Annotated in this window: 95 protein-coding genes and 5 pseudogenes (1 of these 100 cut by a window edge); 61 read left to right on the forward strand and 39 right to left on the reverse strand. The window is 71.3% G+C overall.

The genetic code is table 11. From position 1 onward, the window contains the following. Both OG736_RS43935 and OG736_RS43940 read right to left on the reverse strand, forming a co-directional pair. Positions 1-619 carry the 5' portion of a fatty acid desaturase family protein gene (locus OG736_RS43935; RefSeq protein ID WP_327187463.1) on the reverse strand. The gene continues 500 nt to the left of window position 1, outside the view, so 619 of the gene's 1,119 nt are visible here — the first part of the coding sequence; its start codon is at positions 617-619; the stop codon falls past the left edge of the window. Positions 620-626: 7 nt separating this feature from the next. Then, positions 627-1,682 carry a ferredoxin reductase gene (locus OG736_RS43940; protein ID WP_327187464.1) on the reverse strand — a complete coding sequence of 352 codons (1,056 nt, stop codon included), beginning with the start codon at positions 1,680-1,682 and terminating at the stop codon, positions 627-629. Positions 1,683-1,769: 87 nt separating this feature from the next. On the opposite strand from OG736_RS43940, the gene OG736_RS43945 reads away from it, so the two are divergent. After that, positions 1,770-2,909: a PucR family transcriptional regulator gene (locus OG736_RS43945; protein WP_327187465.1), complete on the forward strand. Its 1,140-nt coding sequence runs from the start codon at positions 1,770-1,772 to the stop codon at positions 2,907-2,909. Between the two features lie 484 nt (positions 2,910-3,393). Beyond that, positions 3,394-3,732: a thioredoxin family protein gene (locus OG736_RS43950; protein ID WP_327187466.1), complete on the forward strand. Its 339-nt coding sequence runs from the start codon at positions 3,394-3,396 to the stop codon at positions 3,730-3,732. A gap of 131 nt (positions 3,733-3,863) precedes the next feature. Here the strand turns inward: OG736_RS43950 and OG736_RS43955 are convergent, their stop codons facing one another. Continuing rightward, positions 3,864-5,006 carry a hypothetical protein gene (locus OG736_RS43955; RefSeq protein WP_327187467.1) on the reverse strand — a complete coding sequence of 381 codons (1,143 nt, stop codon included), beginning with the start codon at positions 5,004-5,006 and terminating at the stop codon, positions 3,864-3,866. Positions 5,007-5,195: 189 nt separating this feature from the next. Between OG736_RS43955 and OG736_RS43960 the strand changes: the two genes are divergently transcribed. The 3 genes from OG736_RS43960 (at position 5,196) to OG736_RS43970 (ending at position 7,680) form a co-directional block, all read left to right on the forward strand. Next, positions 5,196-5,366 carry a hypothetical protein gene (locus OG736_RS43960; protein ID WP_327187468.1) on the forward strand — a complete coding sequence of 57 codons (171 nt, stop codon included), beginning with the start codon at positions 5,196-5,198 and terminating at the stop codon, positions 5,364-5,366. 447 nt (positions 5,367-5,813) lie between these two features. Further along, positions 5,814-6,659, forward strand: a complete 846-nt coding sequence (locus OG736_RS43965) for a CAP domain-containing protein (RefSeq protein ID WP_327187469.1) — start codon at positions 5,814-5,816, stop codon at positions 6,657-6,659. Between the two features lie 301 nt (positions 6,660-6,960). After that, positions 6,961-7,680, forward strand: a complete 720-nt coding sequence (locus OG736_RS43970; RefSeq protein ID WP_327187470.1) for a hypothetical protein — start codon at positions 6,961-6,963, stop codon at positions 7,678-7,680. Positions 7,681-7,885: 205 nt separating this feature from the next. Here OG736_RS43970 and OG736_RS43975 read toward each other — a convergent pair. Then, a pseudogene (locus OG736_RS43975) lies at positions 7,886-8,751 on the reverse strand (LysR family transcriptional regulator); the annotation flags it as partial. Positions 8,752-9,069: 318 nt separating this feature from the next. Between OG736_RS43975 and OG736_RS43980 the strand changes: the two are divergent. After that, entirely contained in the window at positions 9,070-9,492 is a 423-nt protein-coding gene (locus OG736_RS43980) for an SMI1/KNR4 family protein (protein ID WP_327187471.1), read from the forward strand. 10 nt (positions 9,493-9,502) lie between these two features. Here OG736_RS43980 and OG736_RS43985 read toward each other — a convergent pair whose 3' ends face one another. Together OG736_RS43985 and OG736_RS43990 are read right to left on the reverse strand one after the other, a co-directional pair. Beyond that, positions 9,503-9,961 carry a hypothetical protein gene (locus OG736_RS43985; RefSeq protein WP_327187897.1) on the reverse strand — a complete coding sequence of 153 codons (459 nt, stop codon included), beginning with the start codon at positions 9,959-9,961 and terminating at the stop codon, positions 9,503-9,505. A 125-nt stretch (positions 9,962-10,086) separates the two neighbouring features. Continuing rightward, positions 10,087-10,302, reverse strand: coding sequence for an ATP-binding protein (locus OG736_RS43990; RefSeq protein WP_442817214.1), 216 nt, complete (start codon positions 10,300-10,302; stop codon positions 10,087-10,089). A 575-nt stretch (positions 10,303-10,877) separates the two neighbouring features. On the opposite strand from OG736_RS43990, the gene OG736_RS43995 reads away from it, so the two are divergent. Beyond that, the gene (locus OG736_RS43995) at positions 10,878-12,857 is read left to right on the forward strand and encodes an FAD-dependent monooxygenase (protein WP_327187472.1); all 1,980 of its coding nucleotides are present in this window, start codon (positions 10,878-10,880) and stop codon (positions 12,855-12,857) included. Positions 12,858-13,216: 359 nt separating this feature from the next. Here OG736_RS43995 and OG736_RS44000 read toward each other — a convergent pair whose 3' ends face one another. Beyond that, positions 13,217-13,900, reverse strand: coding sequence for a ScbR family autoregulator-binding transcription factor (locus OG736_RS44000; protein WP_327180581.1), 684 nt, complete (start codon positions 13,898-13,900; stop codon positions 13,217-13,219). A gap of 234 nt (positions 13,901-14,134) precedes the next feature. Between OG736_RS44000 and OG736_RS44005 the strand changes: the two genes are divergently transcribed. Next, a complete protein-coding gene (locus OG736_RS44005; protein ID WP_327180580.1) occupies positions 14,135-15,064 on the forward strand; it encodes an NAD(P)H-binding protein in 930 nt (309 codons plus the stop codon). 1,299 nt (positions 15,065-16,363) lie between these two features. Here OG736_RS44005 and OG736_RS44010 read toward each other — a convergent pair. Next, positions 16,364-17,356 carry a ScbA/BarX family gamma-butyrolactone biosynthesis protein gene (locus OG736_RS44010; protein ID WP_327180579.1) on the reverse strand — a complete coding sequence of 331 codons (993 nt, stop codon included), beginning with the start codon at positions 17,354-17,356 and terminating at the stop codon, positions 16,364-16,366. Positions 17,357-17,688: 332 nt separating this feature from the next. Between OG736_RS44010 and OG736_RS44015 the strand changes: the two genes are divergently transcribed. From OG736_RS44015 to OG736_RS44045, 7 genes are all read left to right on the forward strand, one after another. Next, positions 17,689-17,877, forward strand: coding sequence for an acyl-CoA carboxylase epsilon subunit (locus tag OG736_RS44015; protein ID WP_327180578.1), 189 nt, complete (start codon positions 17,689-17,691; stop codon positions 17,875-17,877). A gap of 127 nt (positions 17,878-18,004) precedes the next feature. Continuing rightward, the gene (locus OG736_RS44020; protein ID WP_327187479.1) at positions 18,005-19,591 is read left to right on the forward strand and encodes an acyl-CoA carboxylase subunit beta; all 1,587 of its coding nucleotides are present in this window, start codon (positions 18,005-18,007) and stop codon (positions 19,589-19,591) included. Positions 19,592-19,666: 75 nt separating this feature from the next. Then, positions 19,667-20,353 (forward strand): ScbR family autoregulator-binding transcription factor, encoded by a 687-nt coding sequence (locus OG736_RS44025; RefSeq protein WP_327180577.1) that lies wholly within the window; start codon positions 19,667-19,669, stop codon positions 20,351-20,353. A 321-nt stretch (positions 20,354-20,674) separates the two neighbouring features. After that, positions 20,675-21,529: an AfsR/SARP family transcriptional regulator gene (locus OG736_RS44030; RefSeq protein WP_327180576.1), complete on the forward strand. Its 855-nt coding sequence runs from the start codon at positions 20,675-20,677 to the stop codon at positions 21,527-21,529. Between the two features lie 832 nt (positions 21,530-22,361). Then, positions 22,362-22,712: a hypothetical protein gene (locus OG736_RS44035; RefSeq protein ID WP_327180575.1), complete on the forward strand. Its 351-nt coding sequence runs from the start codon at positions 22,362-22,364 to the stop codon at positions 22,710-22,712. A gap of 508 nt (positions 22,713-23,220) precedes the next feature. Beyond that, positions 23,221-24,042 (forward strand): AfsR/SARP family transcriptional regulator, encoded by an 822-nt coding sequence (locus OG736_RS44040; RefSeq protein ID WP_327180574.1) that lies wholly within the window; start codon positions 23,221-23,223, stop codon positions 24,040-24,042. A 1,084-nt stretch (positions 24,043-25,126) separates the two neighbouring features. Then, the gene (locus tag OG736_RS44045; RefSeq protein ID WP_327180573.1) at positions 25,127-25,525 is read left to right on the forward strand and encodes a hypothetical protein; all 399 of its coding nucleotides are present in this window, start codon (positions 25,127-25,129) and stop codon (positions 25,523-25,525) included. Positions 25,526-25,595: 70 nt separating this feature from the next. On the opposite strand, the gene OG736_RS44050 is transcribed toward OG736_RS44045, so the two are convergent. Then, on the reverse strand, positions 25,596-27,881 hold the full coding sequence (locus tag OG736_RS44050) for a (Fe-S)-binding protein (RefSeq protein ID WP_327180572.1): 2,286 nt from the start codon (positions 27,879-27,881) through the stop codon (positions 25,596-25,598). 451 nt (positions 27,882-28,332) lie between these two features. Here OG736_RS44050 and OG736_RS44055 point away from each other — a divergent pair, with 451 nt between their 5' ends. The 10 genes from OG736_RS44055 (at position 28,333) to OG736_RS44100 (ending at position 43,707) form a co-directional block, all read left to right on the forward strand. Then, complete coding sequence (locus OG736_RS44055; protein ID WP_327180571.1) at positions 28,333-29,085, forward strand: thioesterase II family protein; 753 nt, start codon at positions 28,333-28,335, stop codon at positions 29,083-29,085. A gap of 201 nt (positions 29,086-29,286) precedes the next feature. Then, positions 29,287-30,240: an aromatase/cyclase gene (locus tag OG736_RS44060; RefSeq protein ID WP_327180570.1), complete on the forward strand. Its 954-nt coding sequence runs from the start codon at positions 29,287-29,289 to the stop codon at positions 30,238-30,240. Between the two features lie 528 nt (positions 30,241-30,768). Beyond that, the gene (locus OG736_RS44065; RefSeq protein ID WP_327180569.1) at positions 30,769-34,371 is read left to right on the forward strand and encodes a condensation domain-containing protein; all 3,603 of its coding nucleotides are present in this window, start codon (positions 30,769-30,771) and stop codon (positions 34,369-34,371) included. A 494-nt stretch (positions 34,372-34,865) separates the two neighbouring features. Further along, positions 34,866-36,074 (forward strand): methionine adenosyltransferase, encoded by a 1,209-nt coding sequence (metK, locus tag OG736_RS44070; RefSeq protein WP_327180568.1) that lies wholly within the window; start codon positions 34,866-34,868, stop codon positions 36,072-36,074. An 89-nt stretch (positions 36,075-36,163) separates the two neighbouring features. After that, positions 36,164-37,147 carry a carbohydrate kinase family protein gene (locus tag OG736_RS44075; RefSeq protein ID WP_327180567.1) on the forward strand — a complete coding sequence of 328 codons (984 nt, stop codon included), beginning with the start codon at positions 36,164-36,166 and terminating at the stop codon, positions 37,145-37,147. Next, a complete protein-coding gene (gene metH / locus OG736_RS44080) occupies positions 37,144-40,647 on the forward strand; it encodes a methionine synthase (protein ID WP_327180566.1) in 3,504 nt (1,167 codons plus the stop codon). The genes OG736_RS44075 and metH overlap by 4 nt, the downstream gene beginning before the upstream one ends. Then, positions 40,644-41,549: a methylenetetrahydrofolate reductase [NAD(P)H] gene (gene metF, locus OG736_RS44085; RefSeq protein ID WP_327180565.1), complete on the forward strand. Its 906-nt coding sequence runs from the start codon at positions 40,644-40,646 to the stop codon at positions 41,547-41,549. Before metH ends, metF begins: the two co-directional genes overlap by 4 nt. Next, complete coding sequence (gene ahcY, locus OG736_RS44090) at positions 41,527-42,990, forward strand: adenosylhomocysteinase (protein WP_327180564.1); 1,464 nt, start codon at positions 41,527-41,529, stop codon at positions 42,988-42,990. The genes metF and ahcY overlap by 23 nt, the downstream gene beginning before the upstream one ends. A 20-nt stretch (positions 42,991-43,010) precedes the next feature. Further along, entirely contained in the window at positions 43,011-43,139 is a 129-nt protein-coding gene (locus OG736_RS44095) for a surface protein (protein WP_327180563.1), read from the forward strand. A gap of 247 nt (positions 43,140-43,386) precedes the next feature. Continuing rightward, a complete protein-coding gene (locus OG736_RS44100; RefSeq protein ID WP_327180562.1) occupies positions 43,387-43,707 on the forward strand; it encodes a DUF6059 family protein in 321 nt (106 codons plus the stop codon). Between the two features lie 242 nt (positions 43,708-43,949). Here OG736_RS44100 and OG736_RS44105 read toward each other — a convergent pair whose 3' ends face one another. From OG736_RS44105 to OG736_RS44150, 10 genes are all read right to left on the reverse strand, one after another. Continuing rightward, the gene (locus OG736_RS44105) at positions 43,950-44,540 is read right to left on the reverse strand and encodes a malonic semialdehyde reductase (RefSeq protein WP_327180561.1); all 591 of its coding nucleotides are present in this window, start codon (positions 44,538-44,540) and stop codon (positions 43,950-43,952) included. A 150-nt stretch (positions 44,541-44,690) separates the two neighbouring features. After that, positions 44,691-45,668: a 3-oxoacyl-ACP synthase III family protein gene (locus tag OG736_RS44110; RefSeq protein ID WP_327187478.1), complete on the reverse strand. Its 978-nt coding sequence runs from the start codon at positions 45,666-45,668 to the stop codon at positions 44,691-44,693. Between the two features lie 143 nt (positions 45,669-45,811). Further along, entirely contained in the window at positions 45,812-46,981 is a 1,170-nt protein-coding gene (locus OG736_RS44115) for a hydroxymethylglutaryl-CoA synthase (RefSeq protein WP_327180560.1), read from the reverse strand. 3 nt (positions 46,982-46,984) lie between these two features. Next, a complete protein-coding gene (locus OG736_RS44120; protein ID WP_327180559.1) occupies positions 46,985-48,046 on the reverse strand; it encodes a hydroxymethylglutaryl-coenzyme A reductase family protein in 1,062 nt (353 codons plus the stop codon). Then, positions 48,043-49,137 carry a type 2 isopentenyl-diphosphate Delta-isomerase gene (gene fni, locus OG736_RS44125; protein ID WP_327180558.1) on the reverse strand — a complete coding sequence of 365 codons (1,095 nt, stop codon included), beginning with the start codon at positions 49,135-49,137 and terminating at the stop codon, positions 48,043-48,045. Before fni ends, OG736_RS44120 begins: the two co-directional genes overlap by 4 nt. Further along, positions 49,134-50,225: a phosphomevalonate kinase gene (locus tag OG736_RS44130; protein WP_327180557.1), complete on the reverse strand. Its 1,092-nt coding sequence runs from the start codon at positions 50,223-50,225 to the stop codon at positions 49,134-49,136. Before OG736_RS44130 ends, fni begins: the two co-directional genes overlap by 4 nt. After that, positions 50,222-51,277, reverse strand: a complete 1,056-nt coding sequence (gene mvaD, locus OG736_RS44135) for a diphosphomevalonate decarboxylase (protein WP_327180556.1) — start codon at positions 51,275-51,277, stop codon at positions 50,222-50,224. The genes OG736_RS44130 and mvaD overlap by 4 nt, the downstream gene beginning before the upstream one ends. Then, entirely contained in the window at positions 51,267-52,274 is a 1,008-nt protein-coding gene (gene mvk, locus OG736_RS44140) for a mevalonate kinase (protein WP_327180555.1), read from the reverse strand. Before mvk ends, mvaD begins: the two co-directional genes overlap by 11 nt. A 193-nt stretch (positions 52,275-52,467) precedes the next feature. Continuing rightward, complete coding sequence (locus OG736_RS44145; RefSeq protein ID WP_327180554.1) at positions 52,468-52,683, reverse strand: hypothetical protein; 216 nt, start codon at positions 52,681-52,683, stop codon at positions 52,468-52,470. Continuing rightward, complete coding sequence (locus OG736_RS44150) at positions 52,680-53,429, reverse strand: hypothetical protein (RefSeq protein WP_327180553.1); 750 nt, start codon at positions 53,427-53,429, stop codon at positions 52,680-52,682. Before OG736_RS44150 ends, OG736_RS44145 begins: the two co-directional genes overlap by 4 nt. Positions 53,430-53,824: 395 nt before the next feature. On the opposite strand from OG736_RS44150, the gene OG736_RS44155 reads away from it, so the two are divergent. The 7 genes from OG736_RS44155 to OG736_RS44185 all read left to right on the forward strand — a co-directional run bounded on the left by OG736_RS44155 (position 53,825) and on the right by OG736_RS44185 (position 65,218). Then, positions 53,825-55,831, forward strand: coding sequence for an FAD/NAD(P)-binding protein (locus OG736_RS44155; RefSeq protein WP_327187477.1), 2,007 nt, complete (start codon positions 53,825-53,827; stop codon positions 55,829-55,831). Further along, positions 55,828-57,267 (forward strand): nitrosuccinate lyase, encoded by a 1,440-nt coding sequence (pcaB, locus tag OG736_RS44160; protein WP_327180552.1) that lies wholly within the window; start codon positions 55,828-55,830, stop codon positions 57,265-57,267. The genes OG736_RS44155 and pcaB overlap by 4 nt, the downstream gene beginning before the upstream one ends. Before the next feature lie 805 nt (positions 57,268-58,072). Then, a complete protein-coding gene (locus OG736_RS44165) occupies positions 58,073-59,614 on the forward strand; it encodes an FAD-dependent oxidoreductase (protein ID WP_327180551.1) in 1,542 nt (513 codons plus the stop codon). 408 nt (positions 59,615-60,022) lie between these two features. Beyond that, entirely contained in the window at positions 60,023-61,798 is a 1,776-nt protein-coding gene (qcrB, locus tag OG736_RS44170) for a cytochrome bc1 complex cytochrome b subunit (protein ID WP_327180550.1), read from the forward strand. 305 nt (positions 61,799-62,103) lie between these two features. Continuing rightward, positions 62,104-62,460 carry a DUF3099 domain-containing protein gene (locus OG736_RS44175; protein WP_327180549.1) on the forward strand — a complete coding sequence of 119 codons (357 nt, stop codon included), beginning with the start codon at positions 62,104-62,106 and terminating at the stop codon, positions 62,458-62,460. A 400-nt stretch (positions 62,461-62,860) separates the two neighbouring features. Further along, on the forward strand, positions 62,861-64,258 hold the full coding sequence (locus OG736_RS44180; protein WP_442816985.1) for a helix-turn-helix domain-containing protein: 1,398 nt from the start codon (positions 62,861-62,863) through the stop codon (positions 64,256-64,258). 348 nt (positions 64,259-64,606) lie between these two features. Next, positions 64,607-65,218, forward strand: coding sequence for a hypothetical protein (locus OG736_RS44185; RefSeq protein WP_327180547.1), 612 nt, complete (start codon positions 64,607-64,609; stop codon positions 65,216-65,218). 692 nt (positions 65,219-65,910) lie between these two features. On the opposite strand, the gene OG736_RS44190 is transcribed toward OG736_RS44185, so the two are convergent. After that, positions 65,911-67,230: a multidrug effflux MFS transporter gene (locus OG736_RS44190; RefSeq protein WP_327180546.1), complete on the reverse strand. Its 1,320-nt coding sequence runs from the start codon at positions 67,228-67,230 to the stop codon at positions 65,911-65,913. A 449-nt stretch (positions 67,231-67,679) separates the two neighbouring features. Between OG736_RS44190 and OG736_RS44195 the strand changes: the two genes are divergently transcribed. From OG736_RS44195 to OG736_RS44215, 5 genes are all read left to right on the forward strand, one after another. After that, entirely contained in the window at positions 67,680-68,747 is a 1,068-nt protein-coding gene (locus tag OG736_RS44195) for a type III polyketide synthase (RefSeq protein ID WP_314225108.1), read from the forward strand. Positions 68,748-68,813: 66 nt separating this feature from the next. Next, on the forward strand, positions 68,814-69,356 hold the full coding sequence (locus OG736_RS44200; protein ID WP_327180545.1) for a cupin domain-containing protein: 543 nt from the start codon (positions 68,814-68,816) through the stop codon (positions 69,354-69,356). Positions 69,357-69,383: 27 nt separating this feature from the next. Beyond that, on the forward strand, positions 69,384-70,541 hold the full coding sequence (locus OG736_RS44205) for a DegT/DnrJ/EryC1/StrS family aminotransferase (protein WP_327187476.1): 1,158 nt from the start codon (positions 69,384-69,386) through the stop codon (positions 70,539-70,541). After that, a complete protein-coding gene (locus OG736_RS44210; protein WP_327180544.1) occupies positions 70,538-71,533 on the forward strand; it encodes a class I SAM-dependent methyltransferase in 996 nt (331 codons plus the stop codon). The genes OG736_RS44205 and OG736_RS44210 overlap by 4 nt, the downstream gene beginning before the upstream one ends. Positions 71,534-71,967: 434 nt before the next feature. Next, positions 71,968-73,554 (forward strand): class I adenylate-forming enzyme family protein, encoded by a 1,587-nt coding sequence (locus OG736_RS44215; protein ID WP_327180543.1) that lies wholly within the window; start codon positions 71,968-71,970, stop codon positions 73,552-73,554. A 260-nt stretch (positions 73,555-73,814) separates the two neighbouring features. Here OG736_RS44215 and OG736_RS44220 read toward each other — a convergent pair whose 3' ends face one another. Continuing rightward, positions 73,815-74,378 (reverse strand): GNAT family N-acetyltransferase, encoded by a 564-nt coding sequence (locus OG736_RS44220; RefSeq protein ID WP_327180542.1) that lies wholly within the window; start codon positions 74,376-74,378, stop codon positions 73,815-73,817. A gap of 330 nt (positions 74,379-74,708) precedes the next feature. On the opposite strand from OG736_RS44220, the gene OG736_RS44225 reads away from it, so the two are divergent. Beyond that, positions 74,709-75,959: an AfsR/SARP family transcriptional regulator gene (locus OG736_RS44225; RefSeq protein WP_327180541.1), complete on the forward strand. Its 1,251-nt coding sequence runs from the start codon at positions 74,709-74,711 to the stop codon at positions 75,957-75,959. Positions 75,960-76,211: 252 nt separating this feature from the next. Here the strand turns inward: OG736_RS44225 and OG736_RS44230 are convergent, their stop codons facing one another. The 4 genes from OG736_RS44230 to OG736_RS44245 form a co-directional block, all read right to left on the reverse strand. Further along, a complete protein-coding gene (locus OG736_RS44230; protein ID WP_327180540.1) occupies positions 76,212-76,811 on the reverse strand; it encodes a hypothetical protein in 600 nt (199 codons plus the stop codon). A 435-nt stretch (positions 76,812-77,246) separates the two neighbouring features. Then, entirely contained in the window at positions 77,247-78,791 is a 1,545-nt protein-coding gene (locus OG736_RS44235; protein ID WP_327180539.1) for a DHA2 family efflux MFS transporter permease subunit, read from the reverse strand. Positions 78,792-78,863: 72 nt separating this feature from the next. Further along, positions 78,864-79,331: a TetR/AcrR family transcriptional regulator gene (locus OG736_RS44240; RefSeq protein WP_327180538.1), complete on the reverse strand. Its 468-nt coding sequence runs from the start codon at positions 79,329-79,331 to the stop codon at positions 78,864-78,866. A gap of 281 nt (positions 79,332-79,612) precedes the next feature. Beyond that, positions 79,613-80,512, reverse strand: a complete 900-nt coding sequence (locus tag OG736_RS44245; protein WP_327180537.1) for an aromatic prenyltransferase — start codon at positions 80,510-80,512, stop codon at positions 79,613-79,615. 479 nt (positions 80,513-80,991) lie between these two features. On the opposite strand from OG736_RS44245, the gene OG736_RS44250 reads away from it, so the two are divergent. The 4 genes from OG736_RS44250 to OG736_RS44265 all read left to right on the forward strand — a co-directional run bounded on the left by OG736_RS44250 (position 80,992) and on the right by OG736_RS44265 (position 84,667). Then, on the forward strand, positions 80,992-82,065 hold the full coding sequence (locus tag OG736_RS44250; protein WP_327187473.1) for a polyprenyl synthetase family protein: 1,074 nt from the start codon (positions 80,992-80,994) through the stop codon (positions 82,063-82,065). 29 nt (positions 82,066-82,094) lie between these two features. Continuing rightward, positions 82,095-83,009: an aromatic prenyltransferase gene (locus OG736_RS44255; protein WP_327180536.1), complete on the forward strand. Its 915-nt coding sequence runs from the start codon at positions 82,095-82,097 to the stop codon at positions 83,007-83,009. A gap of 34 nt (positions 83,010-83,043) precedes the next feature. Next, entirely contained in the window at positions 83,044-84,300 is a 1,257-nt protein-coding gene (locus OG736_RS44260; protein ID WP_327180535.1) for a cytochrome P450, read from the forward strand. Positions 84,301-84,376: 76 nt separating this feature from the next. Continuing rightward, positions 84,377-84,667, forward strand: a complete 291-nt coding sequence (locus tag OG736_RS44265; RefSeq protein WP_327180534.1) for a hypothetical protein — start codon at positions 84,377-84,379, stop codon at positions 84,665-84,667. A gap of 969 nt (positions 84,668-85,636) precedes the next feature. Here the strand turns inward: OG736_RS44265 and OG736_RS44270 are convergent. The 3 genes from OG736_RS44270 to OG736_RS44280 form a co-directional block, all read right to left on the reverse strand. Continuing rightward, positions 85,637-85,909, reverse strand: a complete 273-nt coding sequence (locus OG736_RS44270; protein WP_327180533.1) for a hypothetical protein — start codon at positions 85,907-85,909, stop codon at positions 85,637-85,639. Positions 85,910-86,378: 469 nt separating this feature from the next. Beyond that, a complete protein-coding gene (locus OG736_RS44275; protein ID WP_327187474.1) occupies positions 86,379-88,463 on the reverse strand; it encodes a helix-turn-helix transcriptional regulator in 2,085 nt (694 codons plus the stop codon). Between the two features lie 837 nt (positions 88,464-89,300). Continuing rightward, complete coding sequence (locus OG736_RS44280) at positions 89,301-89,447, reverse strand: hypothetical protein (RefSeq protein ID WP_327180532.1); 147 nt, start codon at positions 89,445-89,447, stop codon at positions 89,301-89,303. Between the two features lie 194 nt (positions 89,448-89,641). Between OG736_RS44280 and OG736_RS44285 the strand changes: the two genes are divergently transcribed. After that, positions 89,642-91,969: a coiled-coil domain-containing protein gene (locus OG736_RS44285; RefSeq protein ID WP_327180531.1), complete on the forward strand. Its 2,328-nt coding sequence runs from the start codon at positions 89,642-89,644 to the stop codon at positions 91,967-91,969. Between the two features lie 265 nt (positions 91,970-92,234). Further along, positions 92,235-93,053 carry an SGNH/GDSL hydrolase family protein gene (locus OG736_RS44290; protein WP_327180530.1) on the forward strand — a complete coding sequence of 273 codons (819 nt, stop codon included), beginning with the start codon at positions 92,235-92,237 and terminating at the stop codon, positions 93,051-93,053. A gap of 69 nt (positions 93,054-93,122) precedes the next feature. Here OG736_RS44290 and OG736_RS44295 read toward each other — a convergent pair whose 3' ends face one another. From OG736_RS44295 to OG736_RS44305, 3 genes are all read right to left on the reverse strand, one after another. Further along, positions 93,123-93,665: a DUF1707 SHOCT-like domain-containing protein gene (locus OG736_RS44295; RefSeq protein ID WP_327180529.1), complete on the reverse strand. Its 543-nt coding sequence runs from the start codon at positions 93,663-93,665 to the stop codon at positions 93,123-93,125. 91 nt (positions 93,666-93,756) lie between these two features. Further along, the gene (locus OG736_RS44300) at positions 93,757-94,242 is read right to left on the reverse strand and encodes a hypothetical protein (protein WP_327180528.1); all 486 of its coding nucleotides are present in this window, start codon (positions 94,240-94,242) and stop codon (positions 93,757-93,759) included. A 187-nt stretch (positions 94,243-94,429) separates the two neighbouring features. Further along, positions 94,430-95,251, reverse strand: coding sequence for an SDR family oxidoreductase (locus OG736_RS44305; RefSeq protein WP_327180527.1), 822 nt, complete (start codon positions 95,249-95,251; stop codon positions 94,430-94,432). A gap of 220 nt (positions 95,252-95,471) precedes the next feature. Here OG736_RS44305 and OG736_RS44310 point away from each other — a divergent pair, with 220 nt between their 5' ends. Further along, on the forward strand, positions 95,472-96,161 hold the full coding sequence (locus OG736_RS44310) for a GAF and ANTAR domain-containing protein (protein WP_327180526.1): 690 nt from the start codon (positions 95,472-95,474) through the stop codon (positions 96,159-96,161). A 115-nt stretch (positions 96,162-96,276) separates the two neighbouring features. On the opposite strand, the gene OG736_RS44315 is transcribed toward OG736_RS44310, so the two are convergent. Beyond that, entirely contained in the window at positions 96,277-97,326 is a 1,050-nt protein-coding gene (locus tag OG736_RS44315; protein WP_327180525.1) for an aromatic acid exporter family protein, read from the reverse strand. A gap of 233 nt (positions 97,327-97,559) precedes the next feature. On the opposite strand from OG736_RS44315, the gene OG736_RS44320 reads away from it, so the two are divergent. Beyond that, positions 97,560-98,801 (forward strand): hypothetical protein, encoded by a 1,242-nt coding sequence (locus OG736_RS44320; protein WP_327180524.1) that lies wholly within the window; start codon positions 97,560-97,562, stop codon positions 98,799-98,801. A gap of 33 nt (positions 98,802-98,834) precedes the next feature. Here OG736_RS44320 and OG736_RS44325 read toward each other — a convergent pair whose 3' ends face one another. Beyond that, a complete protein-coding gene (locus tag OG736_RS44325; protein WP_327180523.1) occupies positions 98,835-98,957 on the reverse strand; it encodes a hypothetical protein in 123 nt (40 codons plus the stop codon). Between the two features lie 225 nt (positions 98,958-99,182). Here OG736_RS44325 and OG736_RS44330 point away from each other — a divergent pair, with 225 nt between their 5' ends. From OG736_RS44330 to OG736_RS44360, 7 genes and pseudogenes are all read left to right on the forward strand, one after another. Continuing rightward, positions 99,183-99,551, forward strand: a complete 369-nt coding sequence (locus OG736_RS44330; protein WP_327180522.1) for a PPOX class F420-dependent oxidoreductase — start codon at positions 99,183-99,185, stop codon at positions 99,549-99,551. Positions 99,552-99,778: 227 nt separating this feature from the next. Next, on the forward strand, positions 99,779-101,077 hold the full coding sequence (locus OG736_RS44335; protein ID WP_327187475.1) for an RNA-guided endonuclease InsQ/TnpB family protein: 1,299 nt from the start codon (positions 99,779-99,781) through the stop codon (positions 101,075-101,077). Next, positions 101,074-101,571: a GNAT family N-acetyltransferase gene (locus OG736_RS44340; protein WP_327180521.1), complete on the forward strand. Its 498-nt coding sequence runs from the start codon at positions 101,074-101,076 to the stop codon at positions 101,569-101,571. Before OG736_RS44335 ends, OG736_RS44340 begins: the two co-directional genes overlap by 4 nt. A 499-nt stretch (positions 101,572-102,070) precedes the next feature. After that, positions 102,071-102,439: pseudogene (locus OG736_RS44345) on the forward strand (bifunctional 5,10-methylene-tetrahydrofolate dehydrogenase/5,10-methylene-tetrahydrofolate cyclohydrolase); the annotation flags it as partial. Between the two features lie 252 nt (positions 102,440-102,691). Further along, positions 102,692-103,906 carry an MFS transporter gene (locus OG736_RS44350; protein ID WP_327180519.1) on the forward strand — a complete coding sequence of 405 codons (1,215 nt, stop codon included), beginning with the start codon at positions 102,692-102,694 and terminating at the stop codon, positions 103,904-103,906. 392 nt (positions 103,907-104,298) lie between these two features. After that, complete coding sequence (gene rpmG, locus OG736_RS44355; RefSeq protein WP_327180518.1) at positions 104,299-104,463, forward strand: 50S ribosomal protein L33; 165 nt, start codon at positions 104,299-104,301, stop codon at positions 104,461-104,463. A 60-nt stretch (positions 104,464-104,523) separates the two neighbouring features. Beyond that, positions 104,524-104,616, forward strand: a pseudogene (locus OG736_RS44360) (type B 50S ribosomal protein L31); the annotation flags it as partial. Positions 104,617-104,649: 33 nt separating this feature from the next. Here the strand turns inward: OG736_RS44360 and OG736_RS47400 are convergent. Then, positions 104,650-104,952, reverse strand: a pseudogene (locus tag OG736_RS47400) (EamA family transporter); the annotation flags it as partial. Between the two features lie 88 nt (positions 104,953-105,040). Here OG736_RS47400 and OG736_RS44365 point away from each other — a divergent pair. The 3 genes from OG736_RS44365 (at position 105,041) to OG736_RS44375 (ending at position 105,930) form a co-directional block, all read left to right on the forward strand. Further along, the gene (locus OG736_RS44365; protein ID WP_327187877.1) at positions 105,041-105,307 is read left to right on the forward strand and encodes an Lrp/AsnC family transcriptional regulator; all 267 of its coding nucleotides are present in this window, start codon (positions 105,041-105,043) and stop codon (positions 105,305-105,307) included. Next, on the forward strand, positions 105,235-105,519 hold the full coding sequence (locus OG736_RS44370) for an Lrp/AsnC ligand binding domain-containing protein (protein WP_327180516.1): 285 nt from the start codon (positions 105,235-105,237) through the stop codon (positions 105,517-105,519). Before OG736_RS44365 ends, OG736_RS44370 begins: the two co-directional genes overlap by 73 nt. A 129-nt stretch (positions 105,520-105,648) precedes the next feature. Then, positions 105,649-105,930, forward strand: coding sequence for a hypothetical protein (locus tag OG736_RS44375; protein WP_327180515.1), 282 nt, complete (start codon positions 105,649-105,651; stop codon positions 105,928-105,930). Between the two features lie 518 nt (positions 105,931-106,448). Here the strand turns inward: OG736_RS44375 and OG736_RS44380 are convergent. The 4 genes and pseudogenes from OG736_RS44380 to OG736_RS44390 form a co-directional block, all read right to left on the reverse strand. Next, the gene (locus tag OG736_RS44380) at positions 106,449-106,697 is read right to left on the reverse strand and encodes a DUF5959 family protein (protein ID WP_327180514.1); all 249 of its coding nucleotides are present in this window, start codon (positions 106,695-106,697) and stop codon (positions 106,449-106,451) included. Beyond that, positions 106,610-106,843: a DUF5959 family protein gene (locus OG736_RS47405; protein ID WP_442816984.1), complete on the reverse strand. Its 234-nt coding sequence runs from the start codon at positions 106,841-106,843 to the stop codon at positions 106,610-106,612. Before OG736_RS47405 ends, OG736_RS44380 begins: the two co-directional genes overlap by 88 nt. 159 nt (positions 106,844-107,002) lie before the next feature. Further along, positions 107,003-107,464 carry an SUKH-4 family immunity protein gene (locus tag OG736_RS44385; RefSeq protein WP_327180513.1) on the reverse strand — a complete coding sequence of 154 codons (462 nt, stop codon included), beginning with the start codon at positions 107,462-107,464 and terminating at the stop codon, positions 107,003-107,005. 47 nt (positions 107,465-107,511) lie between these two features. Next, a pseudogene (locus OG736_RS44390) lies at positions 107,512-107,868 on the reverse strand (integrase); the annotation flags it as partial. 384 nt (positions 107,869-108,252) lie between these two features. Here OG736_RS44390 and OG736_RS44395 point away from each other — a divergent pair. The 4 genes from OG736_RS44395 to OG736_RS44405 all read left to right on the forward strand — a co-directional run bounded on the left by OG736_RS44395 (position 108,253) and on the right by OG736_RS44405 (position 113,153). Beyond that, positions 108,253-110,526: a catalase gene (locus tag OG736_RS44395; RefSeq protein ID WP_327180512.1), complete on the forward strand. Its 2,274-nt coding sequence runs from the start codon at positions 108,253-108,255 to the stop codon at positions 110,524-110,526. Positions 110,527-110,947: 421 nt separating this feature from the next. Beyond that, entirely contained in the window at positions 110,948-111,826 is an 879-nt protein-coding gene (locus OG736_RS44400) for a SigB/SigF/SigG family RNA polymerase sigma factor (RefSeq protein ID WP_327180511.1), read from the forward strand. Next, complete coding sequence (locus tag OG736_RS47410; protein ID WP_442816983.1) at positions 111,820-112,281, forward strand: DUF5133 domain-containing protein; 462 nt, start codon at positions 111,820-111,822, stop codon at positions 112,279-112,281. Before OG736_RS44400 ends, OG736_RS47410 begins: the two co-directional genes overlap by 7 nt. After that, entirely contained in the window at positions 112,281-113,153 is an 873-nt protein-coding gene (locus OG736_RS44405) for an SDR family oxidoreductase (RefSeq protein WP_327180510.1), read from the forward strand. The genes OG736_RS47410 and OG736_RS44405 overlap by 1 nt, the downstream gene beginning before the upstream one ends. Before the next feature lie 331 nt (positions 113,154-113,484). On the opposite strand, the gene OG736_RS44410 is transcribed toward OG736_RS44405, so the two are convergent. Continuing rightward, the gene (locus OG736_RS44410; RefSeq protein ID WP_327180509.1) at positions 113,485-113,910 is read right to left on the reverse strand and encodes an SRPBCC family protein; all 426 of its coding nucleotides are present in this window, start codon (positions 113,908-113,910) and stop codon (positions 113,485-113,487) included. 306 nt (positions 113,911-114,216) lie between these two features. Between OG736_RS44410 and OG736_RS44415 the strand changes: the two genes are divergently transcribed. Beyond that, entirely contained in the window at positions 114,217-114,687 is a 471-nt protein-coding gene (locus tag OG736_RS44415) for an SPW repeat protein (protein WP_327180508.1), read from the forward strand. Positions 114,688-115,343 lie beyond the last annotated feature (656 nt).

Consider the following 115,343-nt stretch of genomic DNA (forward strand, 5'->3'; position numbering starts at 1 on the left):
TCTTGCGGCCCACGGCCTTGGCCCGCGCGCGGAACTCCGGGTTCTTGCGGCGGCGCTTGTGCAGGTTCTTGCCGAGCTCCAGGTCGTACGCTGCGATGCCGTATTCGAAGAAGCAGGCGTTGAGGAAGTTCCACAGCGGCTGGCCGAGGTGGAACGGGTGCCACTTCTGGTCCTCGTCGACGCGCATGATGCCGTAGCCGAGGTCGTTGTCCTTGCCGATCACGTTGGTGTACGTGTGGTGCAGCTCGTTGTGCGAGTGCTTCCACTGCTCGGACGGCGAGACGTGATCCCACTCCCAGGTGGTGGAGTGGATCTTCGGGTCCCGCATCCAGTCCCACTGGCCGTGCAGGATGTTGTGGCCGATCTCCATGTTGTCCATGATCTTCGCCACGGACAGACCGGCGGTGCCGAGCAGCCACGCGGGCGGGAAGATCGAGAACAGCAGCACGCCCCTGCTGACCAGCTCGAGCTTGCGCTGCGCCGAGATGACCTTACGGATGTATGCGGCGTCCTTCTCGCCGCGGCCGGCGATCACCTCGTCGCGGATCGCGTCCAGCTCGCGGCCGAGCTCCTCGATCTGCTCCGCGGTCAGGTGGGCGGTGGGGTCGATGGCGGTCAAGGTGCTCCTACCGTTCGATGTCGCAGGGGCCCGCCGCGGCGGACACGCAGGTCTGGATGAGGACGCCCGGCTCGGCCTCGGTGATCTCGCCGGTGCGCAGGTCGCGGACGGCGCCGGCCTTGAGCGGCGTGATGCAGCCGAAGCAGATGCCCATGCGGCACCCGGAAGGCATGAGCACGCCGGCCTCCTCGCCGATGTCCAGCAACGGCGTGGCGCCGTCCGCGTCGACGGTCTTGCCGGTGGCGCTGAACGTGACCTCGCCGCCGTCGCCGGCGACGACGATGCTGGGGCGGAAGCGTTCGGTGTGCAGGCGCTCTTGTACGCCGTGCTCGGTCCAGTGCTCTTCGGCGGCGTCGAGCAGGCCCGCGGGCCCGCAGGCCCAGGTCTCGCGCTCGGCCCAGTCGGGCACGAGTTCGTCGAGACGGGCGATGTCGAGCATGCCGTCTGTGTCGGTGTGCACCTCGGTGAGCCGCAGTTTCTTGTCCGCGACCAGGTCGTGCAGTTCATTGCGGAAGATCACGTCTTGCGGCTGTGGCGCGCAGTGGACCATGACGACGTCGTCGAACTCGGTGTCGCGCAGCATGCCCATCACGGGCGTGATGCCGCTGCCGGCCGTCAGGTAGAGCACCTTGGCGGGCTTGGCCTGCGGCAGCACGAAGTCACCGGTCGGCTGGTCGAGCTGGATCAGCGTGCCCGGTTTCGCCCTGCGGACCAGGTGGTTGCTGACCTTGCCGTCCGGGATCGCCTTCACGGTGATCGTGACGCGGCCGTCCTGGCGGTTGGTCGGCGAGGTGAGGGAGTAGGCACGCCACAGGCGCACGCCGTCGACATCGACCCCGATCCGCACGTACTGACCGGCTGTGTGGCCGCGCCAGCCCCGTCCCGGTCTGATCACGATGGTCGCGGCGTCACCCGTCTCGTGGTGCACGGACTCGATGCGCCCTCGCAGGTCGGCGCCGGCACGCAGCGGGCTGACCAGGTCGAGGTAGTCCGACGGCAGCAGCGGCGTCGTGACCATCTCCAGCAGTTTCCACGCCCTGCTGCGGAGGGCTGTACTCGTCATGGCTCCAGCTTGCTGCGTCTCAGGGCGTAAAGTCCTGACCGCAGGACGTGAATCTGATCGGCGGAATTGTTCTCAGGGAATAGAATCGTGAGTCATGTAACCCGGGGGGCCAGCGAACTGGCCCTGGATGAGACGACGGTCACCGCACTTCGGGCCGCGCTGAAGACCACCGCCGACGAGGTCGTCCAGGCGATCATCGACGAGGTCCCTCCCTACGCCAACGCCCTTTCGGGCCACATGGGCGCCACCATCCGCCGAGCCGTCCGCACCGCCCTGGGGCACTACCTGGACCGCGCGAGCGGGAACGCCACAGGCGGCGACGCCGGTGACGCAGCCTACGAGCTGGGCCGCGGCGAGGTGCGCGACGGCCGTTCGATGGACGCCCTGCTCAGCGCCTACCGCGTCGGCGCCCGCGTGGCCTGGCGCTGCCTGGCAGCGGGTGCCGTACCCGCAGGTCTGCCCGCCGCCGAGGTCGCCAAGTTCGCCGAGCTGACCTTCGCCTACATCGACGAGCTCTCCGCCGCGAGCGCCGCGGGCCACGCCGACGAACTGGCCGCCAGGGGCAGGGACCATGAGCGCCACCTGGAACACCTGGCCCGCGACCTCCTCGCCGGCGCGAGCCCGGACGTGCTGCTGGCCTCTGCTCAACGGGCGGGGTGGCAGCGTCCGGTTTCGCTGACCGCGGTCCTGCTGCCCGCCGCCCAGGCCAGGCCTGCCTACCGCGCGCTCGACCCGAGCACCCTCGTCCTGGACGATCTGCCGGACGCCACCGGTGTGCTGTTCGTCCCCGATGCCGACCGATCACATCTCTTGCGGCAGCTGACCGACCGCACCGCCGTGGTCGGCCCGGCCCGGCCATGGACTCGTGCGTCCGCCTCGTACGCACGAGCCGTACGCGCGCGCTCCCTCTCCTCTGCTATTCGCGACACCGAGGACCACCTGCCCGAGCTGGTGCTGAGCGCCGACGTGGACGCGTTCGCAGACCTGCGTGCCCGAGCCCTCGCACCGTTGCGGACCTTGCCTGCCGCGACCGCACGGCGGCTGGAGGAGACGTTGCGGGCGTGGATGCTGCATCAGGGCAGGCGGGACGAGGTGGCGGCGGCGTTGTTCGTCCATCCCCAGACGGTCCGGTACCGGATGTCGCAGCTGCGGGAGCTGTTTCCGGATCTCGCATCGCCACACCGGGTCCTTGAACTGACGCTGGCGGTCGGTCTTCGGGTCAGCTGACGCGTACGTCGACCGTCCACGACCGTGTCCGCGAGCGGTCCAGGAATCGCGCCTCGTTCTCGGTGCCATCAGCTGACTCATGCGGCCCGGGGAAGAGCGGTATCAGCCGGTTGGGACCGGGGGCTGATGTGAAGCTTGGACGAGGCGCACCGGCCCGCTCGTCGACGCGCTCTTCGAGCATCTGGTCGGTGACCTGGGATGCTATGCCCTGGAAAACAGCTTTCATGTCATCGTGGGGGTGCTGTCCTGGCACGAGCTGACCCACGGGCGCGCGGCGGGCTGCAACTGGGTGACCGGCGCGGCGATCAGGCCGGGTCACCAGGGGTCGGGGGGCCGGGCCGCTCGCGCCGGGGACCACCGTGGTGCTGCGACGGCCCCATGCCTTCCTTCCGGCAGGTCAACCGGACGACCGACCGGGCCGGCCTGGCACACCGCGCGAGGGATGATGGGGATGGAATGACGGAATATGAGGTCAGGAGCTTCCATGGCGAAGCGGGTTCACCGACCCCGCGAGGACGCGGAGTTCAATTTCATCCTCGGGATGAGCGGAGTTCCGGTCCTCGCATACTTCACCGGGACGTGGCCCAAGGCGATCGAGCCCTGCCGGGTGATGGACCTCGTCGTAGGCGGCATCGCCGACGACTACACGGGCCGCCTGACGGCCGTACGGGCCGACATCACGCGTTGTCCGGCTGCGACCGAGCGATACGGGATCACCGGAGCCCCGTCCTACGTCCTGCTGAAGGAGGGAGAGGCGGTGGCGCACGGCACGGGGCCCATGACCGTCGCCGAGGTACGGAAGTTCCTGGACGACCACCTCTGAGCGGCCGCTGCCGCACGTGGCCGCGACGCCCGTCACGTCTCGTCCACGGGAGCTGTGCCGCCTGAGACACCTTCGTCACCTGTCGGCAGTCTCGGCGGGCGGGCACCAGCGGTAGCGGTCGGGGTCATACGTCATCGGTCCTCTCCGGCGGGCTGGTCGGTAGGGCAGGCGGCGCAAATGGTCTCGCTGTCGGTCGGCTGGAAGAGCCGTTTGCATCGCACGCAGGTCTCAAGCCCGGGACAACTCTTGCCGCAGACGAAACACAGGTCGACGGGCGCTTCCGGGGAGGCCATGGTGAACACGGCATGGACGAGCGAAGCGTTGTCGCAGTCCGGACACCGGCGATGCGAGTAGTCGGTCGCAGGGCCCCAGGGAAGGTCGGTGTGCTGGTGGCGCGGGCCTGTGTTCTCGGAAGGCCGGAGGAGAACGTAGTCGAGCGCGTCGATCTGCACCGAGCAGAACCGGCACTTGCTGACCTCCTTCGCCACGACCAGGGTCCACTGGTTGCAGTGTGGGCACTGCAGAGTGCGGTTCCGGTACGGCTCCAGTTCGGTGCGCAGCCGCTGCATGCGCCGGGTGACGTAGCCCTGGATCCGGTTGAGGCCTGCGCGGATGATCCGCATGTCCTCGGTAGTCTGCTTCCGGTCCTCGTCCGTGAGCGCGGGGAGCAGGTACTCGTCGAGAAAACGGACGAGGAAGTCCAGGACCTCCGCAGTGCGAGACTCCAGGGCGCGGGCCCGGTCGGTGAGCCCGTAGTGCTGCAGCGCGTTGCGGGTTTTTACCAGCTTGGCGAGCGCGGCGGCGTCCTTGTCCGCTATGTGTAGCCCGACGATGTTGCGCAGGCGGTCTACCGTCTGGACTGGGGTGCAGGTCGCCAGGGATCCATCGGCCAGATCCTCTTTCCGGGCCTTGCCCGGATCGGCGAAGACCAAGGACCAGTGCTCCTGCTGCAGCCGGTATTTGAGCAGTACCTCAACGGCCGCCTGCAGGTGCAGCACGGCGTACTTCAGGTTGCGCGCACTGACCTGCTCCTCGTCGTCGGCCAGGGACATGACGACGCTGAGGAGATAGTCCAGTCCGTTGGCGATGGGGGGAAATTCCACCTGGCTACCAGGCCGCTCCACCGAGCGGCGCCTGCCGTAATCCCACTGGTCCCCGTCGCCCGTATCCCAGTCGTCAGGAGGCAGGTACTGCAGGTTCCCGTTCGGCGGGTCGCAGTTTCCTGGATCCCAGCTGTCTCGGTTCTCCTCCGCCTTCCGGTCCTGTGCCGTCATATGTCCTCCCCCTGGCACGCGGATGCCTGCCGACATCACATCACGCCAGCGGCGGAGGAAGGCGCTAGGCCAGGGCCCCCTCAGAAAGGGCGAGTTGGGGGAGTAAGAGCTCGTAACACGATCTTGGAGAGTGTGGTCAGGTCATAGCGTGGTCGGGATTGATGGTCGCCTTGAGGGATCACCAGAGCCTTGGACTGGCTCGGTGTCCACGAGGTGCCCTGCGAGTCGCAGACGTCCCGAGTCGAATGGTCCGGCGTCTTCACGCCGACCGGCGTCGGCGACGAGGACGCCGTGGCCCTCTTCCACGGCATCGACGCCGACGGCCTCGACGTGCTCCTGCGCACGGTCACCGATGCCTGACCGCATCGTCCCGCACGCAGGGCACCGGAAGGGTTGTGGGGAAAGTCAGTGACATCCCTCACGTGCCTGGTCCCCATTACGTGCCGCGATAGTACGTGGCGTGTGGCCGACATAGGCGGATCTGGCGTATGGAAGCAGGCATACGCGGCACCTCGGCCGGGGTCACCGGCCCGGGTTACCGGCCTGGAGCCGCCGGACCGTCTCTGCCGTCCTTCTGACGGAGTGTGAGGCGCCGTCGGCGTCCGGCGCGGCGGCCCGGCACAATCCCGGGCCGGATTCAAGGGTGCCCTCGCCTACTAGGCGAGGTAGTGGAAGCCCCCGTTGCCTTGCCCTCACGCGGCTTTTAACAATGACGGCCCCGCAAGGCGTCCCCGCAGGTCAAGCGCAGTGTCTGTGCGAAACCGAGCCCGCCGGAGGCGCAAGGAGAGTCGACCGAACGAGGTCCGCATGAGGAACCACCGGAAGCACCGCAGGAAGACGCGCCGCCGGCCCATAGCCGTCGCCGTCCTGGCGATGAGCGCGGTGGCGGTGCCGTCGGCCGCCATGGCGTGCATGGGTGACGGAGGAGCCGACACCATCACCGCCACGTCCAGCGGTCCCTGGACGGACGGGAGGAAGGCGTCCTGGAACGGACACCGGACGGACGGGAGGAAGACGTCCTGGGACGGGCACCGGGGGCGGGACATCCGGACCGCGAAGCCCACGGCGACGGCTTCGCCCTCGGCCTCGCCGACGACCTCTCCCGGGACTGCGGCGCCCGCCCCGGAGAAGCCCAAGGCACCCGTCTCGAAGACGACCACTCCGCCCGCCCCGACGAGGACCACCTCCGGGCCGAAGCCGACCGCCGTGCCCCCCTCGACGACCGCCTCCGCGCCGAAGCCGCCCGCCACCACGGCCCCCACCGTCGGCACGGCGACCCCCGCCGTCGCCCGCGTGGTCGCCCTGGTCAACAGCGAGCGCGCCAAGGTCGGTTGCTCCCCGGTCACCCTGAACGCGAAGCTCTCGCAGGCTGCCCAGGCCCACAGCGCGGACATGGCGAGCCACAACACCATGTCACACACCGGTTCCGACGGGTCCGACCCGGGACAGCGGATCACGCGAGCGGGCTACCTCTGGAGCACCTACGGCGAGAACGTCGCGTACGGGTACTCCACGCCCGAGCAGGTCATGGCGGGCTGGATGGCCAGCGCCGGTCACAAGCGCAACATCCTGGACTGCGGCTTCAAGGAGATCGGTGTGGGGGTGGCGCAGCCCGGCAACTACTGGACGCAGGACTTCGGCACGGTCCGCTGACGCTCACGGGCCCACGCCCGTCACGGCCCGCCGACCATCACACCGGCCGAGGCCGCTCCGCTCGCTCCGGAGCGGCCGCGGCCGGCGTGGGTGCCGTTCGCAGCTCCGGGCCGGTCCTGGCCGAGTGGTGCCGGGATTCCGTCACCCTTCCTGGACCGAGTGGAGGCCGGTGAGGGCGGCGTTGGCTGCCACCGGCATGAGCTGGGGTTGGGACAGCGCGGAGAGGTCTGGTCGAGCATCCGCTCTGTACGCGGCGCTCCCGGGAACGTGCGGCTGGCGCGGGAGGGAGAAAATGACGGACATGGACATCGAAAATGCTGTCGCGGAGATCCGGAACGTCGAGGAGGACCCTGGCCTGCCCATGGCCTGGCGATGGTCGCCCATGTCGCGCTTCATGTTCTCTCTCGCCATGGACGCCGACGGAGGCTGGGCCTACCAGATGAACTCGCTGGACGTCCACGACGAAGGTCTGACGAGGGCTGTTCTTGAGTTCGCGAGACAGCGCCGCCTCGGGCGCGGGCTAGGCGCCCGTCCGCTGACGATCGCCACCGGCTTCTCTTACGGGACCTACCGGTTCGATTCGGTGGCAGCGGCTTCGCCGCCCGTGCACGGCTACCACCACGGGCGCAACGAGGCCCTGAACGAGGTCGTCTCAGCGGTCTTCCCGGCGTACCAGTGCGAGTTCCGCGGAGACGAGAGCCCGGAGGAGGCGGTTCTGCGCAAGCGCATGCTGCGGTCGACGATCATCTCCCGGCCCCCGGTTCCGTACCTGCGGATGCGATACGACAACACCAGGACCAAGGGCGGCAGCGTGGGTCCGTCCCGCGGGTTCACTACGCACGACGTGCTGTTGAGGGAGCTCGTGCTCCTCGAAGGCGCTCCGGGGAGTTTCGTGGAGTTCGAGAACGCCCTCGGCGAGGTGTGGAAAGTCGAGTGGAACGGTTCCTGGCTGGTGAACGACACACTCCAGGACGCACCACCCTCCGAAAGCTGGGTGGCATCGGCGTTGGGATGTCCGTAAGCGTTCGACCTGCATCCTCCACCGGCCGCAGGCGACCGCAGACCCCCTCTTGCCATCAACGGCACGGCTGTACACGTGATGGAGCGAGGCCCGATACGGGACCCCGAGCGACGTGTCGGCTGGCGGGTGGCAGGGGCGTCCGTTCGGCAGACCTCTTCGCCGTTCGCTCGGCTTCTGCGAGCCTGTTCACGCCGGCCCGCTGCTCCTACCAGGTGAGGGCTGCGTGGGGGAGGTTGTCGCGGACGCGGATGACGTCGGGATTGGTATCGGTACCGGGGCGCTGGACGAGGAAGAGGGGGTTGAGCGGGGGCTCCTCCGGGTCGCGGAGGAGGGGCAGGGTGCCGGCGGCGAGGTGGTCCTGGCACAGGGAGCGGGGCAGGACGCCGGAGCCGGAGCCGGCGGCGACCGCGGAGAGGACGGCGTACAGGTTGGGCACCGTGGCGGCGGCCTGCGCGGTGAGCTGTCTGCCGAGGACGAGCCGTCAGTACCGGCGGACGATGGGCAGGTCCTCCGCGTAGGTGACCAGCGAGATGTCCTTGCGCGCTCCGCAGAGGTCGTCGTCGGCCGGGGCGACGTCCACCTGTCCCTGCCAGCGGGGGGCTGCCACGAGGACGTACTCCTCGTCGGTGAGGGGCACGGAGGACAGGGCACGGTCCCTGGGCCGCCGGGTGGCGATCACCAGGTCGTGCCGGCCGGCCCGGAGTTGCTCCACGAGTGGTCCGGTCAGACCGGTGCTGACGCGGAGCTGCACTCCCTCGGCGACCAGCGGGGCGAGTGCGGGCGGCACGCGGGTGCACAGCAGCTCGGAGGGGCCGACGAGGTGGACGGGGGCGGCTCGGCCGGTGAGGGGCCGCTCTCCAGGGAGGCGAGGGCGTCGAGGGGCGCCGCGGACCGGGCGGCGAGCTCGTGGGCGCGGGGAGGGGGTTCGACCCCGCGCGGGAGTCGGGTGAACAGCTCGTACCCGCTCTGCTGTTCCAGTGTGCGGATCTGGGCGGTGACGGTCGGCTGGGACAGGCCGAGCAGGGGCGCCGCCGCGGTGAGCGAACCGGCACGGTAGACCACTGTCAGGGTGGCGTTAACGGTGAACTGACTCCACTTTTCCGGTTCCAAGTGGCCTCATGCTGTCATGCAGGGGGCCAGTGTTCCGGCTTGAGGCGGCACTGGCTGCCGGTCTCGCGTGCCCCCAGCCGACGATGCGTCGAGCCGATGAGGTCGGGAGGTGCCGGTCTGTTCGCACTCCTTCCAGGCCAGGTCTCTCCGATATGTTCTTCCCTGTTCGTGGCAAGCAGGGCCTATGCGCGCTGGAGGGGAAACATGCCTGGTGAGCGGCTTGAGGCGGAGTGGCTCCGAGCGTGGTGGGAGCAGTCCGACGTAGCACTCACGAAGTTGATGGAGTCGTTCACCGCGACGCACGGCTTCCCGTCCGGCCATAACGCCGTCACCCTCGCAACGGACGAAAGCCACCGGGCGACGGGCGCACTGGTGGACCTGACGCCGATCCCCTCCGATCTGACCACGCTCTACTGGGTGATCAGCGAGGCGTCACTGCCCGATGTCGACAACGGCTACTTCATCCACTCGCCCATGACGGTCGCAGGGCACTTCCGGGAGTACGGCCCGCCGACAATCGACGATGAACCGACAGCGCTGGTGTTCGCCAGCGACGGCGGAGGTCATCTGTTCGCGATCGGCGACAGCGGACGGATCTGGAGATCGACCACGGCCTCCTGGTTCGACGACTTCGAGGTGGCTGCAGCCAGCTTGCAGGAGTTCCTCGAACACCTCAGCCGGCGGACTGCGGAACAATTCTGATCAACGAGAATCAGGAGTCGGCCTGGGCTGAGTCCCGTGCCCGTTCCTCGCGCGGCCGCAACCGCGCCAGGATCTGTTGGGCTTCGTCGCGGACGCCGGCGTCCTGGTCCGTTGCCAGTTCGCGGTACTGCTTGATCAACCGGTCCGCGCCTTGGGCCGTCATCCATTCAGGGTTGCAGTCCAGGGCAGCACCGAGATGATCCACCGCATCGTTGATGGCAGCGCGACTGTAGGCCAGCAGGACAAAGCGCAGGCCGACGGTGTCGTTGCGCGCGAGCAGGGCTTCGGCAGTCTCCTGGACGACGATGGTGTCCTGCTCGTCCAACAGGAGACGATGGATGAGGTCCGCAACTTCCTCGACCTTGTGCGAGACGGCGAGTTGCCGCCCGGCCGCGACGCGGAGAGACCAGGCCGGTGAGCCGGCATTCTGAATCGCCGTACTCAGCTCTTGATCATCGAGGGGTGGCATGCCTCCAGCCTGCCAGGGACCGTGGTGATCTCCAGACGATTTTCGCTGGCCGCGCTGCTGCTTGGCTTTTGTCTGCGTGAGTCGGTAGGACTCGGTTCCGGTCTCGATGATCGTGCCGTTGAAAGTCAGTCGGTCGACATCGCCGCGCAGAGCCGGGGTTCGGAGAAGGTCCTGGTCCAGCCCCCGAACGTTTCATTCGAAGCGATCGCAACACTGTTCTTTTCCTCCCCTCCGTCAGAACCTGGAACTGCATCTCGGCCCCGGCGGTCCAGCTCGAGATAGCCCAGCGCATCAATGCACAGCGGATCGACGCGGCCGTAGCGAGCGACCGCCTTGGTCAGCTGCTTCTCGTCGGTGGCTGGACGGTGGCTCGCTCTGCGGTAGTTCTCGCCTGCGCAGTGGTGGTGTCCGGGAGGGCGGGGAGGGGCTGGGGGTCGGTGTCCGAAGGGCGGTGTGGGGCGCTCACGGTCTCATCCTGGCAGGTCTTGTGGCATGTGGAGACTGTCATGGGCGTGATGGTGCCGGGGAGCTTTGGGACATCGGCCAGCCGGGGAGTCGAAGTTGGGTAGCCGGTTCGAGCTCGGGTAGCCGGCTGTGTGGATGTGCTGCTCGGAGCGGTGTCGGTCGCGGATTTTGCGCTTGGTCATCAGTGATTCGGTGAGGGGGTGGGGGTGGGTTTGGTGGGGGGTGTGGGTGGTGGGTTGGTGGTGTTTGGTTGGTGGTGGGGTTGTGTGTCTCTTGCGAAGAACCGCATAACCGGTATATTTCTGGTCGGCTGGTGTGTGGCCGGGTTGGGTGTGTCAACTGGCTTGTGGGGGGTGGGAGTTGTTCTGGTAGGGGAGGGTCCGGGTCTGTGTGGGGGCCGGGGCTTTTGTTGGTGTTGTCCGTGTTGGGTTGTTGGCGGGGGGAGCCGGTGATGTCGGGTACTGCGGGTGTGTCGGGTACTGCGGGTGTGTCGGGTGTGTCGGGTGTGGTGGAGGCGGATGTGGTGGTGGTGGGGGGTGGGCCGGTGGGGTTGGTGGTGGCGTGTGAGTTGGCGGGGTGGGGGGTGCGGGTGGTGGTGGTGGAGTCGGAGGTGGTGGTGTCGGGGCGGCCGAGGGCGACGACGGTGCATGCGCGTGCGGTGCAGTGTCTGGTGCGGCGTGGTCATCTGGGTGGGCTGGTGGGTGCGGGGGGCCGTCGTTTCCCCGGCTCCGGTCCCGGTTCGGGTCCCGGTTCGGGTCCTGGTTCGGGTCCTGGTTCGGGTCCTGGTTCGGGTCCTGGTTCGGGCTCGGGTTCGGGCTCGGGTTCGGGCTCGGGTTCGGGCCGGGGCTCTGAGGGGGGCGGTGCTTTTGGCGGGGGGTGTGGTCCTGGGGTGAGTGGTGTTTCTGGTCCGGGTTGTGGTCCTGGCCGGGGTTGTGGTGCTGGCCCGGGTTGTGGTGCTGGGTCTGGCGGTGTCTGTGGCGTGGGTCGTGGTTCGGGTCCTCGTGTTGGTTCGGGTGTTGGTCGTGGTTCGGGTGGTGTTTCGGGTGTGGGTGTGGGTTCGGGTGGTGGCTCAGGTTTTGGTTCGGGTCTGGCTGGTGTTTCGGGTGCGGGTGGTGGTTTTGGTGTGGGTGTGGGTGGTGGGGTGGTGTTTCATTTTGCGGGGATTCCGGGGTTGGTTGTTTCGGCGCCGGGTGTGGAGCCGGAGCCGGTGTTGAAGTGTGGGCAGGAGGTGTTGGAGGCTCATTTTGAGGGGCGGGCGCGGGGGTTGGGGGTGCGGGTGTTGCGGGGGTGTCGGGTGGTGGGGGTGCGGCAGTGGCGTGGTGGGGTGGTGGTGACGGCGCGGGGTGCGTTCGGGTCGGTGGTGTGTCGGGGGTTGTTTGTGGTGGGGGCGGACGGGGCGCGCAGTGTGGTGCGGGAGCAGGGGGGTTTTGAGTCGGGGGTGTATCCGGCGACGGTGTCGGCGTTGGCGGGTGATGTGCGGTTGGGGGTGGGGGGGTCTTTGGTGGCGGGGTGGCATCGGACGGAGCGGGGGTGGGTTGTGGTGAAGGAGGTGGCGGGGGGGTGGGTGCGGTTGCGGACGGTGAATTGTGCGGGGCCGTGTGTGGGGTGGCGGGTGGCGCCGACGTTGGAGGAGTTGCGGCGTGAGGTGTCGTGGATCGTGGGGCGTGAGGTGGCGATGGGGGAGGGGCGGTGGCTGAGCCGGTTCAGTGATTTTTCGCGGCTGGCCGGTTGTTATCGCCGGGGGCGGGTTTTTCTGGTGGGGGATGCGGCGCATGTGCATTTCCCCATCGGGGGGCAGGGGTTGAGCACGGGGTTGCTGGATGCGGTGGATCTGGGGTGGAAGCTGGCGTTCGCGGTGCGGGGGTGGGCGGGTGCGGGGCTGCTGGACACGTATGACCAGGAGCGGCGGCCGGCTGCGCAGCGGGTGATCGACCATACGCGGGCGCAGTTGGCGCTGATGCGGCCCGGGCCGGAGCTGGAGCCGTTGCGGGCGTTGTTCGGTGAGTTGCTGGCGGGGGGCGGGGAGGCGGGGCTGCTGGCGTCGATGGTGAGTGCGCAGGACACGGTGCTGCCGGCGCGGGGGCGGCATCCGGTGTTCTGGGAGGGCAGGTTCTTGCCCAATGTGGCGCTGGTGACGCGTGAGGGGCGTACGGATGTGATCGCGTTGCTGGGCGGGGGCGGGCCGGTGCTGCTGCTGTTCGGTGAGCGGGGTGCGGGCGGCGGGTTCGGGGAGGAGGCGCGGGGGTGGGCGGGGCTGGTGCGGGTGGTGCAGTGCGAGGCGGTGGCGGGGCTGGAGTGTGATGCGCTGCTGGTGCGTCCGGACGGTTATATCGCCTGGGCGTCCGGCCGGGAGGGGCCGGCCGGTGCGCTGGAGGAGTATTTCGGTGCGCCGGTGAAGGTGGGGGGTGTGCCGGCCGGTGTGGTGGGGTGAGGGGGGCCCGGGCGGTGTGCTGGGGGTGTCTTCGGGTGTGCCGGTGCGGGTGGCCGGGGGGTGTGCCGGCGGGTGCGGCCCGGTGACGGGGGGCGGGCCGGGTGGCGCCGGGGGCGGGGGTGCGGCGCTGCTGGTGCGGCCGGACGGCTGTGCCGTGTGGGTGTCCGGCCGGGAGGGCCCGGCCGGTGTGCTGGGAGGGTGCTGCGGTGCGCCGGGGCGGGCGGGGGTGTGCCGGCCGGTGTGGCCGGCAGGCGGGGGCCGGCCCGGGGTGAGGGGGCGGGCCCGGGTGAGGAGGCCGGCGGGGGCCGGCCGGGGCGGGGGTGTGCCGGCTGGTGCGGGGGGTGCGTCTGCTGGTGCGGTCAGCTGACGGGGGCGGGCTGGGCGGCGGGGGGCTGCTGGGCGGGGCGGGCGGCGCGCAGTTCGGCGTCGACGGCGGCGCCGCGGGCGCCGGTGAGGTCGACGGAGGCCAGGACGGAGGGCATCACGACGCTGGGCAGGACGTGGCGCAGGAGGGCGTTGACCCGCTGGGGGAGGTCCTGGTGGTCGCAGACGGCCTGGGACATGGCCTGGACGCCGGCGAAGGATCCGACCATGACGTCGGCGGTCTCGACCGCGTTGACGTGGGGGAGGAGTTCGCTCTGGGCCTGGGCTTTTTCGAGGAGGTCGCGGGAGATCTGCGACCAGCGCAGGAAGGGTCCGCTGCGGTCGAGGCCGAGTGCCTGCTGGTCGAGGGAGAGGCGTACGCCGGCGCGGACCATGGCGTCGGTCTGCAGGCGGTGGGCGTGCAGCATGACCGTGTCGACGAACTGCTGGATCTTGCAGGCGCGGTCGGGGATGGGCAGCAGCTGGTCCTGTTCGTGCAGGACTCCCTCGGCGAGGTGTTCCTTGGAGGGGAAGTGGAAGTAGAGCGCGCCCTTGGTCACCCCGGCGGTGGTGAGGATCTCGCTGATCGTCGCGGCCTGGTAGCCGTGTTCCTCGAAGACCTTGGCTGCTGCCGCGAGGATGGTCTGCCGGGTCCGGATCGCCCTGTCCTGCTTCACCACGTTCGGTCTCCTTCTGTTTCGATGAGCCCGGAGACCCATTAAAAAAACCGCCCAGTTTGTATCTTACAGGCGGTTGGGGTTCACGCACCCCTTGCGGCTGTACGACGTTCAATGAGTTGTCCCGGATCTGCCGGGGCGGAAGGGTGTCGGAGCAGTGGTGAGCAGGTCGTGCCGGCGTCAGGGCAGGGGTGGGCGGGTCGTGGGACGGCGGGGGCGGGCGGGGAGGGGTGTGCGGTGATTTTGGTGACGGGGGCCACGGGGACGGTGGGGCGGGAAGTGGTGGGGCGGCTGCCGGCCGGGGCGGGGGTGCGGGTCATGGCCAGGGATCCGGCGAAGGTGAGGGGGGTGGCGGCGGGGGTGGAGAGGGTGGCCGGGGACTACGGGGATCCGGGTTCGCTGGCGCGGGCTCTGCGGGGGGTGCGTACGGCGTTCCTGGTCACGGCCCGGGTCGCGGGCGCTGACGATGAGGTGTTCGTGGCCGCGGCGCGGGCGGCGGGTGTGCGGCGGGTGGTGAAACTGTCGGCGGCGGCCGTCCTGGACGAGGGGGCCGGTGACCTGATCACCCGGTGGCAGCGTGAGAGTGAGGAGCTGCTGCGGGCTTCGGGTATGGAGTGGACCCTGCTGCGTCCGCGGGCGTTCATGTCCAATTCCCTGTCCTGGGCGGGCTCGGTGCGCGGTGAGGGTGTGGTGCGTGCCCTGTACGGGGAGGCGGCTCATGCCTGTGTGGATCCGGCGGACGTGGCGCGGGCGGCGGTGCGGGTGCTGACCGAGGAGGGGCATGCCGGGCGCGCCTACACCCTGACGGGGCCGCAGGCGCTCAGTGCCGTCGAGCAGACGCGGCAGCTCGGTGCTCTGCTGGGTGTGGAGCTGCGGTTCGAGGAGCTGAGCCCCGGGCAGGCGCGCGCCGCTCTGGCCGGGCGTTTCCCGCCGGCGGTGGTCGAGGCGCTGCTGGACAGTGCGCAGCGGCTGAAGGCGGGTGCCAAGGCGGGGGTGCAGGACACCGTCAGCAGGCTGACGGGCCGTCCGGCGCGGACCTTCCGGCAGTGGGCCGCAGCGCATGTCGCGTCCTTCGGCGCGGTCACCGCTGCGGCCGGCCCGCGGACGCCGGAGGCCGGGCCCCGGGCATCGGGAGCCGGGGCGGGCGGGACGGACGCGGCCCCGTAGGGCCGGCCCCCCGCCGCGCGCCCCCCGCCGCGCGCCCCCCGCCGCGCGCCCCGCGCCCCGGAACACGAGGACGACGGCGCAGAGGGCGACGGTCGCCGGGTCCGCGCCGGGCAGGCGGGCGAGGAAGGACCGCACCGGGGGAGAGAACTCGCGGGCGTGGCGCTCGTCATGATGGTGGAGCAGCTGCCCATGCGTCACCGAAGCCGGGACCGGGCCCTCGGCGAGGGCGGTCCAGGTGACGCCGTCCTCGGCGCAGACGCAGGCGCGGACGCAGACCCAGGCGGAGGCGCAGGTGCAGGCGCGGACGCAGACGCAGACGCAGACCCAGGCGGAGGCGCGGACGCAGACCCAGGCGGAGGCGCGGACGCAGGCGGAGGCGCAGGTGCAGACGGAGGCGGTGAACGTGGTCGGGACTGCCGCCCGTTGTGGTCTTCGGCCTCGAGGGGCGGTACGGCCTTCTTGCCGCCTGCCGGGCGATCCCCGCTGCGGCGCGGCCCCGTCGCGGCCGGCCGGACACCCTGGCGTTCGAACTCGTCGAGCAGCGTGAGCATGCAGGGGGCGGGCCGGCGCAGGGCCGGCCGCCGGTGCCCGCTGCGCGCCCGTGCGGGGGAGGGCGGCGCGCAGCGTGCGGGGGAGGCGGCGCGCAGCGGGTGGGGGTCCGGCGCGGTGGCAGGGCCGCGCCGGCCGGCGCTCTTGCGGCCGGGGGTCTCATGGCCGTGAGCGGCGCCGCCGTCACGGTCATGGGCCGACGCGGCTGTCCCTCTCGGGGCGGGCACCGGCAGAGCGGGGGCGGGGGACGGCCGCGGATGCGGTGAGGGCCGGTCGGTGGCCGGCCCGGGTACGGGCCGGCCACCACAGGGCCCCCGCCCGCTGCCCCGCCTGCTTGCCCCCGCCCGCTGCGCCCGGCGGGCGGGCCTGGCGGGCGCAGCGGGCGGGGACGGCCGCGGCACGGCGTCAGGGCCGCGCCGCCCGCCGGCCCGCGCCCTGCGGTCGGGGCCCCGCGTCCTGCAGCCCGCGTCCTGCGGTCCGTGTTCTTGTGGTCGGGCCCCGCGTCCTGCGGTCCGTGTCCTAGTGGTCGGGGCCCCGCGTCCTGCGGCCCGCGCCCTGCGGTCGGGGCCCGCGCCCCGCGCCCCGTGTCCCGCGTCCCGCGTCCCGCGTCCTGCGGCGTGGGCCTTGCGCCTCCGCGCCCTACGGCCCCGCGCCCCGTGGCCTACGCCCCCCGTGGCCTACGCCCCCCGTGGCCTACGCCCCCCGTGGCCTACGGTCTGTGTCCTGCGGGCCGGGCCGGGGTCCGGTGGTTCAAATCGTGAGCGGTGCTGCTGTCACGGTGGAGCGGAAGACGGGTGTTCCGTGCTGGTGGGCGGTGACGAGGACGGCGGGTCCGCGCTGGGCGGGGGTGCGGGTCAGGCGGCGGGCCTCGATGAGGCAGGGGGCGTCCAGTTCCGCGTACTTGGTGAATTCGCTGGTGATGTCGAGCGGGAGCGTGCTGTGGCCCAGGACGGCCGCGGTGGCCTGGCGGGCGGCTTCCAGCAGCACCATTCCGGGCACGTGGTCGACGGGGTGGTCGAAGAGGATGGGGTGGGCGGTGTCGGCCCGCAGCTGCCAGCGGTCGGGCTGTCCGATGGGGGACAGCACGACGTCCATGGGGGAGACGCGGCCGACGTTCTGGGGCGCGGCCGGGGCGGTCAGCGGCAGCGGGCGCTGCATGCTGGCGGCGCGCTCGCCGCGCAGGCGTTCGTAGACCTTGGCGGAGGTGCAGGTGAAGGTGGCGCCTCCGGTGGCGGCGATGTGGCCGCCGCGGCGGATCACCGCGTCGTAGTGGAGGCCGGCCAGTTCGCCGCGGCGGCGCTTGATGTCGCTGCAGGAGATCTCCAGTTCGACCGAGGCGGGCGCGTTGCCGACGCACAGGTGCGCGGGCTCGACGGCGATCGCGAGGTCCCACATGAGGAAGTGGTGGTCGAGGGGGACGCCGAACTCCGCGTGGGCCAGGAGCGATCCGGCCTGCCGGATCGTTTCGGCTGCGATCAGCGGGTCGTGGCAGCCGTCCACGGCGGCGAAGAAGCTGTGCCCGCGCGGCCACTGGGCGGAGACGGTGAAGCGCTCGTCGTCCACGCGCGCCCAGTCGGTCAGCATGACCTCGGCGACGCTCGCGCGGTGGACGAGTTCCTTCGGGACGGTGGTGGTCAGGGACCGGAAGAGGAGGGCGCCGGTTCCTGCCAGGGGCGTTGGGCCGTTCTGGTTGCGTACCGCGCCGGATACCGCGCCGTTCAGACGGAACGTGCTCGCAGACATGGGTCCCCCTGAGTGCCTTGGCTTGAATATGAGTGGCAGATCCCTCAGGACAGCGAAGATACATACCACCCGGTTTAATTTCTAGAAGGAACGCGGCACTCCAGTCCCGTGAAAAATGGAGTGATGTATTCCCAAATGTATGGATGATCACCCGGCGGCCGCGGTGACCGCCCGTGACCCCCGGGTCCTGCGGGGTCACCGCGGTGCGCGGGCCCGGCCGCGGACCGCTGCGCGCAGGACGCCCCCTGTCCCGCATCTCGAGCGATCTCAAAGCCGTTCTTGAGTGGCCTGACCGACGGTGTCTGCAGGCCCGAGAAAGGGGGACCGCTCGGATGGGGACGGAAGAAGCCCTGATCAGGGTGGAGCGAGGCCGGCCCGACGAGGCGGAACTGGCCGCCGTGGTCGCGGTGCTGCTCGCCCTGCAGGCAGACGCACGGCAGACGGCCGGCCAGGCGCCGGCCGCCCGGATGCGCTGGTCGCGCGGACCGGGCGCCTACACGGCACCCGACAGCTGGCGCTGACGGGCGGGGGAATCCCTGGCGGATTCCCTCCCACCGACAGAAACCGCTCAGGCGGTTTGTTAAGATGCTCGACGGACCCGGGGCGGGACCTCCTCGGCCTTGCCCCAGGAAGGCACCTGACATGGCGATGACGACTGCCCTGGCACCGATCGAACCGGGGCCCACCGATATACGCGGGCGCGTGGCGGAACTGCACAGCATCCGTGAGCAGGCGCTGGCCGGGCCCGGTGAGCGGGCGACCGCGGCCCAGCACGCCAAGGGCAAGCTGACCGCCCGCGAGCGGATCGAACTGCTCCTGGACCCGGGCTCCTTCCAGGAGGTCGAGCAGCTGCGCCGGCACCGGGCGACCGGTTTCGGGCTCGAGGTGAAGAAGCCGTACACGGACGGTGTGATCACCGGCTGGGGCACGGTCGACGGACGTACCGTCTTCGTGTACGCGCACGACTTCCGCATCTTCGGCGGCGCGCTGGGCGAGGCCCACGCCGCGAAGATCCACAAGATCATGGACATGGCCATCGCTACCGGAGCCCCGCTGGTCTCGCTCAACGACGGCGCCGGCGCCCGTATCCAGGAGGGCGTCTCCGCGCTCGCCGGCTACGGCGGCATCTTCCAGCGCAACACCCGCGCCTCCGGCGTCATCCCGCAGATCTCCGTCATCCTGGGCCCCTGCGCGGGCGGCGCCGCCTACAGCCCCGCCCTGACCGACTTCGTCTTCATGGTCCGCGACACCTCACAGATGTTCATCACCGGCCCCGACGTCGTGCGGGCCGTCACCGGCGAGGAGATCACCCAGAACGGCCTGGGCGGCGCCGACGTGCACGCCGAGACCTCCGGCGTGTGCCACTTCGCCTACGACGACGAGGAGACCTGCCTCGCCGAGGTGCGCTACCTGCTGTCCCTGCTCCCGCAGAACAACCGGGAGGCCCCGCCCGCGGAGCCCTGCGCCGACCCGGCCGACCGGCGCGCCGAGCGCCTCCTCGACCTGGTCCCCGCGGACGGCAACCGGCCCTACGACATGAGCGAGGTCATCGGGGAGATCGTCGACGACGGCGAGTACCTCCTGGTCCACGAGCGCTGGGCCCGCAACATCATCTGCGCCCTGGCCCGCCTGGACGGCCGGCCCGTCGCCATCGTCGCCAACCAGCCCCAGAGCCTTGCCGGTGTCCTGGACATCGGGGCCTCGGAGAAGGCCGCACGCTTCGTGCAGATGTGCGACGCCTTCAACATCCCGATCATCACCCTGCTGGACGTCCCCGGCTTCCTGCCCGGCGTCGACCAGGAGCACGGCGGCATCATCCGGCACGGTGCGAAGCTGCTCTACGCCTACTGCAACGCCACCGTGCCGCGGATCTCGCTGATCCTGCGCAAGGCCTACGGCGGCGCCTACATCGTCATGGACTCCCAGTCCATCGGCGCCGACCTGACGCTGGCCTGGCCGACGAACGAGATCGCCGTGATGGGCGCCGAAGGCGCCGCCAACGTCATCTTCCGCCGCCAGATCGCCGAGGCCGAGGACCCCGAGGCCATGCGCCAGAAGATGGTCAAGGAGTACCGCTCCGAGCTCATGCACCCCTACTACGCGGCCGAACGCGGCCTGGTCGACGACGTCATCGACCCCGCCGCGACCCGCGGGGTCCTCATCCGCTCCCTGGCCATGCTGCGCAGCAAACACGCCGACCTTCCCTCGCGCAAGCACGGCAACCCCCCGCAATAGCACGACGTTCGTGGGAGCCGCCGACGCCGGTGCGGTGCCGGCCCTTCGGCCTCCCGTTTCTCAGGAGAAGCGCACATGGTCAAACAGCAGCGAGCGGCCCGCACCCGGCAGGCACTGATCCAGGCCGCGGCCACGGTGTTCGCCGAGGAGGGATTCGTCACCGCGTCGCTGTCCACCATCAGCCGGCGCGCCGGGGTCAGCAACGGCGCGCTGCACTTCCACTTCGCCAACAAGCACATGCTCGCCGAAGCCGTCGAGGCCGAGGCCGCCGAGGCCGTGCGCCGCATCACCGAGGCGGCGCAGGCCCGCCAGGGCGGCTCCAGCCTGCAGTCGGTGGTGGACGCCACCCACGAGCTGATGGGCAGCCTCGCCCGCGACACCGTCGTGCGCGGCGGCTTCGAACTCGCCGGCGACACCGCACGCCGGGGAGAACCCTCCCCGCGCACCCAGTGGCAGCACTGGGTGGAGGACGTACTGCGCCGGGCCGAGCACAGCGGCGCCCTGGCCCAAGGCGTCTCCGGCGCGGACGGCGCCCGCGTCATCATCGCCGCCACCGCGGGCTTCGGGGTGCTCGGCGGCCAGGACGCCTCCTGGCTGTCGCGGCAGACCATCACCGGCTTCTGGGAGGTGCTGCTGCCGCGGCTGGCCGACCACCGCGACCTGGACGCCCTGGTGTGCGCCGGCTCGCAGCGCCCGGCCGTGCTCCCCCCGCGCGAGCGGCCCGCGCAGGAGCGGTCCGCGCAGGTCAGCCCCGACCGATAACAGACCAAGCGGTCTGTCCAGCGGCCCGCCGCGGGAGTGCGGATCCCTGTTTCCTCTCCCCGGGGGCTCCGGCGCGGCCCCGGAACGGGCCTCCCGGACCCGTAAGTTCCGCCCCGGGCGGGGTATTTGACCCAGTCTGGGACTGTATGCGCTTCGACCGGGAGAAGAAAATACAGGATGTGCGGTTTGATATTGACAGACCGTGCGTGCTGTTCTTAGCCTTGGCAAGGCGCCGGACTGGCACCTGTCGACGGCCGCACAGACACCCGTCGACGGCCACCCACCGACCGGAGCACTCGGGCATAAAACAGGGGAGATCGAGTGGACATCGAGATACTCGGCGCATTGGCCGTACAGGAGAACGGGGTCTCCATCACGCCGACGGCCCCCAAGCCCCGCCAGGTCCTGGCCCTGCTGGCGCTGCACGCCGACCGGGTGGTGTCCGTCTCCGACCTGATCGAGGAGCTCTGGGGCACCACCCCGCCGCGCAGCGCCCGCACCACCCTGCAGACCTACGTCCTGCAGCTGCGCGAACTCATCGCCGTGGCCCTGGACAGGGACGGGCACGGCGGGCCGCAGGCCGCCGACGGCACGTGCGCGCGGCGCACCGCCAAGGAAGTACTGGTCACCATGCCCAGCGGCTACCTGCTGGCGAGCGGCGGCGGCGCGAGCGACGTCCGCACCTTCGAGCGCCTGTCGGGCATGGGATACCGGGCCATGGACGCCGGTGACTTCCCCGGCGCCGCACGGCAGCTGCGCGAGGCACTCGCCCTGTGGACCGGCACCGCCTTCGCGGACGTCCAGACCGGCGAGCAGCTGGACATGGAGATCAAGCGACTGGAGGAGAACCGGCTGTGCGCACTCGACCAGCGCATCGAGGCCGACCTGCGGCTGGGACGCCACCGCGAACTGCTGGCCGAGCTGACCGTCCTGGTCAACCGCTACCGCACCCACGAGAGCCTGCACGGCCAGTTCATGCTCGCCCTGTACCGCTCGGGACGGCGGGGCGAGGCCCTGGAGGTCTACCAGCGGCTGCGCGCCACACTCGTACGCGACCTCGGCCTGGAGCCGTCCGCGGGGCTGCAGCGCATGCAGCGCTCCATCCTCACGGCCAGCCCCGAGCCCGCGCCGGTGGCCGCCGGCACCGCCAAGGAACGCCTCGTCCCCACCAGTTGAGCCACCGCACCGCCTTCCAGGGCTCCCGCGCCGCCCGCTGACACCCGGCCCGCCGGAGCCCTGGAAAGCGGCAGGCACGAAAGACCCCCACCCGGACAGCCCGCCACGCCGCCCCCGGACCGTGTCCCGCGCGGTGAGGCGCACCCACCGCCCGCAGCGGCAGCGCACGGCGGCAACTCCGGGAACGGCCAGCCCATTCGCCGGGACGGCCAGACCATTCGCCGGGACGGCCAGGCGATCGCCGGGACGGGCAGTGGATCACGGGGACCGCCCGCGGCGAGGACCCGGGCACACGCGGCCGTACATACGGGGGCCGGCGCGCACCGTCGCACCGGCCGGCCTGCTGACGACCGGCCATGTGACGACCGGCGGCACGAAAGGCACCGCCTGGGTGCGGATGATCCAAGGCGGTCCTGCTCACCGCCGGCGCCCTCCCGCTCACCCGCGCCGCCGGCCCGCAGCCAGGACACCGCCCGCTCGACGGCCCGGCACCACCACCCCTTGAGCGTGCACCGCATCCGACGCCTTCACGGGCGGTGCGCACCCCGGCCCGCTTCCCCCCGCCCGCTTCCCCCTCCGGGGCCCGCTCGGCCGTCTCGCCCGCCGGAGCTGTCCCGGCCGCCGCGGCGCTCCCGCCCGTTCGGGGCCGTCCGCGCCGGGCGGCGCGGCCGCAGGCCTGTCCGCGTGAAGACGCCGGGACGTGACGCACCGCCCGCTCGGGGGCCGCGGCTCGTCCGGTGACCCCCGGTCAGGGTCCTTCGCCCCTGGCTGCCGCGGGGGAGTGCCGGCCGGGATCCCGGCGAGGAGGGGCGGTCCGTCCGCGCCCGGAGCGATGCGCACCCCCGGCAGCCCGGCGGTCTGCCCCGGCCCACAAGGCTCCGGCCTGGGTGCCCACCCCTCTTCTTCTTCCGGCCCCGGCATCGGCGGTGCCGGGGCGACGCGGGTCCTCGGCACCGCCGATGCCGTCGAGGCGGTGCGGCACGGCTTCGTGCAGGCGGCCCCGGGCCACCGGCGGCCCCCGGACCGGATCAGGAACCGGCGCGGCCCGCCGGCTCCGGCACCCGAAGCGAAGCGAAGCGGCAGCCGGCGCCAGGCGCATCCGCTCCGCCAGGACGTGGACGACGGCCGCGCGGAGCGTCTCGGCAGGCGCATCCCCGCCGCTGCGCCGCCCTGGGCGCATTGACGGCGGGTCAGCGGCTTCGCGGCTCTCCCGCAGCCCGCCCGGAACGGTCCCGCTCCACCCGTCGCGCCCTCTGACCGGAGCCGGCGACCGCCCCGGCCGCGCGCGGGACACGGGCCTGTCCGCGGCGGCGTACGCGGCCGCGCGGCCGCCGTGCCGCACGCACCGCGCATGCCGTCCTGCGTGTTGTCCTCCCGGAGCCGCTCACCCGCCGGCCGGTACCGTGAATTCCGTTTTCCTCCACAAACGGAATTCGCTTCGACGGTGACCGGAAAGAGTCTTCTGTGTTACGCCGGACGCACTTCGCTCCAGCCGCCGTTCGTTCATTCTTGAGCCGCTCCAGCAGCCGTTCATCCCTTCTCGAGTGGATCGATTTAAGGGCCCCGGTATCGAGTTGAAACGCTCTCGAACTCCGGTCGAGGAAAGCCGGGCGTGGCGTGATTCCCGCTAGTGTGCTTACGGCGATGAGATTCAGCCACGAGAGGAACTCGACGAGGTACGGAGGAACGCAGTGAAGATTCAGGTTCTGGGTCCGTTGAGTGCCGAGGTCAACGGGGGGTCGATTGTCCCGACGGCCGGTAAGCCGCGGCAGATTCTTTCTCTGCTCGCCCTCTATCCCGGACGGGTGATGCCGGTCCCCATGCTCATGGAGGAAATCTGGGGAACGGAGCCGCCGCAGAGCGCACTCACCACTTTGCAGACCTACATCCTCCAGCTGCGCCGGCGTCTGGGCACCGCGATGGGGCCCGACGCCCCCGGCGCGGCCAAGGAGGTGCTCGCCACCCGGCACGGCGGCTATCTGCTGCAGATACCGCCCGAGAGTGTCGATGTGCACGAGTACGAAAGCATGGTCACGGAAGGACGGGCGGCTTTCGAGGCAGGCGACGACGAGAGATCGGCCGACCGTTTCCGGCAGGCGCTGGACCTGTGGCGCGGCCCCGCGCTGGTCGACGTACGGGTCGGGCCGATCCTCGGGATCGAGGTCATGCGCCTGGAGGAGAGCCGCCTGGGCACCGTCGAGCGGCGCATCGACGCCGATCTGCGGCTCGGCCGGCACTCCGAACTCATCGCCGAACTGGCCGAGCTGACGGCGCGCTACCCGCAGCACGAAGGACTGCACTCGCAGGCCATGGTGGCGATGTACCGGTCGGGGCGGCAGGCGTCGGCCCTGTCCATCTTCCGCAAGCTGCGCATCCGCCTGATCGAGGAGCTGGGCGTCGAGCCCTCGCCGCAGGTACAGCGGCTGCACCAGGCCATGCTGGCCGTCGACCCGCAGCTGGATGTCGCCGCCGGACTGCGGCGCACCTCGACCTTCGATCTCTATGCCGCCTGAGACCGGCCGGAGCGGGGGCTCGAGTCGTACTCAGAAGCTGTGCGGAAACCTTCGCTCCCGAAGCGCTTCGGTGCTGTGACTGAGCATGCCGGCCGGTGAGCCGGACAGCACGGCCCGCCGCGTGCGTTCACGGGGCCGGCCCGCCCCGCGCGCACGCGGCGGGCCGGCAGCGGACGGGAGCGCCGGCCCGCGGCGCGGGCGGGCAAGGTGACGACAGACGGGGAAGACCACCCTCCCCGGACCCCGGACCCGGACCGCGGACCGCGGACTGCCGGCCGGCGGCCGCGCCGGGCGGGTGCTCGCGCGGTGCGAGACGAAGGCTCCCGGCCGCCGCCCCTGCCACCGGCCCGACGCGGTCCTGCGCCACGCACCGGTGCGGCGCGCCGTCTGCGGGCCCGCCGCCTCTCCGGCCCAGCGGTCGACTCCCGGCCTCCCGCCGCCTTTCGGCCCGCCGGATCAACCGCCGGCCCGCCGGCCCGCCGGCCCGCCGGCCCGCCGGCCCGCAGGCTCTCCGGCCCGCCGCCTCTCCGGCCCGCCGGCCCGGCTCGGCCCGCAGGCTGACGTGCCGTGTCATTACCGCTCCTTTGCGACGCCTTTCGTGGAGCGGGAGCCGGGAATCCGGCAGAAATCCCTGAAGGTCATTGCGGATGTCTTGCCGGGCCATGTGGGCGATGACACCATTCCCGCCGGTACCCGCATTCTTTTCTGCGCATACGCTTTGCGGGAACGGAAAGAATCTTCACGCGACTCGCGAGTACGGCAGAAACGGAACCGGATAAGGCCTCTCGTGGCGTCCGGTCCGTCTTCGGGTTTCCTGGCTTTTCGACGCCATGGTCATCGGCGGCGGGTTTGCCGGTGCGACCGCCGCGGGGTTTCCCGGACGGTGCGGACACCGTGTTCCCGTACCCGGCCGTGAGTGATTTCCCCGGCACCGTCCCGGGGAATCAATCACCCTCTGGTCCATGATTCATGAAAAGAGCCGGGCCGACCCGGACGCGCTGATTCCGGCCAGACGCGGGGACCGGCGGCCGCACAACGGTCCCAAGGGACAGGCCGCCGGCCGGCCGGGGCGCCCGGCGTCGGGTTGACGGTGCGTCCTGCCGGGGCGGGTGCCACGAGTGAGCGGGTCGACCGCGTCGACGAGCGGGATGAGGTGCCGGGCGGGGCCGCGGAGGCCGGCGAGCCGTACGGGGGAGGAGGGGGTGCGGGCGCGCGGGAGCTGTCGGAGGAACGCGGCGTCCAGCAACACCCGTGGCTGGTGCTCACGTTCCCGTTTGCGGGCGTGGTCAGTTCCTGCCGGCTCGCTGTGCCCGGGGTGGTGGTGCGCCGTCCCGTGCGCCCGGACCCCGCGGAGATCGCCCGGCACGCCCGGCCGGCACAGGACGAGCCGGGCGGCCTGAGGCCTCACGGGACGTGCGTCGCGGACGCTCGTGAGGCGTTCAGCCGCTACCGGGCCCGGTCCCGGCCGCCGGGGGAGCGGTGAGAGCGGTGAGTGGCGCTGCCGCGCGTCGTCCCGGCGGCAGCGTCCGGCGGTGTCCGGCGGCGCCGGACGGCTACCGGACGTGCTCGGGCTGTGCCGCCGTCTCGTCGGTCCGGGGCGGACCCGCCGGATCCACCGGGGTCTTGACCGACTCCAGGAGGAGTTGGGAGACGTCGACGACCTGGACGGTCTCCTTGGCCTTGCCTTCGTTCTTCTTGCCGTTGACGGAGTCGGTGAGCATGACGAGGCAGAACGGGCAGGCGGTGGAGACGATGTCGGGGTTGAGGGAGAGGGCTTCGTCGACGCGCTCGTTGTTGATGCGCTTGCCGATCCGTTCCTCCATCCACATCCGTGCGCCGCCGGCGCCGCAGCAGAAGCCGCGTTCCTTGTGGCGGTGCATCTCCTCGTTGCGCAGGCCGGGGACGCTCGCGATGATCTCGCGCGGGGGCGTGTAGATCTTGTTGTGGCGGCCCAGGTAGCAGGGGTCGTGGTAGGTGATGAGGCCCTCGACCGGGGTGACGGGGATGAGTTTGCCCTCGTCGATGAGGTGCTGGAGCAGCTGGGTGTGGTGGATGACCTCGTAGTCGCCGCCGAGCTGCGGGTATTCGTTGCCGAGGGTGTTGAGGCAGTGCGGGCAGGTCGCGACGATCTTCTTCGCCGACTTCGGCTTCTTCGACTCGGCCGTGACGTTGCCGTCGTCGTCCGTCTCCTCGCCGAACGCGGCGTTGAGGGACATGACGTTGTCCATGCCGAGTTCCTGGAAGAGGGGCTCGTTGCCGAGGCGGCGGGCGGAGTCGCCGGTGCACTTCTCGTCGCCGCCCATGATCGCGAACTTGACGCCCGCGATGTGCAGGAGTTCGGCGAAGGCCTTGGTGGTCTTCTTCGCGCGGTCCTCGAGGGCGCCGGCGCAGCCGACCCAGTACAGGTACTCGACCTCGGAGAGGTCCTCGATGTCGCGGCCGACGACGGGGATGTCGAAGTCGACCTCCTTGAGCCACTCCAGGCGCTGCTTCTTCGCCAGGCCCCAGGGGTTGCCCTTCTTCTCCAGGTTCTTGAGCATGGTGCCCGCCTCGGACGGGAACGCGGACTCGATCATCACCTGGTAGCGGCGCATGTCGACGATGTGGTCGACGTGCTCGATGTCGACGGGGCACTGCTCGACGCAGGCGCCGCAGGTGGTGCACGACCACAGCACGTCCGGGTCGATGACACCGCCTTCTTCGGCGGTGCCGATCAGCGGGCGTTCGGCCTCGGCGAGCGCGGCGGCGGGCACGCCCGCCAGCTGCTCGGCCGATGCCTTCTCCTCGCCCTCCATGGTCTTGCCGCCGCCGGCGAGGAGGTAGGGGGCCTTGGCGTGGGCGTGGTCGCGCAGCGACATGATCAGGAGCTTGGGGGAGAGGGGCTTGCCGGTGTTCCAGGCGGGGCACTGGGACTGGCAGCGGCCGCACTCGGTGCAGGTGGAGAAGTCCAGCAGGCCCTTCCAGGAGAACTGCTCGACCTGGGAGACGCCGAAGACGTCGTCGTCGCCGGGGTCGGCGAAGTCGATCGGTTTGCCGCCCGACGTCATCGGCAGCAGGGCGCCCAGCGCGGTGGCGCCGCCGGCGTTGCGCTTGAACCAGATGTTCGGGAACGCCAGGAAACGGTGCCAGGCCACACCCATGTTCGTGTTCAGCGAGATGACGATCATCCAGATGAACGAGACACTGATTTTGATCATCGCGACCAGGTAGACCAGGTTCTCCAGCGTGGCGTCGTCCAGCCCCGAGAAGGCGGCGACCAGCACATAGGAGACCAGGTACGCCGGTTCCCAGTGCTCGACGCCCGCGAGGGCGCCCTCCAGGCCGCGCAAGGTCATGATCGCGAGGCCGATGGTGATGATGACGGACTCGATGAAGTACGCCTGACCGGACTTGGAGCCGGCGAAGCGGGACTTGCGGCCGGGGCGCGAGGGCAGGTTCAGCTGCCGGATCACGATGAGCACGGCGATGCCGGCCACCGTGAGTGTGCCGATCACCTCGACGAAGAGCTCGTAGGGCAGCCAGTGCCCGAGGACGGGAAGCACCCAGTCCGCCCGGAACAGCTGGCCGGTGGCGTTCACCAGCGTCACGAGCAGGGTGTAGAAGCCGATGGCCACGCACCAGTGCGCCACCCCGATGACGCCCCACCGGTTCATCCGCGTGTGGCCGAGGAACTCCTTCACCACCGTCACGCTGCGCGCGTAGGGGTTGTCCGTCCGGGTTCCGGCGGGCACCGGCTGGCCCAGCCTGACGTAGCGGAATAACTCGCCGACGGCGCGGGCGAACAGCGCGGTGCCGACGGTGATGAGTGCCAGCGAAACGATGATCGCGGCGAGTTGCATGGGCGGGCTCCTCGAACCTGCGAGAGCGAAGCTACGAACCTGCGAAAGCGAATCTACTAAGCGGTAACTTATGTGTCCGGGTCTGAGACTACCCACTTCGCGCCCTGCAATGAAGCCGGGATCACGGTGACCTGCGTCGCCGCGGCGGCCGTGCAGGCCGCCGCGGCGGACCTGGCCCCGCCCGCCCGAACACCCCGTACAGCGGGCGGAGTTGGCGTGCGCGGCGGCCGCCCGCGCCGGCCGGCCCGCCGTGCGGCACAAGACCGCTCGAGGCGGAATCCACCGTTCCTCAAGGCGCCCCCGAGAAAAGAGGGGGTGCGACACCCCCAGGCCCTGCCGCCCCGTCCCCCCGCGGGCCGGTCTCAGCCCGCTTTCAAGCAGCACTTGAGGCGGTGCGGCCACTGTTGGATCCCACCCCGTGCGGCCAGGGGCACAGGTACAGGAGGGTGCCATGTCGGACGAACAGCCAGTGCGGCTCCACTGTTTCGCGCACTCCATCGGGGGCGAGTCGCTCTTCGAGCGCTGGGCGGCGAGCGCCGGACCCGGGGTCGAGGTGGTCCCGGTCTCCCTGCCCGGCGGCGACCGGCGGCGCTCCGAACCCCGGGTGAGCACCCATGAGGCGCTCCTCGCCGACGTGCTGCCCCTGTTCACCGATGCGCCCCCCGGCCCCTACGTCCTGTACGGGCACGGTCTGGGCGCGATGGTCGCCCTGGCCGTCACCCGCGCCCTGCACGAGGCCGGCCTGCCCGGCCCCGCGCTCCTCGCCGTCGGCGCCCACTCGCCGCCGCAGGTGTACGCCGGGCTGCCCGACGTGCGCGGGGCGACGGACGCCGAACTGCTGCACGTGCTGGGCGGCCAGGGCGCCGTGCCGCCCAGCAGCGACGAGGGGATCCTCCTGCGGGCCATGCTGCCGGTGCTGCGCGCCGAACTGGAGCTCACCCGGGCCCTGGACGAGGCGGCCCGCAGGCCCTCCTGCGCGGGCCCTGTGACCACCCCGCTCCTCGTCGTCGCCTCGCAGGACAACCCGCTGGCGCCGCCCACGGTCGCCGACGGCTGGCGGCAGTGGACCGCGGGGCCCGCCTGGACCCGCACCGTCCCCGGCCGTCACTTCTTCGTGTGCGGCGGCCGCGAACTGCCCCGGCTCCTGGGCCGCGTCTGCCGCGTCACCCGCCGCCTGGCCCAGCAGCCCGCGCCCGTCGGCTGATCCGCGTGACCCGCCCGCCCGCCCGCGCGGGCGCACACCGCCTCGCCCCCCGCGTGCCGCACGCCGGCCGGCGGCGACCGTGGGCGGCGCTTCGGCCGGACGCCGGTCCGCTCATGATCCAGCGGTTCTCGTCCGGCCGTCTGAAACCTGTACGTGTTCCGTCCCCGTCCCCGTCGGCGCAATGTGAAGAGAGGTGTTCGGATGTCTGGTGAGCGTGTCGACAGAGCGACGCACACGGTGCACGTGGCCGCGCCCGCCGGCGTGGTCTACGCCGTACTGGCCGATGCGGCGAAACTGCCGCTCTGCTTCTCCCCGAGCGTCCATGTGGAGCGCCTGGAGAGCGACGGCGAACGAGAGCGCCTGCGGATGTGGTCCCTCCTGGACGGGCAGCTGAAGTCGTGGACCTCCTGGCGCCACCTTGACCCGGTGCAGCGCCGCATCGAGTTCCGCCAGGAACTGCCCGCGGCCCCGCTGAACTCGATGTGCGGCACCTTCCACGCACGCTCGCGGGGCCCGCACCGCACCGAGCTCGAGCTGCTGTACGACTTCAGCGTCGCCGGCGACCTGCCCGAAGTCGGGGCGTGGGCATGGCGGGTCGCCGACGCGAGCAGCCGCACTCAGCTCGCCGAGCTCAAGAGCTTCGCCGAACGGTGGACGCGCCTGGACGACCTGGTCCTGTCCTTCGAGGACTCGGTGCGCGTCAACGGCCCGGCCGAGCTGGTCTACGACTTCCTCTACCGGGCCGGGGACTGGCCCGACCTGGTACCGCACGTCACCCGGGCCGACCTCACCGAGGACGCGCCCGGCGTGCAGCGCCTGAGCATGCAGACCCTGACCGAGTACGGCTCGCACACCTCGGACTCGGTACGGATCTGCTTCCCGCACGCGGGACGCATCGTCCACAAGCAGACCGCGCCCCACACCCTGCTGGAGGCGCACACCGGCGAATGGTCCGTCGTCCCCGACGAGTCCGGGGTGACCGTCATCGCCCAGCACAGCGTCGTGCTGCGCGAGGAGAACATCACCGCCGTGCTGGGCGAGCACGCGGGCCTGGGACAGGCGCGCCGGCATGTGCGCGAGGAACTCGGCCGGGACAGCCGGGCCCTGCTCGCCCATGCCAAGCGGCACGCGGAAAGCGCCGTGCGCATGCTGTGACACCGCCCCCGCCCGCACGGCCACCGCACCGCCCCCGCCCGCAGGCCAGGCGGATGCGCCGGTGAGCCGATGCGCGGGTGCGCGGCGGGGGCGCGGCGGGGGCGGGACACCGGCTGCCGCGCCCTGCGCCCTGGCCGCGCCCACGCGGCCATCGCGCGGGCTCGGGCACCGCTCGGGCACCGCTGCACACCCGCTCGGGAAAACGGACTTCGGGTGCCTACCGCAACTAGCCTGGTCAACCCGACCGTTGTGGACTCCCGCGGACCAGGAGGCGCCATGCAGCACCACCCGTACGCCACGGCCCCGGCACACCCCGCGCTGCGCCCGCTCCGCCTCCCCACCCGCTGCCCGTATCCCGCCGGGCACGCACCGTCCGTCACGCTCTAGGGCCGGCTCCGGCAGGCCGGCCACCGGCACGGCGCCCAGGTCCCCACCAGGACCGGGCGAGCGCCACCTCGCAGCCCGTACAGCGCCCAGAGAAAGGAGAGAGGGGAACGCGCCGGCGCCAGCGGCACCCCCCGGACAGGCATGACTGTTTCCCGCTCCTCGCGCGAGGCGATCTCCGTGGTCGTCGCCCCCGGGCCCGCCCCGTACGCGGCCCCGTGGGACCTCGAGCTGCGCGGGCCCCTCGACCCCGCCGCCCTGGAACACGTCCTGGGCGAGCTCACCGCCGGTGAGCCGGCCGGGACCGTGCCCCGGCACCGGCTGCTGCGGCACGGCCCCGACCATCACACGCTCCGGTTCACGGCGACGCAGGGGGCGGCCGCCGCGTCCGTGGTGGGCCGCATCGCCGACCTGCTCACCGAGCCGCGCGCCGCCGACCGCCCGCTCGCCCCCGCCCAGTACGCGGTCCTCGCACCCGCCGCCGGACACGGCTACGAGGCGGTGTTCATCGAACCGGCTGCTCCGCCGGACGCGGCCGCGGTACGCGAGGCGCTGCACGCGGTCCTGGCCGCCCACCCCCAGCTGCGCTCCCGCCTCGACCCCGCGGGCGACCGGCTGACCGGGCAGGCCGCGACCACCGGCGGGACTGCGGACAGGGCCGGGACCGGAGCTGCGGACGGGCACGGGACCGAGATCGGAGCCGGGGCCGCGGACGGACACGGGGCCGGGACCGGGGCTGCGGACGGGTTCGAGGCCGGGGCCGCCAGGACCGTGCCGGTGCCTGTGGCCGCGGGCGGTCACGATCCTTTGGTGGAGGGGGAGTTCAGCGACGAGGCCGGCTTCGCCGCGGCTGTCGCCTCGGTCGGCCGCACTCTCGATGCCCACCTGGGCGTCCAGCTGCGGGCCCTGCTCGCCAGGGACCGCCGTCCGGCAGGGCCGCGTGCCGACCGGCTCGCCGTGGTGGTCCATGAACTCGCCGTGGACGCCGCGTCCTGGCAGATCCTGCTCGAGGACCTGTCCGCCGCCCTCGGCACGGCCGCGCCCGCAGTCGCGGCGCGGCCGCGGCGTGCCCCGGACGGCCTGGCCGACTGGGTCACCGGACTGCGGGAGCTGGCCCGCGACCCGGACGAGGTCCGCCACTGGACCGCTGTCGCCGAGCGCAGGTCCCGGGCGCTCAGCTCCCGCCCCTCCGCACGGGTGACCCGGCCCGGCGACAGGGCCGCCACCGTCTCCGCCGACGCCCAGGACACCGCACCCGGCACGATCCGGCCCACCGGCTCCGCCCAGGACTGCGGTCACGACCGCGCCCAGGACTGCGCCCAGGACCGCGCCCAGGACTGCGCTCGGCGCTTCGTTCTGGACGAGGACGTGACCGAGCGGATCACCCAGGGCCTGGCCCAGCGGCTCGCGTTGACCGCCGGGCAGATCCTGACCGGCGTGTTCGCCCTGGCCCTGGCCCGCTGGCAGGACGTCGACGACATCAGCCTCGACGTCCGCAGCGACCCCAGGCCCGGCCACCAGGGCCTACAACGTCACGTGGGCCGGCTCACCGACCTGCACCCGGTCCACCTCACCCTGGAACCCGGCCTCGACCCCCTCGGCCAACTGGCCGCGCTGGCCGGCCCCCTGGCCGCCGCCGCAGGCCACGCCACGGGCGGCGCGGGTTTCGGGGCCTGCCGGGAGTGGAGCCCCGACCCGCTGCTGCGCGATGCCCTGCGCGAACTGGCGCCCGCCCAGGCCTGCCTGCACCTGCACGCTCCGGGCGAGCTGCTGCCGGGCTCCGTCCGCCCCGTGCGCGGCAGCGCACAGCACCGGCCGGCCCGGCCCGTGCACCCCATCGAGGCGCACGCCCAGATCACCGGCGGCAGGCTGCACATCGGCCTCGACCCGGTCCACGACCTCACCGAAGGCATCACCGACACCTCCGTGGCCGCCCTCACGGACCTGCTGCGGGACCTGCTGACGCAGCTGGCCGACGCCTGCACCGCCCCCATCCCGTCCCTCTTCACGCCCACCCCCCAGCAGTCGGCGCTGTTCACCGGCGGCGACGCGCGGCCCGGCACCGGCCGCCACGTCGAGCAGCTCGTCTGGGTCTGGCACGGCCCGCTCGACCCGGAACGCTTCACCGCCGCCTGGCAGTCCGTCTTCGACTGCGAAGCGGTGCTGCGCACCGCGTTCACCGGCGGCCCCGAACCGCAGCTCATGGTGCACAGCCGGGTCACTCCCGACATCACCCGCCGCATCCACCGCGGCGACGACTGGTCGCCCCTCCTGGAACGCGACCGGCTGCGCGGCTTCGACCTGCGCTGCCCCGGAGCACTGCGCCTGACCCTGCTGGAGACGGAGCACACCGCACCCGACGGCGCCTCACCCACCCGGATCGTGCTCACCTACCACCGGGCGCTCCTGGACACCTGGAGCGCACACATCCTGCTGCGCGAGTTCTACCGGGCCTACCTCGCCGGAGGCACCCTGCCCGGTGGCGAGCGCCGCCCCGACCTGCGCGACTACACCGACTGGATCGCGGCCCAGGACCTGGAGCCCGTACGGGTGTTCCGGGCGCGCTCCGCGCCGCCCGACACCGCGGCGTCCCGACCGGGCCGCCCCGCCGGCAAGGCCACACGGCTGACCGGCGTCGGCCGCGCCCGGCTGCGCCTGGACCCCGCAGAAACCATCCGCCTCGCGCGCTGGGCCGGCCTGTGGGGCACCGCGGAGAGCAGCGCACTGCAGGCCGTCTGGGCGATACTCATCCACCGCGCCTCCGACGCCACCGGCCCGGCCCCGGTCTGCTTCGCGGTGAGCGCTCCGGGGCGCGCGATACCGCTCGACGGCGTGGCCCGGATGCCGGGACCGCTGCGCAACGCGCTGCCCATAACCGTCGGGGTGGACCCGGCGGGCACGCTCGCGGACCTGATGCGGCGGCTGCGCGACCACGCCCTGGACATGGCCGCCTACGAATGGGTCCCCGCCGACCGGATCCGTGCCCGGGGCCGGCACGGTACGGGCACCGACCCCGCCGACACCGTCATCGTCTTCGAGGACCCGCCGCATCCGGTGGAAGACCTGGAGGGCGAACTCGCCGCGCAGGGGATACGGGCCGAGTTCTCGGGCACCGTACCCGCCCGCTCGGTGCTGCCCATCGGGCTGCTCGCCCACCACGACAACGCCGGCGGCCTGGTCCTGACGGCGGTCCACGACCGTGACGTGCTCGACGAGGAGGCGGCTGCCGAGCTGCTGGTGCAAAGTGCCCTGCTGCTGCGTGAACTCCCCTTGTGGGCCGGTGAGTCCACCACCGTCGCGGAGGTGCTGAAGCTTTTGCAGGGCAGGGCCGTACCGCGCATGGCCGACGCTGTTGCAGCCGGCCGCGACAACGCGCTGGTCACCCTGCGCGCGGCGGGACAGGAACAGGCCGGCACGATCTGCCTGATCCCGCCGCCGGGTGCGGCCGCGACCTGCTACGACCTGCTGCCCCCCACCTATACGGGCCCGCAGGAACTGCTGGTGCTCACCGGCGGCACCGACGCCGAGGACGCCGGACCCGCCCTGGCCGCCCGCGCGGCCGGCCAACCCCTGCTGCTCGCAGGGTTCTCCGGCGCGGGCGCCCTCGCCTGCGACATCGCCCGGCGTATCGCGGCCGACGGCGCCCGCCCGCCCCGCGTGGTGCTCGCCGGCGCGTTCGCGGACGAGCGGGAGCGGGCCCCCGCACTCGCCCGTGCCCTCCGGGACGCCACTGCACCGGACGGCTGAGGCGAGACCCCGCAGGACGGATCCCGCCCGGGACGGATCGCGGGACAGAACCGGTGCAGGACCGATCCCGCCCGGGACGGATCGCAGGACAGAACCAAGACAGAACGGATCCGGAGCAGGACGGGACCGATCACGGGACCGATCACGGAACCCGACCGCAGGACGGGTCGGAGACGGGACCGATCCGGAGCAAGGCGGGTCCGAGGCGGGACCGATCGCAGGACGGGACCGATCGCGGAGCCCGGTCGCGGGACGGAACGGGCCGCGGGAACGGATCCGGGGCAGGGCGGATCCGGGGCGCCACGGCACCGCCCCACCCGCGCACGGCAGCTCCGGCGCGGCGGAGCACACCGCATGAGTGATCCACTCCGCTGCTGTTCCGTCGCCCTTCAAGTGCTCCTCGTTCGAGGTCGCACATCGTGGCTGTGACACGGGCGGCCCCTCGCCCGCCTCGGACGCCCTTCGCCTCTGGGCCCTCAACCATCTGGAGAGTCATGTCCCGTCGTCTTTTCACCTCGGAGTCCGTGACCGAAGGACATCCCGACAAGATCGCGGACCGGATCAGCGACACGATCCTGGACGCGCTGCTGCGTCAGGACCCCGCCTCGCGGGTCGCGGTGGAGACGCTGATCACCACCGGCCAGGTGCACATCGCCGGTGAGGTCACCACCTCGGCCTACGCTCCGATCGCCCAGCTCGTGCGCGACGCCATCCTCGACATCGGCTACGACTCGTCGGCCAAGGGCTTCGACGGGGCCTCGTGCGGGGTGTCGGTGTCCATCGGCGCGCAGTCGGCGGACATCGCCCAGGGCGTGGACACGGCGTACGAGTCACGGGTCGAGGGCGACGAGGACGAGCTGGACCGGCAGGGCGCCGGTGACCAGGGTCTGATGTTCGGCTACGCGACGGACGAGACGCCGAACCTGATGCCGCTGCCCATCGAGCTGGCGCACCGGCTGTCGCGCCGTCTGACGCAGGTCCGCAAGGACGGCACCGTCCCGTATCTGCGGCCCGACGGCAAGACACAGGTCACCATCGAGTACGACGGTGACAAGGCGGTCCGCCTGGACACCGTGGTGGTCTCCTCGCAGCATGCCTCCGACATCGACCTGGAGTCCCTGCTCACGCCCGACATCCGCCAGGAGGTCGTCGAGCATGTGCTGGGACAGCTCGCCGACGAGGGCATCAAACTGGAGACGGAGGGCTACCGCCTGCTGGTCAACCCGACGGGACGCTTCGAGATCGGCGGCCCGATGGGCGACGCGGGCCTGACCGGACGCAAGATCATCATCGACACGTACGGGGGGATGGCCCGCCACGGCGGCGGCGCCTTCTCCGGCAAGGACCCCTCCAAGGTGGACCGCAGCGCCGCGTACGCGATGCGCTGGGTGGCCAAGAACGTCGTCGCGGCCGGCCTGGCCTCGCGGTGCGAGGTGCAGGTGGCGTACGCGATCGGCAAGGCCGAGCCGGTGGGCCTGTTCGTGGAGACCTTCGGCACCCACACCGTTGCGGTGGAGAAGATCCAGCAGGCCATCGGGGAGGTCTTCGACCTGCGCCCGGCCGCGATCATCCGCGACCTCGACCTGCTGCGCCCGATCTACGCCCAGACCGCCGCCTACGGCCACTTCGGCCGCGAGCTGCCCGACTTCACCTGGGAACGCACCGACCGCGCCCAGCAGCTCAAGGCAGCCGCGGGCAGCTGAGCCCGACACCTGACGGCCGGGCCCGACGGTCGCGGCCCGACGCCGTGCCACACCGGCGATCAGCGACCGAAGCGACCGAAGGAGTTCCCGTGCGCATCGCGGTGACAGGATCCATTGCCACCGACCATCTGATGGTCTTCCCCGGACGGTTCACGGACCAGCTGCTTCCCGAGCAGCTGGCCCACATCTCGCTCTCCTTCCTCGTCGACCGTCTCGAGGTGCGCCGGGGCGGCGTCGCCGCCAACATCGCCTTCGGCCTCGGCGGCTTCGACCTGTCGCCCCTCCTGGTCGGAGCGGTCGGCACGGACTTCGCCGAGTACGCGGTGTGGCTGAAGGAGCACGGTGTCGACACCGGGGGAGTGCACATCTCCGCCGAACGGCAGACCGCCCGCTTCATGTGCATCACCGACGAGGACGCCAACCAGATCGCCGCGTTCTACGCGGGCGCCATGACCGAGGCCCACGACATCGACCTGCGCGCCCTCGTCACCGGCCCCGACCGCCCCGGCCTCGTCCTGGTCTCGCCCAACGACCCGGCGGCGATGCTCCGCCACACCGCCGAGTGCCGGACCCTCGGTCTGCCCTTCGCGGCCGACCCCTCGCAGCAACTGGCCCGCCTGGACGGCGACCAGGTCCGCGACCTGGTGGACGGCGCCGCCTGGCTGTTCACCAACGAGTACGAGGCCGCGCTGCTGAAGGAACGCACCGGCTGGAGCCGCACCGAGATCCTCGCGGTCGTCGGCACTTGGGTCACCACCCTGGGCGAGAAGGGGGTGCGCATCGAAAGCGCCGGACAGCCCCCGCTCGACGTCCCCGCGATCCCCGACACCGACACGGCCGACCCGACCGGCGTCGGCGACGCCTTCCGCGCCGGTTTCCTCGCCGCCGTCAGCCACGGCGTGCCGCTCGAACCCGCGGCCCGACTGGGCTGCGCGCTGGCCTCCGTGGTCCTCGGCGCGGTGGGCTCGCAGTCCTACGAGGTCGACCTGGCACAGCTGTCCGCCGTCGTCGAGCGAGCCTACGGCCCCGGTACGGCCGCCCCGCTCGCGCCAGTCCTCGGAGAACACTCATGACCGCTGACCACCGGACCCGCATTGCCGCGCTCCGCGAGGCCTTCGCCACCCGCGTGGTGGTCGCCGACGGCGCGATGGGCACCATGCTCCAGGAACAGGAGCCCACCCTCGAGGACTTCGAGCAGCTCGAGGGCTGCAACGAGATCCTCAACGTCACCCGCCCGGACATCGTGCGCTCCGTGCACGAGGAGTACTTCGACGCGGGCGTCGACTGCGTCGAGACCAACACCTTCGGCGCCAACCACGCGGCCCTGGGCGAGTACGACATCGCCGGACGCGTCCACGAACTGTCCCAGGCCGGCGCCCGCGTGGCCCGCGAGACGGCCGACGCGTACACCGCACGCGACGGCCGCCCGCGCTGGGTGCTGGGCTCCATCGGCCCCGGCACCAAACTGCCCACCCTGGGCCACGCCCCCTACACCGTCCTGCGCGACGCCTACCAGCAGAACGCCGAGGGCCTGGTCGCGGGCGGCGCCGACGCGCTGCTCGTCGAGACCACCCAGGACCTGCTGCAGACCAAGGCCTCCGTCCTCGGCGCCCGCCGCGGCCTTCAGGCACTCGGCCTCGACGTGCCGCTCATCGTGTCCGTGACGGTGGAGACGACCGGCACGATGCTGCTCGGCTCCGAGATCGGTGCCGCGCTGACCGCGCTGGAACCCCTCGGCATCGACATGATCGGCCTGAACTGCGCGACCGGACCCGCCGAGATGAGCGAGCACCTGCGCTATCTGGCCCGCCACTCCCGCATCCGGCTGTCCTGCATGCCCAACGCGGGGCTGCCGGTGCTGGGCACGAACGGCGCCCACTACCCGCTGACCGCCTCCGAACTGGCCGACGCCCAGGAGAACTTCGTCCGCGAGTACGGCCTCTCGCTGGTGGGCGGCTGCTGCGGCACGACGCCCGAGCATCTGCGCCAGGTCGTCGAGCGGGTACGCGGCATGGCCCCGGCACCGCGGCAGCCGCAGCCCGAGCCCGGCGCCGCCTCGCTGTACCAGACGGTGCCGTTCCGGCAGGACACCGCCTACATGGCGATCGGTGAGCGGACGAACGCCAACGGTTCGAAGAAGTTCCGTGAGGCGATGCTGGAGGGCCGCTGGGACGACTGCGTGGAGATGGCCCGGGACCAGATCCGCGAGGGCGCGCACATGCTCGACCTGTGCGTGGACTATGTGGGCCGCGACGGTGTCGCGGACATGGACGAGCTGGCGGGCCGGTTCGCGACGGCGTCCACGCTGCCGGTCGTCCTGGACTCCACGGAGGTCCCGGTCATCCGGGCGGGTCTGGAGCGGCTCGGCGGCCGCGCGGTCATCAACTCCGTCAACTACGAGGACGGTGACGGCCCCGAGTCGCGTTTCGCCAAGGTGACGGAGCTGGCGCGGGAGCACGGTGCCGCGCTGATCGCGCTGACCATCGACGAGGAGGGCCAGGCCCGCACGGTCGAGACGAAGGTCGCCATCGCCGAGCGGCTCATCGAGGACCTGACGGTGAACTGGGGCATCCAGGAGTCGGACATCCTCATCGACACCCTGACGTTCACGATCTGCACCGGTCAGGAGGAGTCCCGGGGCGACGGCATCGCCACCATCGGGGCGATCCGTGAGCTCAAGCGGCGCCGCCCCGACGTGCAGACCACCCTGGGCCTGTCGAACATCTCCTTCGGTCTGAACCCGGCCGCGCGGATCCTGCTCAACTCGGTCTTCCTCGACGAGTGTGTGAAGGCGGGCCTGGACTCGGCGATCGTGCACGCGTCGAAGATCCTGCCCATCGCCCGGTTCAGCGAGGAAGAGGTCACCACCGCCCTCGATCTGATCTACGACCGCCGGGCCGAGGGCTATGACCCGCTGCAGAAGCTGATGGCGCTGTTCGAGGGTGCCACCACCAAGTCGCTGAAGGCGGGCAAGGCGGAGGAGCTGGCGGCGCTGCCGCTGGACGAGCGTCTCAAGCGGCGGATCATCGACGGCGAGAAGAACGGCCTGGACGCCGACCTCGCCGAGGCCCTGCGGACCCGCCCCGCCCTCGACATCGTCAACGACACGCTCCTGGACGGCATGAAGGTGGTCGGTGAGCTGTTCGGTTCCGGCCAGATGCAGCTGCCGTTCGTGCTGCAGTCCGCCGAGGTCATGAAGACCGCGGTGGCCTACCTCGAGCCGCACATGGAGAAGTCGGACGCGGAGGGCAAGGGCACCATCGTGCTGGCCACGGTGCGCGGCGACGTCCACGACATCGGCAAGAACCTCGTCGACATCATCTTGTCCAACAACGGCTACAACGTCGTCAACCTCGGCATCAAGCAGCCGGTCTCCGCGATCCTGGAGGCCGCCGAGGAGCACCGGGCCGACGTCATCGGCATGTCGGGCCTGCTGGTCAAATCCACGGTGATCATGAAGGAGAACCTGCAGGAGCTCAACTCCCGCGGCCTGGCCGCGAACTACCCCGTCATCCTCGGCGGCGCCGCCCTCACCCGCGCCTACGTCGAACAGGACCTGCACGAGATCTACCAGGGCGAGGTCCGCTACGCCCGCGACGCCTTCGAGGGCCTGTACCTCATGGACGCCCTCATCGCGGTCAAGCGGCAGGTGCCCGGCGCGAAGCTGCCCGAGCTCAAGCAGCGCCGGGTCAAGACCACCGCGCCTGCCCTCGTCGTACAGGAGCGACCCGAAGAAGGCGGACGTTCCGACGTCGCCACCGACAACCGCGTGCCCGCACCGCCGTTCTGGGGCACCCGCGTCGTCAAGGGCATCCCGCTCAGGGAGTACGCCTCCTGGCTCGACGAGAGCGCCCTGTTCAAGGGTCAGTGGGGCCTGAAGCAGACCCGCGCCGGCGACGGACCGAGTTACGAGGAACTCGTCGAGACCGAGGGCCGGCCCCGGCTGCGCGGCTGGCTGGACCGCCTGCAGACCGACAACCTCCTCGAGGCGGCCGTCGTCCACGGCTACTTCCGTGCCGTCTCCAAGGGCGACGACCTGATCCTGCTGGACGACAACGGCTCCGAACTGACCCGGTTCTCCTTCCCCCGCCAGCACCGCGGCCGCCGCCTGTGCCTGGCCGACTTCTTCCGCCCCCAGGAATCGGGGGAGACCGACGTCGTCGGCCTCCAGGTCGTCACCGTCGGCTCCCGCATCGGCGAGGAGACCGCGAAGCTGTTCGAGTCGAACTCCTACCGCGACTACCTCGAACTGCACGGCCTGTCCGTGCAGCTGGCCGAAGCCCTCGCCGAGTACTGGCACGCACGCGTGCGCTCCGAACTCGGCATCGCCTCGGCCGACCCGGACTCCCTGGACGCCATGCTGCGCACCGAGTACCAGGGCTGCCGCTACTCCCTGGGCTACCCGGCCTGCCCCGACCTGGAGGACCGCGCCAAGATCGCCGGCCTGCTCCGGCCCGAGCGCATCGGCGTCCACCTGTCCGAGGAGTTCCAGCTGCACCCCGAACAGTCCACGGACGCCATCGTCGTGCACCACCCCGAGGCCAGCTACTTCAACGCCGGAGGCCGCCCATGACCACCCTGCGCGACACCCTCGGCCGGGGGACCCCGTCGTTCTCCTTCGAGTTCTTCCCGCCGAAGACCGCCAAGGGCGAGCGGACGCTGTGGGAGGCGATCCGCCGCATCGAACCCCTCGCACCGGCCTTCGTCTCCGTCACCTACGGCGCCGGCGGCTCCTCCCGGGACCGCACCGTCGAGGTGACCAAACGGATCGCAACCCAGACCACCCTGCGCCCCGTCGCCCATCTGACCGCGGTCGGCCACTCGGTGGCGGAGCTGCGCCACATCATCGGCCAGTACGCCGACGCCGGCGTGCGCGACGTCCTCGCCCTGCGCGGCGACCCGCCCGGCGACCCCAACGCCCCCTGGAAGCGGCACCCCGACGGCTTCACCCACGCCCATGAACTGGTCGCTCTGGTCAAGGAGTCAGGCGACTTCAGCGTCGGCGTGGCGGCCTTCCCGGAGCGCCATCCGCGCTCGCCGGACTGGGACAGCGAGATCCGCCACTTCGTCGCCAAGTGCAGGGCGGGCGCCGACTACGCCATCACCCAGATGTTCTTCGACGTCGAGGACTATCTGCGGCTGCGCGACCGGGTGGCCGCCGCGGGCTGCGACACCCCGATCATCCCGGAGATCATGCCGGCCACCGACGTACGCCAGATCGCCCGCTTCGCCGCCCTCAGCGGCGCCGCCTTCCCCGAGGACCTGGCCCACCGCCTGGACACCGTGCGCGACGAGCCCGCCGAAGGCCACCGCATCGGCGTCGAGCACGCCACCGCGATGGCCGAGCGGCTCCTCGCCGAAGGCGCCCCCGGACTGCACTACATCACGCTGAACCGCTCGACGGCGACGCTCGAAATCCACCGCAACGTAGCGAACTCAAGGAGTACCCAGCATGTCCTCGCAGCCCAGCACTGACTTCACGGACTTCAAGGTCGCCGATCTCTCCCTGGCCGCCTTCGGCCGCAAGGAGATCACCCTCGCCGAGCACGAGATGCCCGGCCTGATGGCGATCCGCACGGAGTACGCCGAGGCGCAGCCGCTGGCCGGCGCCCGGATCATGGGCTCGCTGCACATGACCGTGCAGACCGCCGTGCTGATCGAGACCCTGGTCGCCCTGGGCGCCGAGGTCCGCTGGGTGTCCTGCAACATCTTCTCCACCCAGGACCACGCGGCCGCCGCGATCGCGGTGGGCCCGAACGGCACGCCCGACGACCCGCAGGGCGTCCCGGTCTTCGCCTGGAAGGGCGAGACGCTGGAGGAGTACTGGTGGTGCACGGAGCAGGCGCTGACCTGGCCGAACAGCCCCACCGGCGGCCCGAACATGATCCTCGACGACGGCGGTGACGCCACGCTCCTGGTCCACAAGGGCGTCGAGTACGAGAAGGCCGGCAAGGTTCCCTCGGTCGACACGGCGGAGAACGACGAGCACCGGGTCGTCCTCGAGCTCCTGAACCGCACGATCACCGAGGGTTCGCAGAAGTGGACGCAGCTCGCGTCGGAGATCCGCGGTGTGACCGAGGAGACCACGACGGGTGTCCACCGTCTGTACGAGATGCACCGTGACGGCAGCCTGCTGTTCCCGGCGATCAACGTCAACGACGCGGTCACGAAGTCGAAGTTCGACAACAAGTACGGCTGCCGGCACTCCCTGATCGACGGCATCAACCGTGCCACCGATGTCCTGATCGGCGGCAAGACCGCGGTCGTCTTCGGCTACGGCGACGTCGGCAAGGGCTGTGCGGAGTCGCTGCGCGGGCAGGGCGCCCGGGTCATCGTCACCGAGATCGACCCGATCTGCGCGCTGCAGGCGGCGATGGACGGCTACCAGGTGACCACGCTGGACGAGGTCGTCGAGACGGCCGACATCTTCGTCACCACGACCGGCAACAAGGACATCATCATGGCCGCCGACATGGCCAGGATGAAGCACCAGGCGATCGTCGGGAACATCGGTCACTTCGACAACGAGATCGACATGGCCGGCCTGGCGAAGATCCCGGGCATCGTCAAGGACGAGGTCAAGCCGCAGGTCCACACCTGGAAGTTCCCCGACGGCAAGGTCCTCATCGTGCTGTCGGAGGGCCGCCTGCTGAACCTGGGCAACGCCACCGGTCACCCGTCGTTCGTGATGTCCAACTCCTTCGCGGACCAGACCCTGGCCCAGATCGAGCTGTTCACCAAGCCGGACGAGTACCCGGTCGACGTCTATGTGCTGCCCAAGCACCTCGACGAGAAGGTCGCCCGTCTCCACCTGGACGCCCTCGGCGTCAAGCTGACCACCCTGCGCCCCGAGCAGGCCTCGTACATCGGTGTCGAGGTCGAGGGCCCCTACAAGCCGGACCACTACCGCTACTGAGTCGACCCAAGGAGGACCAGGTGCACGACCCTTTGAAGGAGGACCACAGACAGCCCCAGGACACCCCGGCCCTGGCCCCGCCGCTCCGGCTCGCCGGCATCGACGAGGACGACACCGCGGAGTCCCACCTCGTACGCGGCATCGACTGAAGACCCCGCTCCGCCCAGGCGCGCTGCACACCCGCTGCAGCGCGCCTCGTCGTCATGCCCGCACCCTGCCGCGCCCGCACCGGCCCCGGCGGCGCGAACCGCGGCAGCCGGCGCCGGCCGTGCCCCGTCCAGGGCACCCGGCGGGCCGAAAACAGCACCGCCGTGCGCCACGCCTCCTCGATCGGTCCACGAGTGAACCTTGCCAGTCTCTGTAGGCAACGACGAGTGGAGGTGCGGAGGTGCAGACATGATTCGGATACTGCGCGGCGGTCTGCGGCTGATCAACGGCCTGCTGCGGGCCGCGGGGCGGGCACTGGCGTGCCTGGGAGCCGTCTATGTCGGCCCCGAGGCGGTTCAGGCCATCGACCCGTCCCGTTCCGCCGCACGCCCCAGGAGCCGCCTCGTGCGCTACGCCCAGGCACGGTTCCTGGAACTGCCGCCGGGGGCCGGCGGGCCGCCGCCCGCCCACCCCGAGCGGCTGCGGGGCGACATCCCGCTGTCCGAACAGGAAATGCTGCTCGCCCGCGAACTGTGGCCGGCCCACGACCACGTCCGCGACGGCAGCTGAATCCCTCAGGGCCTGTCCGGCCGATCAGTGTGCGGACCCCGCGTCCGTGCCCCGGTCCGCCGGGCAGGCCCTCGGCGACCCCGCACGGCACGCGCAGGCGGCCCTGCGCGCCGGCCCCCGCCGCCGCGCGCCGCAGCCCTCGGCCGGGACGCGGGACGCGGGGCGCGGGGCGCGGGGCGTGGGGCGTGGGGCGTGGGGCGTGGGGCGCGGCCAAGGGCTGCCGGGGGCGGGCGGGGCGGGGCTCAGACAGTGGTGATGACCTCGTCGATGTCCAGGCGGGGCAGCCGCGGGCGCCAGGCGCCGGGGCCGGGCCGGCCGATGTTGACGACCATCAGCGGGGTGTGGTCGTCGTCCAGGAACTCCTTGCGGACGCCGGCGGCGTCGAAGCCGCTCATCGGGCCGGCCGCGAGGCCGGCGGCGCGGACGCCGACGATGAAGTACGCGGCCTGCAGGGCCCCGTTGAGCAGGGCCGACCTCTCACGGCCCGCGCGGTCGGCGTAGAGCACGTCCTTGACCTGCGGGGCGTGCGGGAACAGCCGGGGCAGCCGGGCGTGGAACTCGTTGTCGGTGGACAGGACCGCGGACAGCGGGGCGGCGGCGGTCTTGGGCCGGTTGCCCTCGGCCATGTGCCGCACCAGGCGCTCACGGGCCTCGGGGGAGCGGACCAGGGTGATGCGCAGCGGGCTCTGGTTGGAGGCGGTGGGGCCGTACTTGACCAGGTCGTAGACGGCCCGGATCTGCTCCTCGGTCACCGGCTCGTCGGTGAAGGTGCTGGCGGTGCGGGCCTCACGGAAGAGGAGGTCCTGGGCGGCGGCGTCGAGTACGAGCGGCATGGGTCGGTGACCTTCCCGGGAAGAGGGCGGATCGGTGCGGCGGACGCGTGAACCCTCGGCCGCCCGGGCTGAGGGGTTCGGGTGGGTTCAGCGGTGCCGGCACGGGCGGGCACGCCACGCGGTGGGCCCGCCCGCGGTGGGGGCAGGGCCTCACCACTCGACCAGGGCGAAACTCGCGGCCATGCCGCCGCCGAAGCCGGCCAGCAGGACCAGTTCGCCCGGGCGGAAGGCGCCCTTGCGGACGGCCGCGTCCAAAGTGATCGGGATGGAGGCGGCTCCGGTGTTGCCGAGCTGCGTCACCGTCTTGTGCATGGTGGCGCGGGGCAGGGACAGGTCCGCGAAGACCTCGTCGAGCATGACGCCGTTGGCCTGGTGCGGAACGAAGTGGCTGATGTCCTCGGGGCCGACGCCAGCCTCGTGCAGGAAACCCTTGACCAGCTGCGGCAGTTCCTCCACCACGAAGCGGCGCACCTCACGCCCGTCCATCGCGAAGTACTGCAGCCCGGCGTCGAGGGCGCCCGGGTCGGCGGGCAGCCGGCTGCCGCCCGCGGGCACCTGGATCAGGTCCGCGAGAGCGCCGAACGTGTGCAGGGCGACATGGCGCACCAGCGGGCCCCGCCCGGTCGGACCCAGGACCATCGCACCGGCGCCGTCCCCGAACAGGATGACCGTCTTGCGGTCGGCCGGGTCGAGGATGCGCGAGTACACGTCGGCGCCGATGACCAGCGCGTGGCCGCCCCGCCGGAGCATGACGCCGCTGACCGCGGAGAGCGCGAACACGGTGCCCGAACACACCGCGTTGACATCGAACGCCGCGGTGCCGGACGCGCCGAGATTGCGCTGGACATAGGCCGCCGTCGGCGGCTGGGGACGGTCCGGCGTGGACGTGGCGACCGCGATCACGGACAGCTGCTCGGCAGTGATGCCGGCCGACTCCATCGCGGCCCGCGCCGCGGCCGTGGCCAGGTCCGACGTGGCCTGCTCCGGGGCGGCCCAGCGCCGCTCACGGATCGCGGTCTTGCGGGTGATCCAGGCGTCGTCGACGCCGGCCGGCGCACCCACCTCGTCGTTGGAGACGATCCGGTCCGGCACGTAGGCACCCGTACCGAGGATCCTGACGTCCTTCATGGGGCTGCCCGTACCGAGGATCGTGAGGTCTTCCATGCGGCTGCCCTCCCCTCAGGTGATGTTGGAAAACAGTGCGGACAGGGCGCCGGGCAGGGGGCGGCCCGGGTCAGGGCCGCCCGCCTGCCCGTGCGGGCCCGGGCGTGCTAGCGCCGCTGGTAGAGGCGCTTGTGGCCGCTGATCCCGGCCAGCCGGAACGGCCCCGTGGTCTGCTCGGGGGCGGCGTGGTCGCCGCCGTCGGTGGGGAACTTGAACTCGTGCAGTGCGCGGTAGCCGGCGTAGTCGACCGGCGTGCGCCGGCTGATCGCCTCCTGGTTCGCCTCGGTCCGCAGCTGCTCGCGGTAGCCGGCGACCACGGTCCCGGCGAAGAACTCCGCGACGCTGCCGGAGCCGTAGCTGAGGAAGGCGACGGGCCGGCCCGTCAGGTCGTCGGCCTGGTCCAGCAGCGCGGCCAGGCCCAGGTACACCGAGGCGGTGTAGCTGTTGCCGATCACGGTGTTGTAGGCCGTGGTCTGCCCCAGGTCGCGGGCGATGGCGTCCTTGTCGGTGTCGTAGCCGCAGTAGTTCAGCAGGTGACGGTGGGCCTTGTAGGCCATCTTCGTGAACGGCTGGTGGTAGCAGAACGCGGCGAACTCCTCGAGGGAGCGGCCGCCCTGCTCGGCGTAGTCCTTCCAGGTGCCCTCCGCCGCCTGCAGGTAGGCGCCGATGGACTCCTGCCCGTCGACCAGGGCCGCATCGCGGTAGTTCGGCCGCCAGAAGTCCATGACGTCGGCGGTGAACAGGCCGGAGGGGTCCTCGATGCGCACCAGGGCGGGGTCCACCCCGACCAGCATGGCCACCGCGGCCGCACCCTGGGTGGCCTCACCGGGGCTGTCCAGCTCGTACTTGGAGACGTCGCTGGCGATCACCAGGACCTGCTGGGCCGGGTCGCGCTGCACCAGGCCGATGGCGAACTGCAGGGCCGCCGTCGCCCCGTAGCAGGCCTGCTTCAGTTCGACGACACGGGTCGCCGACTGCAGCCCGAGCAGCGAATGGACGTACACCCCGGCCGCCTTCGCCTGGTCGATCGACGACTCGGTGGCGAACACGACCGTGCGGATGCGGTCCTTGCCGTGCCGGGCGATGATCGGCGCGGCCGCCGCCGCACCCATCGTCACGATGTCCTCGTCAGCGGCGGGAACACTCATCGACTCCTGGCCGATGCCCACGTGGTACTTGCCGATCTCGGTGCCGTTGTGTGCGGCGAGCGCCGTGTGCGGCAGGACGAACTCGCCGGTCGCAATCGACAGGTCGTGGATTCCGATGGATATGGACATACCTCATACACCAACCTTCGCGGTCGTGTTGTCGCGTTCCAGTTGCACGTGCGCACGCATGAGCTCACCCGGGTTGGTCTGCGCCGCGAGCAGCGACAGCTCACCGCACAGCACGGTGGCCGCGGCCAGGACGGCGAGCCGGCGGGCGTTCTCCCCGGGCTCGCGGTCGGCCTTGCAGCCCAGCCGGGTCAGATTCGTCTCCACGAACCCCAGGCCCTTGCCGTTGCCGACGGTGCCCACGATCAGGTTCGGCAGGGTGCAGGAGAAGTAGAGGTCGCCGTCGCGGTCCTCGGCCATGACGACGCCCTGCGAGCCTTCGACGATGTTGGCCGCGTCCTGGCCGGTCGCCAGATAGAACGCGAGCAGCATGTTGGCGTAGTGGGCGTTCGCCGAACGGACACCGCCGGCGAGGAGGGTCCCGAGCAGGTTCTTGCGGATGTTCAGCTCGACGATCTTGGCGGCCGTCGTGTGCAGCACGTCGGCCACCACCTCGCGCGGCACGAGGAGTTCGGTGACCACGTTCTTGCCGCGGCCGAGGATGCCGTTGATCGCGCTGGCCTTCTTGTCGGTGCAGTAGTTCGCCGAGATCGATCCGTAGGAGATGCCCGCGACGGTCTGCAGCAGGTGCCCCAGCAGCGCGTCGGAGGCGAGCGTGGCCATGTTGTGCCCGGAGGCGTCGCCGGTGGAGAACTCGAACCGCAGGAACAGCAGGTTGGCCGTGATCTCGTGCCGGATGCCGATCAGCTGGGCGAACCGGCTGCAGCCGCGCACCACCTCGCGCAGCTCGTCGATGCGGGCCTCGATGGTCCGCGCGGCCGCGAGCGCCGTCTGCGCGTCGGTCGCCTCGACGAGCACCGAGCGGGTCATCCGCTCGTCGACGAGGGTCGCGACGATCCCCTTCTCGGCCAGCCGGGAGACCTTCGCGCCGCGCCCCACGGAGGGCCACAGCGGCGACTCGTAGGTGGCGAGCGGTACCTGGGTCTCGGTGTCGGCGACGTTCCCCGAGATGCGCAGGGGGCCCACCCACCTCATCGGGATGCCGGCGATCGCGTGGGCATCAGTCATCGTGTGCTTCCCGTCATCTCGTGGAGGGCGTCGATGGAGCTGGAACGCTGGGCGAGGCGCCGCGTGTCGACGCCCCGGTCGGTACAGAAGGACCTCAGCGCGCCGTGGATCAGCAGATCGCAGCGTGCGAGGTCGGCGGGGGTGCGGGCGCCGAGCATGGTCTGCAGGGCCGCCAGCTGGTCGAGCCAGGCCGCGAGCTGCGCGATCAGCGCATGGACGCCGCCGTCGAGGAGCACGCGCAGGAACCCGCCGGACGATCCGACGGCACCGGCGCCCAGCGCGAGGGCGCGGGCGACGTCGAGCGGATGGCGCACACCGCCCGAGGCCAGCAGGGGGAAGCCGACGTCCTGCGCGTCCAGCAGACAGGCGGCGGTGGACTGCCCCCAGTCGTGCAGGTAGGCGTAGTCGGCCAGTTCACGCCGGCCGTTCTCGATCCGGGCGAAGTCGGTGCCGCCGCGGCCGCTGACGTCGGCCGCCCGCACACCCAGGTTCGGCAGCGCCAGGATCGTCTGACGGCTCAGCCCGTTGCCGACCTCCTTGACGATCACGGGGACGTCGACGGCCGCCGCGATCCGCTCGATCTGCGCCGCCCAGGACCCGAAGGAGCGGTCCCCCTCCGGCATGGGCGTCTCCTGCGCCGTGTTGAGGTGGATCTGCAGGGCGTCGGCCTCGATCAGGTCGACGGCACGCCGCGCGTTGTCGGCCGACGCCGTCGCGTTGACGTTCGCCATGACGAACCCGTCCGGGTTCTCCTCGCGCAGCACCCGGAAGGTGCCGGCGCACGAGGGGTCCTTGAAGTAGGCGTGCATGGAGCCCGAGGCGATGGCCACCCCGCTCTCCCGGGCCGCGACGGCCAGATCCCGGTTGATGGCACCCGTCTTGACGCTGCCGCCGGTCATCGCGTTGATGTAGAGCGGCGCCTGCCAGGTGATGCCGGCGAAGGTCGTCGCCAAGGACACGTCCGGCCGGTCGATGCCGGCCAGGGCGTGGTGGACGAACGACACCTCGTCGAACTGGTTGCGTCCGCTGTGCAGGTGCTGCTGCTCCATGGCGAGCCGGACGTGGTCGTCCTTGCGCTGGGCGCTGCTCATTCCTGGCTCCTTTCCATGGCGGGACTCACCGGCAGGGGCAGCACCCCGGCCGCGGCCCACCGTTGCCGTACGTGCGAGAGGTGGTGTGCGGCGTCGGCGTCCAGCAGGGCGATGCCGCAGTCGCCTCCCCCCGCCCCCGAGGGTTTCGCCGCGCCGCCGGCTTCCTCGGCGGCGTCGCACAGAGCCGTCAGCTCGGGGGTGAAGATGCCCAGGCCGACTTCGTCGTCGAGGCGGGCCAGCTCCCGGCGGGCGCGCCGGATCTGGTGCAGCAGGCCCGGCCCGTCGCCGGCCTCGAGCGCGTCGACGGCGGCCCGGACGAAGCCGTTCGTGTTCTGCACGAACGTGCGGTGCAAGGAGCTGCCCCGCCAGGCCCGCCGGTGCAGGCCGGACACCAGGGAGGTGGTGGAGGCCGGGCTGCCGGTCCAGCCGACCTCCAGGCGCAGGCCGCTGGGCGGCGGCAGCCGGCGCACCGCGAACCCCGGCCAGTCGGCGGCCAGTGCCGCCTCGACGCCGCGGCTGCGCGCCAGGCCGAGGACCTGGCCGCGGTCGGGCGCCCGGTAGGCGATCCAGCCGCCCCAGGTGCCGGCGGCGAGATCGCCGCCGGAGCCCTTGGGATCGATCCGGGCCGTGGCGAGCAGGGCGAGACGAAAGCGGTCCTCACGCGACAGCCGAAGCCCGCAGTACGACGCCACGGCGGCGACCGTCGCCACGGTCACCGCGCCGCTGGAACCCAGGCCGTACTTGCGGCCCGCCTCGTGCAGCGTGCTGGTGACCGACACGCTCAACGCGGGCACCGGCAGGCCGCGTTCGGCCAGCAGCTCACCCACGGTCTCGATCGCGGCCACCACATACGCCGCCTCCTCGCCGCCCGCGCTCAGCCGGCCGTCCTGCCACTGCAGGCGCACCGCCCGCGGATACAGGTCGGAGGAGATCACCACACCGGTACCGTCCGTGCCGGACACGGTGACGGTGACGTACCGGTCGACCGCCACCAGGATCGCCGTGTTGCCGGGGTCCACCACCGCGTACTCGCCCGCGACGAACAACTTGCCCGGCGCGCGCCGCACGACCGTCCGCCGGGAGGTCATCGTGCGTCCCCGGCCAGCAGACGGGCGCCCCGGCCCGGCCCGGCGATGTGCACCGCGCGGCCCGGGGCGGCGCCGCGGACGGCCGCGGCCACCCGGTCCGCGTCCGCGCGCCGGCACAGCACCTTGACGTTCGGCCCGGCGTCCATGGTCACGTAGGCCGCGATCCCGTCCCGCCGCAGCTGCAGCACCCGGTCCAGCACGGTCAGGGAGGCCGGCGACATGTACCGCACGGCGGGACGCGCCGCCAGCATCGTGGCGTGCATGCCGAGCGCGTTGCGCTCCGCGACCTCTCCGACCGCGTCCAGGTCCCCGCGCCTCAGCGCAGCCCGCATGTCGGCCAGGTCGGCTTTGCTCGAGCGCGCCCACGGCTCGTACAGCGGTGAGGTGTCGACGGTGCGGCGCATGGCCTCACGGCTGGAGACCGCCTTGGGGCCAGCGTCGACGACCGCGATGACCAGCGCCGGGTCGAACTGCGCGGCGGCGTCGACCGGTTCGGCGTACGAGCTCAGATCCGCCTGCTCGGCCGTGCCGCCGCTCACACCGGCGTGCCACACGGCGAACCCGCCGAAGATCGACCGCGAGGCCGATCCGGAACCGCGCCGGGCCAGCCGCGACAGGGCGGTGGCGTCCGCAGCGAGCCCGTACGCGGCGGCGGCGGCGACGGCCAGGGCGGCGAAACCGCTGGCCGAGGACGCCAGACCCGCCCCGGTGGGGACGGTGTTCTCGGTGTCGACGACGGCCCGGTGGCCGAGTGCGGCCCGCTCCCGTACGAGGTCCAGGAAGGCGGCGATCCGCCGGTGGGCCTCTCCCGTCGCGGGTGCGCCGTTGAAGGTGAGCGTGTCGTGCTCCGCGCCGGGGGCGAGCCGGACGCGGGTGGTCGTGGGGAAGATGTCCAGGGTCATCGACAGGCTGTCGGTGCGGGGCAGGAACAGCCGCTCGTCGCTCTTGCCCCAGTACTTCACCAGTGCGATGTTCGGATGTGCGACGGCGGTGACGGTGACCGCGCCGTCCTCGCGCGGGCGCACCGGCGCGGTCCGCTGTTCAGAGCGCATGATCGGCGAGCCTCCTCAGCGGCACGACCCACGTCTGCACGGCGCCGGCTTCGTGCAGCTGCCCGGCGACCTGCCTGGCCCGCTCCGGCTGGGTCAGGGCCAGGACACAGCCGCCCAGGCCACCGCCGGTGATCTTCGCGCCGAGACTGCCCGCCCCCAGCGCGGCCTCGACCATCGTGTCGATCCGGTCGGTGCTCAGGCCGGCCGCCCGCAGCAGTTCGTGATAGTCCGTCATCCGCGCGCCCAGCTGCGCCGGTTCGCCCCCGGCGAGGGCCTGCCGGGCCTCGTCGACGAGCCGCGCCGCGGCGCGCAGGAACCGCTCCTGCGCCGCGGCCTCGCTCCTGAACCCCTCCCGCAGCAGTTCCACGGCCTCCCTGGTGCTGCCGGCCGTGCCGCTGTCGGCGACGATGAACAAGCCCTCGCAGCCGACGCTCAGTTCCTGCGCCCTGCCCTCGTGGAACAGCAGCGGCGCCGACGCGCCGACGGTCATGGCGTCGACGCCGCTGGCCCGGCCGTGCGTCACGTTCTCCGCCGTCTGCACCAGGTCGAACGCCGTGCTCTCGCTCAGTTCGCGGCCGAACAGGTCGGCCAGCGCGAGGACGATCGCCCGCGAGTTCGCCGCGCTGGAGCCCAGCCCGCGCCCGGGCGGGATGGCGCCGTCGAGAATCACGTCCAGGTGCGGCCGGCCCGGCACGCCCATGCGCGCCTTGAAGGCCGCCGTCAGCCGCCGCAGACCGTCGGAGGCCTGGGTCACCACCGCCCTGGAGGCGGAACCGGTCATGGTGAAGGACAAGTCGCCCTGGGCGTCGCCGGCGTGGGAAGACCATCCCGCGCTGGCCGTGACCGTGAGCTGCGGAATCGGCAGAGCGAGCGCCGGCGTCCCGTAGACGACCGCGTGCTCGCCCAGCAAAATGGCCTTGGCGTGGGCGCGGCCGATGCCGACCGAGCGAACCCGGTGGTTTTCCGAGACCCCCTCCACTGAGGTCGGTAGAGTCAACGCACTCAGCTCCCCTTGTCGTTTCTGCATAGAGATCGCATCGTCCAGATCGATAGGAAGGAATGAGGCCGGGCATCGGGCCGGCGCGGATTCCCCGCAGGCCGCACGGCGGTGACCGGCACCCCGCCCACAGCGGCGACCGAGCGGCTGCCCGATCCCGGCGAGGACAACGCCCGTCGTGCGCCCGGGAACATCACCGGCCCGCGCCCCGGCCGGGTGGGGGACCGGGCCGGCGCCGCAGGGCGATCTCCGTGAGCTCGTCGATGTCGAACTCCGAGCGGCAGTTCGGCGCGCCGTAGCGGGTGATCTTCCCGCGGCTCACCCACTTCCGGATGGTCGCCTCGGACACCCCGGCGGCGAGCGCGGCCACATTCGTGGGAACAAGCCGGTGGCGTGGCGGTTTCGTCATGCGTCGACACCCTTTCGCTGCCGTTCCATGAGCTGCCTCAGGCGCAGCCATTCGTGCGTTTCCCAGGAATGGCCGGCGGAGCACTCGATGCTTCTGCTCCCCGCGTCCTGACCGTTCTTCACAGAGGCGCTTATCGTCCCGCCGCAGTCGTCCACGACACACCTGCGGATCAGCGTGTGGAGGCTGCCGGGATCGGGGTCTATCGTGCTGCGCATTTCCCCGACGAGGCTTTCGATCTCGTCCGCGAAGTCGGCAGCCGGGGGCTGGGACACGATCCACTCCAGGTGCTGCGCCAGAAACCCGGCCAGCTGGGGAACCGAACGGGCCGGGGACGCGATGCCGAGCTCTTCCACCACGATTTCCGACCAGGACTCGAGCGTGGCAAGGATGTTGTGCCGGGCGTCGAGAACCGAGATGTTCAGGTGATCGCGCCTGCGGCTCCCCGAGACCCTGGTCGGGTTGGACCGCCGGGACGCAGGCGACACCTGGTGCAAGGACTCCTGGTGGAGGCCGGGAAGCGTACGCAGATCGCGTGCCGTCTGACGGACGCAGGCGGCACAAAGGACGGACCCGGCGGCGGCGCGGCCGGCCCGGGCGTGCGCTCTGGGGCACGGGTCGCTCTTCATCGAATCTCCTTCATGGGACGGCTCGCCCTCCGCAACCGTCACGAACCGCACGGGGGTTCCCCAGCGCTGCCGGTAATTCCGGAGTGTGGAAATCCCGAACTCGTCATCGATCGCGGCCATGGGGGAACTCGGCGTTCCTTTCCATATCCCGGTCGTGTCGGCGTGGTTCCCGGCCCGCTAAAGGTCCGGTGATGCTTTTCGACGAACGTACCGACCGGTGCTGGAGTCCCGATACAGCCCCGTTCGGGGCCCGCCGGAGATGCCCCGTCCGGTCCGCCCCGATCCGCCGGCCCCTTTCCCGCCCGCTTCTCAAGCCGGGGTCCATCCGGTTCCGAGCACTGATTGAGCGCCTGCACCGACCGTGGCGGAGGAAGGAGGCACTTGTGGACGGTACGCATGGAGGCGAACGCGCAGTAAGCGCCGTACGCACCGCAGGGCCGCCCGAGACGGCGGCCGTTCAATACGTTCTGGACGACCCGATCTCACCCGGCTCCGCGGACATCGGGGAATCCGCCCTGTCCCACCGGGGCGAAGCGTCGACGCACTTGGAGGTGTGCCTCGTCGGCGCAGGGCCGCGGGGCCTGTCCGTACTGGAACGGCTCAGCGCACAGGAACGGAAGTCGCCCCGCTGGGACACCGTCACCGTGCACGTCGTCGACCCCGACCCGCCGGGCTCGGGACGGGTATGGCGCCCCACGCAGTCCCGGCACCTGCTGATGAACACCGTGTCCTGCCAGGTCACGGTCTACACCGACGCCAGCGTCCGCATCGACGGCCCGCTGGACGAGGGACCGAGCCTGTACCAGTGGGCCAAGGCCCTGGTCTCGCACACCCTCGAGGCCGCCCCGGACGCCGGCTACGACGACCAGGTCCTCGCCGAAGCACACCGCCTGGGCCCCGACACCTACCCCACCCGCGCCCTGTACGGCTCCTACCTGACCTGGGCGTTCCAGCGGGTCGTCGCAGGCACCGCCGCCCACGTACGGGTACGCACCCACCCCCTGCGGGCCGTCGCCCTCGAAGACGACGGCGCCCCGGCCGGGCAGCCCGGACCGCAGACCGTCGTCCTCGAGGACGGCACCCGCCTGACCGGCCTGTCCGCGGTCGTCCTCGCCCAGGGCCACGTACCGGCACAGCCCACCCGCACCGAGCGGGAGCTGGCCCTGTACGCCGAACGCAACGCACTGACCTACCTGGCCCCCTCCAACCCCGCCGACGTCGACCTGTCGGGCATCCGGCCCGGCGAGCACGTACTGCTGCGCGGACTGGGGCTCAACTTCTTCGACTACCTGGCGCTGTTCACCCACGGCAGGGGCGGCGTCTTCACCCGCGTCGACGGCCGGCTGGCCTACCGCCCCTCGGGCCGCGAACCACGCCTGTACGCGGGCTCCCGGCGCGGCGTGCCCTACCAGGCGCGCGGCGAGAACGAGAAGGGCGCCCACGGCCGCTACTACCCCCGCCTCCTGACGGCCGGGTACATCGCGAACCTGCGCGCCCGCACGCCCCGCCGCGGCGCCATCGACTTCGCCGCCGACCTGTGGCCGCTCGTCTCCAAGGAGGTGTGCGGGGTCTACTACGCGGCCCTGCTCACGGCACGCGGTGAACTCCCCGACCAGGTCGAGGAGTTCGTCGAGGCCTATCTGGAAGCCGAACCCGGACCGGACGAGGACGCGCTCCTCGACGCGAACGGGATCGACACCGCCGAACGCTGGGACTGGGAACGCGTCGCACGCCCCTACGGCGACCGCGTCTTCCCCGACCAGGCCGCCTTCCGCGGCTGGCTGCGCGCCCACCTCGACGACGACGTCCGCCTGGCCCGCCAGGGCAACGTCAGCGGACCGGTCAAAGCCGCCCTCGACGTCCTGCGCGACCTGCGCAACGAACTGCGGCTCGCCGTCGACCACGCCGGACTGACCGCCGCGTCCCACCGCGACGACCTCGACGGCTGGTACACCCCGCTCAACGCCTATCTGTCCATCGGCCCCCCGGCCTCCCGCATCGAGGAGATGGCCGCACTCATCGACGCGGGCATCCTCGACGTGATCGGCCCCGGCCTGCGCGTCACCGCCGACCCGCACGGCCCCTGCTTCACCGCCACGTCGAGCGAGATAGCCGACGTGGAGGTCCGGGCCACCGTCCTCATCGAGGCCCGCCTGCCCGAGATCGACCTGCGGCGCACCGCCGACCCGCTGATGAGCCGGCTGCTGCGCACCGGAGGGTGCCGTCCGTACCGCATCCCCGGCGACGGCAGCGGCGGCGCGCACTACGAGACCGGCGGCCTCGCCGTGTCCGAGCGGCCCTACCACCTGATCGACGCCCAGGGCGTGCCGCATCCGCGGCGCTTCGCCTACGGGGTGCCCACCGAGTCCGTGCACTGGGTGACCGCCGCCGGCATCAGGCCAGGCGTCGGCTCGGTCACCCTCGAGGACTCCGACGCCATCGCGGCGGCGGTCCTGGCCCTGCCCGGACTTCCCGCCCCCGTGGCGCAGTGGGACACCGTGAGTGAGAAGGCACGCACATGACGGCCGTGCACGCGTCGTCCCCGCGGACGGGAACCCTCTCCGCCCACCTGGACGCGGGGCTGCTCTCCCCGGTCCGGGCGGGCACCCCCGTCGAGGCCGCCGTCGGCGACAGCGCCTGGCTGCAGGCGATGCTCGACGCGGAGGCGGCCCTGGCCCGCGCCCAGGCCCGCTGCGGCACGGTTCCCGCCCAGGCGGCCGCGGCCATCACCGCCGCCGCCCGCGCGGACCTGCTCGACCTGCGCGAACTGGCGCTGGCCGCGCGGGAGACCGCGAACCCGGTCGTGGGCCTGGTCAAGGCACTGACCGCGGTGGTCGCGCAACGCTGCCCGCAGGCCGCCGAGTACGTGCACCGCGGCTCGACCAGCCAGGACGTCTTCGACACCGGCGCCATGCTGGTGGCCCAGCGCGCCCTGCGCCTGATCACCGCCGACCTGCGGGCCGTCGCCGAGGCGCTGGCCGGCCTCGCGGCCGCCCACCGCGACACCGTGATGGCGGGCCGCACCCTGGCCCTGCACGCCGTGCCCACGACCTTCGGGCTCAAGGCGGCCGGATGGCGCCAGCTCGTGCTGGACGCCGTCGAGCGTCTCGAACGGGTCGCCGGCACCCTCCCGGTGGCGCTCGGCGGCGCGGCCGGAACCCTGGCCGGCTATCTGCAGTACGCGGGCCAGGACGCGGACCCCGCGGCCCTGCCCGGCGAACTGGGCGCCGCGTTCGCCGACGAAACGGGACTGAGCGCCCCCGTCCTGCCCTGGCACGCCCTGCGCACCCCCGTCGCCGACCTGGGGGCCGCCCTCGCCCACACCACCGGCGCCCTCGGCAAGATCGCCGCGGACGTGCTGGTGCTCACCCGCACCGAGGTCGCCGAGGTGGCCGAACCCGCGGTCGCCGGACGGGGCGCCTCCTCGGCCATGCCGCACAAACGCAACCCCGTGCTCGCCACCCTCATCCGCTCCGCCGCCCTGCAGGTGCCCGCCCTGGCCACCGTACTGATGCAGTGTCTGCCCACCGAGGACGAGCGCTCGGCCGGGATGTGGCACGCGGAGTGGCAGCCGCTGCGCGAGGCCCTGCGGCTCACCGGCGGCGCCGCGCACACGGCCGTCGAACTCGCCCGGGGACTCACCGTCCACCCGCAGCGCATGCGCGCCAACCTCAAGGCGACCGGCGGACAACTCGTCTCCGAGCGGGTCTCGGCCGTCCTGGCCCCACGCATCGGCAAGACGGCCGCCAAGGAACTGCTCACCCAGGCCTCGCTGCTCGCCTCCCGCACCGGTCTGCCGCTGGCCGACGTACTCGTCCAGACCCCTCAACTGGCAGGCGTGCTGAGCCGGGAGGAGGTGACCGCGCTGCTCGACCCGGCCGGCTACACCGGCGTCGCCGGCCCACTGGTGGACCGGGCACTCACCCCACCGGGGCACCTGCGGACCCCACCGCCCTGACGAGCACACCGGTGTCCGCAGACCGACCGGCGCCACACGCACCAGCCCGGGCCGCACCCCGGGCACCCGCAGCTCAGCCCACCAGCCCGGGCCTGACACACCGTCCGCCCGGCCACCTGACGTCCAGGGCGGCGCCGCAGAACAGCCGACCGGCACGGGCCGGCCACACCGTTCCGGCCAGGGCACGCCCGTACGGGGAGAGCACCCGCCGTTACCGCCGAACACCCGCCGTGCCGGGCGGGCCGCAGAACAGCCGACCGGCACGGGCCGGCCGCACCGTTCCGGCCGGACACGCACCTGCCGTTGCAGGCGAGCACCCGCCGTTCGGCCGGGCGGCACGCCGTGCCGGGCGGGTGTCTGCCGTGCCGGGCGGGCCGCAGTGCAGCCGACCCGGCACGGGCCGGACACGCCGTTGCGGCCGGGTGCCGCTGCTCGCGGGCGTTCGCCCGGGCCGGGGGAGAGCCCGCCGTGACCGAGGGCGTCTTGCGCCGGTCACGCGCCGGCCGCCGCCGGGGCCGGAGTTCACGCCGTGCCGTGCCGCCCCCGGTGGCACCTGTGCCGTCCACGGACCCGGCTCCGGGCGCGTCGGGCCGGCGCCGGCGGCTGCCGGCCGGCCTCGCCGACGAGACGGCGTCTGCCGCCCAGGTCCGGCCGCTCCTGGCGCGGCGCCCGTCCGGCATCCCCGCTCGAGTCCTCCTCGCGTCCGCCTCGAAGGCCGCTCGAGGCGCCGCACAGCCTGGCCGCGCAGACGGCCCCGCACCGCATGATGCAACCACAACGCACAGGGGAGGCGGCCGAGTTGAGCATGGACGCACGTGTTGTCGACGGGGGCGGCGGCCACGGCCGTGCCGTGGTGATCGGCTCGAGCGTCGCCGGGCTCACCGCGGCGCGGGCCCTGGCCAACTTCATGGACCACGTCACCGTGATCGAGCGCGACCGGCTGCCCCGCGGACCCGGCCGCCGCCGAGGCGTGCCCCAGGCACGTCACACCCACAGCCTCACGACCGCCGCCCACCAGGGCCTGGAACAGCTGTTCCCCGGCATCCGCCGCGACCTCACCCGGGCCGGAGCGGTCCATGTCCGCCTCCCCGAGGACGCGCTGCTGCTCGGCCCGGCCGGCTGGCTGCCCCGCTTCGACTCGGGCCTGTCGATGCTCAGCGCCGGCCGTGACCTCCTCGACTCGGTGATACGCGACCGGCTGCGCGCCGACCCCAAGGTGACCTTCCTGCCGGAACATGAGGTCGTCGCCCTGCAGCCGGGCCCCCAGGACACCGTCACCGGCGTATGGGCACGCGGCCGGGACCGCAAGGCACCCGACGGCTTCACCCCCCGGCGGCTGATCCCGGCCGAGTTCGTCGTGGACGCCTCCGGACGCGGCTCCCGCGCCCCCCAGTGGCTCGCCGAACTCGGCTACGAACCACCCGCCGAGACCGTGGCCGACACCCGCACCGCGTACGCCACCACCGTGTACGCGCCGCCCGTCGGCCATGTCGCCGACTGGAAGAGCCTGATGCTCATGGCCTCGCCCGGCGACCCCCGCCAGGGCATGCTCCACCCCGTCGAAGGCGGCCGCTGGTCGGTGTCGCTCAGCACCGGCGACGGCACACCGCCGCCCGCCGACCACGAGGAACTGCTGCGTGCCGCCGGCACCCTGCGCAGCCCGCTGCTGCGCGACCTCATCGAGACGGCCACCCCGCTCGGCCCCGTCTACGGCTGCAGCCGCACCGAGAGCCGCTGGCGCCACTACGAGAAGCTGCGCCGCTGGCCCGACCAGTTCCTCGTCGTCGGCGACGCCCTCGCCGCCCTCGACCCGGCCCACGGCCACGGCATGACACTCGCCGTGCAGTGCGCCCTCGTCCTGGACGACATGCTCACCGCCCACGGCACCGCGGTCGGCATCAGCCACCGCCTGCGCCGGGCCCTCGCCCACCGCCTCGCCCCCGCCTGGCGGCTGAGCACCCGCACCCTGCACGCGGGCCCGGGCCAGGACCCGCCGGCCGGGCTGCGCGCCCGGCTCGGCAGACGGTACGCGTCCCGGATCGCCGTCGCCGCGACCACCGACCGGCACGCGGCGACCCTCCTGCTCCAACCGCACCAGTTGCTCGGCCCGCCCGCCGCAGCGCTGCGCACGCACGCGCTGCGGGCCGCACTGCGCCCCCGGCGCGACCCGGCCCCCACCGCACCGCCGCCCAGCCTCACCCACGGCCCCCACGCCCGCCGGCGCCGTCCCGTCACCCCGGCGCCGCCGGCCATCGGGGTCTCCGCCGGCTCCACCCGGCCGCGGCCCGGCGGCTCCTCGGCCCACTGGCCGGCCGCAGCCCCGGCCGGCGAGCGAAAGCGACCGTGAACACCCCGCTTTCCAGCCACCTGGCGCGTTGCACACCGTCGCGGGCCGAAAAACGCTGCCTTACGCTCCGGGCATGACGGGAGTGGCACAACTACCGCAAAACAATGCCTACTTGACCGACAAGCAGCCACCGCACACCGCCAACCGGCCGGAAAGGCAAGGCCTGTTGCACACGAAGGACGACGGCCCGCATCCGGGCCGCTCACAACTCACTCAAGAATCACTTGAGTTCACACTTGAGTCTGGCTTGAGCGCGGTTGTTCTGTTTGGTTCCGCGTGGATAGCGTTTCATCCGCTCCAGGGCACGGGCCCGCTTGCGCCGCGGCAGGCCGCCCGCACCACCGACCGCACACCGGCCGGACCGGGTGTGCCTGTGACAGCCGAGCGGCGAGGGGAGGGTGCGCGGGTATGAGCACGACCGAGGAGAGGGCGCCGCACAGCGCGCGCACCACGGCGCCGAAGGGCGAACGCGTCGCCGACTGGGCGGACGAGCGGCTCGGGATCTACAACTTCCGGTTCCTGATCCGCAAGGTCTTCCCCGACCACTGGACGTTCATGTTCGGTGAGATAGCGCTCTACAGCTTCATCGTGCTGCTGCTCACCGGTGTCTGGCTCACCATGTTCTTCGACCCGGGCATGACGGAGACCGTCTACCAGGGATCACACGTCCCGCTGCAGGGCATCCCGATGTCCCAGGCCTACGCCTCCACCCTCGACATCACCTTCGACGTGCGCGGCGGCCTGCTCATCCGACAGCTGCACCACTGGTCGGCCCTGGTCATGATCGCCGCGCTCTGCGTGCACACGCTGCGCCACTTCCTGACCGGATCGTTCCGCAGGCCGCGCGAGGTCAACTGGCTGATCGGCTTCACACTGCTCGTCCTGGTCACCCTGGAAGGCTTCGTCGGCTACTCACTCCCCGACGACCTGCTCTCCGGCACCGGCCTGCGCATCGCCGAAGGCGTCACCCTCGCCATCCCGGTGGTCGGCACCTACCTGACGATGTTCCTGTTCGGCGGCGAATACCCGAGCCACGAGATCATCCCCCGGTTCTACAGCATCCACATCCTGCTGCTCCCGGGCATCATCCTGGCCCTGGTCACCGTCCACCTGATCTACGTCTTCTACCACAAGCACACCCAGTTCCCCGGCCCCGGCCGCACCGAGAACAACGTCGTCGGCCAGCCCCTGATGCCGGTGTACACGGCCAAGGCCGGCGGATTCTTCTTCCTCGTCTCCGGCCTGCTCACGCTGCTGGCCGGCACCGCCCAGATCAACCCCGTGTGGACCTACGGCCCCTACCGCGCCGACCAGATCTCCCAGGGCTCCCAGCCCGACTGGTACATGGGCTTCCTCGAAGGCGCCCTGCGCGCCATGCCCGCCTGGGAGTTCGTCCTGCCCGGCGGCTACACCGTCAACATGGGCGTCCTGATCCCGGCCGTCATCCTGCCCACCGTGATGATGGCGGTGATCGCCCTGTGGCCGTTCCTGGAAGCCTGGGTCACCGGCGACAAGCGCGAACACCACCTCCTGGACCGCCCCCGCGACCACCCCACACGCACCTCGTTCGGCATCGCCTTCGTCTCGCTCTACCTGGTGCTGTTCTTCGGCGGCGCCAACGACGTCCTGGCCGAACGCTTCCATCTGTCCCTGAACCAGATCACCTGGGCGGTACGGATCGGGATCTTCCTCGTCCCGGCGCTGACCTACATCGTGACCCGGCGGATCTGCCTCGGCCTGCAACTGCGCGACCGCGACAAGCTCCTGCACGGCCGCGAGACCGGAAAGATCAAGCGCCTGCCGCACGGCGAGTTCGTCGAGGTCCACGCACGCCTGGACCGCGACCAGGAATACACCCTGCTGTCCAGGAAGATGCCCGAAGTGCTCCCCGCCCCCGCGGCCGGACAGGACGGCGTGCCCAACCCGCGGATCCGCAAGGAGGTACTGCGCCACCGGCTCAGCCGCTGGCTGTACGGCGGGCAGATCGCCAAGCCCACGCCGCAGGAGATGCAGCAGGCTCTGGAACACCTCGGACACTCCTCCGGCGGGCACGCCTCTCCCGACGGGCACGCCTCGTCCAACGGGCACGCCTCGTCCAACGGGCACGCCTCGTCCAACGGACACCTGGAAACCGGCAGGCGGCCCGCCGCCGAGGAGCGGGAGCCGGACCAGGAACTGCACTGACCCGCAGGCACCACGCACAGGACCGGGCCGGACACGGCGGCGCGGGTGATCAGGGGACGGTCACCCGCGCCGCCGTCGTCGCACCGGGGCGGCGGTGCGCAAGGCAGCCCGACCGCTGTGTCGCCGGTCGCCGTCACACCGCGCGGCAGCGGTCCGTGACCCGGCCCCACGACGCGGACCGGGCCGCCACGGATTCTGCGCGGCCGCAGCACCGACGAACGTCCGCACAGCGCGCGATGCCTGCCCGACCGGGCGGGCCGAACTCACTTTCCGGCGCTGATGCCGCAGCGCCGACGGAGGCCCCCATGAGCCGAACCCCATGGCACCGGGCGGGACCCCGGGCCGAGTCCATCACCCGGGCGCGCACCGGTCTGTCGGAGGATCTGCGCGGGCGCCAGCGCCGCTACATCGTGGCCATGCTGGTGCGCAGCGCCTGTGTGGTCCTGATGGCGGTCACGTGGAACCGCTGGCCCGCCGTCGCCGTCTGCGCCCTCGTCGCCGGGGTGGTCATCCCCTACGTCGCCGTGGTCGCCGCCCAGGCGGGATGGCGCCAGCAGCGCGGCACCCGGATCGCGCTGGTCGAGGTCCCCCGAGAGAACGTCACCCGCGTGCCCCTCGAACCCACCCTCATCCTGCCGCCGGAACGCAACACGGCGGCCTGAGCGGCCACCTGCTCCGCCTGCGCCCGGCTCCCGCCCGGCGTGCCGGACGCCGCCTCCCGCACCCGCCGCCGGTCCTGCGGACGGCCCTGCCGTCCGGGCTCTGACCCGCGGGCGGCGAGGCGCGACCCGGCCCGCAAGCCGGCGTCCACGGCGGGGACTCAGACCGTGCCCCACGTGGTGAGGCGGACGAGTCGCCGGTGGGGGAGCGGCCGGTGCCCGGGCCCGGGCACCGGCCCGGTGCACACCTCCGCGATCCGCCGGGCGGCCATGCAGCGCACGTCCGGCAACCCAGGAACCATCCCGGCCGTATCGACGTGCAGATACGGGGGAGCGCCTGGGATGCCGTCCCGGACCGGGACATGGCTGCACAGGCCGACGGATGGATGCGAGTACGGACCGCATGGATGCAATGCACGACGACGTAGTGGAGTTCGCGCTCCTGCTGATGCGTTGGAAGAAGCGCACGGACCGCAGTTACGCGGCGCTGGCCCGCCGTCTGGGCATGACGTCCTCCACGCTGCACCGCTACTGCACGGGTGAGGCGGTCCCCCTGGACTTCGCCGGGATCGAGCGGTTCGCCGCACTCTGCGGAGCCTCCCCCGAGGAACGCGCGCAGCTGCACCGCCGGTGGCTCCTGGCGGTCGCGGCACGGCAACGACCACGCCTGTCCGACGCCCGGCGGGCACCGGCGCCCGACGGCACCACGGGCACCGCGGCAGCGGCCGCGTCCCCGAGCCCCGGCAGTCCGCCGGACGAGGAACCCGAGCCGATGCCGCCGTCCCTCCCGCGCCCGGGGCCGGCCTCGCCGGGCGGGCCGGGTCCCCGCCCCGGGCGCCCCCGACGACGGCCCGTGCGAGCGATGGCACTGGCGGCCTCGCTCGCCGTCGCGCTCGCCGGCCTCACCGCGTCCGCCGCCGGCCCCCCTTCCGGCGGCGGGGGGTCGTCGGCTTCCGCCCGGACCGCACCGGAACCCTCCGCGTGGGCCACGCAGAGCGGCAACGGCCCGAGGAAGAGCCGGGCGAGCGCCGGTGCGGTCCCGCCGTCGGCCTCCGCCCCCACCGCCACACCGCAACCCTCCGCGTCGGCCACGCGCAGTGGCAACGGCCCGCAGGAGAACCGGACGGACGCCGGTACGGCCCCACTGCCGGCCCCGCTCACCTGGACCGCCAACTCCCAGGTCTGGGGGGAACTCGAATGCGACCACGACTACGTCATCGACAAGCCGCCGCAGCAGGTCCCGCCGCCGCCGAACCCGGCGGACGCCGCGCCCTGGGCCGCGTCCCAGGGCGCGGTGCACGGGCGCGACACCAATGTGCGGATCACGGTGCAGGGACGTGGCTCCGCCGCCGTCGTCCTGGAGGCCATGCATGTGAGCGTGGTCAGCCGCACCGTCCCCGCCGACCGCCGGGGCATCGCCTATTCCACGGCCGATGGCTGCGGCGCCACCCTCCAGCCCCGCTACTTCTCCGTGAACCTCGACGCGCACCGACCCCTGCCCCGTGCCGTGCCGGCCGGCCGCCCGGACTCACCGAGCTTCGCGGTCGACTTCCCCTACCGGGTGTCGCTGCAGGAGCCGGAGGTCCTGCTGGTCTCCGCGGGCACCGAGTCCTGCACCTGCGACTGGTACCTCGACCTCGACTGGTCCTCGCAGGGCCGGCGCGGCACGCTGCGCATCGACGACCACGGCCGCCCGTTCCGTACCACCAGCATCGAGGGGCTGCCCCACTACTGGTACCGCAGCCCCGTCGGCTGGGTCCCCATGACCACCGCCGACGACGGCGCGGAAACCGGCGGCTGACGAGCGACGCCGGCCGCGTCCGAGGGCCGGCCGGTCCGGCGCGAGTCGTCTCCGCATCCCGGGACGGCATCCCGGGACTCCTTGTTTCCGCAGCTCAACGTGGGTGGGACGGTCCCGCTGTCCCGGGTGTGGGGGCAGCTGTTGCCGGGGGTCCCCGGCGTCCTGGAATCTGTGGATGTCGCACCGGCCGAGGCGGCACGACCGCCCTGCCGGCCGGCACGACGACCACCACCCTGCGCTTGTGCACCGGGACACCCCTGTGTCCGGGCGGCGTTCGGCGCCTGGCACCACCCGCCGTCCCACGACGCAGAGAACACCCGCGTTCGGACCAGAGAAGGAAGCCACCACATGAACAGGAACACCTCCGCACGCCGTCGTCCGGGCCGCCGCGCGGCGGTCGCCGCCGGCCTCGTCCTGGCCCTCGGGCTCGGTGCGGCGGCGCAGGCCTCCGCCGCTCCGCGGAGCGACGGCGCCACGGTTGGGGCTTCGGCCCCGTCGACCGCGCTGTCCGACTCGGGCGCGCCGCTGTCCGGCCGTCAGATGGTCCGGGTGCTGAAGTCCCTGCTGCCCAAGGGCGCGAAGGTCTCCGACGAGCAGAGCCAGGAAGGCTACGCCGCTCTGGTCTGGGACGACGGCCGCGGGAAGAGCATGATCGGGGTGAACGCCCAGCACGACATGGGCGACGTCCTCGAGGGGCACATGGGCTGCGAGGGCGAGTACATCGCCTGCCAGGCCCTGACCCTGGCCGACGGCACCCAGGTCAAGCGGGCCAAGCGGGCATCGGAGAAGGGCGGATCCGCCGTGGTGTGGCTGGTCGACACCCTCCACCCCGACGGCCGCCGGGTCATCGTCCAGGAGGTGAACTCCTACGCCGAGAGCGGCCCGGTGACGCGGCCGAAGCCCCCGCTCACGCTCGACCGCCTGCAGACCATCGCGCTCGACTCCCGGTGGGCGGGCTGACCGGATCGCCTTTCGGACGCGATGTGCTGACACGACGTCATCTGCGAGGGCACTGCCGTCATCTGCGACGGTGCTGCCGTCATCGGCGTCTTCAGCGCCGTGTCCGGAGCCTCGTTCCACTTCAACGGCCGCCGCGTCGCGCTGCGCCGAAGCGGTGCTCCGCCGTGTGACCGCATCCCGCAAGGCCGCCGCCCGTCCCCCATGGGACGGGCGGCGGCCTTGCGGGCCGTGTCGCAACGTTCGTGACGACTGCTCCCGCGCCGCGGCCGGCGGGCGGACACCGCGCAGGTCCCGGTTCCCGTCAGCCACATCACGTGCGAGGCGGAGTGTGAGCGCGTCCCGTCCCCCTGCCCTGGCCGGGGGAGTTGCCACCCCGGGCAGGGGAAACCAGTGACGTCGCAGGTGAGTTGGCAGAGAACCCCGGGCACGCCCTCGCGTCTATGGCCCGTAAGCCCGTAAGCCCGTGGCCTGTTGCCCGAAGCCCGAGGCCCGTAAGCCCGTAAGCCCGTAAGCCCGTGTGGCCGTGGCCTGTTGCCCGAAGCCCGAAGCCCGAAGCCCGAGGCCCGAAGCCCGTGGTGGTGTCGCCGCGTCCGCCCGGTCCGGGCGGTGTGTGCCGTGCATGCCGGACGGCGGTCACCCCGGCGTCGGGCCGGGGTGACCGCCGTGGGCGGGTGCGGGCTGTGGTGGTGTGCTCAGTGCCCGGTCTTCTCCGCCGGCCGGTTCTGCCAGGGACGGCACACCCCCAGGAAGGAGGCGATCGCGGCCAGCGCGCTGCCGAGCTGGATCACGGCCATCGGCACCGCCGTCTCCTTGCCCGCGATGCTCACGAGCGAGGAGGCGATCGCCCCCATGACGAAGCAGGACGTGCCGACCAGCGCGGAGGCGGAACCCGCGGCGTGCGGGGTGCGCATCAGGGTGAGCGCGTTGGTGTTGGGCAGGATCAGACCGAGCGCGGAGATCATGACGAAGAGGCTGGCCGCGAGGGGAACCGTGCCCACGTCGCCGAAGGCGCCTGCCGTCACCAGCAGCAGCGCCACCCCGGCGAGGGCGAGCACGGCCAGGCCGCACCCGAGGGCCTTGTCCAGGCGGACCCGGCCGACCAGGATCTTGCCGTTGATCTGGCCGACGATCATCAGCCCCAGCGAGTTGACGCCGAACAGCAGCGAGAAGGTCTGCGGGGACGCCCCGTAGATGTCCTGGATCACGAACGGCGAGGCGGCGATGTACGAGAACAGCGCGCCGTACGTGAAGCCGTTGGTCATCAGGTATCCGGTGAAGACCCGGTCGGCGAAGAGCCCGCGCATGATCCACAGTGCTCCGCGCACTCCGCCGCTCTGCCGCCGCTCGGGCGGCAGCGTCTCGGGCAGCCGGCGCCAGACGAGCAGGGTGAGCGCGACGCCGATCGCGGCGAGGAGGAGGAAGATGCCCCGCCAGTCGGTGAGGTGCAGGATCTGCCCGCCGATGACGGGCGCGACGATCGGGGCGATGCTGGAGATCAGCAGCAGGGTGGAGAAGAACCGGGCCATGGCCAGACCGTCGTAGAGGTCGCGCACGACGGCCCGGGCGATGACGATCCCGGCCGACCCCGCCAGCCCCTGCAGCAGCCGGAAGCCGATCAGCACCTCGGCGTTCTGCGCGAAGGCGCACATCACGGCGGCGACGACGTAGGCGACCAGCCCGGCCAGCAGCGGCCTGCGCCGCCCCCACCGGTCGCTCATCGGACCCACCACGAGCTGCCCGATCGCCATCCCGGCCAGGCACGCGGTGAGCGTGAGCTGCACGGTCGTCGCGGTCGAGTTCAGGGTGCGGGTGACCTCCGGCAGGGCCGGGAGGTACATGTCCATCGACATCGGCGGCACCGCGGCGAGGGCGCCGAGGAGGAAGGTGACCAGAAGCCCCGTCCGCCGCACCGACTTGTCCGTGCCGGCCGTGTCTCCTCTGCCCTTCGCCGGGGACCGCCCCCTGGGGAACCGCCGGCCTCCGGCGGTGGCTTCCTCGGCTTTCTGAGACATGCGCCCTCCGCGTCAAGTCGTTACGTGGCCAAGGCCGATGCTCGCAGCAGACCGCTACAGAACCGGCAGCGCGCGGGTGGCGCCTGAGGCCAGGTGATACTCCTGCCAGGCCTTTCGTCCGCCGAGGTCGAGACTCGTCAGTGCGCTGCTCGAGTTTTGCTCGGAACTGCTCGGATCGCTTCAAAACGGCCTTGGCGCGGAGAGTTCGGCCGTGTCACTATTTCCGCACGCCTTCCCTGCCCGAAAACATTTACGGGGCGGGGGATTGAGCATCTGTACACCGGTTCTGTACTGGTGAGACCGCGTCCGTTCCCGGTACGGCACAGGTTTCCTCTCGCATCGAATCCCCGCGCGCCGCGGTGTTTTCCCGTGTGCTGCGCTCTCTCCGGAAGCTGTGCGCAGATTCGTCACGTACAGAAGGCAGACTCTAGAGAAAGTAGAGCCCATATATGCCCAGGTTGTGCAAGCCCGCGGTGAGCGCGCCGGAACACGTCATCACGATCGACGAGACTCTCGAGTTCGCAGCGAAAGCCCATGCCGGAAAGCCGCAGCTTCCCCTGGCGCTCCGACTGATCCGGAACACCGGAGTGCTGAAGCGGCACATCGTCCAGCCCATCGAGCAGACGCTCAAGCACCCGGGCCTGACGGAACGCAACCGCATCTACGAGGCCGAGTCCAGGAAGCTGACCCCGCCGGTCATCGAAGAGGCCCTGCAGAACGCCGGCCTGGCGGCCCGTGACATCGACGCGATCATCTACGTGTCGTGCACCGGCTTCAGCATGCCGTCGCTGACCGCCTGGCTGATCAACACGCTCGGCTTCCGCTCCGACACCCGCCAGATACCCATCGCCCAGCTCGGCTGCGCGGCGGGCGGCGCGGCGGTCAACCGGGCCCACGACTTCTGCCTGGCCCACCCCGGCACCAACGTCCTGATCGTCTCCTGCGAGCTGTGCTCGCTGTGCTACCAGCCCGACGCCGACGACATCGGCTCGCTGCTGTCCGACGGGCTGTTCGGCGACGCGGTCGCGGCCGCCGTGGTGCGCGGCAACGGCGGTGTCGGCATCGAGCTGGAGCGCAACGCCTCCTACCTCATCCCGCACACCGAGGACTGGATCTCCTACGCGGTCAAGGACACCGGCTTCCACTTCCAGCTGGACCGCCGCGTGCCCGGCACGATGGAGCCGCTCGCCCCGGTGCTGCGCGAGTTCGCCAAGGACCACAGCTGGGACGCCGGCAGCCTCGACTTCTACATCGTCCACGCCGGCGGCCCGCGCATCCTGGACGACCTCGCCAAGTTCCTCGAGGTCGACCGGTCGGTGTTCCGCCACAGCTGGTCGACGCTGACCGAGTACGGCAACATCGCCAGCGCCGTCGTCTTCGACGCGGCCCGCCGCCTGTTCGAGGAGGACACCCCCGTCCAGGACGCCACCGGTCTGATCGCGGGCTTCGGCCCCGGCATCACCGCCGAGATGGCGCTGGGCCGCTGGAGCGTCGACGGCCCCCGAGAGCTGGACTGAGTCCGACGCAAGGGCAACCGAACGTCACTCGAGTGAAACTCTGCGCGGACAAAGGAAGCTGACCACATGACTGGCCTCATCCTCCCGCCCGGTCAGGGGCGAAAGCTGATCACCAAGGCGCAGGAAGTGACCTTCAAGGCCACAAAGGAGCACGGCTCCTCCATATCGATCTTCGAGGTGGTCGTACCGCCCGGGTTCGATGTCGGGGCGCATGTCCACAGCGATGCCCAGGAGTTCTTCTACGTCCTGGAGGGGGAGCTGCAGCTCCTGGCTTTCGAGCCGGCCCGGCGCACCGCACAGGACTGGCACGAATGGGAGTCGCCCGGCGGGGACAAGGTCGTCCGTGCCACCGAAGGTGCCTCCATGTTCGTGCCACCCGGAACTCCGCATGCCTTCAGGAACGCCTCCGACAAACCGGCGCGGATGCTCTTCCAGTGCTATCCGTCGCCCGTTCACGAGCGGTACTTCGAGGAGATCGCGGAGATCTGGGCGGCCGGCGGGATCAACCCCGACGCCATCGACGAGATGCGCAAGCGCTATGACGTCAGCCAGATCACGCCACAGCGCTACGAACCGCCTGTCCTTCTCGATCCCCAGTCCTCCGAATAGCGCGGAGCGTAAACAGAGATGAGTGACATCGAAAAGATCCCCCTGGTTTTCGCGAGCCTGGGGGAGAAGGAGCTGGCCGCCGTCGCCGAGGTGTTCGCCTCGGGATGGCCGGCCGGCCAGGGACCGAAGGGCAAGGCCCTCGAGGCCCAGCTGAAGCAACGGTACGCAGCCGGTGACGCGGTCGCGGTCAGCAACTGCGGCGCCGCCCTGCACCTGGCGATGCTCGCGTTCGGCGTGCAGCCGGGCGACGAGGTCATCGTCGCCGACTACACCTTCCCCGCCCCCGCCCACGCGGTGCGCTACGTCGGCGGCACGCCCGTCTTCGCCGACGTGCGCGCCGACACCGGCACCGTGGACCCGCAGTCGGTGGCGGACCTCGTCACCCCCCGCACCGTCGGCATCATCGCCGTCGACACCGTCGGCCTGCCCGCGGACTACGCACCCCTGCAGGCCATCGCCGACCGGCACGGGCTGTTCCTCGTCGAGGACGCCGCCTGCGCGGTCGGCGCGACCTACCAGGGACGCGAAGCGGGCGCACTGGCCGAGGTGGCCTGTCTGTCCTTCCACGGACGCAAGGGCGCCACCAGCGGCGAGGGCGGCGCCCTCATCTCCACCGACCCGGCCATCGGCGCGAAGGCACGCCAGCTGTCGTCGTTCGGCATCGGCAGCATCTTCGACATGGGCCAGGTCATCGGCCTGCCGATCCCCGCATTCACCGAGATCGGCTACAACTTCAAACTCTCCGACATCGCCGCGGCGATCCTGCAGGTCCAGCTCGGCCGTATCGAAGAGCTCATGCAGCGCCGGCGCGCCGTCGCCGCCCGCTACGCCGAACTCTTCGCCGACGAGGAACTGCTGACGGTGCCGCACGTACCGGCCGACCGCACCCACGCCTGGCAGTCCTACCTGGTCACCCTGGACCCGACCGTCGACCGCGGGGCCGTCGCCACCGAGCTGCGCGCCAAGGGCATCGGCACCCTGCACGGCACCTGGGCCAGCCATGTGCAGCCCGCGTTCGACGCCAAGCAGGTCTGCCCGGTCTCGGCGGACCTATTCCAGCGCAACCTCGGCATACCCATGCACGCCGAGCTGACCATGAGCCAGGTCGAGCGGGTCAGCGAGGTCCTGCGCAGCGCGCTGCGCACCCACGCGAAGCCCGCCCGGACCCTGAAGGGAGCGGCATGACGAACAACCAGCCTGCACCGGACGGTGTGATGAGGCTGATCAACGGCTACTGGAACACCGGCGTCATCGGCGCCGCGGCCACCCACGCCGTCTTCACCCACCTGGACAACGGCGCGGGCACGGCCGCCGAGGTCGCCGCCCGCGCCGAGATCTCCGAGCGGGGCGCACAGGGCCTGCTGGACGGCCTGGTCAGCGTGGAACTGGTGGTCCTCCAGGACGGGCGCTACCGCAACACGCCCGAGGCGGCCGCCTTCCTCGTCGAAGGCAAGCCCGCCTCCCTGGCCGGCTTCGCCAAGCTGAAGCTGCAGCACACCGGCAGCCTCATCGACCTGCCCGAGGTCGTCCGCATCGGCGGGCCGCTGTCCGGCGGCGAGACCGAGGTGGCCGACAACCCGCACTGGGAGGGCATCGTCCCCGCCATCGCCGCGGTGTCGGTCCCGGCCGCGGAAGCCGGCATCGAGGCGCTCGGCATCGAGGACGCGGGCGAGATCTCCATCCTCGACGTGGGCGGCGGCTCGGGCATCTACTCGTCGATCTGGCTCAAGGCCAACCCGGCCGCCCGCGCGGTCCAGCTCGACTGGGAGCCGATCAACGCGATCGCCCACCGGCTGGTCGCCGAACACGGAGTGGGGGACCGCTTCACCACCCTCAACGGCGACTTCCACAGCACCGACTTCGGCACCGGCGAGTACGACATCGCGGTCTACTCCCACATCGCCCACCAGGAGAACGCCGAGAGCAACATCGAGGTCTTCACCCGGCTGCGCAAGGCCCTCAAGCCCGGCGGCGCCCTGGTGGTCGCCGACTACGTCGTCGACGACGACCGCAGCGCCCCGGCGTTCCCGCTGCTGTTCGCCCTGGAAATGCTCCTCAAGAGCCAGGAGGGCGGCACCTGGCGGCGCTCCGACTACCACGACTGGCTGATCAAGGCAGGCTTCGAGGACGTCTCGTTCCACGCCGCGCCGCCCGCGACGATGGTCATCGCCCGCTAGCAGGCCGCCGGCCGGCCCTCTCCCGGCCGACCCGACGAGATCCGCGCCGCCGGCCCGGACGGCGCGGATCTCATCGGGCCGGCCGCCGACCCGGGCGGATCTCCCGGGCCGTGGGGGAGGTCTCCCGGCCCGGGGGCCCTGCCTGCCGGAGACGGCCAGGGCCCCCGGGCCGCGTACGGCGACCCGCCCGCCGGCCGCGGCCGGCCGCCCTCCGGGGCGGTGGCGGGGGAGCGCACCGGGAGGGGATCTCGGCTTCCTTCACCCGCCGGACCGCACCCCTTCGGACACGAACGCTTCTGAGCACAAAGGCATGTGACCGAACGTCACATCCCTCCCGGGGCCCGCCCCGCATCCTGCACGCCGCATCCCGCACCGAGCCGTCGACCGCCTGAACGTCCACCGCCCACCGCCCACCGCAAAGGAGACAGCCCACGATGAAGGGCTCCGTGGCTTACCGCTCGATTCAGAAGCGCGGTCTTCACATCGGCCTGCTGCCGGAGATGGCGGCCGCCGTCAACCCCTCGACCCCGATCAGCCTCGACCACGACCTGGGCGTCCTGCCCGAGGCGGGACGGCGTCTGACGGTGGCCCAGTACGCCGATCACGTCGACGACCTCGCGGCCCGCCTGTGGGCGGCCGGGGTCCGGCCCGACGAGCGGGTCGTCATCTACAAGACGGCCAACGCCGACCACTGGATGCTCGCCGCGGCGATCTCCCGCATCGGCGGGATCGTCGTGAACCTCTCACCGGCCCTGGACGCCACGACCGTGGGCGTCCTGCTGCAGCGGGTCGACCAGCCGACCCTGCTCACCGACGGCGCCAAGCTCGACGTCCTGGCCGACGTGCCGCTGGCGGACCTCACCCGGCGGATCATCACCTCGGCCGGCGACCGGCCCGGCGCCATCGGGCTCGCCGGACTCGCCGGCTCACCGCGCGTCAAGCCGGTCGTCCGGCCCATCGACGAGGCCGCCGTCATCACCCACACCTCCGGCACGACCGGCATTCCCAAGCTCGTCGTGCACACCCCCCGCACCCAGGGCATCCGCCTCGTACCGCAGTGGCGGCTGCTGTCGCTGATGCGGAAGAAGGAGACCGTCGCGATCAACGTGCCCTTCGTGCACTCGCGGATGGTCGCGGCGATGTCCCTGGCGCTGCTCAAGGAGTACCCGGTCCTGCTCATGCGGGAGACGGGCCCCGCCGAGGTCGCCGAGCAGTTCATCAAGCACCGGCCGGCCTTCGTCGAGGCACTGCCCAACTCGCTGATGGAGTGGGAGGAACTCGCCGAGGACCCGCGGGCGCCGTTCGGGTCGGTGAAGGTCTTCAGCAGCACCTTCGACGCCATCCACCCCGGCACGATGAGCAAGCTGCTCCACGCCTCCGACCGGCGCGGAGCCCTGTTCTTCCAGATCTACGGGCAGAGCGAGGTCGGCCCGGCCGTCGGCCGCGCCTACTTCCGCCACTCCGCCCACAAGGCGAACGGCCGCTGCGTCGGCTGGGCCATGCCGAAGGGCGCCGCGAAGATCCGGGTGGTCAGCCGGGACGGCAATCCCCCCTCCGAGACCAACCCCGGTGCCATCGAGGTGGCCTGGGACGGCATCGCGAAGTCCTACTTCGGTGAGCAGGACCGCTACGACGCCAACCGCGACGGCCAGTGGTGGGGCACCGGGGACGTCGGCTACCGCACCAGGTTCGGCTGCCTGCACATGCTCGACCGGGAGATCGACATGATCCCCGGGGTGAAGAGCTCCCTGGAGATCGAGGACGTCGTGCTGGGCCGGCTGCACGAGCTGACCGAGCTGGTCGTGGTGCAGGGCCCCAACTCCGAACCGGTGCCGGTGATCTGCACCGTCGACGACAAGCCCCTGGACCTGAACCGCTGGCGGGCCGCCGTCGCCGCGTTCCCCCAGCTCGCCGACCCCGTGCAGATCCCGCAGGCCGAGCTGCCCAGGACCGCCACGCTGAAGGTGCAGCGCCTGGCGCTGGCCCGGCGATTCGAGGAGCAGTTCCAGCAGCAGACGTGAAGCGCGAGCGGTGATCAGCACACCACCCCGGCGCTGCCATCCCCCTCACCCGCAGGGGCATCCCCTTCCCCCTGCAGGCCGCACCCGCCCGGTCCCGCCAGCCCATGGCGGGACCGTCGCGGTTCACGACCCCGCCGACCACCCTCGAGCCGGGCGCCGCCGGCACGCTGCGCGACCGCCCCGGGACGACGGCGGCCCGGCCGGGGGAGAAGGCCCGCGCCACGTCGGGCGTGGATGCGCAACGACCGTCCGCACAGGGGCTATTGCGGTGCCCACTGTTCCTTGGTGATCTCGTAGCGCACGCCCCCGTGCTCGGAGCCCTCGACCATCTCCATGTCGGGGGGAGTGGGGATGGTGTCCGCGAGCGTCATGGCGAGCTTCTCCATGATGTTGCGCGAACGGTGGTTCACGGCCATCGTCTCGGCCCAGACCATGCGCACACCGAGCCCGGTGAACGCCTTGGCCAGCAGAGCCCGCGAGGCTTCGGTGGCATACCCCTTGCCCCAGGCCGCCTGCCGCAGCCGGTAGCCGAGTTCGGCCTCGTCCGGCGGGCCCTGCGGCTCGGGACGCAGACAGAACCAGCCGATGAACGCGCCGCCGTCCTTCTCGTGCGCGGCGAACAGGCCGAGATCGCCGTGCCACTTCTCGTAGCCGGCGATGATGTTCGGCAGGTGGCGCTCGCGGACAGTCTCCGGGGCGGTCGGTTGGCCCCCGGTCAGATAGCGCATCACCGCGGCGTCGCTGTCCAACTCGATCAGCAGGTCCGCGTCGCCGGCAGTGAAGCGGCGCAGGACCAGGCGCTCGGTCTCCAGATAGGTGTCCACACAGTTGATCATGTCCAAAGCAGGGCGGGCAGTTCAACGGCTTTACCCGGAGCACGGTCGGCGAACCTCGAGGTGTCGCCGCCGCAACGCGCCACCAGGTCACGCCACCGCACTTCTCGATCTCGCAGCCTGAGAACGCATCAGCCCCGGGCCCCCGCCGCTTCCCGCACTCCATCATCGGCCATACGCCTTGAAGTTGGCTTGAGGTTCGATTGGCGCCGGCTAGGCGCGCCGACCCTCGCCGCCCGAAGTCGCGCACAATGGCCGAGGAATTGCCTGCCCAGAATCCACGACAGGTGAAATGCGCCCGTGGAAATGGAGAGTTCACGGATGGCGAACGAGAGGTTAGATGCCGGTATCGCGAGCCCCGGCACTTCGGATGCGTGGCGCATCGCGGAGCTGGAGCGCGAGGTACAAGAGCTTCGCCGCACCAACAAGGCGCTGCGGATATGCATGGCCAGGCAGCTCGAACTCGATTCCGAAATTGTGGCGGTCGGCCAGACGGTCGCAGGAATCGGCGTCACCAACGGTGTCACGAACGGCGTCCTGAAAGGCGCCGCGAACGCGGGCCGGAACAATGCGGCCGCGGCACCCGGGCGAGCGGAGGACGCCCGGCGGGCCGGCCAGCGGTCGCCGCAGACGCCCGCACCGCGCCCCGCGGTCGCGTTCCGCGCCCTGGGCCCGATCGAGGCCGCCGTCGGCGGCCGCCCGGTCGACCTGGGGGCGCCCAAGCAGCGCGCCCTGCTGGCGCTGCTGGTCAGCAAGGTGGGCCGGCCGACGGCCTTCGACGTGATCGTCGAGGAGCTGTGGACCGGGCACCCGCCGCCCGCGGCCGTCTCCTCGCTCCACGCGTATGTCGCCAATCTGCGGCGGGTGCTGGAGCCCGGCCGCGCGCCCCGGACACAGCCGACGGTGCTGCGCACCTACGGACGCGGCTATCTGCTCGACAGCCGGGCCGTCGAGGTCGACGTACACCGGTTCAGCGAACGGGCCGTCGCCGGCTGGCAGGCCCTGGACCGGGGCGATCCGCACAGCGCGGTGCACGAGTTCGAGGGGGCGCTGGCGCTGTGGCGCGGGCCGGCCTACGCCGAGGTGGCGGACACCGACTGTGTGCGGCCTGACGTGGCACGGCTGGAGGAGCTGCGGCTGTCGGTGGTCGAGGGACGCTGCGCGGCCCTGCTCGCGGCCGGCGCCCACGAGATCGCGGCGGCCGAACTGGAGGCCTTCGTCCAGGACCACCCCTTGCGTGAATACGGCTGCGAACTGCTGAGCCTGGCGCTCTACCGGGCGGGCCGACAGGTCGACGCGCTGGCGGTGCTGCGCACCAACCAGCGTTGGCTGGCAAAGGAGTTGGGGATCGATCCGCGGCCGGCGCTGCAGCTGCTGGAGGAGCAGATACTCAACCACGCGCCGTCCCTGGACTGGCGACCGCAGCCCCGGACGGACACCAGGCCGGCCCGGCGCCCCGCGGCGCTGCCGGATCAGCGCGGACCGCACTGGAGCGTCCGCCGTCAGCCCGCCCATCACGGGTTGCTGCCGCGGGGCGACTTCCTGCGCTCACCCCTGCCGGCGGAGCTGTAGCCGCACGCGGCGCACACCCGCGCCGGGCCGCGCACCCGCGGCCCGGCCGGGCGGGGGCGGTACCAAGCCCCCTGCTCTGCGGGAGTTCGGGCTCCAGCTGTGCCTCTGAGAGCTCCTGACCCGGTCTTGACCGCGATCGGTCCCGGGGGGAACCCGCCATGGGCGGCGACCGAGGCATGAACGGACTTGCCCCGCCGGGAAGACTGCACTGGGAGGTCCCGTCGGGCGGGCCTGGCCAGGGGCCGCCGGTGCTCAGCTCTCGAGGTCGGACCAGGTCGCCACCAGGGCTCGCCGATCCGGAAAGCGGGGGCCGGGCACCATCTCCTGGGTGGTTTCACCGTTGAGCCAGCACACCTGCTCGGGGCCGCCGTCACCGGTGTCGAACAGGCAGCACACTCCGCCGCCGGCTGCGGTGAGGTCGGTGAACACCTTCCTGATACTGGCCGACCGCGCGAACAAGCGGCTCATCGACGACGTCGCCGCCCAGCATTCCACCGACGCGTAACCGGGGTGCAGGGAGGACTCGAACCGGACCGTCGCGTAGACGTAGCCGATCCGGACGCGCCCGTCCGCCTCAGGTTCAGGGCCGTCCGTCTGCGCGTACTCGCGCAGGGCGTCGTCGGCGTCGAACATGAGGGACGTGTCGAGCTCGAGCGTGCCGCTCAGGGAGCAGTCGACCGGATCGCTCCTGAAGTGGGACGTGAACGGCAGGGCGAGCCGGTCACCGCCGGGCAGTGTGATCTCGAGCGGCGGCACGGCAGGACTCGGTGGCGCCAGCTCCGCCAGACAGGTCAACGTCCTGGCGACGTTGCGGGGACGCAGGTACATGTCGTAGCTGTAGATCAGCCCCAATACTCCCCCCCGTGCCGGATCGAACCGCACCCTCTCATGACCCGCCCCTGGGGCGCCTGCCGGTTTCGCACAGGCACGCTGATCCGGCGCCACAGCGGTTCCCGCTGCCCCTTGCCCGCACGGGTTCACCGCGCCCCTGGTCCGTACCCGCCGACGGGCTCGCCGTGAGGAACTGCAGCCCCCGGAGCGGGTTCTGGAAGTCCGCCCCGGAGGGCGAGAGCGCCGGCCTCGCAGGACGGGCGCCGGCGCAGGCCGGCCGGAACGCGCGGTGCACCCGGAATCCGGGCCGGGCCGCGCCCCGGCGGCCGTCACGTAGGCACCGAGCCCGCGGCGCGCGCGGGCGGCCTGGACGGCTCGCCGGGCGCGGCGCACAGCACGACGCACCACCCCCGGACCGGGGATGGTGCGTCGACTTGTTGTGGGGTCAGGCCCCGGTCATGCCTTGGCGGCCTCGGGGGAGGGCGCCGTAGTGGGCGCCGGAGCGGGGGCGGGCTCTTCCGCCAGCACTTCGGCGGCCTCGGCGTGCGCGTCGCGCTTCTCGGCGCTCACCTTTCCGAGCAGGAGCAGGGCGATCAGACCCGCGGCAGCCAGTACACCCGCGGCGACGTACAGCGCGAGCGCGAAGGCGTCGGAGGCGACCGTGGCGGGGTTGCCGTCGGCCGCGTGGTCGGTGACGTAGCGCAGGGCGATGGGCACCAGGGTCGCGAGGCCGAGGGCCGCGCCGATCTGCTGCATCGAGGTCTGCACCCCGGAGGCCAGTCCCGCGTCCTGCCCGGTGACCTCGTGCAGGCCGCCGTTGATCAGGACGGGGAAGCCCATGCCGTTGAACAGGGCGAACACGACGAGACCGGGCATGACCCCGCCGACGTAGCTGGCGTCGGGAGCGAAGCCGCTGGCGGCGATGAACTGGCCCAGCGCGCTGCCGAAGAAGGCGATGACCACGATGGGCTTGACGCCGATGCGGGGCATCAGCGCGGTGGACACGCCCATGCCGAGGCCCGTCGCGATGGTGAGGGGGATGTAGGCCAGACCCGTCTCCATCGGCGAGTAGTGCAGCACCTGCTGGAGGTACAGGGTGGCCACGAAGGCGTAGGTGTAGAACGACGCGAACGACATCATGCTCACGACGTTGCTCGTCACCCGCGTGCGGTTCTTGAAGAACCGCAGGGGGATCATCGGTTCGGGCACCCGCGACTCCCACACGGCCGTGAAGACCAGTGCGGCGATTCCGCCCAGCAGCGGCAGCAGCACGTGCGAGGAGCCCCACGGGTTGTCGGCGGCCTCCAGCAGGCCGTAGACGACGCCCACGAGGCCGGCGGTGGTGGTGAGCGCCCCGAGGGCGTCCAGTCGCTGCCCCTCGCGGCGGGCCATCCGGCTCTCCGGCATCAGGCGCGGGATCACCAGCAGCGCCAGCACCACGATGGGGATGTTGATGTAGAAGACCCAGCGCCAGTCGATGAAGTCGGTCACCAGACCGCCGACGACCGAGCCGACCGCCCCGCCGAGCGCCGCCAGTCCGCCCCAGATCCCCAGGGCCTTCGCCCGCTCCTTGGCGTCGGTGAACAGCACGGCGATGAGGCCGAGCGCGGCCGGTGCCGCGAGCGCCTCACCGAATCCCTGGAGGAAGCGGCCGGCGACGAGGAGACCGGGGGTGTTCGCGGCACCGCACATGATCGAGGAAACGCCGAAGAGCAGGACGCCTGCCACGAAGACCTTGCGGCGGCCGAGCAGGTCGGCGACGCGCCCGCCCAGCAGCAGGAATCCGGCGGCCATCAGCAGATAGCCGTTGACCACCCAGGCGAGCCCCTCGGTGGAGAAACCGAGGTCGGTCTGGATGTTGGGGAGCGCGATGTTCACCACGGTGACGTCGAGCATGAGCATGAACTGCACCGCGGTGAGTACAGCCAGCGCTTTCCAGCGCCGGGGGTCGCCGGCGGTGGGGCCGCCGGCCTGGTCTCGTGATTCTTTGAGGGTACTCATGACGTTAGTTGTCCTCCCGATCCGGGGCTGGACGGTTCCTTCCGCTGGTTCTTCCGCTGGCCGGTGTTGTCGCTAGCCGACGATGTAGCGCTCGACGGTGGGTGCGAGGAGCTCGACGATCTCGTCCACCGACGCCGAAGCGATCGGCTCCACGCCCAGGACGTAACGCATCAGGAACACGCCCCACAGCTGCGCGGCCGACGCGTTGATGTGGATCGCCTTGATGCTGAGCTTGCCCGCGAGCTCGTCGATGCTCAGCGGGTCCTCGTTGAGTGCCGTGCCCGCCTGCGCGAAGACCTGGGCGGAGAAGAGGTTGCGCATCGGCTCCGCGCCCTCTTTGCCGGTGGTCGCGGTCCGCAGGGCCTGCAGGAGCTGCGGCTGCCACTCGGGGTCCTCGAAGAATTCCAGGGTGAGCCGGACGATGTTCTCGGCGAGCTTCTCGCGCGGCCCGTGGTAGGCCGCCGCGCCGGCCTTGGCGAATGCCTGCCCGTAGGCGGTGATGATGGCGGACGCTTCTTCCACTTCAGTGGCTGTAGACATGTGTTTACCTTCCGGGTGAAAACCTTGGCTTTTCGCGGGTATGGTCGCCCGTCCCGCTTGCAGCAGACTTGAAAGGCGCTTGAATTCACGAAACCTCAGGCCACCGCCGCGGTCTGAGATTTCTGGCAGCTGAGACTTTCCGGCGAACCGGTGTGATTCAGTCACCGCCGCCGGACTCGGCGTTCGACGCGCCACAAAAAAAGACCCGTTCGCGGACCGGCTGTACGACGTGCCGCCCGCCGGAGCGGATGTGAGGCCGGCGGCCGGCTCATGACGCGCTGTCAGTTCGATGTGGCGGCGAAAGCGGCGTTCGAGGCCTCGCGCGCCTTCTGGTAGTAGGCGGCGAGCTTGTAGTACGCCTGGCCGGACGGTGCCAGCGCGACGGCGGAGACGAACTCGCGGCCGCCTTCGTACGCGTGGGGCACGCCGTTCGCGAACGTCTCGATCTCCGGGTGGAAGGGAGCGGGAAGCTCTCCCGGGTTCTGCGTCTTGACGGAGAAGCAGATGCGCTCGACCGCCGAGGAGTCCCAGCCGATGGTGGGGTACACCGAGAACGACCGCTTGACGAACTCGGCGACCGAAGCGTCCGGCTCCGCGAACCCGAACGCGCGCAGCAGCGCGAGCTTGGTCTCCGTCCGGACCGCTGCCACGGCGAGGTACACGTTCAGCGTGCGCTTGGCGTAGTTGATGCCGATGGCCGACACCTTGTCGTCCAGGCCGAGGCTCGTCAGCGTGTCCACGTGCTCGGCAAGGCCGGGCGGCATGGACGGAATACCGGCGAACTTCGCCAGCGGCGGGAAGTCGTCGAGCGGGAAGAACGCATAGGACTTCTTGAAGCCGCCGACGATGCCGTACTCGACGCCGTAACTGGCTATGGCGCAGCGCGCCTGGATCTCCGCCAGCAGTGAGCCGACGGGATGGTCCGTCTCCTCGATGAGACCGTTCGCCAGCGCGGTGGCATAGGGATCCAGGCCCTTGGGAGTCAGCGAGAAGTCGAAGTCGAGCTCTCCTCGGTGCTGTTCACCGGCCGCCATGCTGAAAACTATGTGGGCTCCGGGGAGTTCGTCTCCGAATGCCTTCACGGCCGGGGACACCTGGTCGGGCGAACAAGGCACGTTCAGCAGCCGGGCCGTTTCCGCAACCGCCGAATAGACCTTATCCAATCCAGCGGGTTCTGGCATGAGCTCCTCCAAGGGTCAGCCTATAAGTGCGGCATGCGCCACCACCGTCGCTCACCCCGCTTGGCGACGGCTTGGCGCTTGAGGCTTGTACGACCATCGGGCCCGGGTGAGCCGGCGCAGCCCGCGTCCGCCGAGGACCGCCGGCCAGGTCGCCGGAGTGCAACGGTCGGCCAGGTCGCCGAAGAGGAACGGCTGGACGCTGCCTCAGCGCACCCCGACCGGCCGGCGAGCGGGACGCACGACCCGCGCCGCCCCACCCCCGGCCACCTGCCCGGGGGCACTGCGGCCCCGACGGCGCTCTCCGGGACCGCGGTGCCGGCGCCGGCACGGAGCAGGAACCACCTGCTCCGTGCCGTCCCGCTCGGATTCCGCTCCAAGCAGGCTCCACCTCCGCTGCAGCCGCACCACGCACGCTGACGCAAGCCACCCCCCGCCGTGTCTGCGCCCCAGCGCACCAGCCCCGTCCAAGGAGATGTGTCGTGACCACTGCAGTGACCCGCCGGGCCGCCACCGACCAGGAGCCCGCCGCCTCCGCACGGCGCACCGTCGAGGACCTGCTCCAGCGCGTCGAGGACCGGCTGAGCTCCTTCCTCGCCGCCGAACGCGCCCGCTACGCCCAGGTGCACGCACACGCCGTCGTCGCCATCGACGCGCTGTCCGACCTCGCCACCGCCGGCGGCAAACTCGTCCGCCCGGCCTTCTGCCTCACCGGCTACCTCGCCGCAGGCGGCGACCCCGACGACCCCGCCGTCATCGACGCGGCCGCGGCCCTGGAACTGCTGCACATCTCCGCCCTCGTCCACGACGACGTCCTGGACGACTCCCGCACCCGGCGCGGCAAGCCCGCCGTCCACCTCCTGCACTCCACGCTGCACCGCACACGCGGCTGGCAGGGCGAGTCCCGCCGGTTCGGCGAGGGCGTCGCCCTCCTCGTCGGCGACCTCGCACTGGTCTACTCCGACGAGCTGATGTCCACCGCCCCCTCCGGCGCCTTCACCGAATGGCACCGCCTGCGCTCCGAGGTGATGATCGGCCAGTACATGGACGTCGCCGCGGCCGCCGAGTTCAGCGTCGACCCCGACCTCTCCCGGCTGATCGCCCTGATCAAGTCCGGCCGCTACACCATCCACCGCCCCCTGGTCGTCGGCGCGAGCGCGGCGGGCCGCGCCGACCTCGCCCCCGCCCTCGCGGAGTACGGCGAGGCGGTCGGCGAGGCCTTCCAGCTCCGCGACGACCTGCTGGACGCGTTCGGCGACTCCGCCCAGACCGGCAAGACGGCCGGCCTCGACTTCAGCCAGCACAAGATGACCCTCCTGCTGGGCTGGGCCATGCAGCGCGACGCCCACATCCGCGACCTCATCACCGAGCCGGGACACACCCCCGACGAGATACGCCGCCGCCTGCTGGACACCGGCGTCCCCGAGGACGTCGAACGCCACATCGCCTCCCTCGTCGAGCAGGGCCGCGCGGCCATCGCCGACGCCCCCCTCGACCCGGTGTGGCGCGGCGAACTGGCGAACATGGCCCTGCGCGTGGCCTACCGCGACAAGTGACCCGCCCCCGTACGACAGTTGGAGGAAGAATGTCGGAAACCACGCAGCTGGCGGACCTCTTCGCCGGTGTCGAGGAATCGGCGGGACTCATCGACGTGGCCTGCTCACGCGAGAAGGTCTGGCCCGTCCTCGAGGCGTTCGAGGACGTCATCCCGCAGGCCATCATCGCCTTCCGGGTGGCGACCAACGCCCGCCACGAAGGGGAGTTCGACTGCCGCTTCACCATCCCGCGGCACGTCGACCCCTACCTGCGCGCCCGCGACCACGGCTTCATCACCAGCACCGGCCGCCCCGCGGAGACCCTGCTCTCCGACATCCAGCAACACTGCCCCATCGACAGCTACGGCATCGACTTCGGAATCGTCGGCGGCTTCCGCAAGATCTGGGTGTACTTCCCCGGCGGCCACAGCCAGAGCCTCGCCGAACTGCGCGACCTGCCCTCCATGCCCCCGAGCCTCGCCGAGAACTTCGCCTTCTTCGCCGACCGCGGCCTGGCCGACAAGATAGACGTCGTCGCGATCGACTACCGCAACAACACCGTCAACCTGTACTTCACCGGATTCCCCGACCACCTGCGCCGGCCCTCCGAGGTCCTGGCGATGCACCGCGCCACCGGCATGCCCGACCCCAGCGAGCAGATGCTCAGGTTCTGCGAGAAGTCCTTCGGCTTCTACGCCACCCTGAGCTGGAACTCCCCGGACATCGAACGCATCGCCTTCAGCGTGAAAACCCGCGACCCGCTGGCGCTGCCCGCCCGGCTCGGCCCCAAGATCGAGCACTTCCTCAACAGCGTCGCCTACGGCGGCGACGACCCCAAGATGGTGTACGCGGCCATGACCTCGTCGGGCGAGGAGTACTACAAACTCCAGCAGTACTACCGCTTCCAGGCGCGCAGCCGGCTGGACCTGATGCCGTCGATCGACCATGCCGCCGACGCCGCGTAGCGCGAGCGGCCCCGCCGAGTTCCGCTTCCACCGCATGGAGCGTCTCCTGCGCGGCCACCCGCTGCGCACCGTCTCGGTGGACGGTGCGAGCGCCGAGTTCGTCACGGACGCGGCCCTGGTGCGCCGCATCCTCGTCAAGGACGGCAAGCACTACACCAAGGGCGAGCTCTTCCAGAAGGCCAGGATCCTCAGCAGGGCGGGGCTGCTCGCCCAGGACGACGCCCTGCACCGGCACTACCGGCGACTGGCCCACCCCTACCTGCGCACCACCGCGGTCGCCGGCCACGCCCCGGTCATGGAGGAGATCGCCCGGGACACGGCGGCCCTGTGGCGTCCCGGACAACCCGTCGACGTCCAGGCCGAGATGTGCCGGGCGGCCAGCGGCATCGCGCTGAACACCCTCTTCGGCGCGCTGCCGCGCGAGACCTCGAACGTCCTCGGCGCACACCTCGCGGCCCTGTCCTGGGAAATGATCAGAAAGCCGCTGTACGGCAAGGCGGCCCGCTCACCGCGGCCCTCCCAGCGGCTGGCCGGGGCGTTCACCGGCTTCCGCACGCTGCTCGCCTCGTGCGTCGCCGGCCGGCTCGGCTCCCCGGCCGCGAGCGGCGACCACCTCTCGGCGCTGCTGGCGGACACCGGGCCCGACGGCACCGCCGCCCTGAGCGCCGATCAGATCTGCGACGAGGCCGTCATGATGCTGACCGCGGCCACCGTCACCACCGCCTCGGTGATGTCCTGGGCCCTGTACCTGCTCGCCGAGGACCCCCTGGTCGAGGAGAAGGTCCTCAAGGACCTGGCACAGACCACGGCCGCGCACCCGGGCACGGCCACGGGCGCGGGCGTCCGCCCCGGCCACGGGCAGGGCCCGCCCGGCTACGCCCTGCGCTTCCTGATGGAGGTACTGCGGCTCTACCCGCCCGTATGGATCACCTGCCGCAAGACCCTCTCCGACGTCACGCTCGGCGAGCACGCCCTCCCCGCGGGCACACACGTGATGTTCAGCTCCTACCTGCTGCACAGAGACCCCGACCGCTATCCGCACCCCCACCGCCTCGACCCGGACCGCTGGCTCTCCCTCAGGCCGACCGCGCTGGACGCGTCCTACATCCCCTTCGGCGCCGGCGCCCGCGGATGCGTCGGAGAGGCGTTCGCCTGGAAGGAACTCGAGATCCTGCTCGGCGCGGTGGCCCGCGAATGGCAGCTGACCCTCCCGCCCGGCACCCGGGTCCGCGCCGCGGCGCACACCACACTGCACCCGCAACGCCTGCACATGCTCCCCCAGCCGCGCTAGCCCGCCCCTCCCTCGACCACACCCACGCTCCACGCCCTCTCCGACCGCGCGCCCCGACAAGCCGAGGAGTGCCGCCATGGCGACCTTGACGACACACGCACGGACAGCCGAGATCACCTCCCGGGCCGGGGCCGAGGCCCGCTCCATGGCAGGCACCGGCCCCGGCCACGCCCACCGCCCGCAGCACGCCCCCCTGGCGGCCGCCGCGCTGCGCGCGCACAGCAGACTGTCGGCCGGACTGCGCCACGGCGTCCCGCTCACCGCCCTCGGCCCGACCGGCGCAACGGTGCACGCACTCGCCGCCTTCCTCGCGGTGTACGCCGCCCACGACCCTGACGACGCGACGACCGACCGGGACCGCCACTGACGACCGACGACCGGCCGGCGGCCCGGGGAGACGAGAACGGCGTCACGGACACCGCCCCTGCGGCCGCACCGGACCCGGGGACGGCCGCGCATCCGAGACGGTGACCCGTCCTCGCCGCCATCCGCATCACCCCACCCCACGGCCGGCGCCGACATGAGGGTGAACAGCTGCGCCGCAGACGGCCCGACCCGCCGCCGAGCCCGCACCGCTGCCGGCAGCCGAGCCTCGGCAACTGCGTGCGCACAGGCGGTATTTCTGCGGTCGGGACCCCCCTTTCGGTGCGCGGCAACCGGGTTCGGTCCGGGGCCGGGCATCGTGCGAGTGACCTCGACGTGCCGGTGGGGTGGCACACCGAAGGCGCTCCGCAGTGCCGCGAACTCGGACACCCGGGGCAGCGGACGCCCTCGAAGGTGACCTGCGGCCGCTCCAGGACACCCAGACTCGCGCGGTACGAGACCACGCGCTCACTCACGCCGGCAGCCCGGGCGGCCTCCAATTTGCTTCGTCGAGCGGTCGCTTCAGGGAAGCACATAGGCCCCACGTAGGCCGTAGCCGGAGAGTTGAGGATCCGTGCCGGCGCCACTTCTTGAGGCTCCGTCAAAGATGTTCCGGTGATCGTTCCCGCCGGAAACGATCACACCGACCGGGCCACCCGGCTTGGCGCAGTGACCGCAAGGGTGGCCCGGCCCCCTGCTATTTCGATCGGGCCCATGCACCCGTGCGTCACGGGGTGTTCTCGACGATCCTCTTGTTCTCGGCATCGACCAGGTGCTTCCCGGCCACCAGGTCATGGATGCCTTCTTCGTCGACCTCCGTTTCGAGCACAGACTGCCCTTCCCCGCTCTGCACAATTACGTTCGCGCCCTCTGCGGGGCGTGATACCGACACGACTTTCCCCGTGTCATCGTGAACGATTGAAACCCGCACAGTTGCCATGGCACTTCGCGCCTTTCAGCCAGTCACGGATCCTCAGAGGGACTCGACCTGAGCGAGGATGTGGACATTGACAGAGTTGAACGGTGCATTGTTCTGTACGTACACCTTGTAGGCCTTTGTGCCATCGACATGCTCGTATGCCTCGCCCTGTGTGAGCGTTGCTTTCCCCAAGGGCGTGGGGAAGCCGCCGACTCCATAAACCACGATGCTGTAGTGCACTGAGTCCTGGGCCGTGTAGCCGTGGTTGAACCAACTGCCGGAGCTGTTAGGGCCGATGGTCAGCCAGCCCACATCAAGAACCGCCATCTCCATATCCCCTTCCGGTATGTCTGAGGGTCAGTTCCTATCGTCACTCCGGACGCAGCGGTACGCCACTTGGGTGTATCCCATTCACTAAAGGCTTCAACCTTTTTGGCTTTGTGCCGTAGAACCTCCTGATCCCGCAGCCCGGACGCGTTGCAACGTCTGCGGCTGTCCCGTTCATTCATTCCTGGCTGCGTAGGTGTGCGGCCGGCAGGACGACGGCCGTGACCGCATACCGAAGGCCCGATGCCGCGTAGACGGCTCGGCGCCCTGCACGCCCAGCAACATGGTCCTCGCATCCGGTGGCCCGCCGCCGAGACGGTGCCCCGTCCTCGCCGCCATCCGCATCACCCCACCGGCCGGCGCCGACGTGACGGGTGCCCGACTGCGCCGCAGACGGGGCCGGGATACCCGTATGACGGGGGCATCCCGCAGTGACGAGGCCGGGATGCCCGGGACCGGGCTCAGGGGGTCAGGTGGTGGTGCCGAGCCTGTGGATGGTGATGGGGACCTTGGTGCGGTTCCCGGTGGGGTCGATGCCGAAGCGTCCGGTGGCGGCCGGGACGGCGCCGTCGGTGAGGGCGTAGAGGTGGTTGAGGACGGCGTACCGGTTGGGGCGGGCGGTGGTGGGGGTGGTGGCGTTGCGGATGGCGGTGGTGGCGGTGAGGACGGCGTCGTGGGCGAGGACGGGCCAGTAGCCGCGGGTGGCGTGGGCGGCGGGGAACTTCTGCCCGTGGTGGTCGCCGCCGAACGCGTCGAGGAACTGCTCGTACAGGTTGTGGTCGCTGTTGCCGGGGCCGCGCAGCTGCGTGGCCCCGGGCAGGGAGGCGTACAGCACGGCGATGGGTGCCTCGCCGTCCTGGTTCAGGGCGGCGAGGGTCTTGGGATCCAGCGCCGCGGTGTCGGATCCGGAGACGACGGTGATGGGCCGGCGGTGACAGCTGCGCCGGCTGAGCGCCTGGAGGAAGCCGGGCAGGTACTTCTCCCGGGCCGCGAAGTACACGGTGTCGACGGGCCGCCCGGTGCTGCACAGGTTCTGGCCGATGGCGTCCAGGATCGACTCCGCTCCGCCGCGGGGGTCGAAGGAGAAGTCCGCCGTGGGGTCGAGGTGCTTCTTCAGCCCGCCGACGGTGCGGAAGTCCTCGTAGAGGGAGTCGGTGTAGAAGTCACGGGTGCCGTTGGGGGTCTTGGCGGTGCGCACCAGCGCGGCGGTGCGCGTGTCGCCGTCCAGTTCTTCGCCGAGCGCCCCCAGCTGGGCCGCGTTGGTCAGGGTGACGCGGACCAGCCCGTTGATGCGTTTCGGCGCGCTCTTCGGACTGTCGATGAGGCCGGTGGTGTCGAAGCCGTCGGCGGTGATGAGGTCGGCGACCATGGGGATGTCCTTCCCGCCGAGCGCGCGGGCGGCGTCGACGGACTCCTGCTGGCTCAGCCCCATCCCGGCGACGGCGACCAGGTTGTCGGCCTCGGCCATCCCGGTCAGCGTGTCGACGGCCCTCTTCCAGTGCAGTTCGCCGCTGCCCATGTTGGCCAGCACCAGACGGACCTTCAGCGGGCCGTCGTCGGCGTTGGCCCGTTCGACGGCCGTGTAGGCGCCCTCGACCTCCCCCACGAACTGGTCGAGCGTCAGATCCTTGGCCTTGCCCGCACTGCCCACCGAGGTCAGCGGCGCCAGGAACGCGATGGTGACGTAGTGGCCGTCGCGGGTCGCCCGGTGGTTCTCCGCGCCGATGGCCGTCAGCACCGGCTCCAGGGCGGAGCCGAACACATCGGAGCGGTCGAGGCCGTCGGTCACTCCCGTGCACTCCCCGCCGGCCTCGGTCACCAGCGCCGGGTTCATGGTCCCGCAGTGCTCCTTGCGGTACTTGTCCTGCCGCAGCTGCTCCTGCCTGCGCTGCTGCTCCTGCCGCACGCTCTCGTGGTGCTCGCCGACGGCGTACACGCCGGCGGCCGCCGCGAGTGCGAGGGCGGCGCAGACCGCCACCGCGGCACGGTGCCCCGCCAGACGGGCCCGCCACTCCTTCCACCGGCGGCCGTCGGCGGGCGGGATGTCGTCCGGGGACTTGCCCGGCGGCTTGCCGGGGGACGCCGCCGGAGGCGGCGAAGGCACCGGGGGAGGGGAAGGGTCCGGGGGAGACGCGGCCGGGGGAGGAGACGCCGCTGCGGCTTCCGAACCACCAGGCGCCCCAGCCCCAGCCGGAGCAGGGGTTGGTGCCGGCGCCGGCGCCGGGACGGAAGCCTGGGTCGCGGACACCGCGGCCAGCTCCCGCCAGGCCTGCTGCCAGGGCCCGCGCCGCGCCTCGTCCAGACCGCACGCGGCCAGGAAATCGGCGACGAACTCCCACTCCGGCAGCCTGTCCCGCGACAGCACATTGGAGACGGTGGCCGGCGGCAGCCGCTTGCCCTGCCGCTGGCTGGCCTGCTCGAGCTGGGCGAGCGACACCCCGAGCCCGGTGCGCAGTCTCGTCAGTTCCTCACGGAACTGCTGCTGGCCGCCGATCCGCGGCGGCACTGTCTCGTGCTCCGCCTGCCGCCCGCCGGGCACCTGGTCCCACACCATCACACACCTCCCGCGGCGGCCGCGCCGGCGGCCGTGACGATGCCGGGCGCGCCGGCCGGGAACCGGCGCCGGCGGCGAGGGCTGTATCGATGCAGCATGAACGAATTCCTGTCTTCCTGGGCGCGGCGCCGCATACGCCGCACGGAGCACCCCGTGTCCGGTTACCGGCCGGTCCACGAGGCGTTCTGGATTCCCCGGTCCTGAAATGCGAAGACGTTCCGCGGCAAGGCTGTTGCGCGAGCGGAACTCAAGAGGGACGAGGATGCTCCTGCCGAGTCAGGATTCCGCTTTTCCGTTACCGGCTGACGGGTACTCCGATCTATTTCTGAATTCTTCGGTCCGTGTCGCATGCTGACCGGCTTCTTGCCGCAGCCACCGCCGCCACCGGCGCGCCCGGCCGCAGCGCAATCCCCCCGCCCCGACCCGCGCCCCTGTGACCTGCATGGACGGCGTTCCGAAACCCCGGCGCCCCTTCCGAAGGCTCCCGAAGACGCGAACGATCGTGCGGCGGAGGCGGTTCGGTGATGAGCTGGAAGACAGCGGCCCGGCCGCACCCCCGCAGGAACTGTCCTGTCTTCCTGGGCTCGGCAGCACGACCCACCGGGGGAACGAGGGGGTTCCTGTTACCGGCAGGAACCCCCTGGCACGTTCTCGCGCCCCGCCAGAACGGGACCTCGCCCAACGGAAACCCCGGTACCTGCCATGGGAATCCGGCAGCCTGCGTGTGTACAGAAACAGGATTCCGCGCGCCACGAAAGCCACCGAAAAACGCGCCACGAAACGCACCACAGAACGCACCGCGAGGCCACCGGGACGCCATGTCCCCAGCGGGATGCCTCAGCGGGACGTCAGCCACCACAACGCCAGGCTGACGACGCCGGAGCCGGCCGCGCCCGCCGCCCCGAGGGCGGCCTGCCGGCCCAGGCGGCGCCAGAACACCGCCCGCGCGGCGGCAGAGCGTCGGTCCTTGTCGAGCACGGTCATCGCGGTACCTCCCGGTCCATTGCCGGGCGGGTGCGCCCTGCGCTGCGATGGTGACCGATCCCCACCCCGTCCACCGGCACGGAAAGCCCTTGCGGGCGTTGCCGTTCACCATGGCAGCCCCTGGCGGTGTTGCCGTCCGAAGCGGCAACACCACAGGACGGGCAGGGCAGTTGCCACTCGGTGATACTGACCCGATGCACAACGGACAGGTGCCCAACCCGGCACAGACGGCGGTCACCGCGGCGGTCCGGCCACAGGTGCGTCTGGCACCGCTCAAGGACGGTCTGGCCCCCGAGAAACGCGCCCTGGCGGAGGACCTGCGGCAGGTCTTCCTCGCCCTGGGCATCAGCGTCCGCCGCTACGCCGCGCGCCGCTTCCTCAACGCGAGTTCCGTCACCCGCTACCTCAGCGGTGAACGTCTCCCGCCGTGGGACTTCGTCGCAGGAGTGATCGCGGACGTACAGGACGCACAGTGCCCGCTCACCCCCGAAGCCGAGGAAGCCCTCAGAGACCTGCACCGCCAGGCACTGAAGTCCCACCGGCCCAGCAGCAAGGCCCAGGCACTCCAGGACAGACTGGCCGAGGCCGACGACGAGACCCGGCGTATCACCACCCGCCAGCGGGCTCTGGAAGAGGCCCTGCGGGACCGGGAGAGCCGGCTGGAGCACGTGCGGGGCCGGGTCCGCAACCTCGAGAACGGCATCGAGGGGCAGCAGCTCACCCACCGCGCCGAACTCGAGGTCTGGCAGGGGGAGTACACCCGGCTGCAAGAGGAGTGCGGCGATCTGCAGGAGCAGGTCATCTACCTGCAGGAGTCCCTGGCGGTGGCCCGCGCCGAGCTGATCGCCGCCGAGGACCGGTGCCACCGCCTGGAGATCCAGCTCGAAACCGTTCAGGAACTCGGCTCGGACGGCCACCGGGACGGCGACACTCCGTCGATCATGGCCATGCTGGAAGAAGCCGACCGCAGATCATCGGTACCCGAACTGGTCCGCGCCGTCAGCGACCTGGAACTGCGTACCCGCCAGGCCATGGCGAGCGAACTGGTCAGAGCGGCCAGCCAGTCACGCACGATCGAAGAAGTGGTGGGACTCCTGGCGGCGCTGCGGCAGGCGGGCTTCGACGCCCACGCCCAGACCGCACTGCCGGCCATGGTGATGGTGCGCTCCATCGACGACACCAGCGCACTGGCCCGCGAACTGACCCGTGAAGGCCTCGAGGACTACGTACTGATCCTCGTCCAGGCCTCGGTGAAGTTCCATCAGCCCGAGAGCATGGCCGCGCTGGCCATCGCCCTGCACCGCTGCGGGCTTCCCCGCTACGCCGAAAGCCTGCTGCAGGCCGCGGCCGTGGTCCGCCCGCTGCCCGACCTGGTATCGGCCGCCCTGCAGCTCACCGACACCGAGCTCGGCGACGCAGTCGTGGCCGCCATGGCCGCCGCAGCCGCTCAGCGCCCCCTGACCGACCTGGTGACCCTGAGCATCACACTGCGTCAGGCATGCCTGGGCAGATACGCCGACGTCCTCCAGGCGGAGGCCGCCTCCACCCGCTCCGCAGCCGAGGTGGCCGAGTTCATCCGCTCCCTGACCGAACACGGCCTGGAAGCCGACGCCGAGACCGTCTTCACCCACACTCAGCAGCGCAGCGTCGGACATCTCGTTCCCCTCCTGCATGCCCTGCGGGACCAGCGCGCCTGGACGGTACTGGCCCAGGCCGCGGACAGCCGCCCCGCCGACGACATCGCCGTGCTGATCGACGAGCTCTACATGTCAGGACGCCACCAGCTGGCCACTGACCTCCTCATGCTGATCATGGACCGCAGGGACACGGCACAGATCCGGCAGCTGATCGCGGCGCTGGACGGCCCGGTTCCGGGCTCGGAGGCGATCATGGCCGCGGCCACCCGCATCCTCGCCCCCGACCGGGCCGCGGCACTCCTCACCTGCCTGGAGTTCTGCGGGCTGCCGGACCACGCCACCGTCGTCTTCCGGTGCATGGTCTACGACGATCTGGTCGGACACGCCGGCCTCTTCCTGCAGTCGCTCGGCAGATCCGGATCGCACTACGCCCGCCTGGACGTCCTGCGCCAACACGCCCACGGCATGGGGGTGGAGACCGCCGCCCACCTGATGCTCGCCCTGGAGTCCGCCACACTGAACGTGCACCTCGACACGCTCATCCAGGACCTGTGCCTGAACTGCCCGGTCCTCGACATCGTCCTGCTGGTCAGCAGGATCATGGCGGTCGGAGGCCCCGCACCGCGCAGCGAACGCGTCGTGCGACGCATCATCGACCAGGTCGTCCACCGACGTCCGGTGTCCGACCAGGCGGATCTGCTCTCCGCCCTGCACGCGGCCGGCCTGACGAAGCACGCCGAGCATCTGTCCGCCCAGGCCCACGAGACACACGGACGGCACTTCAGGGCCCAACTGCGCGGCGAGCACTGCGTGAACGACCCCCACAACGGCTCCCGGCTGCTAGGCCTCTCCGACCGGCCGGGCCGGCGGGCACGACGCGGCTAGGCCGTGTTGCTGACCGGCGCACTCCGCCGGCAGGTGCGGGCCGCTGCTCCGTGGCGGGATCCGCCGGGGGAGTACGGGCCGTGGCCGACGGTCCGTGGCCGCGTACCCGTGAAAGGGCCCGGGCGGGTACAGCCGACCGTGCTCGGCCTTCGCTCGACGGGCGGTCAGGCTCCGGCGCTGCGCCGGGCACGAAGCCGGTGAACACAAGGATCTGATTAGTCATTTTTTTGACTATGATGAGGGGGTGGACGAGGGAAGGGGCCGCATGCCGAGCGGTGCATACCTGCGCTACGTCGCCCTGGGCGACAGCCAGACCGAAGGGCTGGGCGACGGCGACGACACCGTCGGCCTGCGCGGCTTCGCCGACCGGTTCGCCGAGCACCTCGCAGCCCTCAACCCCGGCCTCCGGTACGCCAATCTGGCCGTACGCGGACGTACCGCCGGCCAGGTCCGCGCGGAACAGCTGGGGCCTGCCCTGGCCCTGCGCCCCGACCTGGCCACCGTCGTCGCCGGGGTCAACGACCTGCTCCGGCCGCGGTACAGCGCCGCAGAAGTGGCCGGGCACCTGGAAGAGATGTTCGCCGCGCTCACGGATGCCGGGACCCACGTGGTGACACTGACCTTCCCCGACATCGCGAAGATCGCGCCCCTCGCCCGGCCCGTCAGGTCCCGCGTGTTCGACCTCAACACCCGTATCCGCGCCGCGGCCGCCCGTCACGGGGTCACGGTCGCCGAAACCGGCCGGCAGGCCGTCACCACCGACCCCCGGCTGTGGACCGCGGACCGACTTCACGCAAGCGCCCTCGGCCACGAACGGATCGCCGCGGCCCTCGCCCAAGCCGTCGACCTGCCCGGAAGCGGCGACACCTGGACGCTCCCCCTCCCGCCCCGGAGGGTTCCCACGGGCCGGCAGGCCGCGGGAGCCGAACTGCGCTGGGCGGCCGCACACCTCGGCCCCTGGCTCGGCCGCCGTCTGCGCGGCAAGTCCTCCGGCGACGCCCGCACCGCGAAACGCCCCCAACTCCTGCCCGTGCATGCCACGCCCGGCTCCGCGGCGGACACCGGCCAACGGCAAGCCCCTTAGGGACAGCGTGGCCTGCGCCGGCGCAGGCCTGGCGCCCGACGGAACCTCAACGCCGCGCCCGACGGAACCTCAGCGCCGTGCGTGACGGATCTTCAGCCGTCCGAACCCCATGGTCCCGGAGATCCGGATCCTCGGCCCGCCGGGGCGGGAACTGCGCGGGGCCCGGTACCGCGTGTCCTTCCACCCGGTGTGCAGCGCCTCGTACTCGACGATCGCGTCGCGCGGCACCGTGATCTTCGCCCGGCCGGTGCCGAGCTGCAGCTCGATGTCGACCACCGGATACTCGATGACCGCCCGCGACAGGTCCAGACGCACCCTTGCGAACGCGGACTCGACCTTGAGGAACCGAGGTACCCGCCATGCCCCGCTGCGCTTGATCCGGCCGCCGGCCGCGGCGATCGTGGACGTGGTGCCCGCGTCCTCCTCCGGCAGCGAGGCCAGCGCCGCCACGAGCTCGCCGTGCGTGGTGACGGTGAGCACCCGGTGCAGGCGTTCGTCCAGATCCTCGTGCGAGAGGTGACCTTCGGCGTACGCCTCCCGCAGGCGCCGCACGGCCGTGTCACGGTCCTCTTCGCCGATCAGCGGCGGCCGGTCGTCCGGCAGAGCGGTCACCCTTGCACCCTACTGCCGGCCCGGCGACGGGCACACGATCCGGTGCGCCCCGCCGGACACCCCCGACACCGGCCGCCTCCGGCCACAGGCCCTAGTACACGCCGCCGAATATCGCCTTGCCCTCGGCTGCCGCCCTGGCGAAGAACGGAACGAGGTCGTCGAAGTCCCGCTCCTCGGCCTCGGCGTTCCAGTGGGTCGCTGCGGCTCGGCTCGTCCAGTGTTCGCCGGCCAACCCCGCTGCGACCTGCCCGACCTCGTGCGGGCTCAGGAAGTGCGCGGGACCGTAGCCGAACTCGAACCCCTCGAGGGTGGAGCAGTTCTCGCCCGTGGCCCGCGCCAGCCAGGGGTACGCCGTGTGCCACTTCGGGGTGCCCTTCTCGGCTCCGGACCGGCCTTCGGCCATCTCCGACAGCAGGCGGTAGTCGTAGTGGAAGCAGTCTCCGGTCGGGTGGACGCCGGAAGCCAGGGGCTCCGGGACGTCGTCCTCGAAGAACAGGGCACCGGCCAACTCCGGTTGCTCCTGGACCGCGGACAGCAGCACGGGGTCGACTTTTACGAGGGCGAGCCACATGGACATGCGGTGACGTCCTTTCCAGGCCCCTCGGCGGGGCGCAGCACAGTGAGGTGGTCGGCACTGTAACGAGGGGTGCTGACAGTGGTGCGGCGGGACCAGGGCGGGGCTGGGCCGGCTGGTCGGGTCATGCCGGCGTCGGGCCGCGCAGCACCTCGGCGCCGCCGACGTCCGCGGCACGCCCTGAGGAACCTCACCGAAGGAACTCGCGTGCGCCGCGCAGCCTGGTACGCAGCCGCTCCTGCGTCGCGCCGCTGTCGAGCCGTACGTCGAGGGCCCCGGGCAGGCCGGACCCGGCTCGTCGCCCGGCGGGCAGCCGCGCACCGTCGAGGCCGTCGCGCCGGGCGATCAGCACACCGAGGTCGTGGCGGCTCAGGGCGTCCGGCCCGGCGAGGTGGAACATCCCGGCCGTGTCGGACAGCGCGATCTCCCACAGGGCGGCGGCCAGGTCGTCGACATGGACCGGGCAGCGGATGTCGTCGGTGAACAGGGCCCCCTCGCGGGTGCCGTCGGCCAGGGCGTGCACCAAGCGCTCGTGCACGGACCGGCCGTGTCCGACGATCAGCGAGGTCCGGGTGACGGCGGCGGCCGGCACCAGCAGCCGCACCGCCGTCTCGGCAGCGGCCTTCGCGGCGCCGTACGGGGTGAGCGGATCGGGCGGGCAGCTCTCGTCGTAGCGGACGCGCGCACCGGAGAACACCGCGTCGCTGGAGACGTGGACCAGGCGGCAGCCCTGCTCGGCTGCGGCCAGCGCCACGCGGACGGCGCCGTCGGCGGTGACCGCCCAGTCGGCGCCGCCGCTCGACACGTTGACCACGACCGAGGGGGCAACGCCGGCGATCACCGCGACGACCCGCGCGGGATCGCGGACGTCGAGCGGATGCCAGGCCACACCGTGGAAGGCGCTGCCGGGCCGGGACGCGAACGTCGCGGACGTCTGCCGCCCCGCGGCGGCGGCCTGGCGGATCAGCGCGGCGCCCAGGAAACCGCTGCCCCCGATGATCAGGACTGTCATGGACCGACACGGTAGCGAGCACACCGTCACCGCGCCCTCGTCGCTGCGGCGTCCGCTGTGCGCCAGGGGGCCGCGCGGGCCTGCGTGCCGTGTGACCTTCCGGCACCGTGGGCAGGTCGCCTTCCGGTCAGAAGGAGCGTCATTCACCGGCACCGCTGTGCAGGTTGCGTGAAAGGCTGGGTAGGAGGCTTGTCCAGGCGGACGATGGACAGGAGTCGAAGTGGACTGGGGTCGGTTCGCGCAGCAGATGGCCTCGATGGCGCGTGATCTGCTGGCGCAGGATTCGGTCGACGACACGCTGGAGCGGATCACGGCATCGGCCACCGAACTGGTCGACGGCTGCGACGCGGCCGGCATTCTCGTACGGCACGCCGCGAAGGTGCAGACCCTCGCCCCCACCGGCCAGCTCGTCGTCGACAGCGACCGGCTCCAGGAACAGCTCGGCGAAGGACCCTGCTTCGACGCCGCCCGCAGCGCGCGCGGAGAACGGCTCTTCCGTATCGCCGACCTCACCGGCGAGCACCAGCGCTGGCCCGCCTACGCCCCCAGGGCCCACTCGCTCGGCGTGGGCAGCATGATGGGCTTCCTGCTGTTCACCGAGGACGAGAACCTCGGCGCGCTGAACCTCTACTCCCGCAAGCCCGGCGCGTTCACCGAGGCCAGCGAGACCGCCGGCTGGCTGCTCGCCTCCCACGCCGCGGTCGCCCTCTCCAGCGCCCGCACCCACGCCCAGATGGAACAGGCCATCGCCACCCGGCACGCCATCGGCGAGGCCATGGGCATCCTCATGGGCCGCCACCACATCACCGAGGAGCAGGCCTTCGACGTGCTGCGCCGCTACTCGCAGGAGAACAACGTCAAACTCCGCGAAGTCGCCCACCAGGTCTGCGCAGGCGGCGGCCTGCCATGACGTGCGAGTCGGCCTGCCGTGACGGTGGGAGGCCGACTCCCGTAAGTGCGGGAGACTGCCTGCCTCCCTGCCGGCCGGCACCCGGCCCTCGTGCTGCCGCCGGGCCGCCGGCAGGTCATCGGCCGGTGAAGTGCGCTTCGCGGTAGTCGTCGAGCCGGTCGAGGACCAGCAGCAGGAGGCCGCGAAGCAGGCTGTCGTGCCGGCCGCTCGAGGCCGGCCCGCCCTGTTCGCCGATCGTCCGGGCCCGGGCGATCGGTTCCGCGGGATCGGCGCCGGCCAGCGCGCGGACCAGCGCGTGCCGCACGGCGTCCAGCAGCGGGCCCGGGCCCTCGCAGGCGTGAGCGTCACCGGGGACGGCCGCCGCCGCCCGGCCCGGGGCCTGCAGCTGTGCGGTGAGACAGTGCAGGGGAGCCGCGGTGCGTTCGGCCAGCTGGATGCGGTGTCCGACCTCGTCGAGCGCGGCGGCCGAACGACGGTGCGTCACACTCCAGCGCAGCGCCCGCCGGGCCCGGTCCAGATCCCGCCCGAGGTCATGGGGCTGCTGCCACAGGCCCCCCGCCTGCCCGGCCTCCTGCCGAAGCGGGGCCCGGCCGGGGTGGCGGACCGGCTCCGCCAGCAGACGGTCGAGGCGGTCGCGGTAGGCGTCGAGCCGGCCGGACAGCAGACGGCAGGGGTCGGGAGGCCACAGCAGGGGGCCCAGGAGGATGACCACCGCGATCCCGACCAGATTCTCCAGAACGCGCTGCTCCGGATAGCCGGAGACGGGCACACCGAAGACGAGCACGGCGCTGACGAGCACCTGCTGGCTGGGAGCACCGTCGATACGCACCAGGAGACTGGCGAGGTATCCGGCGCTCACCACGACGGCGAGGGAGAGCGTGGACACGGGAAGCCAGCGCAGGGCGACCGCCGCGATACCCACCCCCAGCAGGACACTGGCCAGACGGTAGAGCCCCAGCCGCGGGGCCCACAGCGGGATCCCGGACAGGGTGAACACCGCAGGCAGCACAGCGGCGATGGGGGCACTGTTGATGCCCAGCTCGACCGACAGGTACCACGACAGCGTGGCGCACAGCACCATCCGGGCCCCGCCCCGCACCTCCTGCACGCTCAACCGGCGCAGCCCGCCGGGCACCGGACGGCCGAGGCGGCCCGGGACGCTCACCGCCGACGGCAACGCGCAGCCCCGCCCGCAGCCCCATCCCTGTACGGCGGCACGAGCACACTCTCCTCCCACAGGCGATGAGACCCGACCAGATTACGAGCCGCCCGCACGCCCGCGGGTCTGTGCGGAACGTGTCTCCCGCCCTCCCTCAACGTGCCGGCCGGCGGCCGTCTACGCTCGTCCACCGGCGCGGCACGGATCGCGCCGGACGGTTTCACCACGGGGGAGTTGCGGTGCGCGCGGGGTTGATCGGGCTGTGGCGGTGGACGGCGTGGGGCGGGATCGGGCTGAGCCTGTACGCGGGCTGGCTGACGGCCGACGACCTCCGCGACCGCGCGTCCAGCGAGCGCGACATCAGCGCGGCGTGCGGCGGGCTCGTGTCGGGGGCCGCGGTGATGGACCTGCAGGGCGGGATGGTCCGGGCGAAGGCCAGCGACTACGACGAGTACCGGATCGACAGCCGCGAACCGCACAGTTCCTGCACCGTCTACAAGGTGCCCGGCCCCGGAAAGACCACGGGCCTGTTCACGCTGGTGGTGCGGCGCAGCGACGCCTCCGAGCCGATGAACTGGATCGGTGACGACAGCGAACTCGAGCCGTTCTACGACACCGACCCCGACACCGACGGCACCGAGAAGGGCGATGTCACGGCGGTCGCCGACCGGCGCCCCGAAGCGTGGCCGGTGGGCGACGGCACCCTGGGCCGGTACGGGGACTGGTACACGACCGTCCGCGCCGAGTGCGGACCGGGCAGCCGCGCGACGGCCCCCGAGCTGCTGAACGTCACCGCCCGCGCCGACTACGACGACGTCTCCGCAGCCGACCGCGAACGCCTCGCCCGCCTCGCCCGCACCGCCGCCGAGGCGGCAGCCGGCCAGATCGGCTGCAAGGCCCGGCTGGCCGCCCTGCCCGCCCGCCGGCTCGCCTCCGTGCCGGTCGCTCTTCGCCCCGCGAAGACGGCCGGCGGCTCCTGCAGCTGGTTCGCCGCACACCTCACGCAGCAGGGACAGGACCGGCTGCCCGACCGCGCCCTCGCGGTACCCGTCCGCGACGCCAACCCCCTCGAAGGCTGCCTTCTGGCGGTCGGCCCCGACCAGGTGGGCCGGATCGCCGACGGCCTCGACGACGACCAGCGCGACTACGCCCGCAGCGCGCTCACCCACTCGCCCTGGTGGCTGCGCACCGCCTCCTACTTCGGCCCGGAGGCGCACACCGTGGGATACGAACTCCTCGGTGCCGAGGACGCGGTCATCGAAGCGGGAACGGCCGGACACGCCGACGGAGCGTGGTGGGCCTCCTCCGTCTGCGACGGCAGGCCCGCCCTGCACACCCTCAGTTCCAGCTACACCTACGACGACATCCTCGGCTCCCGGCGGCTGAACACCCTGTTCCGCGCCTACGTCGACGACATCACCAAGCGGCGCGGCTGCACCGGCGTGACCTACCCGGACGCGAAGGACTTCCGCAACCTCTGACGCCCCTGAGCACGGCACCGCCGGCCGGGGACGTCACCCCGGCACAGCAGGACCGGCGGCCGACGAGGCGGGCGGGGCGAGGACCGTGGCGACGGCCTCCAGCCGGTCGATGACCAGCCGTCCGAAAGCCCCCGAGGCGGCCGACACGACAATCATGCACAACTCCCTCACCGCGCGGCAGTCGTCGCCGGCACGGCGGTTCGTGCCCTCCCGACCCGAACGTCCGGCCCAACCATCGGCGACCGCGAACCACACGTCAAAGCCCTTTTCCGGGCCCCACCCTCGCCTTCGCCGACGCAGGGGTCGGGACTCGGGCTCAGCCCCCGGACCTAGGTCGGTGACCCGATGTGCGCGCGGCCGGGAACATGTTTGGCTGCTGCCATGACCGAATTCAGCGCGACCGAACGTGCGTACCTGATGTCGCAGCGGTTGGGGCGCCTCGCGACGGTCGACCCGTCGGGGCAGCCGCAGGCCAATCCCGTGGGGTTCTTCCTGCAAGAAGACGGCACGATCCTGATCGGCGGGTTCGCCATGGGACGGACGAAGAAGTGGCGCAACCTGCGCAAGAACCCGAAGGCCGCGCTCGTCGTGGACGACGTCGTGAGCCTGCGGCCCTGGACGGTGCGCGGTGTGGACATCCGAGGAGAGGCCGAACTCCTCGTCGGCCCGCACGAGTTGGGCCCGCACTTCAGCGAGGAGGTGATCCGCGTCCACCCCAGGCGGATCCACAGCTGGGGCCTCCAGGAATAGCCGCAGGGCCGTGAAGTCGGTCGTGGGCGGCGGAGGCTGCTGTTGGTGACCTCGCCGGCGCCACGGGCAGGTCGATCCTTGCCATCCCTGATCTTGCGTGGGTATCCCCGGCTTCACCCGGGGAGGGAAACGCATCCTCGGTCCGGAGGCGCGCAGCGCCGGAGTTCACTGCGTTGTCAGTGGCCCCCGCTAGGTTGATCACACATTGGCCGAAGGGGGTGGGCCGGATGATCCGTGCGTACAGGTTCCTCATGCGGCCCACCGTTCGCCAGACGGCCGCGCTCGCCGCGATGCTGGCCGATCACTGCGCGCTCTGCAACGGAGCGTTGCAGGAACGCCGCGACGCCTGGCGGCACGCCTCGAAGACGAGCGTCAAGTACGGGCAGCAGTCCGCGCAGCTCAGGGAGATCCGTTCCTTCGACCCGGAGCGTCAGGGTCGCTGGTCGTTCTCGTCGCAGCAGGCGACGTTGCGCCGTCTGGACAAGGCGTTCGCCGCGTTCTTCCGCCGGGTCAAGTCCGGCCAGACGCCGGGCTACCCGCGTTTTCGGGGTGTGAACTGGTTCGACACGGTGGACTTCCCCAAGGACGGCGACGGCTGCCGCTGGGACTCCACCCCGCACGACCCCCTCACCCGTGTCCGCTTCCTAGGCGTCGGGCACGTCAAGGTCGACCAGCACCGGCCCGTGGTCGGCAAGGTCAAGACCGTCTCCGTCAAGCGCGAAGGCAAGCGCTGGTATGTGATCCTGGGCGCCGAGCAGTCCCAGCCGGAGCCGCTGCCCAAGACGGGCAGCGTGGTCGGCATCGACCTGGGCATCGCCTGCTTCCTCACCACCTCCAACGGCGAGCACGTCGCCAACCCGCGCCACGGCCGCCGCGCCGCCGCGAAACGCGAAGCCGCACAGCGGGCTCTGTCCCGCTTCCCCCGGGTGCGCCGCGACAAGCGCACCAAGAATCACCAGCGGGCCGTTCAGAAGGTCGCCGACCTGCACCGTAAGGTCCGGTGCCAGCGTCTCGACCACGCACACAAGACCGCCCTCGACCTCGTGCGCGAACACGACTTCATCGCGCACGAAGACCTCAAGATCCGCAATATGGTCAAGGCTCCCGCCCCGAAGCCGGACCCCACGACCCCGGGCAGCTTCCTGCCCAACGGAGCCGCCTCCAAGGCCGGACTCAACCACTCGATCTGCCCGGTGGCCCAGCCGGCTGCCGTGTCGAGGACGTCGAAGACCAGGCCGGCGGTGGTGGTCGGCCATCGATTGGCATCCCCCATTCAGACGGGGAAGGACGTCAGGGTCGGCCCCGCATCGTCAAACGCGCCATGCGCAAGTACCGGCCCGAGGCTCCTGCATCGACCGGACCAGCTGCAAGGCCATCACCGGCATCGGATCCCGGCGCCCCCAGCTCCTTGCAGCCCAACCCAGCCGCATACTTCATCGCCTTGGAACCTTCTTCCCAGTGCCGTGCGGGCACCAGCCTGCCCCGCGTCGGGTGCCGGATACAGGTCGTGGATGCTGGAGCAATGACCGATCCACGCGAGGCAGTCATCGTCCAGTGGCCGGGCCGGCGCCTCCCGGCGGATCGGCTGGCCGAACTGCTGGCGGCCTACCACCTGCGGACCGAGGCCGAGAAGGGCAGCGCCGTCGCGGACGCCGACAAGCTGCCGGACCGCTACCGGACGGAAATCCTCAGCCCGCGGGCCGCGTTCGCCGACGACACCGTGCTGATGGCCCTGAGCGGTGACACGGCCGCAGGCTGCCTCGTCCTGACCGGCCCCGCGGGCGGACGCTCGGAGATCAAAAGACTCTGGACGGACCCGGCGTTCCGCGGCCGCGGCATCGCGTCCGCCCTGATCGGCGCCGCGCTCGCGCACGCGGCGGAGAACGGCGCCGGCACGGTACGGCTGTCGGTGTGGGAATGGCGGACGGCTGCCATCGCCCTGTACGAACGGCTCGGCTTCACCGTCGCCGAGTCGTGGGAGAGCCGGGACCGGCTGGTCTGCATGGAGCGCACCGTGTGAGAGACCACCGCCGCAGGGCGCCCCTTGCCACCGGCAGACCGGACGCCGCCACTCGCACCGAACGCGCGAGACCGCGCCGCCCGTCGTGCAGACCGCGCGGCGCCTGCCGCATCCGTACGCCCGCCCGGCAGGGAACGACAGCAGGGCTTCCGTTTCGTGCATCTCCCGAACCGGGACGGGAGCCCGTCCGGCCGGTTGAGGGGGGCGGGAATGCCGCTGTGGTGGCGGGTGTTGTGCAGGATGTGGTCGTGAGGGGGACAGTGTCCCCGGGCCTCACCTATTGCCTGCGGGGACGATCGTCCGGCTGAAGCCCCGCAGAGCCTTTCGCCGCGAAGGCGACCGCCCCTTCACGACCACACCCTTCGCTCCCGCCCCCGGCTCTGGCCCCGGCTTGAGCCGGCGGGGTCCGGCAAGTCGCCTTCCGGCACAGGACATTGACCGGTGTGAGCAGGCTGCGCGTCTACCTCTGATCTTGCGAGAGTGCCCCGGCCTTCAGGCCGGGCTCTGGGCTGCTCTGACCGCAGCCGTGGGCATGGATCGGCACTGCCTGCCCGCGCCCACGGCTGCCCGCGCTCAGTGCGGGGGCAGCTGCTCGGACCTGCCGGACATCGTCCGGGAAGCCGACGTCGTGGTGGCGGCCGTGGGACGGCCCCGGCTGATCCGGGGTGAGGACATCAAGCCCGGCGCGGTGGTGATCGACGCCGGCTGCAACCCGGGCAACGTGGGCGACGTGGACTTCGGCACCGCCCTCACCCGAGCCCGCCTGATCACCCCGGTGCCCGGCGGCGTCGGCCCGATGACCATCGCCGTCCTGCTCGCACAGACCGTCGACGCCGCCGCGGACCAACTCGGAATCGCGCACCACTGAGCTCTTTCCGCGTGATCGGCACCGCATCACACCGGCCCCCGGAGCCGGTGTGATGGAGGCCATAATTCCTGTCGGCCGATCTTGGAATGCGTGGGCATGTGCCACCGCTGCACTGCTTGTGGGCCTTCCCTGCCCTGGGGGGCGCACCGGGCAACGGTGGCCGGCGCGAATGGCCACAGGAGCAGGACACCTCGTGGTGCCGCCTGCTCCGCCACGATCCGGACCGCCGCCCGCGAAAGGTACTTCCGCTCCATGCCACTGGCCCTGCTGGCCCTTGCCCTCGTCGCGTTCGGTATCGGTACGACCGAGTTCGCCACGATGGGGCTGCTGCCCCAGATCGCCGACGGGGTCGGCGTGTCCGTTCCGCACGCCGGCAACATCGTCTCCGCCTACGCGCTCGGCGTCGTCGTCGGCGCCCCTCTCCTGACGGGCATCGGCGCGCGCATCGCCCACAAACGGCTTCTGCTCCTGCTGTCCGCCCTGTTCGTGATCGGCAACGTCGCGTCCGCCCTCGCACCCGGCTTCGGCCTGCTGTTCGCCGCGCGTTTCCTGGCGGGCCTGCCCCACGGAGCACTGTTCGGCGTGGGCGCCGTCGTGGCCTCCCGGCTGGTCGCCCCCGAACGCGCCGGGCGGGCCGTGTCGAGGATGTTCCTCGGACTCACCATCGCCAACATCATCGGTGTCCCGGCCGGCACCGCTCTCGGACAGCAACTGGGCTGGCGCTACGCCTACTGCGCCGTCGCCGTCATCGGCCTCGTCGCGCTGGCCGCGCTGGCCGCCTTCGTCCCCCACCAGCCCCGCAGCAACCAGGCCGGCATCCGGCACGAACTGCGCGCCATGGGCAACAGGCAGGTCGCCCTCGGCCTGGCCACCGCCGTCGTGGGATTCGGCGGCTTCTTCGCCGTCTACAGCTACCTGGTGCCGATCCTGACCCACCTGACGGGCCTCTCCGACTCCTCGACCACCTGGGTCCTCGCGCTCTACGGCGCCGGTATGACGCTGGGCACGCTCATCGCGGGCCCGCTGACCGACCGCGCCCTGCGCCCGACGCTGTACGGAGGGCTGGCTCTGCTGGGTGCGTCGCTCGTGACGTTCTACTTCACGGTCCACAGCACCGTTCCCGCTCTGGTGACACTCGCCTTCATGGGCGCGATGGGCGCGCTGGTCACCACCCCCGTGCAGATGCTGCTCATGGCCAAGGCGAAGAACGCCCCGACGATGGCGGCGGCCTCCAACCACTCCGCCTTCAACCTGGCCAACGCCGGCGGCGCCTGGCTCGGCGGCCTGGCCATCTCGGCCGGCTGGGGCTGGGCCTCGCCCGCTCTGGTCGGTGCGACCCTGGCCGCCGCCGGCCTCGCCCTCGCGCTCCTCGCCGGTCTCACCGACCGCGGGACCGGGCCCTCCGAACTGATCACGTCATCGGCAGCGGAGACCCCGAACGAGGCCCGGCAGATCCCGACGGCCTGACAACGCGTGCCCGGTGGCGCGGTACCGGGCCACGAGGCCGCAACGAGTCGTGGCCCACGGGGCCGTGAGGCAGGAGGCCCGGCCCCGGTCGCCCGTCACTGGGCCGAGCCGGTGGCCGGGGGCACCTCCGGAACGAAGAACAGCAAGCACATTCCCCTGGAGGGTGGTGCGCGGGAGGCTCCGGAAGCCGTCGCGGTACAGCTCACGGGTGGCCCGGCCGGGCTGTGGCCCGCTGAGGGCGGCCCGGCGGAAGCCGGCAGGCAGCTGTGCCGCAGTGCCTGCGGCACCGGAGCATCGCGCCGGCCGGGAATGAGGCGGCCTGAGGGGTTGTTGCACAGCATGAACCTGACATGCTCCGGTCAATCCGGGGGTGTGGGTGAAAGGAGGACCTCATGGCACGCCACAGCACGCGTCCCGTCGTCACGCTGAAGTCGACGGCCGGGACCGGCGTCACCTACGTGACGCGCAGGAACCGCAGCAACGACCCCGACCGGCTCGTCCTGCGCAAGTACGACCCGCTCGCCGGGAAGCACGTCGCCTTCCGCGAGGAACGCTGAACCACGCTTGCGCCCCGGGCAGGCAGCCACAAGGCAGACAGTCATAAGGAAGGAAACCCCATGAGGCCCCGCATCCATCCCGAATCCCGGCAGGTCGTCTTCCGTGACCGCGCCGCGGACGCCCTCTTCCTCACCCGCTCCACCGCGGCCTCGGCCCGCGGGGGCGGTGCCCAGGGCGACCACCGTGGCCAGAGCCGCGCCGGTCCGCGCCACCGAGGCCAGAAAGGCCGCTTGGTAGATGCCCGTCGAGAAGGCGCAGATCAGCAGCGGACCCATGGCCTTGCGCGCGGTCGGTGCCCGAAATTTCCGCGGACGAATGGTGAACGCCCCGAGGACCAGGCCGCCCGCGAGCAGCCGCCACCCGCCCAGGGCCGCCGGCGTCATGGGACTGGCCGCCAGCACCTGGGCGGGGCCGACAGTGCCCCGCAGCACCGCCGCCGACAGCACCGGAATCGCGCCGGCCGCCGGACTGTTCTTTCGTATGCCCATGACCAGCGAGAGCAGGAAGAAGTGCGCCCATACTTCCTGCTTTCCACATCTAATTCAGCATAGGGTCGATTTTATGGAACTTGATGCAATGGATCGGGTCCTGCTCCGAGAGCTGCAGAACGATGCACGGCAGACCAACCGCGACCTCGCCGGCAAGGCCGGGGTCTCGCCCTCCACGTCGCTGGAGCGGGTGAGACTGCTGCGCGAGCGCGGTGTGATCACCGGCTACCACGCTGCCCTGGACCTCGATACGGCCGGCGTCCCGTCCAGGCGCTCATCTCCGTGCGCATCCGGCCTCCGGCCCGCCCCGTCATCGCGGGGTTCCGGGAATGGGCGGCGCGGCTGCCCGAGGTGATCGGCCTGTTCGTCACCTCGGGTACTCACGACTTCCTCATCCACGTAGCCGTCCCCGATGCGGACGGCGTGTACGCCTTCGTCATCGACCGCCTCACCGAACGCCGTGAAGTCGTCGACGTGCAGACGACTATGGTCTACAAACACGTCCAGCCCCGCTGCATCGAGCCGGCCGGCCCGGACCGGCCCCGCTCGGCACGCAAAGTCCGCTGACCGGCCCCCTCGATGCTCCCCCTCGTGCGTGGTTCACCCACCGGTCGAGCCGGGCACCGACGGGGGGGGGAGAGCCGACAGGGGTCCTGTTGGGATGCGAGGCCGTTCCCCCCGTTGGATGGTGGAGTCATGAACCAGCACCACCAGTCCCATCGGACGATCGAGATCGACACCCGGCTCGTCACGACCGGTGCCGTGCTCACCGCGGCCGGTGCCGCAGTGGCATGCGTCGGCATGGCCATCGGAGCCTTCGCCGTGGTCACGGCAGGTCGGCGCATGATCCGCGACATGGACGTGCCCCCGACCCAGCAGGCGGCCGCGAAGTGGCAGCAGGCCAAGGAGGCGTCCCGAGCGGGCATGCGGGCGTGGCAGTCCGCGTCCGACGTTCAGAACGGATCGCTCGCCCGCTAGACGAGGCGAAGCCGCTCCGCCGGCACCGGGCCCAGGACCCGGCGCCGGCGGAGGGATGCCCGCTGTCCGGGACCATGCGGGTTTCCCACACCCGGATCCGGGCGTGGCCTGAGGCAGGTGTGCATCGGTGAGGGGCTTCAGGGCGCCGCAGGCGCCGAGCCGGTACAGCGGCAGCGGCGCCCACGCCCACTGTGTCGGCCTGACGGGTTGCACACCCGGCGTCGGAGACGAACTGCTCTGCGCAGCCCAGCAGTCCAGCAGCCCAGCAGCCCAGCAGCCCAGCAGCCCAGCAGCCCAGCAGGCCGACGGGGCCGTACCGACGTGAGCGCGGACGATGTCGCCACCGGCCGCCCAGCCCGCTACTGCGGAGCGACCTGCCGCCAACGAGCACATCGCCGCCGCCTCGGACCGGCAACGCCTTCCTAGGCCGGCCACCCGCAGAGCCTCTGAGAACTCCCCGGCGGTACGGACAATTTCTCAGCCTTAGATGCTCACTCATCTGCTGGCGGAAACTGCGCTCACTCCGGTGACAGGTGGTCGTCCCAAGCACTGAGTACGAAGCCGAGCAGGTGCCGATGAGTTTCGATCCAGTCGGTCGGCAGGTCGATGGGCACTCGCACGGTCGCCATTGAGGTGAGATCGTCGTCAACTACAACCTCGGGGCAGTCACGTTGCCCGTTCAGATGGATGAAGACGGAGGGGCCACGCTGGACATGCAACCAGGCGATGTCCTCGCCAGCCTCAGGACGATCCAGAGCCTCTCCCACCACGAGACCAGGCGCGACCGCGGCAATGTGAGATCCACCCGACCGCTCACGGACGGTGTGTCGACGACGATCTCCGCGGCAAGCCCTCCAGCCACACCCGGCAGAGGACCGAGCAACCGTGATGCGAACACAGTTGCCCTCGTCATCACACAGCAGAGCCAGATCCAACTGCTCAGACATCACCAGGTCGCCTCCAGGAAGATGAAGCGATCTTGACGTACGTCCGCTCAGCCGGCCAGTGGTGTGGGACTCCGTCGAGGCATCTCGTTAGGAGTTTCAGTTCCAAGCACGCCCCGATGTCTGGGCTAGACGCTCATGCCATAGCCCAGTTCCTCGGCTCCGATGTGCCAGAAGGAGTTCTCATCGGCCACGGCAGCGGCATCAACCGCCCGGAACCGCCTGAGCAACCCTTCCGTGAGTGCGTCGGCAGCCCGCTCGGCCGCATCCACTATCTCGTCGTCAGAGAGATCATCGCTTGGCCCCTCGTATGCATCGGCCTCAACAGCGGCATCCTCAAACGCGCGATTGAAGGCGACGAACGCCTCAACGCTGGAGTTCACGAGGCGCGGAGCTCTGCCCTCAGGCAAGTCCCACAGTGAGCCGTCGTCCCGCCGTACGCCGAGCGCGCTCAGCCCCGGATCGACCGCCACCAGGGCGTACCGCGCACCGTCCACCGTGCGCTCCGTAAAAGGAAGCGCCTGCCATTCCCCGTCGTAGGGGCAGCGAGCACACCCCGCCAAGAGGGAGGCGAGTTCAGCGTCGTTCATGCCGAGAACCTAGCCCGTACCGCCGGCACCTCACCAAGCCGGTGCGCCTATGCCGTCACCACACCCAATGCAGCGCCGTCGCGCGTCTTGCCACGCGGCCAGCGCCTGCCTATGGAGTCACTGGCCTCAGCCTTCCGTACCCGGCGGACCAGTTCATCCGGTCCGCCACGAGCTGAGAAGGGTCAACATCCCTTCCCGAGTGATCAGGCCGAACGAATCGACAAGTCGGGTCGCGCCGTCGCTGAGCAGGGTCATGGACTTCAGCGAGTCCAGCGGCGTCATCCCAGTAAGCGCATGTTCGGCCGCTTGCGGATCGGGCCCGGCGATCCAGAATCCGCCCGTCCGGTTGCGGAGTCCCGTCAGGGCATCGCGGTACCGGCCAGGGCGACAGCGTGTTCGGGCGAGCAGTCGGACCCACGTCGTCAGCTGTTGGCAGTACCGAGTGGGTGTGAAGGCGGCCGCGCGGCCACTCGGCGGGGGAGGGGTTGGGGCGACAGTCTGCAACGCCCAGCACACGAACTGCGGCAGCGGAGGATGACGCCGACCACGCCGCCAGCGGCCCATGCGGCCCTTCGTACGCGCCACCGGTGACAGCGCGCGGAACGAGAGGAGTCGCGCTCGACCAGTCAACCGGGGCTCACCTGGTTGCTGTGTCTGCTGAGGGGTACTTGCGCGGCCGGACACGGCTGCGCGGCGTTGGGCGGATGTTCCTCATGCTCTCGTTATGCCGCCGTCTGCGGCGGTCATGGCTCGTGACGAGGTAGGCAGTCCCCGAGCACGGAGGAACGATGTCGAAGCCCAACCCGATCAAAGCCGCAGCTGAGAAGCTGACCCAAGCGCTGGGCGAGGAGGGCCCCGCCGAAGGCGTGCCCGGTGCACCGTCGCCGGAGCCGGTGCCGGTCGAAGAGCCTGTCGAGCCGCGTGGGCCGCTCCCGCCCAAGGCGGATCAAGGCACCCCCGAGACCGTCAGTCCCACCGGGCAGCCCACCGGCGCGGAACCCACCCGTAAAGCGCAGAGCGGTCCCTACCTGACCACCGCCCAGGGCACCCGGCTCTACGACACCGATCATTCACTCAAGGCGGGTGCCCGCGGGCCGGTTCTTCTGCAGGACCACCACTTGCGCGAGAAGATCATGCACTTCGACCACGAGCGCATCCCCGAGCGCGTGGTCCACGCCCGCGGCGCCGGCGCTCACGGCATCTTCCAGGCTTACGGCACCGCCGAGAACGTCACGCGCGCCGCATTCTTGCGCAAAGACACCGAGACGCCCGTCTTCGTGCGCTTCTCCACCGTGCTGGGATCCCGCGGTTCCGCCGACACGGTCCGTGATACCCGCGGGTTCGCCACCAAGTTCTACACCGAGGAGGGTGTCTTCGACCTTGTCGGCAACAACATCCCGGTCTTCTTCATTCAGGACGCCATCAAGTTCCCCGACGTCATCCACGCCGGCAAGCCGCACCCGGACCGGGAGATCCCGCAGGCCCAGAGCGCCCACGACACCTTCTGGGACTTCGTCTCCTTGCACACCGAGGCCCAGCACCACACCTTGTGGAATATGTCCGACCGGGGGATCCCCCGCTCGTTTCGGACCATGGAGGGCTTCGGTGTCCACACCTTCCGCCTCGTCGACGCGCAGGGTGGCACGACGCTGGTGAAGTTCCACTGGAAACCCAAGCTGGGAGTGCACTCCCTGGTGTGGGAGGAAGCCCAGATCACCAGCGGCGTGGACCCCGACTTCCATCGCCGCGACCTCGCCGACGCGATCGAAACCGGTGCCTACCCGCAGTGGGAGCTGGGCATCCAGGTGTTCCCGGATATCCCGGAACAGACCTTCGAAGGCATCGACCTGCTCGACTCGACGAAGATCGTCCCCGAGGAACTGGCCCCGGTCCAGCCGATCGGCCTGCTGACCCTCGACCGCAACCCGAGCAACTTCTTCGCCGAGACGGAGCAGATCGCCTTCCACGTCGGCCACCTCGTGCCCGGCATCGACGTCACCGACGACCCGCTGCTGGCTGGCAGGCTCTTTTCCTACCTGGACACCCAGATCACACGCTTGGCCGGCCCCAACTTCAACCAGATCCCGATCAACAGGCCGCATTCGCCCGTCAACGACATGCTGCGCGACGGCTTTCACCAGCAGGCCGTCCACACCGGGGTCGCACCCTATAAGCCGAACTCGCTGGACGGCGGCTGCCCCTTCTTCGCCGGAGCAGACAGCGGTGCCTTCATCGAGACACCGGTCGAAGTGCCCGCCGGCCGCAAGGTCCGCGACGCCCCGGCCAGCTTCGCCGACCACTTCAGTCAGCCCCGGCTGTTCTGGCTGAGCATGTCTGCGGTGGAACGCGAGCACATCATCGCCGCCTACACCTTCGAGCTCGGCAAGTGCTGGAGCAACGCCATCAAGGAACGGCAGCTGCGCGCGCTGGCCCATATCGACGCCGAGCTGTGTGCTCGGGTTGCCGAAGGTCTCGGACTGCCCGCCCCGGAAGCCACTCAGGCACTCGCCGATGCGCAGCCGAGCCCCGCCCTGTCCCAGGTCGGCCAGGAGTGGCCTGCCGACGGCCGGATCATCGGCATCGTCACCGACGGCTTGGCCGACGCCGACGGCGTACGGGCCCTGCGCCAGGCCGTGCAGCACGCGGGCATGGTCCCGCTGGTCATTGCCCCGGCCGGAGGGAAGCTCGGCACAGACGGCGACGCGATCACCGTCCAGCGGACCTTTGCCACCGCCCGCTCGGTCGAGTTCGACGCCGTCATCATCGCCGGAACACCCGCCCCGGGCGGCGACTCCTACGGCTCCCGGGACGCCAAGGCCGGCGCACCCGGACCAGACCAGGCGAGGCTCGATGCCCGCCTGCTGCTCCTGGTCGCCGAGGCATTCCGGCACGCCAAGGTCATCGGTGGCTGGGCCGGCGCGCAAGCCGTCCTTCAGGCGGCCGCAGTACCGTCCGATGCCCCTGGAGTCGTGCTTGCCGACAGCGGTGAGGCGGTCTTGACCGCGATGACTCCGCTGCTGGCCCGCCACCGGGTCTGGGACCGTTTCCCCACCGCCGTCTGACCCCCATCCAGTACGGTTCGGGCCCGCCGTCGCCTGGACGGCAGGCCCGAGCCCTCCGAGGCTTGAAGGCTTCAGGCAAGTGCTTCGTTGCGGGGTCGCGAACGCAGGTTGCGCGCCGCAGCCGACGCGCACGACGTACCTACGCTGGAGTGAGCCACCCCCTACCCTTGGTCGCCGCCTGAGGCGACCCGATCGGCTGCGCCCGGGGACCACGGGTGCGGTGTTTCGTACTGGCACTGAGGGGCAGACGGGAGTTCGTGCTTCGGACTGGAGGCGCACGTCCGGCGGGATCCGGGCTGTCGGCTTCCTCCGGTCGCTGGACGCTCTTCCCGCTGTGGCATCCCTGACCAGACCCTTCGCGTCCCGGCCGGACATCACTGCCGGCTGAGCCCGAAGGACCACAGCTCAGGAGCGATCCCGCATGCTGACCAACACGTCGACAGGCCATCCCGGCGCGCCTGAGCCCACCTCTGCCCCGCGGTCGCGGCGCACGCACGACGACAGCCCCGACACCGCCTGCCTGTTCACCCGCCTGTCTCAACTGGGGGAGGGCCCTGGGCGGGAGGCCGTCCGCAACGAGCTGGTCGCGTCCTGGCTGCCGATGGCGCACAGGATCGCCGGCCGTTTCCGGGACCGCGGAGAGTCCATCGAAGACCTGCGCCAAGTGGCCGCACTGGGTTTGGTCAAGGCCGTCGACCGGTTCGACCAGGCCGTCGGGGCCTTCGAGAGCTACGCGGTACCGACCATCACGGGCGAGGTGAAACGGCATTTCCGCGACCTGACGTGGGCCGTCCGCGTGCCACGCCGGGTACAGGAGCTGCGCAACCAGGTCCGGTTGGCCCGCCGCGAACTCATGCAGCACCCCGGCAGCCCCGAACCCACTCTCGCCGCTCTTGCCTCCCACACCGGTCTCACCGAGAAGGAGGTCAAAGCGGGCATGGAGGCGCTGGAGAGCTTCAGCGCCCTCTCCCTGGACGCTGAGCTCACTGCAGACGGCGGCGGAGCCAGCCTCGCGGACACCCTCAGCGTCGCGGAAACCTCCTATGACAGGGTGGTGGACCGCGAGTCGGTGAAAAGGGGATTGCGCCGACTGCCGGAACGGGAGCGGGCCATCCTCTACATGCGCTTCTTCCAGGACATGACGCAGAGCAGCATCGCCGACCGGCTCGGCCTCTCTCAGATGCACGTCTCCCGGCTCATCAGCACCAGCTGCGCCAGTGTCCGCAACGATGCCCTGGCCGACTCCGGCCCCCGCATGACCCCGGCTGCCGCCCGGTCTAAGGAGACCGTCCGATGCTGACGCCTCTGCCCGTGACACTGCGCCGCCTCGTCAAGGACTACGAAGACCGCGCCGCCCATCAGAGCGTCGCCGCAGCCGCCACGTCGAGTGCCAGGCTGCGAGACCTCCCTTACACCCTGTGCGTGCCTACCGGGACGCGAAGTCTACGAGGCATTGCAGGTCGCCCGCACCTGCCTCGACAGCGCCACTGCCCGGCCCGTGCCCGTCGAGTGCTTTCCCGGATCTCCCGGTCCGCCGATGCCCCGGCCCGGCTGTCCGGCTCCGAGCCGCAGACTCCCTCGCGCCGGCGCCGATCCGTCGTGACCAGTGATGCAGCCGCCGCGCACCGGAGCGCCGCAGCGGACCTCCAGTACCCCCGAAGCGAACCGTGGCCAGCCACTGGGGAGCCTCGCGCCTGCCACGAACCCAGCGCGGCCTGGCGTAGGCGCCTGCACACCCGGACGAGAGGTTTGTGATGAGCGAGCGCCCCACCGACAAGCACCCCCAGCCCGACTTCCCGCAGCAGGACCAGGAGTATCCCGGCTGGACCGGCCCGATGGACCCTCCTCCCGACCACGGCGAGGAGACATACGAAGGCAGCGGCCTGCTCGACGGGCGCATCGCCGTCGTCACCGGCGGAGACTCGGGCATCGGCCGCGCCGTGTGCTTGGCCTTCGCCCGCGAAGGCGCTGACGTCCTGTTCACCCACCTTCCGCAGGAGGACAAGGACGCGCGCGAGACCACGCGGCTCGTCGAAGAGGCAGGCAGCAAGGCGATCGCGGTGCCGTGCGACATCCGTGAGGAAGCACAGTGTGACCGGCTGATCGAGCACGCCGTCGCCGAATTTGGACGCATCGACATCCTCGTCAACAACGCCGCCTACCAGATGTCACAGCCCGACGGCATCCAGGCCATCACCACGGAACAGTTCGACCGGGTCATCCGCACCAACCTCTACGGCATGTTCTGGCTGTGCAAGAAGGCCCTGCCCCACATCCCAGCAGGTGGATCGATCATCAACACCACCTCCGTGCAGGCGTACAAGCCCAGTCCTCATCTCCTCGACTACGCCACCACCAAGGGCGCGATCGTCACCTTCACCCAGGGGCTGGCCCAGATGGTGGCGTCCGACGGCATCCGAGTCAACGCCGTGGCTCCCGGCCCTGTGTGGACCCCGTTGATCCCTGCGACGATGCCGGACACCAAGGAGTTCGGTAAGCAAGCACCTCTGGGACGGCCGGCACAACCCGCGGAGATGGCACCTGCCTACGTGTTCCTCGCGTCCGACCGCGCCAGCTTCATCACGGCTGAGATTCTGAATGCCACCGGCGGAACGCCGCTGCCCTGACAGCTGGGTCTGCCGCCACCGGCTGCGGAACCCAGATCAGCCAGGCGGCATGATTGTGATCGCGGAAGGACGGCCGACGCCCTTCCGGGCGCTGAAACCGGGCCCAGCGGACCATGCTCGCGACCAGAGTCGGCGAGCAAGCTTTGCGGGCGGTTGATCGTCCGCTTGACGACTGCGGCGCGCCCTCGCGATCCGCCACGACAAGACCGTCGAGACCTACCGAACAGCCGTCATCCTTCGCTTCTGACGTGGGCGCGAGATCTGACGACAACTCCCGGACGCCAACCGCGCCAAGTACCGCAACGCTGAACCACGGCATGCGAGTTCGAGGTCACGACGCTGCGGCGGTCTCGGCCAGCTTCTGGAATTCGCCGAGGTCGTAGTTGGCCAGTGTCGAGTCCAGATTGGTCAGCGCGCCGACATGCTCGATGAACCCCTCGGGGTCGTACTCGATCTGCAGCGCCACGCGGCTCGTCGTGTCAGTGAGCCGATGGAACGTGACCACGCCCGCGTGGTGAACACCTTCCACGGTGTGCCAGGCGATCCGTTCCTGCGGGATCAGCTCGGTCAGCTCGGCGACGAAGTTCTTGTCGGCGCCGGGCAGTTGCAGCTGCCATGCGAAGCGGCGGTCGTCCAACCTCTCCACCAGGCGTACGTGGCTCAGAAAGGACGGCCACCGGGCCACATCGCTCCACAGTTCCCAGGCGACAGCGACGGGGGCCTCGATATCGACCGTTTCCACGAGGGACGCGGACATGCGGTACCTCTCCTTCGGTTGGTTGGGCGCCTGCCCGACGGTTGCGATGCGGAGCGGATACCCGCGCCGGGGCGGCGCACACGACGCGGATCCGACAGGGCGGCAACAGACGAGAGCAGGCTCGGCATGCCACGCCCATGGCGGACGCCATCAGTCCTGTGCCGGCGCGACCCTCAGCGCTGGCGAGGTGTCCCGCAGGCCTGCGCAATTCTTCGGACCCGGGTGGCTCGAACGACGGTTACCTCGGCACCGGGGGGTACTCGATTCACGTAATGCACACATAAGAGTCAAATCGGAGGTATCGGCATGACGACGCAGCCCCGGTCGGACATGGCAACGCATCCCGACATCCTCGCGATGCGGAATCGACACGAGATGGCCGAGCGTGTCGCGACCACTCCGAGGGCACAGGCCGTCGAGGCCATGGCCCTGATCACAGGCCTCTACCTGGCGGCCTCACCGTGGATCGCGGGTTTCAACGAGTTCTCCACCCTGGCGGTCAACAATCTGATCGTCGGCATCGCATACGCCGTGATCATGAGCGGTGGCTTCGGCCGGGCATACGAGCGGTCGCACAGCATGGCGTGGGCCGCTTGCGCGCTCAGCGTGTGGACGATCTTCGCGCCCTGGGTGGTAGCAGGCGACGTCAGCACCACCAGGACCATCGTCAACAACATCATCGTCGGCGTGATCGCGCTCATGATGGCCCTCATGGCCGCCGCGGCCGCCCGCCCCGTGGACCAGTCCTCCGGCGACCGCTCGTCCCCGCACAGGTGATCGCCCCACCTCACCGTGGCACTCAGTGCTCGGATCCCCGACCAGCGGGACTGTGGCGCATCGGCGGGACACCGCCTTCTTCAAGGCACCTCGGTCGCCGGGCGTAAAGGGGGCGTGCCGACTGCGTTCGGCCGACCCCCTGTACGCCGGAGCCTGTCGATCTCTATGTCGTCAGCTTCCCTTTGACGGTGTCCTGACGGGCTGGAAGGCGTCTGTCGTGAGCTTCTGCGTCACCCGGAAGGGGGCGGCGCCATGCAGCGGCATCCACGCCATGAGGATGCCCCGGGACCAGCCCGGGGAGGGCGCTCAGGTGTTCAGGGCCTGTTCGAAGGTGGCGGCAGGGAATGAGGGCGTCGACAGGCGACAGCTCCAGCAGACGCGACGTACCATGCGGCGCTCGACGGAGAGCCGGTCTGACCCGGTCTGCATGCTTGATGTCGGTCACCGTTTCCTCAGCTGAGCTTGGCTTGCCCCGAATCGGGGCGCGCGTGGACGATTCTGCCCTCACCCCAGTGCGCAAAGCCATGGGGTGAGGACGGCTGACGGACGAGGCAATCCAGCCATCGACGCCCTACACGCCCCCATTTATGTACCCGGCCCGCCGACGGCGGGTGGGCAGCACCATTTGTGTGCCCAGGTACTTGATGTCACCTCGG

It is taken from the genome of Streptomyces sp. NBC_01334 (assembly GCF_035983595.1).
GTDB classification, from domain to species: Bacteria; Actinomycetota; Actinomycetes; order Streptomycetales; family Streptomycetaceae; genus Streptomyces; species Streptomyces coriariae.

Bases quoted from the DNA above. Each gene is read 5' to 3' on its own strand.
- OG736_RS44275 (WP_327187474.1), bottom strand. From the start codon at position 88,463: ATGGTGTGGGACCAGGTGCCCGGCGGGCGGCAGGCGGAGCACGAGACA.
- OG736_RS44100 (WP_327180562.1), top strand. From the start codon at position 43,387: ATGATTCGGATACTGCGCGGCGGTCTGCGGCTGATCAACGGCCTGCTG.
- OG736_RS44385 (WP_327180513.1), bottom strand. From the start codon at position 107,464: ATGAACGACGCTGAACTCGCCTCCCTCTTGGCGGGGTGTGCTCGCTGC.
- OG736_RS44305 (WP_327180527.1), bottom strand. From the start codon at position 95,251: ATGACAGTCCTGATCATCGGGGGCAGCGGTTTCCTGGGCGCCGCGCTG.
- OG736_RS43950 (WP_327187466.1), top strand. From the start codon at position 3,394: ATGGCGAAGCGGGTTCACCGACCCCGCGAGGACGCGGAGTTCAATTTC.
- OG736_RS44225 (WP_327180541.1), top strand. From the start codon at position 74,709: ATGGCGAACGAGAGGTTAGATGCCGGTATCGCGAGCCCCGGCACTTCG.
- OG736_RS44260 (WP_327180535.1), top strand. From the start codon at position 83,044: ATGGAGCGTCTCCTGCGCGGCCACCCGCTGCGCACCGTCTCGGTGGAC.
- OG736_RS44180 (WP_442816985.1), top strand. From the start codon at position 62,861: ATGGATGCAATGCACGACGACGTAGTGGAGTTCGCGCTCCTGCTGATG.
- OG736_RS44395 (WP_327180512.1), top strand. From the start codon at position 108,253: ATGTCGAAGCCCAACCCGATCAAAGCCGCAGCTGAGAAGCTGACCCAA.
- OG736_RS43955 (WP_327187467.1), bottom strand. From the start codon at position 5,006: ATGACGGCACAGGACCGGAAGGCGGAGGAGAACCGAGACAGCTGGGAT.
- OG736_RS43965 (WP_327187469.1), top strand. From the start codon at position 5,814: ATGAGGAACCACCGGAAGCACCGCAGGAAGACGCGCCGCCGGCCCATA.
- OG736_RS44405 (WP_327180510.1), top strand. From the start codon at position 112,281: ATGAGCGAGCGCCCCACCGACAAGCACCCCCAGCCCGACTTCCCGCAG.
- OG736_RS44105 (WP_327180561.1), bottom strand. From the start codon at position 44,540: ATGCCGCTCGTACTCGACGCCGCCGCCCAGGACCTCCTCTTCCGTGAG.
- OG736_RS44015 (WP_327180578.1), top strand. From the start codon at position 17,689: ATGGGGACGGAAGAAGCCCTGATCAGGGTGGAGCGAGGCCGGCCCGAC.
- metF (WP_327180565.1), top strand. From the start codon at position 40,644: ATGACCACCCTGCGCGACACCCTCGGCCGGGGGACCCCGTCGTTCTCC.
- OG736_RS44120 (WP_327180559.1), bottom strand. From the start codon at position 48,046: ATGACTGATGCCCACGCGATCGCCGGCATCCCGATGAGGTGGGTGGGC.
- OG736_RS44195 (WP_314225108.1), top strand. From the start codon at position 67,680: ATGCCCAGGTTGTGCAAGCCCGCGGTGAGCGCGCCGGAACACGTCATC.
- ahcY (WP_327180564.1), top strand. From the start codon at position 41,527: ATGTCCTCGCAGCCCAGCACTGACTTCACGGACTTCAAGGTCGCCGAT.
- OG736_RS44290 (WP_327180530.1), top strand. From the start codon at position 92,235: ATGCCGAGCGGTGCATACCTGCGCTACGTCGCCCTGGGCGACAGCCAG.
- OG736_RS44330 (WP_327180522.1), top strand. From the start codon at position 99,183: ATGACCGAATTCAGCGCGACCGAACGTGCGTACCTGATGTCGCAGCGG.
- OG736_RS44065 (WP_327180569.1), top strand. From the start codon at position 30,769: ATGACTGTTTCCCGCTCCTCGCGCGAGGCGATCTCCGTGGTCGTCGCC.
- OG736_RS44165 (WP_327180551.1), top strand. From the start codon at position 58,073: ATGGACGCACGTGTTGTCGACGGGGGCGGCGGCCACGGCCGTGCCGTG.
- OG736_RS44300 (WP_327180528.1), bottom strand. From the start codon at position 94,242: ATGTCCATGTGGCTCGCCCTCGTAAAAGTCGACCCCGTGCTGCTGTCC.
- OG736_RS44245 (WP_327180537.1), bottom strand. From the start codon at position 80,512: ATGCCAGAACCCGCTGGATTGGATAAGGTCTATTCGGCGGTTGCGGAA.
- OG736_RS44010 (WP_327180579.1), bottom strand. From the start codon at position 17,356: ATGTCTGCGAGCACGTTCCGTCTGAACGGCGCGGTATCCGGCGCGGTA.
- OG736_RS44215 (WP_327180543.1), top strand. From the start codon at position 71,968: ATGAAGGGCTCCGTGGCTTACCGCTCGATTCAGAAGCGCGGTCTTCAC.
- OG736_RS47410 (WP_442816983.1), top strand. From the start codon at position 111,820: ATGCTGACGCCTCTGCCCGTGACACTGCGCCGCCTCGTCAAGGACTAC.
- fni (WP_327180558.1), bottom strand. From the start codon at position 49,137: ATGAGCAGCGCCCAGCGCAAGGACGACCACGTCCGGCTCGCCATGGAG.
- OG736_RS43940 (WP_327187464.1), bottom strand. From the start codon at position 1,682: ATGACGAGTACAGCCCTCCGCAGCAGGGCGTGGAAACTGCTGGAGATG.
- metH (WP_327180566.1), top strand. From the start codon at position 37,144: ATGACCGCTGACCACCGGACCCGCATTGCCGCGCTCCGCGAGGCCTTC.
- OG736_RS44265 (WP_327180534.1), top strand. From the start codon at position 84,377: ATGGCGACCTTGACGACACACGCACGGACAGCCGAGATCACCTCCCGG.
- OG736_RS44200 (WP_327180545.1), top strand. From the start codon at position 68,814: ATGACTGGCCTCATCCTCCCGCCCGGTCAGGGGCGAAAGCTGATCACC.
- OG736_RS44185 (WP_327180547.1), top strand. From the start codon at position 64,607: ATGAACAGGAACACCTCCGCACGCCGTCGTCCGGGCCGCCGCGCGGCG.
- OG736_RS44285 (WP_327180531.1), top strand. From the start codon at position 89,642: ATGCACAACGGACAGGTGCCCAACCCGGCACAGACGGCGGTCACCGCG.
- OG736_RS44055 (WP_327180571.1), top strand. From the start codon at position 28,333: ATGTCGGACGAACAGCCAGTGCGGCTCCACTGTTTCGCGCACTCCATC.
- OG736_RS44145 (WP_327180554.1), bottom strand. From the start codon at position 52,683: ATGACGAAACCGCCACGCCACCGGCTTGTTCCCACGAATGTGGCCGCG.
- OG736_RS44270 (WP_327180533.1), bottom strand. From the start codon at position 85,909: ATGGCGGTTCTTGATGTGGGCTGGCTGACCATCGGCCCTAACAGCTCC.
- OG736_RS44060 (WP_327180570.1), top strand. From the start codon at position 29,287: ATGTCTGGTGAGCGTGTCGACAGAGCGACGCACACGGTGCACGTGGCC.
- OG736_RS44115 (WP_327180560.1), bottom strand. From the start codon at position 46,981: ATGTCCATATCCATCGGAATCCACGACCTGTCGATTGCGACCGGCGAG.
- OG736_RS44255 (WP_327180536.1), top strand. From the start codon at position 82,095: ATGTCGGAAACCACGCAGCTGGCGGACCTCTTCGCCGGTGTCGAGGAA.
- OG736_RS44350 (WP_327180519.1), top strand. From the start codon at position 102,692: ATGCCACTGGCCCTGCTGGCCCTTGCCCTCGTCGCGTTCGGTATCGGT.
- rpmG (WP_327180518.1), top strand. From the start codon at position 104,299: ATGGCACGCCACAGCACGCGTCCCGTCGTCACGCTGAAGTCGACGGCC.
- OG736_RS43980 (WP_327187471.1), top strand. From the start codon at position 9,070: ATGGAGTCGTTCACCGCGACGCACGGCTTCCCGTCCGGCCATAACGCC.
- OG736_RS44340 (WP_327180521.1), top strand. From the start codon at position 101,074: ATGACCGATCCACGCGAGGCAGTCATCGTCCAGTGGCCGGGCCGGCGC.
- OG736_RS44025 (WP_327180577.1), top strand. From the start codon at position 19,667: ATGGTCAAACAGCAGCGAGCGGCCCGCACCCGGCAGGCACTGATCCAG.
- OG736_RS44050 (WP_327180572.1), bottom strand. From the start codon at position 27,881: ATGCAACTCGCCGCGATCATCGTTTCGCTGGCACTCATCACCGTCGGC.
- OG736_RS43995 (WP_327187472.1), top strand. From the start codon at position 10,878: ATGTCGGGTACTGCGGGTGTGTCGGGTACTGCGGGTGTGTCGGGTGTG.
- pcaB (WP_327180552.1), top strand. From the start codon at position 55,828: ATGACGGCCGTGCACGCGTCGTCCCCGCGGACGGGAACCCTCTCCGCC.
- OG736_RS44190 (WP_327180546.1), bottom strand. From the start codon at position 67,230: ATGTCTCAGAAAGCCGAGGAAGCCACCGCCGGAGGCCGGCGGTTCCCC.
- OG736_RS47405 (WP_442816984.1), bottom strand. From the start codon at position 106,843: ATGACGAGGGCAACTGTGTTCGCATCACGGTTGCTCGGTCCTCTGCCG.
- metK (WP_327180568.1), top strand. From the start codon at position 34,866: ATGTCCCGTCGTCTTTTCACCTCGGAGTCCGTGACCGAAGGACATCCC.
- OG736_RS44325 (WP_327180523.1), bottom strand. From the start codon at position 98,957: ATGATTGTCGTGTCGGCCGCCTCGGGGGCTTTCGGACGGCTGGTCATC.
- OG736_RS44365 (WP_327187877.1), top strand. From the start codon at position 105,041: ATGGATCGGGTCCTGCTCCGAGAGCTGCAGAACGATGCACGGCAGACC.
- OG736_RS44375 (WP_327180515.1), top strand. From the start codon at position 105,649: ATGAACCAGCACCACCAGTCCCATCGGACGATCGAGATCGACACCCGG.
- OG736_RS44280 (WP_327180532.1), bottom strand. From the start codon at position 89,447: ATGACCGTGCTCGACAAGGACCGACGCTCTGCCGCCGCGCGGGCGGTG.
- qcrB (WP_327180550.1), top strand. From the start codon at position 60,023: ATGAGCACGACCGAGGAGAGGGCGCCGCACAGCGCGCGCACCACGGCG.
- OG736_RS44130 (WP_327180557.1), bottom strand. From the start codon at position 50,225: ATGACCTCCCGGCGGACGGTCGTGCGGCGCGCGCCGGGCAAGTTGTTC.
- OG736_RS43985 (WP_327187897.1), bottom strand. From the start codon at position 9,961: ATGCCACCCCTCGATGATCAAGAGCTGAGTACGGCGATTCAGAATGCC.
- OG736_RS44235 (WP_327180539.1), bottom strand. From the start codon at position 78,791: ATGAGTACCCTCAAAGAATCACGAGACCAGGCCGGCGGCCCCACCGCC.
- OG736_RS44035 (WP_327180575.1), top strand. From the start codon at position 22,362: ATGCGCACCCCCGGCAGCCCGGCGGTCTGCCCCGGCCCACAAGGCTCC.
- OG736_RS44410 (WP_327180509.1), bottom strand. From the start codon at position 113,910: ATGTCCGCGTCCCTCGTGGAAACGGTCGATATCGAGGCCCCCGTCGCT.
- OG736_RS44400 (WP_327180511.1), top strand. From the start codon at position 110,948: ATGCTGACCAACACGTCGACAGGCCATCCCGGCGCGCCTGAGCCCACC.
- OG736_RS44020 (WP_327187479.1), top strand. From the start codon at position 18,005: ATGACGACTGCCCTGGCACCGATCGAACCGGGGCCCACCGATATACGC.
- mvaD (WP_327180556.1), bottom strand. From the start codon at position 51,277: ATGCGCTCTGAACAGCGGACCGCGCCGGTGCGCCCGCGCGAGGACGGC.
- OG736_RS44150 (WP_327180553.1), bottom strand. From the start codon at position 53,429: ATGGCCGCGATCGATGACGAGTTCGGGATTTCCACACTCCGGAATTAC.
- OG736_RS44210 (WP_327180544.1), top strand. From the start codon at position 70,538: ATGACGAACAACCAGCCTGCACCGGACGGTGTGATGAGGCTGATCAAC.
- OG736_RS43970 (WP_327187470.1), top strand. From the start codon at position 6,961: ATGGACATCGAAAATGCTGTCGCGGAGATCCGGAACGTCGAGGAGGAC.
- OG736_RS44110 (WP_327187478.1), bottom strand. From the start codon at position 45,668: ATGAAGGACGTCAGGATCCTCGGTACGGGTGCCTACGTGCCGGACCGG.
- OG736_RS44240 (WP_327180538.1), bottom strand. From the start codon at position 79,331: ATGTCTACAGCCACTGAAGTGGAAGAAGCGTCCGCCATCATCACCGCC.
- OG736_RS44175 (WP_327180549.1), top strand. From the start codon at position 62,104: ATGAGCCGAACCCCATGGCACCGGGCGGGACCCCGGGCCGAGTCCATC.
- OG736_RS44335 (WP_327187475.1), top strand. From the start codon at position 99,779: ATGATCCGTGCGTACAGGTTCCTCATGCGGCCCACCGTTCGCCAGACG.
- OG736_RS44415 (WP_327180508.1), top strand. From the start codon at position 114,217: ATGACGACGCAGCCCCGGTCGGACATGGCAACGCATCCCGACATCCTC.